This is a genomic window from Chelativorans xinjiangensis (genome assembly GCF_009812055.1).
Lineage (GTDB): Bacteria > Pseudomonadota > Alphaproteobacteria > Rhizobiales > Rhizobiaceae > Chelativorans > Chelativorans xinjiangense.
This window is the reverse complement of record NZ_WQNH01000047.1, coordinates 1-82,413: the sequence shown is the minus strand read 5'-3', so window position 1 is coordinate 82,413 and position 82,413 is coordinate 1. Positions and strand designations below refer to the sequence as shown.

At 63.0% G+C, this 82,413-nt stretch carries 84 protein-coding genes and 1 pseudogene; 58 read left to right on the top strand and 27 right to left on the bottom strand.

What is annotated here, in order from left to right:
- Window positions 1–306 (bottom strand): DUF2239 family protein (locus GM910_RS22385; protein ID WP_159591688.1); only part of this gene is annotated, 306 nt, incomplete at its 3' end.
- 390 nt (window positions 307–696) lie between these two features.
- On the opposite strand from GM910_RS22385, the gene GM910_RS22380 reads away from it, so the two are divergent.
- Complete coding sequence (locus tag GM910_RS22380) at window positions 697–1,218, top strand: SixA phosphatase family protein (protein ID WP_159591685.1); 522 nt, start codon at window positions 697–699, stop codon at window positions 1,216–1,218.
- Window positions 1,219–1,308: 90 nt separating this feature from the next.
- Entirely contained in the window at window positions 1,309–4,341 is a 3,033-nt protein-coding gene (gene uvrB / locus GM910_RS22375; RefSeq protein ID WP_159591682.1) for an excinuclease ABC subunit UvrB, read from the top strand.
- A 10-nt stretch (window positions 4,342–4,351) separates the two neighbouring features.
- Here the strand turns inward: uvrB and GM910_RS22370 are convergent, their stop codons facing one another.
- Window positions 4,352–4,642, bottom strand: a complete 291-nt coding sequence (locus GM910_RS22370; RefSeq protein WP_159591679.1) for a hypothetical protein — start codon at window positions 4,640–4,642, stop codon at window positions 4,352–4,354.
- Window positions 4,643–4,708: 66 nt separating this feature from the next.
- Complete coding sequence (locus GM910_RS22365; RefSeq protein ID WP_159591676.1) at window positions 4,709–7,831, bottom strand: type ISP restriction/modification enzyme; 3,123 nt, start codon at window positions 7,829–7,831, stop codon at window positions 4,709–4,711.
- Between the two features lie 654 nt (window positions 7,832–8,485).
- Between GM910_RS22365 and GM910_RS22360 the strand changes: the two genes are divergently transcribed.
- The 4 genes from GM910_RS22360 to GM910_RS22345 all read left to right on the top strand — a co-directional run bounded on the left by GM910_RS22360 (window position 8,486) and on the right by GM910_RS22345 (window position 10,744).
- On the top strand, window positions 8,486–8,974 hold the full coding sequence (locus GM910_RS22360; RefSeq protein ID WP_159591673.1) for a hypothetical protein: 489 nt from the start codon (window positions 8,486–8,488) through the stop codon (window positions 8,972–8,974).
- Window positions 8,975–9,213: 239 nt separating this feature from the next.
- Window positions 9,214–9,648: a curlin gene (locus tag GM910_RS22355; protein ID WP_159591670.1), complete on the top strand. Its 435-nt coding sequence runs from the start codon at window positions 9,214–9,216 to the stop codon at window positions 9,646–9,648.
- Between the two features lie 90 nt (window positions 9,649–9,738).
- Window positions 9,739–10,143, top strand: a complete 405-nt coding sequence (csgH, locus tag GM910_RS22350) for a curli-like amyloid fiber formation chaperone CsgH (RefSeq protein WP_159591667.1) — start codon at window positions 9,739–9,741, stop codon at window positions 10,141–10,143.
- A 199-nt stretch (window positions 10,144–10,342) separates the two neighbouring features.
- Window positions 10,343–10,744: a curlin gene (locus tag GM910_RS22345; protein ID WP_159591664.1), complete on the top strand. Its 402-nt coding sequence runs from the start codon at window positions 10,343–10,345 to the stop codon at window positions 10,742–10,744.
- A 45-nt stretch (window positions 10,745–10,789) separates the two neighbouring features.
- Here the strand turns inward: GM910_RS22345 and clpS are convergent, their stop codons facing one another.
- Window positions 10,790–11,095 (bottom strand): ATP-dependent Clp protease adapter ClpS, encoded by a 306-nt coding sequence (gene clpS, locus GM910_RS22340; RefSeq protein WP_159591661.1) that lies wholly within the window; start codon window positions 11,093–11,095, stop codon window positions 10,790–10,792.
- Window positions 11,096–11,191: 96 nt separating this feature from the next.
- Entirely contained in the window at window positions 11,192–11,407 is a 216-nt protein-coding gene (locus GM910_RS22335; protein WP_159591658.1) for a hypothetical protein, read from the bottom strand.
- Between the two features lie 222 nt (window positions 11,408–11,629).
- On the opposite strand from GM910_RS22335, the gene GM910_RS22330 reads away from it, so the two are divergent.
- The 4 genes from GM910_RS22330 to GM910_RS22315 all read left to right on the top strand — a co-directional run bounded on the left by GM910_RS22330 (window position 11,630) and on the right by GM910_RS22315 (window position 15,121).
- Window positions 11,630–12,850: an NAD-dependent epimerase/dehydratase family protein gene (locus GM910_RS22330; RefSeq protein WP_159591655.1), complete on the top strand. Its 1,221-nt coding sequence runs from the start codon at window positions 11,630–11,632 to the stop codon at window positions 12,848–12,850.
- A 4-nt stretch (window positions 12,851–12,854) separates the two neighbouring features.
- Window positions 12,855–13,667 carry a glycosyltransferase gene (locus GM910_RS22325; protein WP_281354920.1) on the top strand — a complete coding sequence of 271 codons (813 nt, stop codon included), beginning with the start codon at window positions 12,855–12,857 and terminating at the stop codon, window positions 13,665–13,667.
- Window positions 13,664–14,560 (top strand): NAD-dependent epimerase/dehydratase family protein, encoded by an 897-nt coding sequence (locus GM910_RS22320; protein ID WP_159591652.1) that lies wholly within the window; start codon window positions 13,664–13,666, stop codon window positions 14,558–14,560. Before GM910_RS22325 ends, GM910_RS22320 begins: the two co-directional genes overlap by 4 nt.
- 168 nt (window positions 14,561–14,728) lie before the next feature.
- Window positions 14,729–15,121, top strand: coding sequence for an acyl-CoA thioesterase (locus GM910_RS22315; protein WP_159591649.1), 393 nt, complete (start codon window positions 14,729–14,731; stop codon window positions 15,119–15,121).
- 128 nt (window positions 15,122–15,249) lie between these two features.
- Here the strand turns inward: GM910_RS22315 and GM910_RS22310 are convergent, their stop codons facing one another.
- From GM910_RS22310 to GM910_RS22285, 6 genes are all read right to left on the bottom strand, one after another.
- Window positions 15,250–16,545 carry a hemolysin family protein gene (locus tag GM910_RS22310; RefSeq protein ID WP_159591646.1) on the bottom strand — a complete coding sequence of 432 codons (1,296 nt, stop codon included), beginning with the start codon at window positions 16,543–16,545 and terminating at the stop codon, window positions 15,250–15,252.
- A gap of 81 nt (window positions 16,546–16,626) precedes the next feature.
- A complete protein-coding gene (locus GM910_RS22305; RefSeq protein WP_425482715.1) occupies window positions 16,627–17,418 on the bottom strand; it encodes an extensin-like domain-containing protein in 792 nt (263 codons plus the stop codon).
- Between the two features lie 135 nt (window positions 17,419–17,553).
- Complete coding sequence (locus GM910_RS22300; RefSeq protein WP_159591643.1) at window positions 17,554–18,264, bottom strand: extensin-like domain-containing protein; 711 nt, start codon at window positions 18,262–18,264, stop codon at window positions 17,554–17,556.
- 59 nt (window positions 18,265–18,323) lie between these two features.
- A complete protein-coding gene (locus tag GM910_RS22295; RefSeq protein WP_159591640.1) occupies window positions 18,324–18,749 on the bottom strand; it encodes a DUF3775 domain-containing protein in 426 nt (141 codons plus the stop codon).
- A gap of 76 nt (window positions 18,750–18,825) precedes the next feature.
- The gene (locus GM910_RS22290; protein ID WP_159591637.1) at window positions 18,826–19,713 is read right to left on the bottom strand and encodes a DMT family transporter; all 888 of its coding nucleotides are present in this window, start codon (window positions 19,711–19,713) and stop codon (window positions 18,826–18,828) included.
- A 120-nt stretch (window positions 19,714–19,833) separates the two neighbouring features.
- Window positions 19,834–20,958 (bottom strand): PQQ-dependent sugar dehydrogenase, encoded by a 1,125-nt coding sequence (locus tag GM910_RS22285; protein ID WP_159591634.1) that lies wholly within the window; start codon window positions 20,956–20,958, stop codon window positions 19,834–19,836.
- Window positions 20,959–21,271: 313 nt separating this feature from the next.
- Here GM910_RS22285 and greA point away from each other — a divergent pair, with 313 nt between their 5' ends.
- The 7 genes from greA (at window position 21,272) to GM910_RS22250 (ending at window position 26,939) form a co-directional block, all read left to right on the top strand.
- A complete protein-coding gene (gene greA, locus GM910_RS22280) occupies window positions 21,272–21,745 on the top strand; it encodes a transcription elongation factor GreA (protein WP_159591631.1) in 474 nt (157 codons plus the stop codon).
- A 62-nt stretch (window positions 21,746–21,807) separates the two neighbouring features.
- Entirely contained in the window at window positions 21,808–22,851 is a 1,044-nt protein-coding gene (locus GM910_RS22275) for a glycosyltransferase family 4 protein (protein WP_159591703.1), read from the top strand.
- Complete coding sequence (locus tag GM910_RS22270) at window positions 22,848–23,594, top strand: glycosyltransferase family 25 protein (RefSeq protein WP_159591628.1); 747 nt, start codon at window positions 22,848–22,850, stop codon at window positions 23,592–23,594. The genes GM910_RS22275 and GM910_RS22270 overlap by 4 nt, the downstream gene beginning before the upstream one ends.
- A gap of 22 nt (window positions 23,595–23,616) precedes the next feature.
- The gene (locus tag GM910_RS22265) at window positions 23,617–24,291 is read left to right on the top strand and encodes a hypothetical protein (protein ID WP_343033003.1); all 675 of its coding nucleotides are present in this window, start codon (window positions 23,617–23,619) and stop codon (window positions 24,289–24,291) included.
- Window positions 24,284–24,985 (top strand): glycosyltransferase, encoded by a 702-nt coding sequence (locus GM910_RS22260; protein WP_159591625.1) that lies wholly within the window; start codon window positions 24,284–24,286, stop codon window positions 24,983–24,985. The genes GM910_RS22265 and GM910_RS22260 overlap by 8 nt, the downstream gene beginning before the upstream one ends.
- Window positions 24,986–25,188: 203 nt before the next feature.
- Complete coding sequence (locus GM910_RS22255) at window positions 25,189–26,031, top strand: hypothetical protein (RefSeq protein ID WP_159591622.1); 843 nt, start codon at window positions 25,189–25,191, stop codon at window positions 26,029–26,031.
- A 5-nt stretch (window positions 26,032–26,036) separates the two neighbouring features.
- Window positions 26,037–26,939, top strand: a complete 903-nt coding sequence (locus tag GM910_RS22250; protein ID WP_159591619.1) for a hypothetical protein — start codon at window positions 26,037–26,039, stop codon at window positions 26,937–26,939.
- Window positions 26,940–26,996: 57 nt separating this feature from the next.
- On the opposite strand, the gene GM910_RS22245 is transcribed toward GM910_RS22250, so the two are convergent.
- Window positions 26,997–27,470 (bottom strand): Lrp/AsnC family transcriptional regulator, encoded by a 474-nt coding sequence (locus GM910_RS22245; RefSeq protein WP_159591616.1) that lies wholly within the window; start codon window positions 27,468–27,470, stop codon window positions 26,997–26,999.
- A gap of 389 nt (window positions 27,471–27,859) precedes the next feature.
- On the opposite strand from GM910_RS22245, the gene trxB reads away from it, so the two are divergent.
- Together trxB and GM910_RS22235 are read left to right on the top strand one after the other, a co-directional pair.
- On the top strand, window positions 27,860–28,849 hold the full coding sequence (gene trxB, locus GM910_RS22240) for a thioredoxin-disulfide reductase (RefSeq protein WP_159591613.1): 990 nt from the start codon (window positions 27,860–27,862) through the stop codon (window positions 28,847–28,849).
- 90 nt (window positions 28,850–28,939) lie between these two features.
- Entirely contained in the window at window positions 28,940–29,830 is an 891-nt protein-coding gene (locus GM910_RS22235; protein ID WP_159591611.1) for a LysR family transcriptional regulator, read from the top strand.
- A 241-nt stretch (window positions 29,831–30,071) separates the two neighbouring features.
- On the opposite strand, the gene GM910_RS22230 is transcribed toward GM910_RS22235, so the two are convergent.
- The 3 genes from GM910_RS22230 to GM910_RS22220 all read right to left on the bottom strand — a co-directional run bounded on the left by GM910_RS22230 (window position 30,072) and on the right by GM910_RS22220 (window position 34,718).
- Window positions 30,072–32,108: an elongation factor G gene (locus GM910_RS22230; protein WP_159591608.1), complete on the bottom strand. Its 2,037-nt coding sequence runs from the start codon at window positions 32,106–32,108 to the stop codon at window positions 30,072–30,074.
- A gap of 162 nt (window positions 32,109–32,270) precedes the next feature.
- Window positions 32,271–33,206: a bifunctional helix-turn-helix transcriptional regulator/GNAT family N-acetyltransferase gene (locus GM910_RS22225; RefSeq protein WP_159591605.1), complete on the bottom strand. Its 936-nt coding sequence runs from the start codon at window positions 33,204–33,206 to the stop codon at window positions 32,271–32,273.
- Between the two features lie 309 nt (window positions 33,207–33,515).
- Complete coding sequence (locus GM910_RS22220; RefSeq protein WP_159591602.1) at window positions 33,516–34,718, bottom strand: pyridoxal phosphate-dependent aminotransferase; 1,203 nt, start codon at window positions 34,716–34,718, stop codon at window positions 33,516–33,518.
- A gap of 299 nt (window positions 34,719–35,017) precedes the next feature.
- Here GM910_RS22220 and GM910_RS22215 point away from each other — a divergent pair, with 299 nt between their 5' ends.
- The 6 genes from GM910_RS22215 to GM910_RS22190 all read left to right on the top strand — a co-directional run bounded on the left by GM910_RS22215 (window position 35,018) and on the right by GM910_RS22190 (window position 41,008).
- Window positions 35,018–35,890, top strand: coding sequence for an EAL domain-containing protein (locus tag GM910_RS22215; RefSeq protein WP_159591599.1), 873 nt, complete (start codon window positions 35,018–35,020; stop codon window positions 35,888–35,890).
- A gap of 97 nt (window positions 35,891–35,987) precedes the next feature.
- A complete protein-coding gene (locus tag GM910_RS22210) occupies window positions 35,988–36,596 on the top strand; it encodes a glutathione S-transferase family protein (RefSeq protein WP_159591596.1) in 609 nt (202 codons plus the stop codon).
- 129 nt (window positions 36,597–36,725) lie between these two features.
- Window positions 36,726–38,045, top strand: coding sequence for a sn-glycerol-3-phosphate ABC transporter substrate-binding protein UgpB (ugpB, locus tag GM910_RS22205; protein WP_159591593.1), 1,320 nt, complete (start codon window positions 36,726–36,728; stop codon window positions 38,043–38,045).
- Between the two features lie 70 nt (window positions 38,046–38,115).
- Entirely contained in the window at window positions 38,116–39,000 is an 885-nt protein-coding gene (ugpA, locus tag GM910_RS22200) for a sn-glycerol-3-phosphate ABC transporter permease UgpA (RefSeq protein ID WP_159591590.1), read from the top strand.
- A 10-nt stretch (window positions 39,001–39,010) separates the two neighbouring features.
- Entirely contained in the window at window positions 39,011–39,859 is an 849-nt protein-coding gene (gene ugpE, locus GM910_RS22195; protein ID WP_159591587.1) for a sn-glycerol-3-phosphate ABC transporter permease UgpE, read from the top strand.
- A 3-nt stretch (window positions 39,860–39,862) separates the two neighbouring features.
- Window positions 39,863–41,008, top strand: coding sequence for a sn-glycerol-3-phosphate import ATP-binding protein UgpC (locus tag GM910_RS22190; protein WP_159591584.1), 1,146 nt, complete (start codon window positions 39,863–39,865; stop codon window positions 41,006–41,008).
- A gap of 6 nt (window positions 41,009–41,014) precedes the next feature.
- On the opposite strand, the gene GM910_RS22185 is transcribed toward GM910_RS22190, so the two are convergent.
- Together GM910_RS22185 and GM910_RS22180 are read right to left on the bottom strand one after the other, a co-directional pair.
- Window positions 41,015–41,236: a hypothetical protein gene (locus GM910_RS22185; RefSeq protein WP_159591581.1), complete on the bottom strand. Its 222-nt coding sequence runs from the start codon at window positions 41,234–41,236 to the stop codon at window positions 41,015–41,017.
- Window positions 41,237–41,399: 163 nt separating this feature from the next.
- Window positions 41,400–41,948 carry a methylated-DNA--[protein]-cysteine S-methyltransferase gene (locus tag GM910_RS22180; RefSeq protein WP_159591578.1) on the bottom strand — a complete coding sequence of 183 codons (549 nt, stop codon included), beginning with the start codon at window positions 41,946–41,948 and terminating at the stop codon, window positions 41,400–41,402.
- 426 nt (window positions 41,949–42,374) lie between these two features.
- Here GM910_RS22180 and GM910_RS27970 point away from each other — a divergent pair.
- The 5 genes and pseudogenes from GM910_RS27970 to GM910_RS22155 form a co-directional block, all read left to right on the top strand.
- A pseudogene (locus GM910_RS27970) lies at window positions 42,375–42,719 on the top strand (transglycosylase SLT domain-containing protein); the annotation flags it as partial.
- A 172-nt stretch (window positions 42,720–42,891) separates the two neighbouring features.
- Complete coding sequence (locus GM910_RS22170) at window positions 42,892–43,902, top strand: ATP-binding cassette domain-containing protein (RefSeq protein ID WP_159591575.1); 1,011 nt, start codon at window positions 42,892–42,894, stop codon at window positions 43,900–43,902.
- Entirely contained in the window at window positions 43,899–44,702 is an 804-nt protein-coding gene (locus tag GM910_RS22165; RefSeq protein ID WP_159591572.1) for an ABC transporter permease, read from the top strand. Before GM910_RS22170 ends, GM910_RS22165 begins: the two co-directional genes overlap by 4 nt.
- Before the next feature lie 596 nt (window positions 44,703–45,298).
- A complete protein-coding gene (locus tag GM910_RS22160) occupies window positions 45,299–45,580 on the top strand; it encodes a type II toxin-antitoxin system ParD family antitoxin (RefSeq protein WP_159591569.1) in 282 nt (93 codons plus the stop codon).
- Window positions 45,577–45,879 (top strand): type II toxin-antitoxin system RelE/ParE family toxin, encoded by a 303-nt coding sequence (locus GM910_RS22155; protein WP_159591566.1) that lies wholly within the window; start codon window positions 45,577–45,579, stop codon window positions 45,877–45,879. The genes GM910_RS22160 and GM910_RS22155 overlap by 4 nt, the downstream gene beginning before the upstream one ends.
- Before the next feature lie 69 nt (window positions 45,880–45,948).
- On the opposite strand, the gene GM910_RS22150 is transcribed toward GM910_RS22155, so the two are convergent.
- Complete coding sequence (locus GM910_RS22150; protein ID WP_159591563.1) at window positions 45,949–46,227, bottom strand: type II toxin-antitoxin system HicB family antitoxin; 279 nt, start codon at window positions 46,225–46,227, stop codon at window positions 45,949–45,951.
- A gap of 232 nt (window positions 46,228–46,459) precedes the next feature.
- Between GM910_RS22150 and GM910_RS22145 the strand changes: the two genes are divergently transcribed.
- Window positions 46,460–47,482 (top strand): ATP-dependent nuclease, encoded by a 1,023-nt coding sequence (locus GM910_RS22145; protein ID WP_159591560.1) that lies wholly within the window; start codon window positions 46,460–46,462, stop codon window positions 47,480–47,482.
- A gap of 711 nt (window positions 47,483–48,193) precedes the next feature.
- Here GM910_RS22145 and carB read toward each other — a convergent pair.
- The gene (gene carB / locus GM910_RS22140; RefSeq protein ID WP_159591557.1) at window positions 48,194–51,688 is read right to left on the bottom strand and encodes a carbamoyl-phosphate synthase large subunit; all 3,495 of its coding nucleotides are present in this window, start codon (window positions 51,686–51,688) and stop codon (window positions 48,194–48,196) included.
- 263 nt (window positions 51,689–51,951) lie between these two features.
- Between carB and GM910_RS22135 the strand changes: the two genes are divergently transcribed.
- The 5 genes from GM910_RS22135 (at window position 51,952) to GM910_RS22115 (ending at window position 57,794) form a co-directional block, all read left to right on the top strand.
- Window positions 51,952–52,704 (top strand): DUF4336 domain-containing protein, encoded by a 753-nt coding sequence (locus tag GM910_RS22135; RefSeq protein WP_246226264.1) that lies wholly within the window; start codon window positions 51,952–51,954, stop codon window positions 52,702–52,704.
- Window positions 52,705–53,204: 500 nt separating this feature from the next.
- Window positions 53,205–54,104 (top strand): LysR family transcriptional regulator, encoded by a 900-nt coding sequence (locus GM910_RS22130; RefSeq protein WP_159591554.1) that lies wholly within the window; start codon window positions 53,205–53,207, stop codon window positions 54,102–54,104.
- Between the two features lie 145 nt (window positions 54,105–54,249).
- Window positions 54,250–54,573, top strand: a complete 324-nt coding sequence (locus tag GM910_RS22125; protein WP_159591551.1) for an antibiotic biosynthesis monooxygenase family protein — start codon at window positions 54,250–54,252, stop codon at window positions 54,571–54,573.
- A complete protein-coding gene (locus GM910_RS22120) occupies window positions 54,570–55,220 on the top strand; it encodes a VOC family protein (protein WP_159591548.1) in 651 nt (216 codons plus the stop codon). Before GM910_RS22125 ends, GM910_RS22120 begins: the two co-directional genes overlap by 4 nt.
- A 357-nt stretch (window positions 55,221–55,577) precedes the next feature.
- Window positions 55,578–57,794 (top strand): putative bifunctional diguanylate cyclase/phosphodiesterase, encoded by a 2,217-nt coding sequence (locus GM910_RS22115; RefSeq protein WP_159591545.1) that lies wholly within the window; start codon window positions 55,578–55,580, stop codon window positions 57,792–57,794.
- Between the two features lie 22 nt (window positions 57,795–57,816).
- Here the strand turns inward: GM910_RS22115 and GM910_RS22110 are convergent, their stop codons facing one another.
- Entirely contained in the window at window positions 57,817–58,101 is a 285-nt protein-coding gene (locus GM910_RS22110) for a type II toxin-antitoxin system RelE/ParE family toxin (protein ID WP_159591542.1), read from the bottom strand.
- Window positions 58,098–58,328 carry a hypothetical protein gene (locus GM910_RS22105; protein ID WP_159591539.1) on the bottom strand — a complete coding sequence of 77 codons (231 nt, stop codon included), beginning with the start codon at window positions 58,326–58,328 and terminating at the stop codon, window positions 58,098–58,100. The genes GM910_RS22110 and GM910_RS22105 overlap by 4 nt, the downstream gene beginning before the upstream one ends.
- A 231-nt stretch (window positions 58,329–58,559) precedes the next feature.
- Between GM910_RS22105 and dnaG the strand changes: the two genes are divergently transcribed.
- The 3 genes from dnaG (at window position 58,560) to GM910_RS22090 (ending at window position 63,941) form a co-directional block, all read left to right on the top strand.
- Complete coding sequence (gene dnaG / locus GM910_RS22100) at window positions 58,560–60,476, top strand: DNA primase (RefSeq protein ID WP_159591536.1); 1,917 nt, start codon at window positions 58,560–58,562, stop codon at window positions 60,474–60,476.
- Window positions 60,477–60,757: 281 nt separating this feature from the next.
- Window positions 60,758–62,761: an RNA polymerase sigma factor RpoD gene (rpoD, locus tag GM910_RS22095; protein ID WP_159591533.1), complete on the top strand. Its 2,004-nt coding sequence runs from the start codon at window positions 60,758–60,760 to the stop codon at window positions 62,759–62,761.
- A 427-nt stretch (window positions 62,762–63,188) separates the two neighbouring features.
- The gene (locus tag GM910_RS22090; protein ID WP_159591530.1) at window positions 63,189–63,941 is read left to right on the top strand and encodes a carbonic anhydrase; all 753 of its coding nucleotides are present in this window, start codon (window positions 63,189–63,191) and stop codon (window positions 63,939–63,941) included.
- Window positions 63,942–63,992: 51 nt separating this feature from the next.
- Here the strand turns inward: GM910_RS22090 and GM910_RS22085 are convergent, their stop codons facing one another.
- From GM910_RS22085 to GM910_RS22070, 4 genes are all read right to left on the bottom strand, one after another.
- Complete coding sequence (locus GM910_RS22085; protein ID WP_159591527.1) at window positions 63,993–64,391, bottom strand: type II toxin-antitoxin system VapC family toxin; 399 nt, start codon at window positions 64,389–64,391, stop codon at window positions 63,993–63,995.
- A complete protein-coding gene (locus GM910_RS22080; protein WP_159591524.1) occupies window positions 64,388–64,651 on the bottom strand; it encodes a type II toxin-antitoxin system VapB family antitoxin in 264 nt (87 codons plus the stop codon). The genes GM910_RS22085 and GM910_RS22080 overlap by 4 nt, the downstream gene beginning before the upstream one ends.
- A gap of 432 nt (window positions 64,652–65,083) precedes the next feature.
- The gene (locus tag GM910_RS22075; RefSeq protein WP_159591521.1) at window positions 65,084–65,590 is read right to left on the bottom strand and encodes a hypothetical protein; all 507 of its coding nucleotides are present in this window, start codon (window positions 65,588–65,590) and stop codon (window positions 65,084–65,086) included.
- 47 nt (window positions 65,591–65,637) lie between these two features.
- Window positions 65,638–66,105: a hypothetical protein gene (locus GM910_RS22070; protein WP_201285578.1), complete on the bottom strand. Its 468-nt coding sequence runs from the start codon at window positions 66,103–66,105 to the stop codon at window positions 65,638–65,640.
- Window positions 66,106–66,249: 144 nt separating this feature from the next.
- Between GM910_RS22070 and GM910_RS22065 the strand changes: the two genes are divergently transcribed.
- From GM910_RS22065 to GM910_RS22040, 6 genes are all read left to right on the top strand, one after another.
- Window positions 66,250–67,560 carry a tyrosine-type recombinase/integrase gene (locus tag GM910_RS22065; RefSeq protein WP_159591518.1) on the top strand — a complete coding sequence of 437 codons (1,311 nt, stop codon included), beginning with the start codon at window positions 66,250–66,252 and terminating at the stop codon, window positions 67,558–67,560.
- Window positions 67,561–67,919: 359 nt separating this feature from the next.
- Window positions 67,920–68,204 carry a helix-turn-helix transcriptional regulator gene (locus GM910_RS22060; RefSeq protein WP_159591515.1) on the top strand — a complete coding sequence of 95 codons (285 nt, stop codon included), beginning with the start codon at window positions 67,920–67,922 and terminating at the stop codon, window positions 68,202–68,204.
- Window positions 68,191–68,394: a hypothetical protein gene (locus GM910_RS22055; RefSeq protein ID WP_159591512.1), complete on the top strand. Its 204-nt coding sequence runs from the start codon at window positions 68,191–68,193 to the stop codon at window positions 68,392–68,394. Before GM910_RS22060 ends, GM910_RS22055 begins: the two co-directional genes overlap by 14 nt.
- 89 nt (window positions 68,395–68,483) lie before the next feature.
- Window positions 68,484–69,704, top strand: coding sequence for an ArsR family transcriptional regulator (locus GM910_RS22050; protein WP_159591509.1), 1,221 nt, complete (start codon window positions 68,484–68,486; stop codon window positions 69,702–69,704).
- Window positions 69,701–70,042: a hypothetical protein gene (locus GM910_RS22045; protein ID WP_159591506.1), complete on the top strand. Its 342-nt coding sequence runs from the start codon at window positions 69,701–69,703 to the stop codon at window positions 70,040–70,042. Before GM910_RS22050 ends, GM910_RS22045 begins: the two co-directional genes overlap by 4 nt.
- A 496-nt stretch (window positions 70,043–70,538) precedes the next feature.
- Window positions 70,539–70,784 carry a hypothetical protein gene (locus GM910_RS22040; RefSeq protein WP_159591503.1) on the top strand — a complete coding sequence of 82 codons (246 nt, stop codon included), beginning with the start codon at window positions 70,539–70,541 and terminating at the stop codon, window positions 70,782–70,784.
- A 699-nt stretch (window positions 70,785–71,483) separates the two neighbouring features.
- Here GM910_RS22040 and GM910_RS22035 read toward each other — a convergent pair.
- Window positions 71,484–71,822, bottom strand: a complete 339-nt coding sequence (locus GM910_RS22035) for a hypothetical protein (RefSeq protein WP_159591500.1) — start codon at window positions 71,820–71,822, stop codon at window positions 71,484–71,486.
- A gap of 138 nt (window positions 71,823–71,960) precedes the next feature.
- Between GM910_RS22035 and GM910_RS22030 the strand changes: the two genes are divergently transcribed.
- The 11 genes from GM910_RS22030 (at window position 71,961) to GM910_RS21980 (ending at window position 80,307) form a co-directional block, all read left to right on the top strand.
- Entirely contained in the window at window positions 71,961–72,446 is a 486-nt protein-coding gene (locus GM910_RS22030) for a hypothetical protein (protein ID WP_159591497.1), read from the top strand.
- A gap of 172 nt (window positions 72,447–72,618) precedes the next feature.
- Window positions 72,619–72,804, top strand: a complete 186-nt coding sequence (locus tag GM910_RS22025) for a hypothetical protein (protein ID WP_159591494.1) — start codon at window positions 72,619–72,621, stop codon at window positions 72,802–72,804.
- The gene (locus GM910_RS22020; RefSeq protein WP_159591491.1) at window positions 72,801–73,007 is read left to right on the top strand and encodes a hypothetical protein; all 207 of its coding nucleotides are present in this window, start codon (window positions 72,801–72,803) and stop codon (window positions 73,005–73,007) included. Before GM910_RS22025 ends, GM910_RS22020 begins: the two co-directional genes overlap by 4 nt.
- Window positions 73,008–73,452: 445 nt before the next feature.
- Complete coding sequence (locus GM910_RS22015) at window positions 73,453–73,830, top strand: hypothetical protein (RefSeq protein WP_159591488.1); 378 nt, start codon at window positions 73,453–73,455, stop codon at window positions 73,828–73,830.
- Window positions 73,827–74,009 (top strand): hypothetical protein, encoded by a 183-nt coding sequence (locus GM910_RS22010; RefSeq protein WP_159591485.1) that lies wholly within the window; start codon window positions 73,827–73,829, stop codon window positions 74,007–74,009. Before GM910_RS22015 ends, GM910_RS22010 begins: the two co-directional genes overlap by 4 nt.
- Window positions 74,006–74,230 (top strand): hypothetical protein, encoded by a 225-nt coding sequence (locus GM910_RS22005; protein WP_159591482.1) that lies wholly within the window; start codon window positions 74,006–74,008, stop codon window positions 74,228–74,230. The genes GM910_RS22010 and GM910_RS22005 overlap by 4 nt, the downstream gene beginning before the upstream one ends.
- 237 nt (window positions 74,231–74,467) lie before the next feature.
- On the top strand, window positions 74,468–75,916 hold the full coding sequence (locus GM910_RS22000) for a hypothetical protein (protein WP_159591479.1): 1,449 nt from the start codon (window positions 74,468–74,470) through the stop codon (window positions 75,914–75,916).
- Window positions 75,916–77,424 (top strand): hypothetical protein, encoded by a 1,509-nt coding sequence (locus GM910_RS21995; protein WP_159591476.1) that lies wholly within the window; start codon window positions 75,916–75,918, stop codon window positions 77,422–77,424. Before GM910_RS22000 ends, GM910_RS21995 begins: the two co-directional genes overlap by 1 nt.
- Window positions 77,425–77,633: 209 nt before the next feature.
- A complete protein-coding gene (locus tag GM910_RS21990; protein ID WP_281354919.1) occupies window positions 77,634–78,677 on the top strand; it encodes a phage tail tip lysozyme in 1,044 nt (347 codons plus the stop codon).
- Between the two features lie 872 nt (window positions 78,678–79,549).
- Complete coding sequence (locus tag GM910_RS21985; RefSeq protein ID WP_159591470.1) at window positions 79,550–79,843, top strand: GYD domain-containing protein; 294 nt, start codon at window positions 79,550–79,552, stop codon at window positions 79,841–79,843.
- Between the two features lie 44 nt (window positions 79,844–79,887).
- Entirely contained in the window at window positions 79,888–80,307 is a 420-nt protein-coding gene (locus GM910_RS21980) for a secondary thiamine-phosphate synthase enzyme YjbQ (RefSeq protein WP_159591691.1), read from the top strand.
- Between the two features lie 130 nt (window positions 80,308–80,437).
- Here GM910_RS21980 and GM910_RS21975 read toward each other — a convergent pair whose 3' ends face one another.
- Window positions 80,438–80,776 (bottom strand): hypothetical protein, encoded by a 339-nt coding sequence (locus tag GM910_RS21975; RefSeq protein WP_159591467.1) that lies wholly within the window; start codon window positions 80,774–80,776, stop codon window positions 80,438–80,440.
- Between the two features lie 203 nt (window positions 80,777–80,979).
- On the opposite strand from GM910_RS21975, the gene GM910_RS21970 reads away from it, so the two are divergent.
- Entirely contained in the window at window positions 80,980–81,873 is an 894-nt protein-coding gene (locus GM910_RS21970) for a LysR family transcriptional regulator (protein WP_159591464.1), read from the top strand.
- Window positions 81,874–81,950: 77 nt separating this feature from the next.
- Complete coding sequence (locus GM910_RS21965; RefSeq protein ID WP_159591461.1) at window positions 81,951–82,238, top strand: HlyU family transcriptional regulator; 288 nt, start codon at window positions 81,951–81,953, stop codon at window positions 82,236–82,238.
- Window positions 82,239–82,413: the final 175 nt, after the last annotated feature.

Genomic DNA, 82,413 nt, shown 5'->3' with positions numbered 1-82,413 from the left:
CTGCTCGCCGAGCCAGGCCCAGTGGCGCGGCAGGAGGGTGACCTCGCGCGCCACCACGCCGAGCTTCGGCCGGCCCGGCGCGCGCGGCGCCTCCGGTGCGGCCTGCCCGGCGCCAAGGCGTGCGGCCACCGCCTCCAGGCTGCCCGACAGGTCGAAATCCACCTGCCGGCCCGTCTCGTCGTCGAAGATCAGGACGTTCTCGGCGCGCCCGTCGCGCTTCAGCGCCAGCGCCACCTCCAGCCGCGTCCCCGCGGCCACCCGCCGCGTGCCGTCGAAAGCCGTATACATGCCGTTGTCCTTTTCCATGGTGGGTCCCTTGGGAGTTCAGTGTCGGCGGGTCAATTACATCCGGGTAAAAGCTATGTCAATATCACCCGGATAAAACCAAGGCAATCGCTTGATAGATTTTCGCCCCTTCGCGCCCCCCTCTGTCCTGCCGGACATCTCCCCCGCAAGGGGGGAGATTGGCCGTCATGGCGGTTTTCGCCAATCATCAAACGTTGCAGGAATGGCGCCGAAGCAAGCGGCCAGCGCAATCTCCCCCCTCGTGGGGGAGATGTCCGGCAGGACAGAGGGGGGCGCCGTAGGGCTCGGCTTATCAAGCGATTGCCTTCGATAAAAACCGCCCGCTGGCGGCCACCGCCGTTTCGTGCTAGCGCGGCTTGCGGGCGGCGGAGGGCGAAGCGAGAGGTCCGGATGCGCGAACTCCTTCTTCTGCGCCACGCCAAGTCGAGCTGGGACGAGCTGACGCGCGACGATTTCGACCGTCCGCTTTCGGCGCGCGGCAAGGCGGCGGCGGCGCTGATGGGCCGCGAAGTGGCGGCGCGCGGCTGGGTGCCGGACGAAGCGCTCGTCTCGGCGGCGCTGCGCACGCGCCAGACCTGGCGGCTGGCGGTGGCCGAGATGGGCGAGGGGGCCCCGCGCGCCACCCGCGACAAGGCGCTCTACATGGCCTCGGCCGACCGGCTCCTGGCCTTGATCCGCAAGGCGCCGGCGGGGAGCTGCCGGCTTCTCCTCCTCGGCCACAATCCGGGCATGGAGGACCTTGCGGCGGGCCTTGCCGGGCCGGGCTCGGATGCGGCGGCCCTTGCCCGCCTGCGCGCCAAGTTCCCCACCGCCGCCCTTGCGCGCTTCACCGTAAAGGGGCCGTGGGCGGGGCTCGGCTTCGCCGGCGCGCGGCTCACGCATTTCCTGCGCCCGAAGGATCTTTCCTCCTGACGGCCTTCCGTCAGCAGCCCCGCGCCCGGCCGCCTGCCGCCGCCCGCCACCCCCTTTCCATTTGCGCCGCGAGCCCTCATATTCGGCGCCATGGCCAATTCCTCGAACAACAACCGTGGCGGCTTCGCCGAAAAGCCGCAGCCGCCGCTTTCCGGCGCGCCGCTCAGCGGCTCCGTCGCCGACTGGGCGAAGGAGATCGCGCGTGAAGCCGACAAGCCGTCGAAGCACCCGCGCGAAGCGCGGCAAGGGCGACCGCCCGTCGCGCCTGATGGCGCGCTTCCCCGCGACGCCGAAGGCGCGCAAGAAAAAGAGGGGCGGAGCGAGCCGCGAAGCGGCGACAGCGTGAGCAAAAAAATGAAAAAGATCCCCGAGCGCTCCGCCGCTCCCGGCAAGACGGCGCGCGGCACCTCCATGGGCGGCGCTGCCTCCGCCAAGGAGCGCGCCGCCGCCGGCATGATGCCGGTCGCCGGCCTCGACGTTTCGCTGGAGGAGGCGGAGGGCCTCTCCTCGTCCGGCGTCACCGCCACCGTCGCCGCCCTCTCGCGCCTCATCGAAGGCGGCGATCCGAACCTTGCGAGCGCCTGGACCCCGCACCGCCCGCCGCGCCCGGAGAAGACCGAGGGCGGCATCGCGCTGAAGATGACGACGGAGTTCTCCCCCTCCGGCGACCAGCCGACCGCTATTCGTGACCTCGTCGAAGGCGCCAACCAGAACGAGCGCACCCAGGTCCTCCTCGGCGTCACCGGCAGCGGAAAAACCTTCACCATGGCCAAGGTGATCGAGGAGACCCAGCGCCCGGCCCTCGTCCTTGCCCCCAACAAGACGCTGGCCGCCCAGCTCTACGGCGAGTTCAAGTCCTTCTTCCCGGACAACGCGGTCGAATATTTCGTCTCCTACTACGACTACTACCAGCCGGAGGCCTACGTCCCGCGCTCCGACACCTACATCGAGAAGGAATCCTCCATCAACGAGCAGATCGACCGCATGCGCCACTCGGCCACGCGCTCGCTGCTCGAGCGCGACGACGTCATCATCGTCGCCTCCGTCTCCTGCATCTACGGCATCGGCTCGGTCGAGACCTACACGGCGATGACCTTCCAGATGCAGATCGGCGACCGCCTCGACCAGCGCCAGCTCCTCGCCGACCTCGTCGCCCAGCAGTACAAGCGCCAGGACGTCAACTTCGTGCGCGGCTCCTTCCGCGTGCGCGGCGACACGATCGAGATCTTTCCCGCCCACCTTGAGGACCGTGCCTGGCGCATCTCCCTCTTCGGCGACGAGATCGAGACCATCACCGAGTTCGACCCGCTCACCGGCAAGAAGACCGACGACCTGAAATCGGTCAAGATCTACGCCAACTCGCACTACGTCACCCCGCGCCCCACCCTCAACCAGGCCAGCAGGCAGATCAAGGAGGAGCTCAAGCAGCGCCTCGCCGAGCTGGAGGCGGCCGGCCGCCTCCTCGAAGCCCAGCGCCTCGAACAGCGCACCCGCTTCGACCTGGAGATGCTGGAGGCCACCGGCTCCTGCGCCGGCATCGAGAACTATTCGCGGTACCTCACCGGCCGCGCCCCCGGCGAGCCGCCGCCCACCCTCTTCGAATACGTCCCCGACAACGCCCTCGTCTTCGTCGATGAATCCCACGTCACCATCCCGCAGATCGGCGCCATGTACCGGGGCGACTTCCGCCGCAAGGCCACCCTCGCCGAATACGGCTTCCGCCTTCCCTCCTGCATGGACAACCGCCCCCTCCGCTTCGAGGAGTGGGACGCCATGCGCCCGCCCACCGTCTGCGTCTCGGCCACCCCCGGCAACTGGGAGATGGGGCAGTCCGGCGGCGTCTTCGCCGAGCAGGTCATCCGCCCCACCGGCCTCATCGACCCCCCGGTCGAGATCCGCCCGGCCAAATCCCAGGTCGACGACGTCGTCGGCGAGATCCGCGCCACCACCGCCGCCGGCTACCGCACCCTCGTCACCGTCCTCACCAAGCGCATGGCCGAGGACCTGACGGAATACCTCCACGAGCAGGGCATCCGCGTGCGCTACATGCACTCCGACATCGACACACTGGAGCGCATCGAGATCATCCGCGACCTGCGCCTCGGCGCCTTCGACGTGCTGGTCGGCATCAACCTCCTGCGCGAGGGCCTCGACATCCCCGAATGCGGCCTCGTCGCCATCCTCGACGCCGACAAGGAAGGTTTCCTGCGTTCTGAGACCTCCCTCGTCCAGACCATCGGCCGCGCCGCCCGCAATATCGACGGCCGCGTCATCCTTTACGCCGACACCGTCACCGGCTCCATGGACCGCGCCATGGCCGAAACCGGCCGCCGCCGCGAAAAGCAGATCGAATACAACACCGCCCACAACATCACGCCGGAATCGATCAAGAAGAACATCGGCGACATCCTCGGCTCCGTCTACGAGCGCGACCACGTGCGCGCCGACATTACCGGCGCCAAGGGCGAGGACCTGAACAACCTCGTCGGCAACAACCTCGCCGCCCACCTCGAACACCTCGAAAAAGCCATGCGGGACGCCGCCGCCGACCTCGACTTCGAGGAAGCCGCGCGCCTGCGCGACGAGATCAAGCGCCTGCGCGAAACCGAACTCGCCGTCATGGACGACCCGCTCGCCCGCGACATCGGCGTCGAGAACACGCAAAAGAGCCGCCGCGAAGCCGCGCGCAAGGGAAGGCCCCTTCGACAGGCTCAGGGTGAGGGGCGCAGTGGCCGCGGCCAGCCTATCTCCCCCCTTGAGGGGGAGATGCCCGGCAGGGCAGAGGGGGGTCGTCGCGACACGCGCGACACCTCCGGCAACCCCCTCTTCCACAAACCCGGCCTGGACGAAATGGGCACCGCCGGCGCCCACGCCGTCCCCTCCGGCAAACCCCTCTTCCGCAAGAACACCCTCGACGAAATGACCGTCGGCCGCACGGAAAAGCCCGTCGGCAAGACGCCACCCCCGAAACCCGGCACCAGCGCCCCTCATGGTGAGCCTCCTGAGCATTTGTCGAAGGGCGAACCAAAACGCCACAAGCCCGGCGCCGGCTCCTACGAGGACCCGGCCGACGAGCGCCAGAGCAAGCGCCGGTCGAAGAAGACGGGGCGGCCGGGGCGGTGAGGCGCGGCGCTCATGCCGCCTTTAGCCGCTCCCATTCCTGCTCGAACTGGAAGCAATATTGCGCCGCCTCTTCTTCTGGCAGCAAGCCTGCCATCTGCGGGAAGATTGTCTTGTAGAGGCTCTGCTGCGACCAGTCCCACGGCATCGTCTCAGCCGCCCGCGCCTCGGCCAAGATGCGCTCCAGTCTGTGCCGCACCTTATCAGGATTGGGCTTCCAGGCCGGCTCTTGAGGCTCGTTTCCGAACAGGTCGCCCTGCGGGTCAATGTTGCCGAAAAGGTCTGGTCCAGCTTGCTTCGTCATTTATCGATCCCCGAATCAGGAGGATCATGGCAAAGCATTATGGCGCGCGCGAGCGGTCTTGCCGGCTTATCCCCTGTCGGGAAAAGCCTGTGCATAAGCAGTGTCGATTCGCTCCATCTGGTCGACGGTGAAGGCCAACGCATCGGCGATGCGGGCTACCTGGTTGATCTCGTCGAGCGAAAGCGTTCGCCCCTTGCGCGACTTCAGATATTTGTCGATCACTTGATAGCCGCCGATACGGAAATTCCACACCGCCTCCGGCACCGGGGCATAGCTCTGTGTCTTGTTGATGGAGATGCGCTCGTCCTCGGCTGACCACCGCACGTGCTCAACTGTGTGATCGCCGTTGCCGTGATAGTCGGCCAATCCCCAGCGCGGCAGATCGCGCATCAGATGTGCTTGCACCAGCGCCCAGCCGAGCGCCGACAGTGCTTCGAAATCTTTGGAGTCGTCGGGGAACGGGATACGAGGAAAGTCGATGCGCAGGAATTCGGTGTAGCGCCTGCGGTAGGTTGGTGCATGGAGAACAGCGTAGATGTAGCCGAGGATTTCCTCGGGCGAGTAGTGATGGTCGTAGCGGGCGTCGAGGAAAGCGCGGAAGTCGGGAGTGATGTTTTCTAAACGTTCTATGTGGTTGCTTTTTTCTTTTGCACTTTGAAAGGTGTATAATGGGAATATATAGGTTGGATCATATCTGCTGGCAGACTTGTGGCCTGCGGGCGTCGATGAAACAAAAGCTGTCGGCTCATCGCGTGTAATTTTGTCGGTTAATAGTGCTATGTTTTCCTGTAGCATCGGTCGTGTTACGGCATATCTTGGGCGAAAGACGAGTTTCTCATCTAGATAAAGGTTTTTTATATCGAATGGCCCAAAGCATATCGAGGTAACCCTGTTTCTGTCGACTTGTTCTCCCTCTAGGCCTTTCCGGGTTTTTCTGATGCTCCAGTTTTCATTATCATTTATTGAAAATCTTCTTCTTATGTAGTCATCGCTATTATTTACATTATAGAATTCCTCAATTTTTGATAATAGTTTTTCTAAGCTATTATCTATAACTAAGTGATCTCGAGATGTTGTGATTCCAACACTTCCGTTAATGAAAATCTGATCTACGCTTGCAAATTCTCCGTATTCCTTATGCCTCACGCCCGAGAATGGTTTGAAGAAATAGTGCGGGCTCATTGGCTCGATCACCGAGAATGCAGTAGACGCGAGCGAGTTGTGTGTGGTCCAAGTATATTTTTCTAGGCGCGACCCCCACAGGTCGAAATGCCTTATGTGCTTTGGAATGCCTGGTTTCTTTATAAATATAGAAATTGATACACCTTGCTTAATATCAAAGACATTCTCATTTCGCAGCCCGTCTGGTGTGACCTCTCGTTTCTCTAAGTTTCCATGAAGATCAATTATGTCTATCTGATCAAATGATTTGAGAAGGCTCTGCCTCATTCCGCGAAAAGTCGGATTGTCTAAATAGGAATTATCGGTAATTACTCCAACTATCCCTTCATCAACATGATCCATCTTATCCTGCGCGAATGCAAGGAACTTGACATAATCATTGTGCAGCCAGTGCTTTTTTTCTCCAAAATGTACGCTATCTACATATTTATAGCGCTCAATAGACGCAGTTGCATGTGGTCCCCGATTTCTGGAAAGGCCAGAATAAGGCGGATTTCCTAATATCACGAGTATTGGTTGTTCTTTAACTGTCTGGGCAGCTTCAACTTCTGCGCTGACTGCGGGCAATAGTAGGTTTCGCTGCGGTTCCACCGGCTCCAGTGTGTTGGTTAGAAACACCTGCAGCCGCTCCTCGTCATGCAGTGGGTGGCCTTTGTCCTTCAGATACTGCGATAGCTTGAGATGCGCGATGGTGTAGGGCGCGATCAGATATTCGAACCCATAGAGGTTCTTCAGCATGTGTTCGCGTACAACCGCATCGGCCTTGCCCGCTTCCGACCCGCCGATATTGCCGAAGATGCGCTGCATGACTTCGAGCAGAAACGTTCCTGTGCCGGCAGCGAAATCGAGGACCGTCACCCGGCTATCGTCGGCCAGTCCATCGCCAATCTTGAAGGTCTCCTTTAGAACGTCGTCGACAGCGCGCACGATAAAGTTCACCACCGGTGGTGGCGTATAGTAGACGCCGCGGCTCTTGCGCGTCTCCTTGTCGTAGGCCTTGAGAAAGTCCTCGTAGAAGTAGATGAAGGGATCGCGCTCGAACAGCCGGTGCTCTTCCTCATCGCCGGCCCGCACCTTGCGGCTGATCGCCTTGCGCTGGCGGAACGACAGGTCGTCGCGGATGTTGTCTATGGCAAGCCCGTTGACGATCGACAGGATTTCGTCGACCACCCATTTTGCCTCGTCATATTCGGCTTCCTGCATCTCCTCCAGGAAGCTCACCAACTCCCGGATCAGGCGGAACGAGCCGGGAATGAAGCGGCGCACATTGTCGAGCCGGATGACATCCTCGTCGCCGGCGTTCAGCTTTGCCAAAAACAGACCGTAAGCCAGCATCTGGGCGAAGGCATCTGCGAACTCCTTGACCGCGAGCTCATGAAACACCTGTTCGCGGAACACGTCGTAGAGCGCGTGCAACCGCCCCTCTCTATCCGTCTTCTCCTGGCGGATCAGTTCTTCGGCAAGATAGTCGCGCAGCAGCTTCGACCTTGTGGCCAGAGCCACCGCCAATTGCGGCGCCCTCGATAATCCCTGCGGCGGCGACGAGAAGAAGGCGCCTAGCACTCGCGCGACGGTTTCGGCCCTGTCCGGATCGACACGGATCGTCCGCCCTTCCAGATCGCTCGGGAAGGCGAGGGACTTCCTGTCGAGCACCTTGCCTTTGCCGTCGATGCGGATGAACTGCAGGTAATCCGTCAGAACGATATTGTCCGACAGCTTGCGGTACTTCGCGATCTGATCAGATTTCAGCACCTTGTCGAGATTGGCGCCAATCTCCTTCACCTCGACATAGCCGAGGATCATGCCTTGCCGCTCGACTTTGAAATCCGGCGCCCCCTTGTCAGCCACCCGTTTCGGCTCGTGCTGCACGGTGATGCCTTGCGCCATCGCCCGCTCAGCGAAATGGCCGAGCAAGGTTTCCAGCGCTGCGCGGCCGGTATGCTCGGTGTGTTCCTCGATTGGTGTTTCGCGGAGCTTACGCAGATACGCGTCAAATGGTTGCGTCATGTCTAACTTTACCCTTCCCCCAAGCGGCGGGCGCATTAGACCGTATCGGCCGAGCATATGAAAGGGGCCTCTTGCACATTCGCAGACGCCTGTGCAGGCGGGGATAAAATCCAGCCCCCCAAACCCCTCCATCCCACCAACCCATTGTTTTCATTATACCTAAATAATTTCTTTCCAATTTTCCTAGGAATTTCATCCCCGCTCCCTCCGACCGCCCCCATAATGCCCCCATCGCCCTCACGGGAACCTTGGTCCGGACCGGGGACACGGGGAGGGCGGCGGCAGCCTCCCCCTCCAGGAACGGTACCTGGAGGCATGTGAGGGCCCGCGAACAGGCCGGAGTCCGGCGCCACAGGCGCAGGGCGCGGAAAAGCCGCGGGGTTCGGGCAAAGGCGCTTCACCACGTGTGTCCGTCCTGAGCCAAATACGAACCCTTAGACCGGTCGAATGTCGGGACAGCGGCCGGCGGGGCGCGTTTTTCGCGCCTTAAAAATAAATAGAGTGGCACGGACAACGCGCCCCGCTTCCCACCCTGAGCTGTGAGCTTGTCGAACAGTCGAAGGGTCAACGGCCAGACGGTGAAAACCGGGCGTGGCGAGGATGGCGCGCGCCCCTTGGCAGGCGCCCCGGATCGAAAAACCCAAGGAGAGAACGATGGACGAGAACGACCTGCTTCTGAGCGAGACCGTGCAGCAGCTCGACGAGGTGTCAAAGATGATGCCGGAGCTCCTGCGCCAGATGGCCGGGCTGTTCGAGCCGCCGCCATGGCCGCGCGAAGAGATGAACACCATGTACCGCCTGCTCGCCCGCGAGGCGGACCTGCCGAAGCGCTGCCGCGACCCGCGCTGCCGGCGTATCGGGCGGTGCCAGGGCGGGCTCGCGGCGGAGGGCGGCGACGCCTGCGCCGCGTTGTGGAAAGAGGCCGACCTCCAAAAGCTCGAGGCCGCCTGCAACGCCCTCATCGTGGGCTGGACATACGAGACGCGGCGCCTGGGCGAGATGGCAAACATGATCCTGGCGAGCAAGCTCGTCGTGGACGACGAAGAGCCGAAAGGAACGAAGGTGCAGCGAGCGGGGAGGGGAGGCACGCGCGGGAACAACCCTGCGTGCCTTCACCCTCGTGGTTCGACAGGTTCACCATGAGGGTGAAGGCAGGGCGAGGCCAGTGCAAGCTCCAACGACGGAGGAGGAGCACAAACAGGAGCCCTCATCCTGAGCTTGTCGAAGGGCGAGGGCGGGATGCCGGCCTCCCCTGCGCCGCTCCCCCGCCAGTGAACCCCACCTGAACGCGCGGTTCAGCGAGCGTTCCGCAAGCCTCCCGTAAAACTGCAACCGTTCACAACTCGCGGGGGACACCCGCACCCAACAGGAGGAGTACCGAAATGACCCGCAAGTTCATCATCGCCACCGCCGCCGCCGCCCTCGTCGGTTTCGCCGCCCTGCCGGCGTCCGCCAACAGCGTCTCCATCGAGCAGTACGGCTGGGGCAACGCCGCCGGCGGCGCCCAGACCGGCTTCGACAATCAGATCGGCGTCTACCAGGACGGCGTCTGGAACTCGGCCATCAGCCAGCAGCACGGCTCCAACAACGTCTCGGCCACCGGCCAGCACGGCGTCAACAATTCCGCCGATACGTGGCAGAATGGCCATGGCAACGCCGCCGGCGTCGGCCAGTTCGGCGCAAACCACAACGCCATCATGACCCAGGACGGCAACGGCAACGTGGCGGCCGGCGTGCAGGTCGGAAACGGCTGCGACGCCGAGGTCAGCCAGTCCGGCGGCGGCAACGTCGCGGCCTTCGTGCAGACCTGCCCGTAAGGCAAAAGCCGTTGCACGGGCGAACGGCCGAGGGGGACGATGTCGCCCTCGGCCTGCCGCCGCACCGGCAACCTGAAAAAGGAGGTTCCCATGTTGCGCAACCGCACGCATATCGCCACCGCCGCAGCTTTGGCGCTGGCGCTCTCCGGCACGGCCCTGATGGCCGGCGCCGGCAAGGCCGGCTTCGAGACGGCCAGTTCCGAGGACACGCGCTGCGAGATCCTCGCCAGCACGGAGGGCGGCATGATCGCGCTCCAGGGCGTGGTCCATGCCGAGACGGCGATCACGGGCTCCTACACCTTCCGCGTCGAGACCGTCGGCGGATCGGGCAGCTCGAACATCAGGCAGGGCGGCACCTTTTCCGCCGCGCCCGGCAAGCCGGCCGAGCTCGGCCGCGTCATGCTCGGCGGCTCCGGCGCCGTCTACGAGGCAACGCTGGAGGTGGACGCGCCCGAAGGCCGCTTCACCTGTACAGAGCGCGCCGGCCAGCTGTGACCCCGGCCAGCCACCGCCTGCCGCCGAACGGGCTCCGGGAAACCGGGGCCCGTTCTACCGTGCGCGGGGCCCCGTCCTCACGCTTTTCCATGAACCACCGGTTAACACCCCGTTCCACACCCGTTCAAGCCGGCTTTGGCATCCTCCCTCCGTCGCTGGCAATCAAGCCCCGCGCCAACCGAACCAGGAGGAGAATTCCATGACCCGCACCATCCGCACCATTATCGCCGCCGCAACGCTTGCCGCCGGCCTCGGTCTCGCCCCCGCCTTCGCCGGCGGCTCGGTCTCGCTCAGCTACAACCCGAGCGATCCCGACAAAGCCCAGGCGCTGCAGACGGGCCTGCGCATCTACGGCCTCGTCGAAGGCATCAAGAGCGGCTCGATCAAGCAGAACGGTTTCGGCAACATCGCCGGCCTCGCCCAGAACGGCAGCGGCAATCTCGGCATCGTCCACCAGGAAGGCGACGGCCACACCGGCACCGTCCAGCAGAACGGCAACGGCAATGCCTACGGCCTCTTCCAGTTCGGCAAGAACACGGAGGCCCACGCCGTCCAGAACGGCGACAGCCAGGCCGGCGCCACCGTGCAGGTCGGCTGGTAGGGTAGGGAAGCCCACCGCGACGGCGCGGCTCCGGCCGCGCCGCGTTCACTCTTCCGGCTCGGTCGTAAAAAGCAGCGGATACCCCTCTTTGCGCCCGGCGTCGGTCGCCCGCGTCGCCTTGGTCTCCGCCACGTCCTTCGGGAACACCGCCACCACGCACACCCCGCGCCGGTGCGCGGTGATCATCACCCGGTATGCCTGGTCCTGCGACAGCCCGAACTCCGCCTTCAGCACCGTCACGACAAACTCGCGCGGCGTGAAGTCGTCGTTGACGAGGATGACCTTGTGCAGCTTCGGCCGCGCCGTCTTCGGCTTGGTCCTGGTACGGGGCTTGACCGCAATGTCGCTCATCGGAAAGAACCCTCTCCGGAACGGTGCCCTGTCTCCTCCCGTCCTGCGGGCAGCAATCCTGGATTTCCCCACCGCGAAGCGGACGCCTGCCTCTGGTCAGGCGACGTCGTCGAGCCCGGCATTCACCAGCCCGAGCGGCGTGCGGCGGCCGAGCGCCCAGGAGCGCATCATGCGGCTCGCCACCTCTTCGCGCCCCTTCTGGTCGGTACGGTCGATGCCCAGCTCCGCGCACACGGCCTCCACCGCCGTGCGGATCTCCGCCAGCTCCTCGGTATCGAATATACCCGTGACGGCCTCTCCGGACCTGGTCATGTCCGGTCTCCTTCCAAAGCCTTCGCACCCGAATGGAGCGATTATCATTTCATTATGATGCACGATTATGGCCGGCAGATGAAGCGATTTGATTCGTTTTGCCGGTTGTCAAGGTGAAAAACGCGTTTTCCGCCGCTTCCATTTCCGCTCCCGCCCGGCATACAATTGCTGTCACAAATGCCGGGTAAGCATTTCTCGCGGTTCAAAACGAGGGATTCGACAATGAAGATTGCTGTTCTGGGCGGCGACGGTTTCGTCGGTTGGCCGACGTCGCTGCACCTGTCCGCCAGGGACCACGAGGTCCACATCCTCGACAATCTCTCGCGCCGGTGGATCGACACGGAACTCGGCGTCCAGTCGCTCACGCCGATGGACTCCATCCAGGAGCGCACGCGCATCTGGCACCAGGAGACGGGGCGGCGCATCCATTTCCATCTGATCGACCTTGCCCGCGACTACGAGGTGCTGAAGGCCTGGCTGGCAGAGCACCGGCCGGACGCCATCGTCCATTTCGCCGAGCAGCGCGCCGCGCCGTATTCCATGAAGAGCGACCGGCACAAGAACTACACGGTCAACAACAACGTCAACGCCACCCACAACCTCTTGAACGCCATGGTCGAGATCGATCTCGACGCACACCTGGTGCATCTCGGCACCATGGGCGTCTACGGCTATTCCTCGGTCGGCGCGGCGATCCCGGAGGGCTACCTGCCGGTCGGCGTTAAGACGCTCTCTGGCGAGACGGCGCGCCAGGAGATCCTCTACCCGGCCAATCCCGGCTCCATCTACCACATGACCAAGTGCCTCGATCAGCTTCTCTTCCAGTTCTACGCCAAGAACGACGGCCTCAGGATCACCGACCTCCACCAGGGTATCGTCTGGGGCACGCATACGGACGAGACGAAGCTGCATCAGCAGCTCATCAACCGCTTCGACTATGACGGCGACTACGGCACGGTCCTCAACCGCTTCCTCATCCAGGCGGCGATCGGCTATCCGCTCACCGTGCACGGCACGGGCGGCCAGACGCGGGCCTTTATCCATATCCAGGATTCGGTGCGCTGCATCGATCTGGCGCTGGAGAGCCCGCCGGTGCGCGGCGAGCGGGTGAAGATCTTCAACCAGATGACGGAGACGCACCGGGTGCGGGATCTGGCCGAGCTGGTGGCCCGCATGACCGGCGCCAAGGTCGCCTATCTCCCCAACCCGCGCAAGGAGGCGGCGGAGAACGATCTGGTGGTGAAGAACGAGCAGTTCCTGGAACTCGGCCTCGATCCGACGACGCTTGCGGAGGGGCTTCTCGCCGAGGTGGTGGACGTGGCGAAGAAATACGCCTACCGCGTCGACCGCAGCCGCATCCCCTCCATCTCCGCCTGGACCAAGGACATCGCCCCCACCATCGAGCGCGACCCGGAGGGCAAGCGGCTGAAGAGCGTGGGGTGAGACCTTGCGTCATGCCTATGTGACCCTCGTCACCAACGCAGACTACGCCATGGGCGCGGAAGCGCTGGTGCGCTCGCTGAAGCTGAGCGGCACTGGAGCCGATATCGTGGTGCTCCATACGGGCGGGGTGACGGGCGGCGCGCTCCGGCCTCTGACGGCACTCGGCGTCCGGCTCGTGGAAGCAGAACTCCTGCCGACGTCGGCCGCCTTCAACGAACGCCACCAACGGGCGAAGCTGCATGCCGACGCCCCCTTCACCAAGGGCAACAAGCCGTCCTTCCATACGCCGCTCGACAATTTCGCCAAGCTGCGCCTGTGGCAGCTCACCGACTATGAGCGGGTGGTCTTCATCGACGCCGACGCCCTGGTTCTGCGCAATATCGACCGCCTGTTTTCCTATCCGGAGTTCTGCGCCGCCCCCAACGTCTATGAGAGCCTCGCCGATTTTCACCGGCTGAACTCCGGCGTCTTCGTCGCCCGGCCTTGCGGGAAGACGTATAACGACATGCTGGCCATGCTGGACCGGCCCGACGCCTTCTGGCGGCGCACGGACCAGACCTTTCTGCAGGCCTTCTTCCCCGACTGGCACGGCCTGCCGGTCTTCTTCAACATGCTGCAATACGTCTGGTTCAACATGCCCGAGCTGTGGGACTGGAAGTCGGTGTCCGTGGTCCATTACCAGTATGAAAAGCCCTGGGAGAAGGATCATCCGAAGGCGGAGAAGCTGCGACCGCTGATCGACCTCTGGCACGCCTACTATGCGGGCGAGGGCATCCCCGATATCGACCGGCTGGAAAACCCGACTGGGGCGACATGAGTGCGCCGCACAGCGTGGTTTCAGGCGGCGCGGGCTATGTCGGCCGCTTCATCGTCGAGGCGCTTCTTGCGGCCGGCCATGCGGTCACGGTCTTGGGGCGGTCGGCGCCGGCGGGCGGCTTCTTTTCAGCGCCGGTGGGGTTCCTGCCTCTTTCGCTGGAGCCGGAGGCCGCTTCACCCGCACCCTTCAAGGACGCGGATTTCTTTGTGCACGCGGCCTTCGACCATGTGCCGGGAAGATACCGCGGCGGGGAAGGGGGCGACCCAGAGGCTTTCCGCCGCCGCAATCTTCAAGGGACTGCAGCGCTTTTCGCGGCGGCAAGGGATGCGGGCGTGCGGCGTGCGGTGTTCCTGTCGAGCCGCGCCGTCTACGGTCCGCGCCCGCCGGGAACGTGGCTGGAAGAGGCAGATGAAGCGCGGCCCGACACGCTCTACGGCGAGGTGAAACTTGCTGCGGAACGGACGCTGGAAGGGCTGTCAGATGCCCGCTTTTGCGGCGTCAGCCTGCGCGTCACCGGTGTCTACGGCCCGGCGGGGCCGGGGCAAGCGCATAAGTGGGCTGGCCTTTTTGCCGACTACCTGGCCGGCAGAGCGATCGATCCACGCGCTGGAACGGAGGTGCACGGGCGCGACGTGGCGGCGGCGGTGCGGCTGGTTCTGGAAAAGGACGCGCTTGCAGAACCGGTCCTTAACGTCTCGGACGTTTTGGTGGATCGGCGCGACATTCTGGCGATCGTGAAGCTGGAAACGGGTGCGCCGCACCCGCTGCCGGGAGCGGCCGACAAGGAAGCCGTCAACGCCATGCGCTGCGAGAGGCTTTCCGCCCTCGGCTGGCGGCCGGGCGGCATGGCATTGTTGGAGGAAACGGTCGCGCGGCTGGCTGTGGGTGGGTGAGAAGTGGCGTGTCGGGCATGGGATTGTCGTCGAGAGCCCGCTTTGCCGGCTTCACAAAATGATTCAAGTCGTTGAGAGTTTGCCCGAGTTTGCTTGCAGTCCGATTCCGCTTGCGCCTGCAACATCCTGAAAATGAATCCGAAAATGTGATCATCGGAGATAACGGCGATGTCAGAAAACCATACGGAGCCTCAGGGCGATCTCACCCTGCGCACCCAGGCGATGCCGGGCGACGCCAATGCCGCGGGCGACATCTTCGGCGGCTGGGTGATGGCGCAGATGGACCTGGCAAGCGGCATCCGCGCGGCGGAGCGGGCGCGCGGGCGCGTGGTGACGGCAGCGGTCAAGGAGATGGCTTTCGCCAAGCCGGTGCAGATCGGCGACACATTGTGCGTCTACACACGCGTTGTCAGCGTCGGGCGCACGTCCATGGTGTTGAAGGTGGAGGCGTGGTCGCAGCGCTACCTGTCGGATGTCATGGAAATGGTCACGAGTGCCGATTTCGTGATGGTGGCGCTCGATGCGACCGGCCGGCCAACGCCGGTGCCGCCGGAGCTTTGAAACCCATGATCGATCTCTTTGTTTGAGCATGATCTTTTCCGAAAACCGCTTTTCGGAATCATGTTCCAGGTCCGCTGCTCGTCCAGCTAAGCGTGTCCGCGCTGTTGACGTACGGCGGTCCCGTCCGTTCAGCCATCCTTCGCCGGCGCATTCTGCTTCGTGGCAAGCACACGGTCGATGCGCCGGCCGTCGAGGTCGACGATCTCGAAGCGCCAGCCCATCGCATCGACCCTTGCTCCGGTCCTCGGCAGTTCCTGGGTGTAGGAGAGGAGGAAGCCGGCAAGCGTCGTGTAACTGCGGTCTGCCGGCAGGAGAAAGCCCAGATGGTCGGCCATCTCGTCGGCCGGCATCAGGCCGGGTAAAAGCCACGAGCCGTCCTCGCGCTGGACGATGTCGAGTTCGCCTTCCTCCGCATCGGCGCGGAACACACCGGCAATCGCCTCCAATACGTCGGCGGGCGTGACGATGCCCTCGAAGCTTCCGTATTCGTCATGCACCAGCGCCATCGGCACCTCCGCCTGGCGCAGCGCGGCGAGCACGTCGAGGGCGTCGGCGAAATCGTGCACGACGGGCACGGGGTGGACATGCGCCCGCATGTCCAGCGGCTCTTCGGACAGCCTTGCGGCCAGAAGCTCGCGGACCTTGAGGACACCCACAAGCTGGTCGGCGGAGCCCTCGCCGGCGGGCAGCAGCGAATGATCCGTCTCGCGCAGCGCTTTCGCCAGGGCGTCGCGGCCTTGCGACAGGTCCACCCAGTCCACTTCGCCGCGCGGCGTCATGATGGCCCGGGCCTTGCGGTCGGCGAGCCGCATGACGCCGGAAATCATGCGCCGCTCGTCGGATTCGATGGTGCCGGTGTGCTCGGCCTCGGCGATGAGGGTGCGGATTTCCTCGTCGGTGACACGGCCGGAGGGTTCCGCGCTCTGGCCGAGGAGGGCGAGCACGGCGCGGCCGGAGATATCGAGCAGCCAGACGAGCGGCAAGGCGACGCGGGACATGGCCATCAAGAAGGGGGCTACGCGGATGGCGATGCTCTCGGCGTGCTTCAGCGCCAACTGCTTCGGCACAAGCTCACCGATGATCAGCGAGACATAGGTGATGAGCGCCACGACGACGCCGACGCCAGCCGAACTGGCGATGGCCGGCGACACGCCGAGCGTTTCCAGCCAGCCGGCAAGGCGCACGCCGATGGTGGCGCCGGAGAAGGCGCCGGAGAGCACGCCCACCAGCGTGATGCCGATCTGTACGGTGGAGAGGAAGCGGCCGGGGTCGGCCGAAAGCTTGAGCGCGCGGCCGGCACCCCGTTCGTTCTGGCGGGCTCTCAGCCGGGCAGGGCGGGCGGAAACGACCGCCAGCTCCGACATGGCCATGAAGCCATTGAAGAGGATGAGCACCAAGAGGATCGTGATTTCGACGGCGAGCATGGATGCTCTCTAACACCGATGGCAGGCAATAAGCGAGCCGGCGCCGCACCCCTTGCACATAGATCGGGGAGGGTCGGGGCGCTACCGGCAGGCGCGGTAGCCGTTGTTCCTGTCCTTTATGTCGAAGTGGAAATGGTCCTTGTGATCGGCGTCGTAGCCCGGCCCGAGCACCGTGGTGAAATAGCCGCAACCCTCTGCCCGCACCTTGTTGAGCAGGCTCTTTTGGCGGAAAGCGAAGAATCCGGGACGGCGCACGTCGATGTCCCTGCCGTTCTTGAGCGCGATGCTCATGATGTCGAGGGCGTTGCCCTTGGAGTGTTCCGAGGCGACGGCGGTGCCGCGGATGCGCCGGCAGGAGTAGCTGGAGCCCTGGCGGATGGTGCCGATGCCGGAAAGGTAGCGCGTGCGCGCGGCGGGGGCGAGCTCGTTCTTGGTCCAACGGGCGACGGTGGCTGCCATCTGGCAGTTGAGCGTGGCGGCGGGCTTTATCTCGATACCGCCGGAAAGCCCGCTCACCTCCACGGGATGGTCGATGCGGCAGGCGCCGCCGTCGTCGATGGGCTCGAGGTCGCGATAGGTGACGCCCAGGCGCTTCAACTCGCGGCGGCAGGCCACCTCTTCGGCGGGCATGAGGGAAGAAGGCGCGCGCGGCAGGGTGAAGCGCGGGTAGTTCGTCATCATCGGGTTGGACGGCACGAGGTTCTGCAGACCGCTGCCGGAAACGGCAGCCGTCGTCGTGCCGACATCCACGTCCGGGCGCAGCACCGTGTCCACGGTGCAGGCGGAGATCGCCGTCAGTGCGAGGAGCGCCAGGCCCGTCCACGCCGCGCGGGGCCGTCGCCGCGGCCACTCGAATAGGCTTTCCCTGTCCACTATCGGCCCACCACCGGCCTGCGGCCGGCTCCCTGTCACGGAGGGCGAGCCTACCGCCGAAGAGTAAAGGAAAGCTCAGTGCGCGGATTCAGGCCTGTGGCCAAAATGCGGCGGCGGCAGCATTTTTCAGGCGCTCTACCGACAGTAAGGCTTGCGGCGCTTCTTCATGTCGAAGTGGAAGTGATCGGCATGGTCGGCATTCGTGCCGGGGCCAAGCACGGTGGCGAAGGGGCCGCAGGCAGCGGTGCGGATGTCGGCGAGGAATTTCGCGTCCGCACCTTTGGCGTTCCCACCTACTTCCACCCGCCGCCCGTCGGACAGTTCGATGGCGGAAATGTCCAGCGCATTGCCGTAGGCGTGCTCGGAGAGCTTTGCCATGCCGTTGATCGGGCGGCAGACATAGGCGGAGCCGTGGACGACCGTCGCTATACGGGCATCGAAATATTTCTTCGCCGCCGCCGCGCCCTTCTCCTGGAACAGGGCGGCGGCGGCGCGGGCGGTGCGGCAGTTGAGAACGGCCGCCGGCTGCAAGCGCATTTTCGGGGAAAGCGCGGTCACCTCCAGGGGATGGGGCAGGGCGCAGCCGCCTTTCGCCTCCACGGCTGGCGCAGCGGTGAAGGCGACACCGAGGGCGCGGAGCTCCTCCCGGCAGGCGGTCTCAGCGGCCGGCATGGCGCGCGAAGCCGGCTTTTCCACCGCGGGTGCTTCTTGCCGCAGAGCCTCGGCGCGCCGTTGCGGGATCGGGGCACGGTCGGGAAGCTCGATGGCGCCGGCAAGGGAGCCTCCCGCGGCGAGGCAGAGGATGGCTATCGGTGCAAGGCGGGAGCGTGAATGTCGGGCGGTCATTGATCTGCAATATCTATTCAAAATAGCATGTACAATAATATCTGCAACTTAAGATAGCATTAAGCGCCGATGGTTTCCAGCCCATCTTCCAGCCAATCGCCCAGCATGGGCATGCTGAGGAGATAGCCGGCCAGGCGGCTGTTCACCCGCTGCCGCGCGTCGGCCACAGCGTCTGGCCATTCCTCCGCATCGTAGTCGCCGCGTCCGATCCAGGCGATCGCCAGAAGCTCGGACGCCTCGTCGACGTTCAGGTCGGCGATCAGCTCGCGGAATTCCTCTTCCGTGAGGTTTTCCTCTTTTTCCTCGGCGAGCCCATCATGATTGTGGCGGTCGGAGGCATCGCCGCCGAACTCGACCTCGTGCTCCTTGCCGTCGTCGTAGTCGTCGTTGACGGCAGCCGAAATGGCGCGCGCCTTCTCGGCCAACAGGCGCACCGTGTCCGGCCCCAGCGACAGCTCCCATTCCTTTTCGACCGCTCTCTTCACGCACCGCTCCATCGACACATGAGCCCCGCCGATGACCATAGCGCATCTTGGAACGGATTTATGCAGGATGGTGGCGTCAGGACGTCGCGCGGCGGGCGCGCAGCGCCGGCACGACCTCGACGAGGAGGATGGCCGAGAAGATCAGGCCGCAGCCGGCGAGGCCAGACGCGGGCAGCCGCTCGCCCAGGAAGAGGGCGCCGAAAAGGGCGGCGAAGACGGCCTCGGTGGACAGAAAAATGGCCGCCTGCGGCGCTGTCGTGTAGCGCTGGCCGACGACCTGGAGCGTGAAGGCGATGCCGCCGGAGAAGATGCCGGCATAGAGGATCTCGGGGAGTGCTGCGCGGATGGCGGCGAACTCGACCGGCTCGACCACGAGCGCTATGGCCAGCGCCACGACGGCAGTGACAGTGAACTGGGTGACGGCGAGCGTGACCGGCCGCCCGGTACGACTGGCGCTGCGGGCGATATAGATGACCTGGAGCGCCCAGAAGGCGGCGCACAGGATCGTCAGCCAGTCGCCCATCACGAGCGCCACCGCGCCGCCGCCCGAAAGCAGCCAGATGCCGGTGAGGGCGAGAAGGGCCGCCGGCCACACCGCGCGGTGCGGCCATTGCCGGAACAACAATACGCCGAAGAAGGGCACCATCACGACGTAAAGGCCGGTGAGGAAGCCGGAATTGGTGACCGTGGTTGTCATCAGCCCCACCTGCTGCGCGGCCATGCCGCCGAAAAGCAAAAGGCCGATCAGCGTGAAGGCGCGCCAATGCTCGGGCGCGAGCGGCGTTTGCGCCTGTCTGCCTTCGCGCAGCGCGAATGGCAGCATGGAAAGGCAGGCGATGGCAAAACGCAGGCCGATGAAGAGGAACGGTCCCACCGCCTCCATCGCCGTCGACTGGGCGACGAAGCCCATGCCCCACATGGCACCGGCGGTGAGCAGAAGCGTGTTGGCCTGGATACGGGTCATCGGCGGGACGTGGGGAGGTTTTTCGGACCGGGCGGTCTTAGCAGCGGCATTGCAGGGTGCAAAGCCTTTTGCGTTCCCCCGGATCCGATGAGTGCTCTCGAAAAAGGGGAGATCCGCTCCTCATTCGGCCCGCAAGATGCGGATGATCTTTCCGTTGGAATCGTCCGTCAACAGCCAGATGGAGCCATCCGGCGCCACCTCCACGTCGCGCAGGCGGCCGAAGGTGCCTTCGAACATGCGCTCCTCGCCGGTGATTTCACCGCTGCCGTTGCGCTCGAGCCGTGTCAGGAGCTGGAAGCTGAGGGCCGCGACAAGGAAATCGCCTTGCCACTCGGGGAACATCCGGCCGTCATAGACCGCCATGCCCGAGGGCGCGATGGAGGGGTCCCAGTAATATTTCGGCTGCTCGTAGCCGGGCGCATCGGCGCCGCGCTCGATCCGTTGGCCGGAATAGTGGCGGCCGTAGGAGATGACGGGCCAGCCGTAGTTCCTGCCGGCTTGCGGGCGGTTGACCTCGTCGCCGCCGCGCGGGCCGTGCTCGACCGTCCACAGCGCACCCGTCACGGGATCGAGCACCGCCCCTTGCGGGTTGCGGTGGCCGATGGACCAGATCTCGGGTGCGGCTTCTCCGCCATCTACGAAGGGATTGTCCTCCGGGGCGCTGCCGTCGGGATTGATGCGCATCACGGAGCCGGCGTGGTCGAAAGGGTCCTGGGCGCGGTTCATCTCGCCGCGGTCGCCGATGGTGAAGAAGAGGGTGCCGTCCGGGGCGGGCACGATGCGCGAGCCGAAATGCCGGCTTTCACCGGTCCTGCGGTCGAGGGAGAAGATGACCTCGACATCCTCCAGCCGCGCCGACCCACCCTCCTGTACCAGGCGGGCACGGGCGATCGCCGTGCCCGCGCCGCCCGGGCCGGGCTCGGAATAGGAGAGGAAGAGCGTGCGCGATTGCTCGAAATCGGCGGCGAGCGCGACGTCCAGAAGCCCTCCCTGGCCGAACACAGCGACTTCAGGAACGCCGGAGAGGGGCTCGGAGAGCCTGCCGTCGGCAAAAATGCGTACTGTGCCGGTGCGCTCCGTGATAATGGCGCTGCCGTCGGGGAGAAAATCGATGCCCCAGGGATGCTCCAGCCCCTCGGCCAGAGTTTCGGTGCGTAACGCGACGTCACCCGCCTCGGAGACCTGTGCACAGGCGGTGGCGGGAAGAACCACCGCAAGAAGCGCGGCGAGAAAGATATTCGGCATTTGCTTCGACCCCTTGCTCAACCCGCGATCCGGTTGAAATAGGGTAGGGCACGCGGCGGGCCAAGGCCGGTCCTGCGTATCGTTGGCGTTACTCCTCCCTCGGGGCGGCCATATCCGTTTGCCGGCAACCATCGGATTTCCGGCGCCGGGGCGAAGATTCCGCGTGAAAAAGCCACAAAGATTGCTATATTTCGCGTGAGTTGAACGAAGCGGTTCCGTTGGCCAAGGCTGCCGGACCGTTTTCTTTTTGTGTCCGCAGGCGCCGGGCAAGTGCCCGGAAGGCGGCGCGGATGACGTCAGGAAGGTGGTACAGATGAACAAGGTCCCGATGACCCTGGCCGGATATGATTCGCTGAAGGAAGAGCTGCGCTGGCGCCAGCAGGAAGAGCGGCCGCGCATCATCGAGGCGATCGCCGAGGCTCGCGCCCATGGAGACCTTTCCGAGAACGCCGAATATCACGCCGCCAAAGAGGCGCAGAGCATGAACGAGGGCCGCATCGGCGAGCTCGAGGATTTCATCGCCCGCGCCGAGGTCATCGATGTCAAGAAGCTTTCCGGCGATACGGTCAAGTTCGGGGCCACCGTGGTGCTCGTGGACGAGGATACGGACGAGGAGAAGACCTACCAGATCGTCGGCGACCAGGAGGCAGACGTGAAGTCCGGCCGCATCTCCATCTCCTCGCCGATCGCGCGGGCGCTGATCGGCAAGGGCGCGGGCGATTCCATCGAGGTCAACGCGCCGGGCGGCGCGCGCGGCTACGAAGTCCTCCGGGTGCAATACGGCTGAATATGGGGGCCGGGGCCGTGACGGCGGACGCCGGGGCGAGTGCTGCCGCCGCCCCGCCCGACATGCGCCGCGTGGAGGTGGTCGCGCCCAACTTCAAGCGCCGTCTCTCCGGCGTCACCAGCACGATCGTGCAGCTGGTTCCGCTGCAGGCGCGGGCGATGGGGGTTGCCACGCTGGGGCCGGGCCTACCCGCGGACCTGCCGAAGATGCGCTGGTGGCAGGTGCCCGCGCTTTTGACCAAGCCGGCGGAAAGGCCGTTCCGCATCTGGCATGCGCGGCGCAATACCGAGATGCTGGCGGGGATCCTTGCGAAGCACGTCTTCCGCGCGCCGCTCAAGCTGGTCTTCACCTCTGCCGCCCAGCGCGATCACCGTGCATACACCAAATGGCTCGTCCGCCGTATGGATGCGGTGGTGGCCACCAGCGCGCGCTCCGGCTCCTTCCTCAAGGTGCCGCATCGGGTGGTCATGCACGGCATCGACATCGAGCGCTTCCGCCCGCCGCGCGGGGCCGGGGACGAGTGGGTGGCCAGCGGCATGCCGGGGCGCTACGGTATCGGCTGTTTCGGGCGCATCCGCCACCAGAAGGGGACGGACCTTTTCGTTGCCGCGATGATCGAATTGCTGCCGCGCTATCCGGACTGGACGGCGCTGGTGTTCGGCCGGGCGACTGCGGAGAACAGCGCTTTCGCGGACGAGCTTCGGGGCCGCGTGCGGGATGCGGGGCTGGGCGATCGGGTCCGTTTCATGGGCGAGGTGCCGGATGTCGTGCCGTGGTACCGCCGCATCGCGCTGTGCGTGGCGCCCTCGCGCAACGAGGGTTTCGGTCTGACACCGCTCGAGGCCATGGCGTCGGGCACACCGACGGTGGCGAGCGATGCCGGCGCCTATGCGGAGATGATCGCGCCGGGAAAAACCGGCGTCGTTGTGCCGGCCGGCGATGGCACGGCACTCACCCGCGCCATCGAGGCCTATATGGCCGATCCGGCGACGGCGAAGCGGCAGGGCGGGGCCGCGCGCGCCCATGTGACCGCGCGGTTCGCCCTGGCGCGCGAGGCGGACGCGCTGGCGGAGGTTTATGAAGGGCTCTGGAAGGGGGAGGCATGAAGGCCGAGGCCTTCATCGTCCACCTTGCCCGCGCGCATGGCCGGGCGCGCCAGGTGGAGCGCCTGCGGCAAAGCCTGCCGCTGCCCGTCACGGTCATCGAGGCCGTGGACGGGCAGACGCTGCCCGAGGAAAAGGTCGCCGAGGTCTATAAGCCGCGGCTCCACAGGCCGTACTACCCCTTTCCGCTGCGGATTTCGGAAGTCGCCTGCTTCCTGTCGCACCGCGAGGCCTGGCAGGCGATCGTCGACCGCAAGCTCGACGCCGGGCTGGTGGTCGAGGACGACGTGGAGATCGATCCGTCGCGCTTCGCCGACGTGCTCGACCTGGCGCTCGCCCACGCGGGGCGGGGCGATCTCGTGCGCTTTCCGAAGAAGGCGCGGGGCGAAAAAGGCCGCGTGGCGGCACATTCCGGTTCGGCGCGCCTCATCGCTCCGCGCCACCCGCGCCTCGGCATGCAGGCGCAGATCGTCGGCCGCGATGCGGCCAAAGTGCTGCTCGCCTTCACGCACGTGTTCGACAGGCCTGTCGATACGACGGTGCAGATGCAGTGGCTGCACGGCGTGCGCGTGCTGAGCGCCATGCCGGTCGCCATCCGCGAAGTTGCTGAGGAGTTGGGCGGGACGACGGTGCAGGGGAAGGGAAAGCCGTTTGCTGAGGTTCTGGCGCGGGAGGTCCGCCGGGCGATCTATCGGGCGGCGGTAAGGGCCCGCAACGTTCTGGACCTGCGAATGCCGGCACGGTAGGCGTGGCGGACGAATGAGAGGCATGGTCGATATGGTCAGAAAGAGAGCATTCATCGTCGGCAACGGCTCTTTGCCTTTCGACATGTCAGAGCGTGTCGACGCCAGCGATCATGTCGTTCGCTTCAACGAGCCGAAGATGTCCATCGGCATGAGCGGCACAAAGACCAACTGGCTGTTCGTCGCCAATTCGGGAAAGCCGATGCAGCGGCGGCTGAACGACCCAAACTATCCCACTTCGCCGATCGTGCAGGCCGCAGACATGGTCTTCTTTCTCTATCACCCGAGAATTATACGCGACTACTTCATCCAGCCCAATTTCCTGTCGCGTCTCAAAGGGCGACGCGGAGACTGGACCCACGAGGCGCTCGCAATGTTCGGCGAGGCGGGCAAGACGGTGGCGATCCTGCCCCCGACCTACTACGAAGAGGGGTGCGCGGAGTTGGGCCTGACATCTGCGATGCTGACCAGCATGTTCCCAAGCTCCGGATACTTTGGTATCCGGTACGCGCTTGAGCGCCTTCCTGCTGAGGAATGGGATGTGGAGATTGCCGGTTTCAGTTGGCAAGGCTGGAAACGCCACGCCTGGGGTGATGAGCAGGCCTGGGTGAAGCAGAAGGCGGGGGAGCGCAATATCCGCATATGGTCGGTCGAAGAAGACCGGGCGGACTTGAACGAGAAGGACAAGGAAATTGGATAGAAAGCTCGATATTTATATCGGTTGGGATTCCCGTGAGCCAATCGCCTATGACGTTGCGAAAAAGACATTGATTGAGCGGGCTAGCATTCCCGCCGAAGTGCATCCGATAAAGCTGGCCGAGCTGGTGGAGAATGGCGACTATACGCGGGATGTCGACCCGCTTGCCTCTACCGAGTTTACCTATTCTCGCTTCTTTACGCCTTGGCTTGCCGGCTATCAGGGCTGGGCACTTTTCTGCGATTGCGACTTCCTCTTCCTGGACGATGTGGAGAAGCTCCTCGAATATCGCGATCCGTCGAAGGCGGTGTTGTGCGTCAAGCACGACTACACGCCGAAGGCGACGGTGAAGATGGACGGCAAGGTACAGACCAACTATCCGCGCAAGAACTGGTCTTCCTTCATGCTGTTCAACTGCGAGCATCCTTCCACCAGGAAGCTGACGCCGGAACTGATCAACCGCGAGTCCGGAGCCTATCTGCACCGCATGCAATGGGCCGCCGACGAGGAGATCGGTGGACTGCCCGAGGCCTGGAACTGGCTGGAAGGCTGGAGCGAGAAGCCGGCTTCTGGCACGCCGAGCGCCGTGCACTTTACCAATGGCGGCCCCTGGTTCAAGGATTGGCAGGACGTCGACTACGGCGACCTTTGGCGGGCCGAGGCCTCGAAGGTCGATCCCGACTGGAAGCCGATCTGAGGCTGCCCGTCCGGCACCGGACTAGGCGCGCTCTGCCGGCCGGCGGAGGGCGACCACAGCTTTCAGCCCCGTGCTGTTGGCCAGGTCGGCCTCCGTCGTGAAGACGGAAGATATCCCTTCATTCGCAAGAAGCTTTCGTCTATCAGGTTCTGCCAATGGCCGGACCTAGGCTGCTTTATTTCCGTCAAGGGACAAAATTGCACATGACAGACACGCACGTTGTCAACGTCGTCACGACCATGCACCGCGGCGGCTATGAGCAATATGGTCAGATCATGGTACGGACTTTCCTCGAACATTGGCCGGAAAATGTACGGCTCACCGTCTATGCCGAAGATTTCGAGTTGCAGGAACACTCCGAGCGCCTTGAGGTCGTCGACCTGCATCAAGCATGCCCAGCCCTTGTTGCCTTCAAGGAAGCCAACAAAGCCCCCTGGCAGAACGGGGTGACGGGATCGAGCGCGGCAAAAGAAGCACGCGTGAAGCTGACGGATAAGTACCATTTCAAGTACGATGCGGTGAAGTTTTCCAACAAGGTCTTTGCGTATTGCGCTCAGGCATCGCGCACAAATTCCCGCTATCTCGTGTGGCTCGATGCCGACACGGTGACGACAAAGCCTGTTCCGGAAGACTTTATCACCTCGCTTGGCGATGCCTTTCTAATCTATCTCGGCCGCCGCTACACCCACAGCGAGTGCGGGTTCCTGCGCTTCGACATGAGCCATTCCAACGCGCTGGAGTTCTTCAGGGTTATGCAGGCAATGTATGAGTCGGGGGAGATTTACACACTCAATGAGTGGCATGACTCCTTCGTCTTCGACGTGGTTCGCAGCGTCCTGTGCGCAGCGGGCACAATTGATGCCGAGACAATTGCCCGTTACGACGTTGCACGTCATCCGTTTGTGCACTCGGTTCTCGGAGCCTACATGGACCACTTGAAAGGTGGTCACGCCAAAAAGCTTGGCAAGTCGAGCTTGCGCTCCCGGGGGATGGAACCGCTGCCGCGCAAAATTCTCCGCAAACTTGGACTTGTGGAGGACGTCTAGCAATCGTGACCCTCTACGGCTTCCACACCGGAGTTGGGCTGAGCCCCACCGTAACGGGGGCTTTCTGCCGCGGTGCGAAGGCTCCCCTGCGACACGTATCGACTTTCCTCGAGGGTGGGCTTCCCGCCGACGCAGCGGCGGTGGCGATGTACGGCATACTCCGTGGTACGGGCCTGCTCTACAGGTATTCTCAAGAACGGAAGATCGACTTCTACTACATCGATCACGGCTATTTCACTCGAAGCACGCATTGGCTCGAGCGGCTCGGTCGCTCACACCGATGGTTCCGTGTGACCATGAATGGCCACGCCACAAATCGGATGACGGACGGGGACAATGATCGGTTCCGGCGCTATTTCGCCAATCACTACCCTCTCTTGCCTTGGCGCGGAGGAAAAGGCGATGCCATCCTTATCCTGCCGCCCACACCGGCTATCCGCTGGTTCTTCGGCTGTAGCAATTGGCGCGAGGAGACCGTCCGTCGTATCCGGTGCTTCTCCGAGATGCCGATCATCTGGCGTGAAAAACCCGGCGCAAAAAACGTTGATGAATGGGGGAATCCGGACGGGACGTTTTCAGAACCCGCCCCTCCGGCCGATCCAAATCTAACGGTGAGCAGCGGCAGCCTGCAAGACGACCTTGATCGTGCAGCGGTCGTCGTTTGCTTCAACAGCAACGTGGCGGTTGAGGCCATTCGACAGGGTATTCCGGTGCTTTGCGAAGAACACTGCGCGGCCCATCCCATCCGCTTTCCCTGGGAGGCGCTTGCCAGTCCGCGGATGCTGCGCATCGAGCCCGACCGGCAGACCTGGTTTGCACATCTAGCCAACCACCAGTTTTCGCTATCCGAACTTAAAAGTGGCTATGCGTGGGAGCATCTTAGAAGCCGTTCACAAACCTATAATTGAATGCGATGAACGCGATATTGTCGCTGATGACGGCGGCCACCTGGCGCAGCCCGGCACTCACTCAATCGCCACCAGCCCCTCGTCCTTCACCTGCCGGATCGTCAGCGCCGTCCTTACCGTGTCGACGTTCGGCGCCGAGGTCAGTTCCTCGATGACGAAGGTCTGGAAGGTGCCGAGGTCGGTGGCCACGCAGTGCAGGAGAAAGTCCGAATCGCCCGAGACCATCCAGGCGCGGCGGACGATGGGCCACTTGCGGGTGCGCTCGGCGAAGGTTTTCAGCTCCACCTCCGACTGGTGGTGCAGGCCGATGAGGCAGAAGGCGACGACGTCGTAGCCGAGCGCCGGGCTGTTCAAGAGGCCGCGGTAGCCCTTGATGATGCCGCTCTCCTCCAGCCGCTTCACCCTGCGCAGGCAGGGCGGGGCGGAAATGCCGACGCGCCGCGACAGTTCGACGTTGGTGATGCGCCCGTCGTCCTGCAGCTCGCGGAGAATCTTCCAGTCGATGGCGTCGAGGTCAGCCTTCAACGGCATGCAGCTCCCCTGTCCTGCGGCGATGCGCACGAATCTGTCGTATTTGCGAAATAAAACTTATGGCATACGCTCGCCTGAGCCAAGTAAGTTGCCTAGTGGTGCGATCCTGACAGATGGTACCCATCTGTCAGGACAAATCGCCCCACCAGATTAATAGCTTGTGGGCCGGCTTTTCCAAACGGATGGGTACCCATCTGTTTGGGTCAGGCCACTTGCACGATCCGCATTTTATAGCCGGCGCCTTCGGCAGAACAGGCGCTGCGCGACAACCGGTAGCTGTTGGAAAACCGTTCTTCGCCTTGCGCGAAGGGGTATGGAATAATTAGATCGATTGCGGCTCGCGGCGCCTGCCGCGCGGCCCGTTGGGATATTGAAAAGGACTTGGAGCCATGACCAGCCGCCACGCGCCCGTTCTCATCGTCGGATCGGGACCGGCAGGATACACCGCGGCGATCTATGCCGCGCGCGCCATGCTGAAGCCGATGCTCGTCGCCGGGCTGGAGCAGGGCGGCCAGCTCATGATCACCACGGACGTGGAGAACTATCCTGGCTTTGCCGAGCCGATCCAGGGGCCGTGGCTGATGGAGCAGATGCGCGCGCAGGCGGAAAATGTCGGCACGGACATCGTCAACGATCTCATCGTCTCGGCAGACCTCAAGCAGCGGCCCTTCCGGCTCGTCGGCGATTCGGGCACGGTCTATACCTGCGATGCGCTGATCATCGCCACCGGCGCCAAGGCCAAGTGGCTGGGCCTTCCTTCGGAAGAGACCTTCATGGGCTTCGGCGTGTCCGCCTGCGCCACTTGCGACGGTTTCTTCTACCGCGGCAAGGACGTGGTGGTGATCGGCGGCGGCAACACGGCCGTCGAGGAGGCGCTGTATCTCGCCAACCTCGCCAGGAAGGTGACCGTCATCCACCGGCGCGACGAGTTTCGCGCCGAGCGCATCCTGCAGGAGCGGCTCTTCCAGAAGGGCAATGTCGAGGTGATGTGGGATACGGTGATCGAGGAGATCACCGGCGAGACGCCCAAGCCGCCGCTGCCGCCGTCCGCCACCGGCATCCGCGTGCGGAACGTGAAGACGGGCGAGGCGAAGGAGCTGCCCATCGACGGTGTGTTCGTGGCGATCGGCCACGCGCCGGCTGTGGAGCTTTTCGAGGGTCAGTTGAAGCAGAAGCCGAACGGCTATCTATGGACCGAGCCGAATTCCACGCGCACCGACATGCCCGGCGTCTTCGCCGCCGGCGACGTGACCGACGACATCTACCGCCAGGCGGTGACGGCGGCGGGGCTCGGCTGCATGGCGGCGCTGGAAGCGGAAAAGTATCTGGCGGAGATGGAGACGCACCTGCCTGCGCCGGCCGTAGCGGTGGCGGAGTGAAGGCGCTTCTGAGGGCTTCGGCAGGCGAAGGCCGGGAGGCGGCTGAGTAGAAAGACGGCAAACGCCTAAAAATAAAAGGGGAACTCGGCGTTGGATTGGGACAAGCTAAGGGTATTCCACGCTGCTGCTGCTGCGGGATCCTTCACTCATGCGGCGGAGACGCTGCATCTTTCGCAATCGGCGATCTCGCGCCAGGTGAGCGCGCTCGAGCAGGAGGTCGGCGTGCCGCTTTTCCACCGGCACGCACGCGGCCTCGTGCTGACGGAGCAGGGCGACATGCTCTATCGCACCGCCCACGAGGTGCTGATGAAGCTCGAAAGCGCGAAGGTGCGCCTTTCGGAGACGAAAGACCGGCCTTCGGGCCTTCTCAAGGTGTCGACCACCGTCGGGCTCGGCACCGGCTGGCTGACGGAGCGGCTGCCGGAGTTCGGCGAGCTTTATCCCGACATCCAGCTCCAGCTCATCCTCGACAACGAGGAGCTGGATCTCACCATGCGCCAGGCCGACTGCGCCATCCGCATGCGCCAGCCGCAGCAGCCGGACCTCATCCAGCGCAAGCTGTTCACCGTGCATTTCCACCTCTATGCCGCGCCGGCCTACGTCAACCGGCACGGCAAGCCGGCTTCGATCGACGATCTCGACCGGCACCGCATCGTCACCTTCGGAGAAGCGGTGCCGGCGCATCTGAGCGACATGAACTGGCTGGAGACGGCGGGGCGGCCGGAGGGCACGAAACGCAGCGTCGGCCTGCAGATCAACAACATCCTGTCGATCAAGGTCGCCGTGCAGCGCGGCGCCGGCATCGCCATGCTGCCCGATTATGTTGTGGGTAACGAGAGCGGGCTGGTGCAGCTTTTGCCGGAGACGGCGGTGCCTTCCTTCGACACCTATTTCTGCTATCCCGACACCATGAAAAACCAGGCAAAGCTGCAGGTCTTCAGGGATTTTCTCATCTCGAAATCGCGCACCTGGTCCTTCTGATGCAAGATCTGCCAATTGTTCCATGCAAAAATGCATGGCTGAAATGCAAAAACCCGTGGTTGTTATTTGAGCAACGAATGCTCATATCTTGATCACTCCCGGGGGTGTTCTCCTCCCATTTGCCCCCGCGAGTGTTCCCCTCTGGAGGTTTCGCCTTAAATGGCACTTCCAACGACTGGGCCGGATCTTCGTGATCCGGCTCTTTTTTTTGCGCAGGTTCTACTCCCAGGAGGAGGGCGGTTCAGGCCGCCTTGCCTCTCCCGTTCAGCACCTCGTCGGCCAGCCGGCCCGTAAGCTCGGCCATGTGGTCGAAGCTGGCGCGGTAGGTGGCGGCGCCCGCCGTCGCCGAGCGCAGCTCGATGATCAGGTTGCCGATCTCCGCCTCGGGGATCATGGCCTCCACCACGTCCCAGCCCGGCCAGTCGGTTCGCGTGTCGAAGCCGAGGATCTGCCCGCGCCTTTGCGACAGGATCGCCGTTACCCGGGCCGTCGCCTCCGACGGCGTGTCGACCTCCACCTTCAGCACCGGTTCCAGCAGCACGGGGCTTGCCGCCGCCAGGGCCTCGCGCATGGCCAGACGAGCGGCAAGCTGGAAGGCCATGTCGGAAGAATCGACCGAGTGGTAGGAGCCTTCGGAGAGGTTCACCGCGAGGTCGACCACGGGGAAGCCGAGCGGCCCGCCCTTCAGCGCTTCGCGCACCCCGGTTTCCACCGAAGGGATGTACTGCTTGGGCACCACGCCGCCGGTGATGGTCTCGGTGAACTCGAAGCCGCTGCCGCGCGGCAGCGGGCGGATTTCCAGCACCACGTCGCCGAACTGCCCATGGCCGCCCGACTGCTTCTTGTGGCGGCCGCGCTGGGTGACTGCCTTGCGGATGGTCTCGCGGTAGGGGATCAACGGCGGGCGGGTCTCGACGGCGATCTGGAACTTATCCTCCAGCCGCTCCCTTGCCACCCGCAGATGCATCTCTCCCTGACCGCCGAGCACGGTCTCGCCCGTGTCCTGGTTCTGCTCCAGGACGAGCGAGGGGTCTTCCTGCAGGAGCTTCTGCAGGGCGGTCGAAAGCTTGACCTCGTCCTTGCGGTCGCGCGGGTTGAGTGCCATGGCGAAGACCGGCCGGGGAGCCTCCAGCCGGGCGAGCTGCGCCGCAGCGGCCTTGCCCGCCGACAGCGTATCGCCGGTGTTGGCGCCGTCCAGCTTGCCGAGGGCGACCGTCTCGCCTTCGCCGGAGGACGAAAGCTTGACCTGCTCGCGGCCCGTCAGCCGGTAGAGGCCGGAGACACGGCCGGCGCCGGCAAGCTCCATCCCGTCGGTGGCGCTGCCGCAAAGCACCCGGGCGACCGAGATCTTGCCGCCATGGCCGGTATGGATGGTCTTCATCACCTGAAGCACGGTCTCGCCGCCGTCGACGCCCAGCCTTCGGCGCGTGGCGGTGACGTCGGGAGCGTCGTGCCGGACGGCCTTCAGGAGCCTCAGAACGCCATTGCCCTTTTCCGCCGAGCCGATCAGGACCGGGGTCACCGCTCCCTCGCGCAGATCGGCCGCAAGGTCGTCGAAAACCGCGTCGCGCGGCGGCTCGATCTCCTCCAGAAGCTGCTCCATCAGCATGTCGTCGTGGTCGGCCAGCGTCTCCAGCATGGAGAAGCGGGCCTCGATCTCGCGCGCCTTCTCGTCGTCGGGGATAGCGGCGATCTCGCTCTCCGCATGCTCGCGGTAGATGTAGGCGCGCTCCAGCGCCAGGTCGATGGAGCCGACGACGATGCCGTCCTTGCGCAGCGGGATCTGGCGCAGGAGCAGCGGATTGCCGCTCGCCGGCTGCAACAGCTTCAGCGTGTCGCGCACGCCGGCCGCACTCTTGTCGATCTTGTTGAGGAAGAGCATGCGCGGCATGCCCAGTTCGTCGAGCCGCCGCAGGATGAGTTGGAGGGCCGGCAGCTTCTTGTCGTCGGCCTCGGTCACCACCACGGCCACGTCGGCGGCGGCCAGCACCGGCTCGGCTTCCTGCGCAAACTCCACGGAGCCCGGGCAGTCGACGAAGGTCATGCTCTCACCCATGAAGCTCGTGGTGGCGAAGGTGGCCTCCACGCTCATGGCGTGCTCGCGCGTTTCCCCGTGACTGCCGGCCCCGTGGCTGCCGGCCCCATGACTGCCAGCTTGGGCGCCGGCGCCGGTGCGCGCAAGTATGGCTTCGAAAAGTGTGGTCTTGCCGCTTTCAAGGGGGCCAAGAATGGCGATGCATTTTGGCCCCGTGTGTCTTTCTCCCGCGCGGTTTCCCATGATTGCCGACCTCCTCTCACGCGTTCTCTCATGAGCGGCGGCCGGCCTCGCTCGGCCGTCGCGCGGGCGGATACCGTTGGCCGGTATTCCGCCGTCAAGGCATCGTCACACGAGAGGGGAGAGAGAGCAAGTGGAAGAAGGGCCGAGGCAGCGAGGTGCCGATCACAAATCGAGGACCCAGGTCTGGCCGACAAGGTCCTTGCCGAAGGAATGGTGAGGCTCCTCCTTCTCCAGCCGGAAGCCGGCCGCCTGGTAGATGCGGCGCGCGGAGACCAGGATGTCGTTGGTCCACAGCGTCAGGCGCTTGTAGCCCCTGGCGCGGGCGAAGGCGATGCACTCGTCCACCAGTCTGCGGCCGAGGCCAAGGCCGCGCGCGGCGGGCTCGACGTAGAGCAGCCTGAGCTTGGCCGTCTCCTCGGACGCCCTGACGAGGAAGACCGAGCCGACGATCCCGCCGTCGCGCTCGGCGATCCAGGAGGCTTCGAAGCGTGGATCGAAATTGGTCACGAAGGCGCTCAGGATTTCCGCGACGAGCGCCTCGTAGCTTTCGTCCCAGCCGTATTCCTGATGATAAAGCAGCCCCTGGCGGTGGATGATCCAGCCGATATCGCCGACCCGCAGCGGGCGGAGGGCGTAGGGGACCTGGCGCTCCGCCGCCGCGCCCAGAAGACGCTCCACCGTCCTCATCGCTGCCGTCAGGGTCTCCCGGTCAGCTGCGGAAAGCGGGGCGAGCAGCGCCTCCACCAGGTCGCGGGCGGCGCGGTCGAGCGGCTCGAAGGCCCGGCGACCCTCCTCCGTGAGCTCCAGATGGGACTGCCGGGCGTCTTCGGCGGAAGGCTGCCGTTTCAGGAGACCGCGCCGCTCGAACTTCTTCAGCATGCGGCTCAGATAGCCCGCGTCGAGACCGAGATCGTTGCCGAGGACACTGGCGGTCAGACGGTCCCTGTGCGCCAGCTCGAAGAGAACGCGGGCCTCCGTCAGCGAGAACTCGCTTTTGTACATGCCCTCTTCGAGCACGCCGATCTGGCGCGTGTAGAAGCGGTTGAAGCGTCTCATGGCGGCGATCTGACTTTCCGAGGGCGCTTGGACAGGCTGCATGGCACGACCTCCTTGCGGCCAGTGTGGGGTAATTAGTTGACTGAGTCAAGTAATTGTGTGTCGTGAGGAGGTTCCGATTTGCGGGTGTTCTCAAGGAAATGTCGGCGCCCCTTCGCGCCCCCCTCTGTCCTGCCGGACATCTCCCCCGCGAGGGGGGAGATCGGCCGTCGCGACGACTTTCGCTAACCGCCAATGTTGCAGGAAGGGTGCCGGAGCAAACAGCCGGCGCAATCTCCCCCCGTGTGGGGGAGATTGCGCCGGCTGGACAGAGGGGGGCGCGAAGGGGCGCGGGCTTGTCGGAGCGACCGCCTACCGCAGTTCCGCCGTAAAGCGCTGGATGCGGCTGCAGGCTTCCTCCAGCAGCGCCTCCGAGGTGGCGTAGGAGATGCGGAAGTTGGGGCCGAGGCCGAAGGCCGAGCCGTGCACAACCGCCACGCCCTCGGCCTCCAGAAGCTCGGAGACGAAGTCGGCGTCGTTCTCGATCACCTTGCCGGAGGGCGCCTTCCGGCCGATGGTGCCGGCGCAGGAAGGATAGACGTAGAAGGCGCCCTCGGGCACCGGGCAGTCGATGCCGCGCGCCTGGTTGAGCATGGAAACCACGAGATCGCGGCGGCCCTGGAATATCACCTTGTTGCGCGGGATGAAGTCCTGCGGGCCGGTGAGCGCTTCAAGCGCCGCCCACTGGCACATGGTGGCCGCGCCCGATGTCTGCTGGCCCTGGATCATGTCCATGGCTTTGACAAGCTCGATAGGGCCTGCCGCATAGCCGATGCGCCAGCCGGTCATGGCGTAGGCCTTGGAGACGCCGTTCATGGTCAGCGTGCGCTCGTAGAGCCGCGGTTCCACCTCGGCGATGGTGCGGAAGGCGAAGTCGCCGTAGGTCAGGTGCTCGTACATGTCGTCCGTCAGCACCCAGACATGCGGGTGCTTCAGGAGCACGTCGGCGAGCGTCTTCAGCTCTTCGCCGGTGTAGGCCGCGCCAGACGGGTTCGACGGCGAGTTCATGATGAGCCACTTGGTCTTCGGCGTGATGGCCTTTTCCAGCGCCTCCGGCTTAAGCTTGAAGCCGTCCGCGAGCTTGGTCTCGGCGAACGTGGCCGTGCCGCCGCAGATCGCCACCATCTCGGGATAGCTCACCCAGTAGGGCGCCGGGATCACCACTTCGTCGCCGGGGTTCAGCGTCGCCATCATGGCGTTGAACAGGATCTGCTTGCCGCCGGTGCCGACGATGGTCTGCTTCCAGTCGTAGTCGAGGTTGTTCTCGCGCTTGAATTTGCCCGCAATCGCCTCGCGCAGCGGCTGGATGCCGGAGACCGGCGCATACTTCGTCTCGCCGCGCTTGATGGCGTCGATGGCTGCCTGCTTGATGTTGTCCGGCGTGTCGAAATCAGGCTCGCCCGCGCCCAGTCCGATGACGTCGCGGCCCTGGGCCTTCAGCTCGCGCGCTTTCTGGGTCACCGCGATGGTGGCGGAGGGTTTTACGCGTGAAAGGGCATCGGCAAGGAAAGCCATCGGTCAATTTCTCCAGCGGGATTTCGCGTCTCGATCCGGCCTGGCCAAGACATGCCTTAATGTCCGATCGCGCGGCAATTCGCAAGGGTGCGGGCGGGTTCGGCGTGCATTGCGACAAGCCTGAAAAATGCGCTTTATTTTTTTAACGAGGGTTCAATCGTTCGATGCAAGGTTCGCCGCCACAGGGATACTGGGGGCAGGCGGTGACGCACGGGACAAGTTCAACACAGACCATCCGGTGGGGCGCCGGTGCATGCAAGACCGCACTGCGCGCTCGTTGCCGGGCGGGGAGCTGAGACGTGGCCGACGCAGACAGCCTTGCCAGACGCATCGACCAGGCGATTCTTGTCGATGAGGTCGGCATCGAGACCGGCCGCTACGGGCCTTATTTCGTGAAGACCATGTACCAGCCGGTCTTCCGCAACACGGCGGGAGAGTTGGTGCCCTGCGGGGTGGAGGGGCTGGCGGGACCGCACAAGGACGGCCGCCCCGTCAGCACGCGGGCGTTCTTCGCCGACGTGACTGCCGCGGACGATACGCTTTTCGTCGAAAATCTCTGTCACACGCTGCACTTGCGCAATTATCCCAATATCGGCGCCGACGGGCTGATGGTCTTCATCAAGCACTATGCCAGTGCCGATTTCGGGTTGCAGACGGCTCTCGATCAGGTCGACGGGATGATGCGGTTCCTGGACGAGATCGCGGTCGATCCGGCGCTTGTCGTCTGCGAGATCGCCGAGACTGCGGACGAGGGCCTGATGATGGACCTCGCCGCCGAATTGCGGCGCAACCGCATCCGCCTCGCCGTCGACGATTTCGGCGTCGGGCGCTCCACGTTCACCCGCGTGAGGCTGCTCGACCCGGAGGTCGTGAAGATCGATGGCGGGTGGTTCCGCCGCATCGCCAGGGTGGCCGTCGCCACCAGGCTTCTGACGTCGCTTGTCGATGCATTGCGGCGCGAGGGCCGGCTGGTTCTGATCCAGGGCATCGAAACGCCGGCGCAGTTGCGGGTGGCGATCGAGACAGGTGCCGACCTCATGCAGGGGTATCTGCTTGGCCAGCCGAAACTTGCCGGTTCGCTCTTCAAAGCGGAGCGGATGGACGTCAGACACCTGCTCGCTCCGGAAGACCGCGTGGTGCCGCTTTTCGCCAACCGCGACCACTCCGCCTGACCGCTTGCCTCAACTGCGCTGATGGATTCCTGCAGGATTATTCATTCGTCGCGGGAAGCGCGGCTCTGCTATCGAATGCGGGCAAGAGGAGCGCGCGATGAAACTCTATGGAATGACCGACAGCGGCAACTGCTACAAGCCGAGACTGCTTCTGGCGAAGCTTGACGTCCCTTACGTCCATGTCGAGACCAGTTCGCGCGACGGCACGACCCGCAAGCCCGACTATCTGGCCAGGAATCCCAACGGCAAGGTGCCGCTTCTGGAGCTCGACGACGGGCGGTATCTGTCCGAATCGAACGCCATCCTGCTCTACCTCGCGGAAGGTACGCGCTTCCTGCCGGCCGATGCCTATGAGCGCGCGCTGGTCCATCAATGGCTGTTCTTCGAGCAATACAGCCACGAGCCGAACATCGCCGTCCGCCGGTCGCTCATCCGATATCCCGAAAGGGCGGCGATGGCGACACCGGAGAGAATGTCGGCGACGCTCAAAGGCGGCAACCAGGCACTCGGCGTCATGGAGCGGCAATTGTCGCAGACGCCGTTCTTCGTCGGCGAACCTCTGACGGTGGCCGACATCGCGCTCTATGCCTATACGCACGATGCCGGGGTGGGCGGCTACGACCTTGGTGCCTTTCCGGCGGTTTCGGCCTGGCTGAAGAGGGTGGAGGCCGATCCGGGCCATGTGCCGATGGAGCATACGCCATAGGCGGGGAGAGGCACCCGATACGCTCCCTCCCAACCTTCACAGCTTTACCCAGGGCTGTCATGCAAGCGTTATAGAACGTCGTCAAAAGGGTCCCCATCCAGTCAACGGATAACAATGAGGGAGACCCCAATGACTCGCACGTTTCTTCTGGCGACGACCGCCATGATCGCCTTGCCCTTGAGCGCACAGGCGCAAACCAAGGTCGAATGGTGGCATGCAATGGGCGGCGAGCTCGGCGCGAAGCTCGAGGAGATCGTCGCCGGCTACAACCAGTCGCAGGACCAGTACGAAGTGGTGCCGGTCTACAAGGGCACCTATCCGGAGACGATGACGGGGGCGATCGCCGCTTTTCGCGCCGGCCAGCAGCCGCATATCGTCCAGGTGTACGAGGTGGGCACCGGCACGATGATGGCCGCCGAGGGCGCCGTCTATCCCGTCTACAAGCTCATGCAGGATGCTGGCGCCGAGTTCGATCCGGCAGCATATCTGCCGGCGGTCGTCGGCTACTACGCCGATACCGACGGCAACATGCTGTCGATGCCGTTCAATTCCTCGACACCGATCCTCTACTACAACAAGGACGTGTTCGAGAAGGCCGGCCTCGATCCTGAAAAGGCGCCTGAGACTTGGGCGGAAGTCGAGGAAATCTCCAAGAAGATCATGGAATCCGGCGCGGCCCCCTGCGGCTTCACGAGCGGCTGGATCTCCTGGGTACAGCTGGAAAACCTTTCGGCCTGGCACAACCAGCCGATCGGCACTCTGGAAAACGGCTTCGCCGGCCTCGATACGGAGCTGACCTTCAACGGCCCGGTGCAGGTCAAGCATTGGGAGAACATGAAGCGGTGGCAGGACGAGGGCGTCTTCCAGTATGGCGGCCCTGTCGGAGGCAACGACGCACCGCCGAAGTTCTATGCCCAGGAGTGCGCGATGTACATGAACTCCTCGGCCTCGCGCGCCGGCGTTGTGGAGAACGCCAAGGACTTCGAAGTGGGCTACGGCATGCTGCCCTACTATGATGACGTGGAGGGCGCGCCGCAGAACTCCATCATCGGTGGTGCCACCCTGTGGGTCCTCGCCGGTCACGAGGACGAGGAGTACAAGGGCGTCGCGGACTTCTTCAACTATCTTTCCTCGGCTGAGGTGCAGGCCGACTGGCACCAGTTCAGCGGCTACCTGCCGATCACGACGGCCGCCTACGAACTCGGCAAGAGCCAGGGCTATTACGCGGAGAACCCCGGCACCGACGTCGCCATCAGGCAGATCACGCTGAACGCGCCCACGCCGAACTCCAAGGGTCTGCGGTTCGGCAACTATGTCCAGGTCCGCGACGTCATCGACGAGGAGTTCGAGCACCTTCTTTCGGGCGGCAAGTCCGCGCAGGAAGCGCTCGACGCGGTGGTGGAGCGCGGTAACGCGCTGATCCGCGACTTCCAAGCCTCCAACAGCTAGGCGGTCGATCCTCACCCTTCGTGAAGCCCGCGCCACGGCGCGGGCTTCCACCTCATTTCGAAGTCTTCATATGCAGACCAAGCGCACAATCTTCGGCAACCGCGTACTGCCTTATGCGCTGCTTTTGCCGCAGCTCGCCATCACTTGCGTTTTCTTCCTGTGGCCGGCCGGACAGGCGTTTCGCCAGTCCTTCCTGCGTGAGGATGCCTTCGGGTTCAAGACCCGGTTCGTCTGGTTCGAAAATTACGAGAAGCTGTTCGCCGACCCGCTGTATCACAACTCGCTTTGGGTGACGGTCGTCTTTTCGCTTGGCGTCGCCTTTCTGTCACTCGTCGCGGCCCTCATCCTGGCTCTGGCGGTGGATCGCACGCTGCGCGCAGCGCGCACCTACACCACGCTTCTGGTTTGGCCCTACGCCGTCGCGCCGGCGGTCGCCGGCATCATGTGGTGGTTCCTGTTCAACCCGACGATCGGCATCCTACCCTACATGCTGGAGATGCTCGGGTATAACTGGAATCACCGCAACTCGTCGGTCGACGCGATGATCCTCGTCATCATCGCCGCGAGCTGGAAGCAGATCTCCTATAATTTTCTTTTCTTCGTTGCGGGACTGGCGGCCATCCCCCATTCGTTGGTGGAGGCGGCGGCGATCGATGGAGCCGGGCCCTTGAAGCGCTTCTTCACGATCATCTTCCCGCTCCTTTCGCCGACCACTTTCTTCCTGCTCGTCGTCAACGTCGTCTACGCCATGTTCGACACCTTTGCCGTGATCCACGCCACCACCGAAGGCGGGCCGGCGCAGTCGACCAACATCTTGGTCTACAAGGTGTTCGAGGATGGTTTCATCGGCCTCAACCTCGGTTCCTCCGCCGCGCAATCGGTGGTGCTCATGGCCATCGTCATCGTCCTGACGGTCATCCAGTTCCGCTGGATCGAGCGGCGGGTCCAATACTGAGAGCCGAAAAATGGTCGAGAACAGGCCTCTCCTGAATCTGCTTTCGCATCTGGTGCTGATCGCCGGCGTGATCGTCGTCGCCTTCCCGGTCTATGTTGCGATCATCGCCTCCACGCGCGGTCCGACCGACTTCCTGTCGGGACTCGTTCCGCTGCTCCCCGGCCCGCACACGCTGGAAAACTATCACCGGATCCTGTTCTCCGGCGTGTCGACCTCCGGCGCGCCGCCGATCGCGCTGATGATGACGAACAGCCTCGTGATGGCGCTCGCCATCGCCATCGGCAAGATCGCCATCTCCCTCATTTCGGCCTTCGCCATCGTCTATTTCCGCTTCCCCTTCCGGCAGCTCGCCTTCTGGACGATCTTCATCACGCTGATGCTGCCGGTCGAGGTGCGTATCGTGCCGACCTTCAAGGTGGTGGCGGATCTCGGCCTGCTCAACTCTTATGCCGGGCTGTCGATCCCACTGATCGCCTCGGCGACGGCGACCTTCCTCTTCCGGCAGTTTTTCCTGACGGTTCCCGACGAGTTGACGGAGGCGGCGCGGGTGGACGGTGCCGGACCGCTGAAGTTCTTCCGCGACATCCTGCTACCGCTGTCGCGGACCAACATCGCCGCGCTCTTCGTCATCCTCTTCATCTACGGGTGGAACCAGTATCTGTGGCCGCTGCTGGTGACCACCGATCCTGGCTATTACACCGTCGTGATGGGCATCAAACGTATGGCGGAGGTGGCCGACGCGGTCCCGCAATGGAACATGGTCATGGCGACGGTGGTGCTGGCCATGCTGCCGCCGGTGGTCGTGGTGGTGGTGATGCAGCGGTTCTTCGTCAAGGGCCTGGTTGAAAGCGAGAAATAGATCATGAGTGCAATAGCCATCCGCGGCGTCAGGAAGAGCTACGGCAAGACCGAGGTGATCCACGGGGTGGACATCGACATCGCCGATGGCGAGTTCATCGTCATTGTCGGCCCGTCGGGCTGCGGCAAGTCGACGCTGCTTCGCATGGTAGCGGGGCTGGAGACGATCACCGAGGGCACCATCGAAATCGGCGGCCGAGTGGTCAACCGGCTGGAGCCGGGCGAGCGCGACATCGCCATGGTGTTCCAGAACTATGCGCTCTATCCGCATATGAGCGTTTACGACAACATGGCCTACGGGCTGAAGATCGCCGGCCTTTCCAAGGCCGATATCCGCGCCCGCGTCGACAAGGCGGCGACCATGCTGCAGCTTCAACCCTTCCTCGAGCGCAAGCCGCGCCAGCTTTCGGGCGGGCAGCGCCAGCGGGTGGCCATGGGCCGGGCGCTGGTGCGCGATCCGGCTGCTTTCCTTCTCGATGAGCCGCTATCCAATCTCGACGCCAAGCTGCGCGTGCAGATGCGGCTCGAGATCAAGCAGTTGCAGCAGTCTGTCGGCACCACGGCGCTTTACGTGACCCACGACCAGGTCGAGGCGATGACGCTGGCCGACCGGCTGGTGGTCATGCACGACGGGGTGGCCGAGCAGATCGATACCCCCATGGCCGTCTATGCCCGGCCGGCCACCACCTTCGTCGCCGGCTTCATCGGCTCGCCGGCCATGAACATGCTGTCGGTGGAAGCGGCGGGCAGCCGCGGCCTCACGCTCGCCAACGGCCGGACGGTGAAGCCGCGCGACATCCGCCTGCCGGAAAAGGGGCGGAAGGCGATCCTCGGTGTCAGGCCGGAACACCTGACGCCGGTCTCCGGCGCCAATGCCGATCTGGAACTCGACGTGGCGGCGGTGGAGACGCTGGGTGCGGACACGCTGGCGCATGGACGGCTTGCGGGTGCTGCGAACGGCAGCGGTGAGTTGGTGGCGCGCTTGCCGGGAAGTACGCAGGTGCAGCCGGGCGACCGGCTGCCGCTTGCCATCGAGCCGGGGATGGTGCATCTGTTCGATGCGGAAACCGGCGCTAGGCTGGAGGAGCTCGACCTGCCGGCCAGGCCGGCGCGGACGGCCAAGCCGCTTGCCGAGGCGCTGAACGCTTGAGGCGCGTCAGGCGACGGCGCGCAGCCGTTGCGCCCTTCTTTCAGGCACCGCGCGCATCGTGTCGAGGACGGCGTTGAGTTCGTCCATATCGACGTAGAAGGCGCGGGCGAGATGGACCGGGATCAGCTCTTCCGGTATGCCCCGCTCCATCATCTTGGCGACCGCCAGCATGAGCTGCGCGCGCTCCGTCAAGCGGGATTTGATGCTGTCTTCCCTTAGGTGGCGCATGGTTCTTCCCCCTGGCTGAGTGGCACGGACCAAGGCGTGCCGTCATGCCGAATACGCGGCTGCACGAAACGGAAGTACACGGCCGCCGAAGCGCGGCGGGGAGGGCGAATCAGCCCAAAGCCATTATGCCCGGTGCGAATCGGGGCGCAAGGCTCGCCACGCCTTAGAAAGTGAAGGAGGCCTGCGCAGGCTCCGCGTCGGGCGGGACGGCGCGTTCGAGCGCCAGCATCTTGCGCTTGGTGGTCGTGCCGCCGGGGGCGGAGAAGCCGCCGAGCTTGCCGCCCGCCGCCAGAATGCGGTGGCAGGGCACGATGAGGGGGATGGGGTTGCGGCCGAGCGCGGTGCCGGTCTCGCGCGCGGCCTCGGGAAAGCCGGCCTCCCCGGCCAGCGCGCCATAGGTGGTGGTCTTACCGTAGCCGAGCCTGCGCGCCGCCCCGTAGATGGCGCGGCGGAAGGGATCGACGCCTTCGAGATCGACGACGACGGCGGAGAAATCCTCGCGCTCGCCGGCGAAATAGCGCGTGGCGGCGGCGACGACCTCTGCCGTTGCGCCGGACGGCGCGGCTTGCCTGGAGCCGGGCAGGCGTTTCCTCAGCGCCTCGGCCGCCTGGGCGGGGGCCGCCATGGGAAGCGTGAAACGGGCGATGCCGCGCGCGGTCCACCCGATGCCGCAAAAGCCGAAGGCGGTCTCGAAGACGTGATGAGAGATCATGGGGTGCTCCACGGCGATTCCGCACGGCGGGCATGATAGCGGCGGCAAGGTACAAATCAAGAACGAATGTGGCCGCACCCATTGAAGATTGAACGGCTGGCACCGGTGTTGTATGGACGGCAGGTGGGGGCGATGATCGATATGGAAAGCGACGGGTCCTTGCCTCCATTCTCCCGGCCTCCATTCTCCCGAATATTGAGCCTCGGCACGCTTCTTGCGGTACCGCTTCTCGTCGGCTGCAGCACGGCGGGCGGCGGAGCGGACGAGAAGGTGGTCGCCAGCAGCCTGGCGGCGGAGCAGGACGCCGATCTTGCGGGTGTCGGGGAGATCGAGCCGAATGCCTATGCCGGGGGCGCGGCGTCGCTGGCGGCGACGGCCTTCGAGGAGAGCGGGGCGGTGCGCCCGGTGGCCGCGCAGAGCGCCGAGCTCGACGGGCTGATCGCCAAATACGCCGCGCTCTACGGTGTGCCGGTGGGGCTGGTGCGGCGCGTGGTGGAGCGGGAGAGCAATTTCAACCCGGCCGCCCGCAACCGCATCTATTGGGGCCTGATGCAGATCCGCCACGATACCGCGCGGACCATGGGCTACCGCGGGCCGGCGAGCGGGCTGCTCGACGCGGAGACCAACCTCAAATACGCCGTCAAATACCTGCGCGGGGCCTATATCACCGCCGGCGGCAACGAGGACCGGGCCGTGGGCTTTTACGCCAGCGGCTATTATTACGACGCCAAGCGCAAGGGCCTGCTCAGGGAAACCGGCCTGCGCAGCTGAAGCGACGCCCGCCGGCGGGCCGCGTCTTGCGGGCGGGGGCGACGGCAAGAAGTGTCCGCTGCCTCTTCGGGGCGTCTTCAAAAGCATGGCCAAACGGGTATATGTCTCCGCGCTGTCGGTTTGGGTGGGGCTGTTTCGTCTTCGACAGGGGATTTGTCGAGAGAGGGTTATAATGAACGATACAGTGCTGACGAACCGTCCGGTGACGGCGCAGAAGGCTGCGCCGCCAGCCATTTCCGTGCGCGGGCTGGTCAAGCATTTCGGCGACGTGAAGGCACTCGACGGCATCGACCTTAACGTGCCGCGCGGCATGATCTTCGCCATCCTGGGGCCCAACGGGGCCGGCAAGACGACGCTGATCCGCGTGCTTGCGACGCTCCTTTCGCCCGATGCGGGCTCAGCCGACGTGATGGGGCACGACCTCGTTTCCCACCCGCAGGCCGTGCGCGGGGCGATCGCCATGACGGGGCAGTTCGCCTCGCTCGACGAGGACCTGACGGGGCGCGAGAACCTTTTGATGCTGGCGCGCCTGTGGGGCTTTGCCGGGCGGGCGGCGAAGCAGCGGGCGGACGAGCTTTTGGCCGCCTTCGACCTTTCGGACGCGGCAAAGAAGCAGGTGAAGTCGTATTCCGGCGGCATGCGCCGCAGGCTCGACATCGCCGCTTCGCTCATCGTCACGCCGGGCATCCTGTTCCTCGACGAGCCGACGACGGGCCTCGACCCGAAGGCCCGCCAGGGCGTGTGGCGGATGATCCGCCAGCTGGCGCAGTCGGGCGTGACCGTGCTTTTGACCACGCAGTACCTGGAGGAGGCCGACCAGCTGGCCGCGCGCATCGCCGTCATCGACCACGGGAAGAAGATCGCCGAGGGGACGAGCCGCGAACTGAAGGCGGAGATCGGCTCCGGCTTCCTGCATGTGGCGCTGGCCGACCAGGCGCGGCTCGACGAGGCGGAGGCCATTCTCGAAGCCCGGCTCGGCAACACCGTGCAGCGCAGCGCGGAAGGCGCGCAGCTCTCCGTCGTCGCCGAGACGCCGCGGGCGGCCAACGAGGCGCTTGCCGCGCTGATCGCCGCCGGCATCGAGCTTGCCGATTTCTCCATGGGTTCGCCAAGCCTCGACGAGGTGTTCTTCGCGCTCACGGGGCAGGGGCTGGAAGACGAGAATGAGGGAGAAGACGAATGAGCGAGATCAGCCCAGCCATGCTGCAGAACGTGCCGCGGCCGGCCGCGCCGTCGGCCTTTTCCAATGCGCTCGTCTTCGGATGGCGGGCGATCCTGAAGTTCAAGCACGTGCCGGAGCAGCTCTTCGACCTCGTCATGACGCCGCTCATGTTCACGCTCTTGTTCACCTTCGTGTTCGGCGGCGCGCTCGCCGGCTCGCCGGGCGAGTATCTGCAGTTCTTCCTGCCGGGCATCCTGGTGCAGACGGTGGTGTTCAACTCGGTCTATTCCGGCATGGGGCTTTCGACCGACCTTTCCAAGGGGCTGTTCGAGCGTTTCCGGTCGCTGCCCATCTGGTCGCTTTCCCCGTTCGCCGGGCTGATGGTGGGCGACGTCCTGCGCCACGTGATCGCCGGCGGCATCATCCTCGGCATTGGGCTTGCCCTCGGCTACCGGCCGGAGGCGGGGATTTCCGGCGTGTTCTTCTCCTTCCTGCTCCTGATCGCCATCGGCTTCGGCACGGGGTGGATCTTCCTCGTGTTGGGATTGCTCATCCGCACGCCCATGACGGTGATGACAATTGGATTTACGTTCATCTTCCCGCTGGTCTTCGCCTCCAACATCATGGTGCGGCCTGAGACCATGCCGGGCTGGCTGCGCGTGTTCGTGGAGAACAACCCGGTCTCGCACATGACGACGGCGCTGCGCGGGCTGATGGCCGGCAGCGCGACGGCGGGGGAGGTGCTGCTGGCGCTGGCGGCGCCGGTGGCGCTGACCATCGTGCTGTCGCCGGTGGTGCTTTGGCTTTATCGGCGGGATTGAAGGGCGCGGCGCCCGCGATTCCCCTCCCCCTTGTGGGGAGGGGTGAGGGGTGGGGGTCGTGGCGACATGTGCCGGCGCATCCCTAGTGCCGGGACAAGACAATCACCTCCGACGGCACACGGGCGCGTCCACCCCCACCCCTTACCCCTCCCCACAAGGGGGAGGGGAGGCGTGAGCGCCCCGCCTTTCCTGGCAAGGGACGTCCTTATCCGTTGCCGCGCTTCATGCGAAGCCGGGCTATGTCAAAGAACCGGGAAGACGGGCGGCCTTCGTGTCGCTCGTCATATTTTTTTCGCGACCCTCGGGCCGCCCGTCCGGCGTTTTTAAGTCTGCCCGCCGGAGGCGCCGGCCCCTCCCCGCGAGACCGCCGTCGCGATCCACGTTCCCGCGGGAGGGACGGGGAGCATGATAGGGGCGGCTCGGGCAGGGGGGATAAAATGCGCGGTTGGGCGGGGCGAAAAAATTATAAGCGATTGTTTTGGAACGAATGTTTTTTTGAGGGGGCGGGAATTTATCCCCGCACGAAAGCCGCAGGGCGACAGGAAAGTATGAAAATTTCACACTTCATGCTAAACTGAGGCCGAAGGAGCGATTTCATGGCCAATCCAGAGAAGCGGACCATCAGCCTGCCGGCCGAGCACGCGGCCTTCATCGACGCCAAGGTGGCCTCGGGCGACTATGCCTCGGCCAGCGAGGTCGTGCGCGCCGGGCTGCGCGCGCTCAAGGAGCGCGACGCGGCGGTGGAGCGCTGGCTGCGCGAGGAAGTCACTCATGCCTATGACGCGATGGAGGCGGAGCCGGAACGCGGGCTGGCGGCGGAAGAGGTGTTCGCGGAGGTGCGCAAGCGCCATGCCGAGCGCATGAAGGCGAAGGCTTGAAGCGGCGGCAGGTCGTCTTCGCGCCGGAGGCGCGGGACGACCTTCTGAGCATTTACGACTGGATCGCGGATGCCGTCAGCCCTGCGACGGCGCTTGCCTATGTGGAGCGGGTAGAAGCCTGGTGCCGCGGGTTCGATCTTGCAGCCGAGCGAGGGCGGTTGCGGGAAGAAGTGAGGCTGGGGTTGCGCGTTGTCGGTTTCGAGCGGCGCCTGACCGTCGCTTTCACCGTTTCAGAGGATCGGGTGACGATCCTTCGGTTGTTTTATGGTGGGCGGGATTGGGAAGGAGAAGATTTTTAGCTCGCCGTCGCCTTGCTCGGCGGAAGCGCAACTATTGCATTTGAGGTAGCGGGAAGCCCTCTACTACGGCTAAGCCGCGTCGGCCATGTTCGGGGCGGGGGCTATTGCCGCGACGACGGCGTCGGTGGATTCGCGCAGGAAATCGGGATCGCGGCGCAGGTCGTCGAGGGAACGGGGCTCGGGGCGCTCGCCCGGCCAGTCCTCGAAGGCGAAGCCGAGGGCGGCGGAGGCCTCCCGCAAGGCCTCGTCCAGCGTACCGGCGACAGCGATCACACCCGGCACGTCGGGGAAGGACACACCGTAGCCGCTGTCCGGCTCCTTGTGGATGAGCGCGACGTAGTGGGTCATGCCTGTCAGTCCTTTGGCCAGCGCGCCTGGGCGTAGATGGAACGGACGGTGCCGGCGGGCGGGGATATCCTTGCGCGGATGCGGCACGATGACAATCTGGCCGTCCGATTTGTGGCGGAACTTGTGGTACGAAACCGCCTCGCCACCTCATCTGGTTAGCAATGTTAGTTGCAGGTCGTCTTCGCCGCCTAGATATGCTATGAAGTCACCCGAGTGGGGGAGGGGTGAGATAATGAAAATACAGAATTTTAGAATACGCAGATTCAAATGTATAGAAGATGCCAGCATTGACCTTAGAAATATAAATATTATTGTTGGATCGAATAACTCTGGAAAGAGTAGTATTATACAGGCACTTCATTTTGGTATATCTATACTTCAATCAATAAAGCTTGCGGAGAAATGGACTCGTAAAGAGCCGCTGATAGCAACGCTTGGGCCGGATGAGATAATTTATTCGCCGGCATTGGATCCTTATACCCTTGGGCAAGGAGGGAAGCTTGTCGAAGGTATAAATCGCTCAATATTGTTTGATTTCACTCTGGAGGATGGTCGCGCCTTCTCATTGGAAGTGGCTAAAGGTAAGAACAACAACGTTCAAGCACGCCTCGTAAATCCCGCAGTGGCTGAAGCTCTAGCCAGTTTGGACAATCCATTCAGCATTTTTTCTCCTGGATTGGCGGGAGTCGCAAAAAGTGAGGTGTTTGTATCTGATGGCGTGCTGTTACGCGCGCTTGCTCGCGGAGATGCGAATGTAATTTTGCGCAATATGTTGCTTCGACTTTGGCCAATGGATGATAATAGAAGGAGGTTTAGTGTTGATCTTTCTGAGTTATTTCCGTCTATCGAAATTGAAGTTATATTTAAAGACGATATAGACGAATATATATTTGTATATGTTACAAGCGATGGAGGTAGAATACCTATAGAGCTTTGCGGAACAGGATTTCTGCAGGCTGTCCAAATACTGTGTTACCTTCATAGATTTAGGCCAAGCCTTATTGTTCTTGATGAACCTGACTCGCATCTTCATCCAAACAATCAAAGAATCATTTCAAATTTGCTGTCTAAAATTTCTGATGAACTGGAAACTCAAGTTGTAATTACTACGCATTCACGGCACATTGTCGATGCCCTCTCAGGGGTGGCACACTATATATGGGTTCAGTCTGGCGCTGCTTCGCCAGCTTCGGCTGCGGATCAAATAGAAATTCTAATGGATCTTGGGGCATTAGACCTGCGTGAAAGGGTTTGAGCGCAGGATTATGCTGCAATTGTCTTGACGGAGGATGAGATCACGAAGAATCTGGCAACTTTGTTGCTTTCCAGCGGCTTCGTCATGGAAAGAACGCTTATCTTGCCATACCGGGGTGTAGTAGATCTGCATAATCTTAGAACGATAATAGATCACACGCGTAGGATATCCGGAGCAAGGTTAATAATACACCGTGATCGTGATTTTCTCGATGAGACGGATGTTGAAGAGTGGAAGACCTCGGTTCGAGAAATGCAGTGTGACCCCTTTGTGACTATGGGTGTGGACATAGAGTCTCACCTAATTTCCGTAGATTATCTATCTATGTGTAATCCACACCAAATCCGAGATATGTTTTCAGAATTACTTAGAGAAGTCATTGAAGAAATCAAGGAGGAGGGGTACGAGCATGCGGTCAATTCAAGACTAGATTGGGAGAGAAAGAGGGGGAATACGAGGGTCAATGTGGGGGCGTTAGCGCGCACGATGCGAGGGAGAGTGGATGGGGATCCAATAAAAAACATTGCAGGAAAGAGAATCCTAAAAAGACTTAGGAACCACTATCGTCAGCGTACCGGTTCCAACCTATCCGTAGGCTTGGAGTCGGAGCTGATAGCAGACGATAGTTTGCGCGCGATAGCCAACCGAGTCTTCCCCCGCCGACAAGTTGCCTGAGTGCTGCCGCCAACTCTTGCTACTGCTCGTGACTCGTTAGAAGTACCCCTGCAGCGGCCGAACCTCCAGGCTCCCCGCCTTCAACGCCGCAATCGCCTCCACCACGGCCTGCGCCCCCGACATCGTCGTATAATACGGCACCTTCTGCATCAGCGTCGCGCGTCTCAGCGATTTCGAATCCGACACCGCCTTCTGCCCGTCCGTCGTATTGAAGACGAGGTGCACCTGGCGGTTGCGGATGGCGTCTTCGATGTGGGGGCGGCCTTCGAGGACCTTGTTGATCTTTTCGGCGGGGACGTCGTTTTCGCGTAAATAACGGGCGGTGCCGCCGGTGGCGAGGATCTTGAAGCCGAGGTCGGAGAGGCGTTTTACGGCGGGAAGGACGCGGGGCTTGTCGGCGTCGCGGACGGACACGAACAGGGTGCCGGAGCGGGGGAGGTCCACGCCGGCGCCGAGCTGGGCCTTGGCGAAGGCGAGGGCGTAGTCGTGGTCGAGGCCCATGACCTCGCCGGTGGATTTCATCTCGGGGCCGAGGAGGGTGTCGACGCCGGGGAAGCGGGCGAAGGGGAAGACGGCTTCCTTGACGGCGATGTGGCCGGGATTGCGCACGTCGGGCATGGCGCCGTAGTGGGCGAAGGCGTCTTCGAGGGCCTCGCCGGCCATGATGCGGGCGGCGATCTTGGCGATGGGCTTGCCGATGGTCTTGGCGACGAACGGCACCGTGCGGGAGGCGCGGGGGTTGACCTCGAGCACGTAGACCTCGCCGTCCTTGACCGCGTACTGGACGTTCATGAGGCCGCCGACCTGAAGGGCGCGGGCGAGGGCGGCGGTCTGGCGTTCGAGCTCGTCGACGAGGTCGGGGGAGAGGGAGTGGACGGGCAGCGAGCAGGCACTGTCGCCGGAGTGGATGCCGGCCTCCTCGATGTGCTCCATGATGCCGGAGACGAAGACTTGTCTGCCGTCGGAGAGGCAGTCGACGTCGATCTCGATCGCCTCCGTCAGGTAGGTGTCGAAGAGGAGGGGGTTTTTCGACAGGAGCGTGTTGATCTGGCCGGTCTTGTCGGCGGGGTACTTTTGGCGGATCTCCTCCGGGACGAGGCCGGGGACCGTGTCGAGGAGGTAGGACTGCAGGCGGCTCTCGTCGTGGATGATCTGCATGGCGCGGCCGCCGAGCACGTAGGAGGGGCGGACGACGAGGGGGAAGCCGAGTTCGGAAGCGACGACGCGGGCCTGCTCGACGGAGAAGGCGATGCCGTTCCTGGGCTGTTTCAGGCCGAGCTTGACGAGGAGCTTCTGGAAGCGGTCGCGGTCTTCGGCAAGGTCGATCATGTCGGGGGCAGTGCCGAGGATGGGGATGCCGGCCTTTTCCAGCGCGTCGGCGAGCTTCAAGGGGGTCTGGCCGCCGAACTGGACGATGACGCCGACGAGCTCTCCGGCGGCCTGCTCGGCGCGCAGGATTTCGAGGACGTCTTCGGGCGTCAAGGGCTCGAAATAGAGGCGGTCGGAGGTGTCGTAGTCGGTGGAGACGGTCTCCGGGTTGCAGTTGACCATGATGGATTCGAAGCCGGCCTCGTGGAGCGCGAAGGCGGCGTGGCAGCAGCAATAGTCGAACTCGATGCCCTGGCCGATGCGGTTGGGCCCGCCGCCGAGGATGACGACCTTCTTGCGATCCGAGACGCGGGCTTCGTCGGCGGGGTGGCCTGCGAACGGGGTCTCGTAGGTGGAGTACATGTAGGCGGTGGGGGCGGCGAACTCGGCGGCGCAGGTGTCGATGCGCTTGAAGACCGGGTGGACGCCGAGGGATTTGCGAATCTTCAGAATCTCTTCCGTCTCTTTCCTCACCAATGAGGCGAGGCGGGAATCGGAGAAGCCCATCGACTTGAGCATGCGGAAATTGGCGGCGTCCTCAGGCAGGCCGTGCTCGCGGATGCGCTCTTCCATGGCGACGATGGCGGCGATCTGCTCCAGGAACCAGGGGTCGATCTGGCACATGGCGTGGACCTCGGGAACCGAGGTGCCCATGCGGATCGCCTGCGCCACCATGCGCAGGCGGTCGGGCGTGGGGGTGCCGAGGGCGGCGCGGATGGCGTTCTTGTCGTCGGGGTCGTCGCCGTTTTCGCCGAGGCCCGGGATCTCGATCTCGTCGAGGCCGGTGAGGCCGGTCTCAAGGCCGCGCAGCGCCTTCTGCAGCGATTCGGCGAAGGTGCGGCCGATGGCCATGACCTCGCCGACGGACTTCATGGCGGTGGTGAGCACCGCGCTGGAGCCGGGGAACTTTTCGAAGGCGAAGCGGGGGATTTTTGTCACCACGTAGTCGATGGAGGGCTCGAAGGAGGCGGGGGTGGCGCCGCCGGTGATGTCGTTCTCCAATTCGTCGAGCGTGTAGCCGACGGCGAGTTTCGCCGCGATCTTGGCGATGGGGAAGCCGGTGGCCTTGGAGGCGAGCGCGGAGGAGCGGGAGACGCGCGGGTTCATCTCGATGACGACGAGGCGGCCGGTCGCCGGGTCTACGGCGAACTGGACGTTGGAGCCGCCGGTCTCGACCCCGATCTCGCGCAGGACGCGAATAGAGGCGTTGCGCATGATCTGGTATTCTTTGTCGGTGAGCGTGAGGGCGGGGGCGACGGTGATGGAATCGCCGGTGTGGACGCCCATCGGATCGACATTCTCGATGGAGCAGATGATGATGCAGTTGTCCGCCTTGTCGCGGACGACCTCCATCTCGTACTCCTTCCAGCCCAGCACCGATTCCTCGATGAGGACTTCGGTCGTGGGCGAGGCGTCGAGGCCGCGCTCGACGATCTCAAAGAACTCCGAGCGGTTGTAGGCGATGCCGCCGCCCGTGCCGCCGAGCGTGAAGGAGGGGCGGATGATGGCGGGCAGGCCCACATGGTCGAGCGCGGTGGCGGCGACGGCCATGGCGTGGGACATGTAGCGCTGCTTGCGGTCGCCCTCGCCGAGCTGCCATTCGGTCTCCAGCGCGTCGAGGGCGGCGTCGAGCTCGGCGCCGGAATATTGGGCGCGCAGTTCGGTGCGCTGGGCCTCGTGGGTCTTGCGGTCCTCCTCCTTCACGTCCGTTGCGTTGGCAAGCTTGGATTTGGGGGTTTCGAGGCCGATGCGGCTCATCGCTTCGCGGAAGAGCTTGCGGTCCTCGGCCATGTCGATGGCCTCGGCGTTGGCGCCGATCATCTCGACATTGTAGCGGTCGAGCACGCCCATGCGGCGGAGCGACAGGGCGGTGTTGAGCGCGGTCTGGCCGCCCATGGTGGGCAGCAGGGCATCGGGCCGCTCGCGGGCGATGATCTTGGCGACGACTTCTGGGGTGATGGGCTCGATATAGGTGGCGTCGGCCAGCTCCGGGTCGGTCATGATGGTGGCCGGGTTGGAGTTGACCAGGATGACGCGGTAGCCTTCCTCCTTCAGCGCCTTGACGGCCTGGGTGCCTGAATAGTCGAACTCGCAGGCCTGGCCGATGACGATGGGGCCGGCCCCGATGATCAGGATCGACTTGATGTCGGTGCGCTTGGGCATGGAGGGTCCGTCCGTGGCTCGGGCGTGGGCGGGCACGCCGCCCCCGTCGCAGGGAAGTCAAAACTGTCAGGCTAGGCGGGCCTTATAGGCAATGGCGGGCAGCTACGGAACCCCGAAAATGCGCCTAGACCAGTTCATCGTTTCACGGAATCGATGAACTGGTCCAGCTCTTTGCTTTGTCGCAATTGCGGACGGAAAACCGGTTTCCACTTTTCCTGGAATTGCTCTGAGGCACGTTGTTGCCCGGCGGGGGGCGGCGGTGCATGCTTGCTGCCATGGCAGAGCATGAAACCACCTATCCGCCGCTCAATACGCTGAAGCCCGTGTGCGAGGATGTGTGGATCGTCGACGGTCCGACAATCCGCTTCGGCATGCCGTGGCCGAAAATGCCGTTTCCCACACGCATGACGGTGATCCGGCTTAAGGACGGCGGCCTCTTCATTCATTCGCCGACGCCGCTTACCGAGGGGCTGCGGCGGGAGATCGCGGCGATGGGAGAGGTGCGTTTCATCATCGGGCCGAACCGCATCCACTACTGGTGGATACCGGACTGGCGCGCAGTTTATGGCCAGGCGCAGGTCTGGCTCGCCCCGCGCATCCGCGAGCAGGCGGGCGCGCGCATCGACTTTACGGCGCGGGAGCTTGCCGGCGAGAGCGGCTATCCGTGGGACGGGGAGATCGACACGCTGCCCGTCGCCGGCAGCTTCATGACGGAGGTCGCGTTCTTCCACCGTGCCAGCCGGACGCTGGTGCTGACGGATCTCATCGAGAATTTCGAGGCGGACAAGCTCGGCCGGCCGATGCGCTGGCTCGCCTATCTGGGCGGCGTCCTGGACCCGGACGGCCAGATGCCGCGCGACATGCGGCTGACCTATGCAAAGGAAAAGCCGGCGCTCAAGGCGGCGGTCGAAAGAATGATCGCCTGGGACCCGGAACGCATCATCATCGCCCATGGCCGCTGGTATGAGAAGGACGGGGCGGCGGAATTGAAGCGCGCGTTTGACTGGGTTCTGTAGGGAGCGGCAGGCGGGGAATGCCGCGGCCGGGCATTAAAGTTGCATGAAATGTCCGCGCCCCTTCGCGCCCCCCTCTGTCCTGCCGGACATCTCCCCCGCAAGGGGGGAGATTGCGCTGGCCGCTGGCTCCGGCACCTATCCTGCTATTGACGATTGGCGAAATCGCTCGTGACCGCCAATCTCCCCCCTTGTGGGGGAGATGTCCGGCAGGACAGAGGGGGGCGCGAAGGGGCGCGGCGTGAAGCGCAACTGTAGAGCTAGGCAGGCTGCGCGGTCGGGGTGTGCCTGCTCGTGGTTGCCATGGGCGCCCGAGCGCCTCTGCCGGCTGGGGTGCGGGATGGGGACTTTCCAGAGATCTGAATTCCGGCCTCCAAAGCCGGTGTAGGTAGAGAACCTACCGACCGATACAAGGTTCTCGCTAACCTCGAATTTCGAACCATTCACGCTTCTGGAGGATATGCGCTACCTGAATATACATTTTTACATTATGCTTTCGGCTTATGAACCTACAGGACATCGAAGCTTTCGTGGCAGTCGCCGAGAGCGGCTCCGTGAACCGCGCCGCCGTTCGGCTTAATCTCACACAGCCAGCAACAACCCGGCGTATCCAGAATTTCGAGGCCGCTACCGGGGGCACGCCTCTATTCAATCGAGCGGTGAAACCGGCCGTCCTTACCTCTCACGGGGGCCATGTACTCGAATATTGCAGACGAGTTCTGACCGCTGTGGCTGAACTGGAGGCTTGCACGACGAATGCCGCCGATCCTGCCGGCAACCTGAAAGCAGGCATTGCTCACGGCCTCGGCGAGATGGTATTGACGTCGCCGCTCGATGCCCTGCGGCAGTCGTTCCCACGGATCAGATTGCAAGTCAGTTCGAACTGGACCACGAACCTTATCGAGGATGTGCGTAGCGGTGCGCTAGATTGCTCAGTCGGCCTGCTGACGGATGCGCATATGGTCCCGACAGGGTTGTCTCGAATACCCCTCGGATCAGAGCAGGTTGTGGTCGTTGCCGCTTCCTGGGGACAGAGAAAGCGGGACGGCAATCCATGGCGGCTCCGCGACCTTGCAGGAGAAGGCTGGTTCCTGAACCCACCTGGATGCGGCTGCCGGGCTGCTCTCGTGAAATCGTTCGATCGGCTGCAACTGCCTATCCACATTGCGGCCGAGGTCTTCGGCGAAGACCTTCAACTTTCGCTGCTTGCCCATAGTGGAGGGTTGGGGCTTGTTCCTCGTCGTCAGTTCGAGCACAGCCCGCATCGTCATAAGCTTCAAATCCTAGACATGCTGGATTTTACTTTACCAGTGACCGTGGCCCTAATCCGAAATGCCGCGTCTGGGCGGTTCGATCCCGCTATTGAGTTGTTGGTGAGCGAGCTGAAGGCCAAATTAGCATAATGCGCTTTTAGCATAATAATTATATAAAATATGCATTTGATTTATATAAAGAGGGAGCGCATCTTCCCGCGGTATTCTGAAAGTTTGTGGCAGTCAGCACCTGAAAGCCGCAAATTCAATCCAATCTTACGCACGGATGCCCCCGATGATCGTCACAGTATTTCGCAGCCGACTCAATCCCGGTGTGGAGGAGGAATACGATCCAATGGCAAGGCGCATGAGCGAGCTGGCGCGGACCATCCCCGGCTACATCTCCCACAAAGGTTTCATCGCAGAAGATGGGGAGCGGGTGACGATCGTCGAGTTCGAATCCGAGGAAGCCCTACGCGAATGGCGCATTCACCCCGAGCATGCCAAGGCGAAAAGGCGCGGGGTCGAGAGCTTTTTCAGCGACTATAGATTCCAGATATGCAGTGTCGTTCGGGATCGTGCATGGGCCACCAAAGCCAAGCCCGGAGCGTCGGAATGACAGCGCCGTGCGTTTCATTAGAGTTAGATCATCTCACGGTTGCGGCGCTGACGCTCGAAGAGGGTGTTGCCTATATCCAGAGCACACTAGGTGTTGAGGTGCCGCCCGGTGGCGCCCATCCGTTGATGGGCACGCACAACCATCTGATGCGACTTGGCGACAAAGAGTTCCTTGAGGTCATTGCGCCCGACCCCAAGGCCGTGCCGCGACGGGCGCGTTGGTTTGCGCTTGACGATTTGAGAATGCGTACGCGTCTCAGGAGTTCCCCACAGCTTATCAGTTGGGTGGCTCGTGTTCCCGATCTTGCCCGGGCGCTCCGCCAGGTTGAGGGAGTGGCCGGCGAAGCCGTGGGTGTCACGCGTGGGGCTCTCTCCTGGCTAATTTCCGTGCCGGACGACGGATCGATGCCGTTCGGCGGCGCTTTCCCGACCCTCTTAGAATGGCCGAGGGGCCCGCATCCCTCATTGCGTATGGTGGATCGAGGCTGTCGGCTTGAACGACTCGATATCACGCATCCGGAAGGTGTTCGCCTTGCCGAGGTGCTTGCCCCCGTTTTCACCGACGATCGCGTTACCATCTCCACCGGCCCGACGGCTCAAATCCGAGCAACGATCACAACGCCAAGAGGTCAACGCGAACTGGTTTGAGTGACGGCTCTTGATGACGCCTGGAGTCGTCAGTGACATGAGCCGGAAGTCGGGAACCCTTCGAAGGGCGAGAAATGACCTCCGCAATCTCCTCAAACCGAGCCGTTTACAGCATCCCTCGCCAATGCCCGCAGCGGGCCGCGAGCCGAAATTCAAACTGACACCGCCGGTATTTCCGCACCCTCACGCCACCGGCCCAACCTGCCAGTCAAGCGGCGGCTGCGGCGATTTGCGCATCCGTTCCGCCGCCAAAACCGGTGTCGGCGGCTGTGAAAGCTTCAACTTGTCTTAAGCCGTCAATCCAAGCTTAAAGATTTCTGCCGCACGGTGCCGCTCGATTCCCTGGGGGTACGGCTAATGCGGCTTTCCGCGCTCTTTGGTTCCTTCACTACAAAAATCGTCATTCCGGTCTTTGCGATCGCCGCCGCGGTAAGCGTGGCGGTGGCGGGGATTCTCATGTGGTCGAGCGTGGAGGCCGACAATGTCGCGTTGGAGCGGCAGGAGGGGCTGGTGGGGCTGGTGGTGTCGCAGATGCAGGCGACGGTCGCCTACAACCAGGAAAGCGTCACGGTCTGGGACGATGCCCTGAATGCCGTCAGGGACGGCAGCGATCTGGAGTGGATCGACTACAACATGGGAAGCTGGATGCACACCTATTTCGGCCACGACGCAGCCTATATCCTCAATTCGACGGATGGGCTCGTGGCCGCCTTCTCCGTCGACGCGGACACGGGGGAGGGCGGCTTTGCCGCGCTTGCCGGGCCGGCCGCGCCGCTGATCCGGGCGCTTCGTCAAAAGATGCGCACGGGAGATATGGAGGGAGTCGGCGGCCGCTTCCTGAGCCCCGGTGCGACCGACCTGATGGTGGTCGAGGGCCATCCGGCCATTGTCAGCGTCAAGCCGATCATCTCCGATACCGAAGAGATCGAGCAGACGCCGGGGGAGGAGTATCTGCATATCGCCGTCAGATATCTGGACGGCGATTTCGTGGCGGAGCTGGAGGGTGACTATCTCTTCGAGGGAATGCGCTTTGCCTGGGACGAGGACGCGGGGGAGGGCGAGGAGGCGCTGCCTTTGACGGCTGCCTCGGAAGAGGTGATCGGCTACTTCATCTGGCGGCCCTACAGGCCGGGGGCGGCGGTGCTTTCCCGGCTCGCCCCGGTGCTCCTCGGGTTTCTGGTGCTGGTGCTCGTGACCATCGCCACGCTCCTTCTCGTCATCAGCCAGCGGTCGAGGAAGCTGGCCGCGAGCGAGGCCAGGATGACGTTTCTCGCCCTGCACGATCCGCTTACCGGGCTGCCGAACCGGGCCTTGTTCGACCAAAAGCTGGATGCGGCGCTGCGGGGGGTCCGGGACGTGGGCAGGAAAGTGGCGGTGCTCTATCTCGACCTCGACCGGTTCAAGCAGGTCAACGATACGCTGGGCCATCCCGCGGGCGACATGGTGATCAAGGAGTTCGGCGAGAGGTTGAAGGCGCTGACGGGCGAGGGCGACACGGTGGCGCGCATCGGCGGCGACGAGTTCATCGTGATCAAGCCGAGGCTGCGGCAGGCGAAGGAGGTGGAGACCCTGTGCGAACGGATCGTCGCGACATCGGAGCGGCCGTTCGAGATCGAGGGCCATCAGGTCTTTTCAGGCGTGAGCATCGGCGTGGCGTTCGCCCCGGCGCATGGCGCGGAGCGGACGGAGCTCACCCGGAAGGCGGACATCGCCCTTTACCATGCCAAGAGCGCCGGGCGCGGCCGCTATGCCATCTTTGGCAACGCCATGGATGCCATGCTGCAGACGCGCCGCGACATCGAGCGCGACTTGCGGCTGGCGATGGGCCGGGGAGACGAGATCAGCATCCACTACCAGCCCCGCTACGCCGCCACGGATATGCGGATCACGTGTGTGGAGGCGCTGTTGCGCTGGAACCATCCGTCCAAGGGGTGGATCTCGCCCACGGTCTTCGTGCCGGTGGCCGAGGAGACGGGGCTTATCGAGGCGCTCGACGAATTGGTGCTGCGGGAGGCCTGCAAGGCGGCCGTTCTGTGGCCGGACGTCACGATCTCGGTCAACACCTCGGTGATCGAACTGCGCAATCCCGGCTTCGCGGCCAGGGTGGCCGATACGCTGAGCGACTGCGGGCTCCGTCCCGAACGGCTGGAGATCGAGGTGACGGAAGGCGCCGTATCGGACAATATCGGTCATTGCGAGCAGAACATCAGGGCTTTGCGGGAGATGGGCGTGCAGATCGCGCTCGACGATTTCGGAACCGGCTTCTCCTCGCTCGGCCGGCTGAAGCAGCTTCAGGTCGACCGGATCAAGATCGACCGCAGCTTCGTCCAGGGGTTCGGGCGGCTGAGCGGCGACGAGGCGATCGTGCAGGCGATGATCCATCTTGCCCGCGCCCGCGGGCTTCGCACCACGGCCGAAGGCGTCGAGACGCGGGAGCAGAGCGACTACCTCAAGCAGGTCGGCTGCGACGAGCTGCAGGGTTTCCTTTTCTCGTCTCCGGTCACGCTCAACCAGATCGACGCCCTTCTCGGGGTCAAAAGACGGACGCTTACGGTGGTGGCGAGCGTCGCGTGAGGCGGAGGGCTGTGGAAAATCGTCAAATGTACTCGCTCGGGCGTCTGGAGGTATGCCGAATGTGCAGGATCTCGATGGTACCCGTCTTGACGGGGTAAAATATCTTATAGGGATAGTGGCCGACGAACAGAACGCGGACATTCAGCACGTCGGTAACGGTGCCGGCAGTCGGCTGCTCCGACAGCAAGACCACCGCAGAATCCAGCCGCGTCTTCACGTTGCGGGCGCCGCTGCGTGACCGTGTTTCCAGATAATCGAGAATACGTTCGCGGTCGCGAAACGCTTGCCGCGTGTAGCGAACCTTCATCTATCGAAGCGTTTGGCGGCGGCTGAAATCATGGCGTCGGTGGCGAATTCGCCCCGATCGGCTTCTTTCAGTGACTTGGTCAACGCTTCGCGTTCAGTTTCGCTCACGCGGTATGTGCCGGTTCGACGTGCCTCGATCACACGAGCGTAGTCGGCCAGGTCTTGCCGGTCCTCCTCCGCCCAATGCTCGGCTTGCTCGAGGACTGCTTTTAGTGTTGTCTGGTTCATGGTTGCACCATATCACGCGTCTGAAATGTGAACCAACACCTACAGCATCGGCCCGAAAACCGGAATCGGTTTCGGAAGCACGATTGCGCAGGTTCAATAGTTTACAGCGTCCTTTGTGCGTCCAAAAGGACGCACGGCGCTGTAATGTGAAAAGCGGGCACAGGCTTCTTTTGTCGTCGTGGCGGTCGATCTTCTCATGTATAGACGATAGACAAACCCTAACGGTCGACCATGCGCTTTCCCACCAGCTTCCTGGACGAGATCCGTGACCGCGTGCCCATTTCGCAGGTGGTGGGGCAGCGCGTCACCTTCGACAAGCGCAAGACCAACGCGGCGCGCGGCGACTATTGGGCGTGCTGCCCGTTTCACGGGGAGAAGACGCCGAGCTTTCATTGCGAGGACCGGAAGGGGCGGTACCACTGCTTCGGCTGCGGGGTTTCGGGGGACCATTTCCGCTTTCTGACGGAGCTCGACGGGATGAGCTTTCCGGAAGCCGTGGAGCGGGTGGCGGAGATGGCGGGCGTGCCGATGCCGGCGCGCGACCCCGAAGCCGAGCGTAAGGAGAAGGAGCGGGCGAGCCTCACGGACGTGATGGAGATGGCGACCGGCTTCTTCCAGGACAGCATGCAGGGGCCCGGCGGGGCGGAGGCGCGGGCTTATTTGCGCGGGCGGGGGATCTCGTCGGCGACGCAGCAGGCTTTCCGGCTCGGCTTTGCGCCGGATAGCCGCAATGCGCTCAAGGAGTTCCTGGCCGGCAAGGGGGTGGGGAAGAACGAGATCGAGGTGTGCGGGCTGGTGCGGCACGGACCGGATATCGCCGTTTCCTACGACTGGTTCCGCGGGCGCATCATGTTTCCCATCGAGGATGTGCGCGGGCATGTGATCGCCTTCGGCGGGCGGGCGCTCTCCTCCGACGTGCCGGCCAAATACATGAACTCGCCGGACACGGAGCTCTTCCACAAGGGCCGTGTGCTCTACAATCTCGCGCGGGCGCGCAAGGCGGCGCGCGGCGGGCCGGTGGTGGCGGTGGAAGGCTATATGGACGTCATCGCGCTCGCCCAGGTGGGGGTGGAGAACGCGGTGGCGCCGCTCGGCACGGCGCTGACGGAATATCAGTTGGAACTCCTGTGGCGCATGACGGGGGAACCGGTCCTGTGCTTCGACGGCGACGAGGCGGGCCTGCGCGCGGCGTGGCGGGCCGCCGATATGGCGCTGCCCATGGTGCAGGCGGGGCGCACGCTGCGCTTCGCGCTTTTGCCGCAGGGCAAGGACCCGGACGACCTGGTGCGCGAGGCGGGCCGCGAGGCGTTTGACGCGCTGGTGGCCGAGGCGCGGCCTTTGGCGGACATCCTGTGGATGCGCGAGACATCGGGGCGGGTGTTCGACACGCCGGAGCGGCGGGCCGAGCTGGAGCAGAACTTAAGGGCGCTGTCCGGCCGTATCCGCGACGAGAGCGTGCGGCGCCACTACGCGCAGGAATTGCGCGAGCGGGTGCAGACCTTTTTCGGAGCGGCGCGGCAGGGAAGGCGCGGCGACCAACGCGGCTTCGGCGGCAGGCAGCAGCAGGGCAGGCCGGGGGCGGCGGCGGGCAGGCTCGCGGTCTCGGAAAGCCTGGCGCGGTCGGGCCTGGTGCGCTCGGCGGGCGGGCACATGCCGCTGCGCGAGGCGGCCATCATGGTGGCGCTCATCAACCATCCCGCACTCATCGACGAGCATTTCGACGCGGTGGAGATAATGGCGCTGGCGAGCGCCGAACTCGTCCGCCTGCGCTCGGCTCTGCTCGACGCGCTCGCCCACGGGGTGGCGCACGAGCGGGAGGCGCTGAGGGAGGCGCTAACGGCCGCTGGCGCCGGCGGGGCGCTGGAACAGGCGGAGATGCTGGTGCGGCGGGCCAACCAGTGGCCGGCACTGCCGGAAGCGGCGCTGGAGGACGCGCGCGAGGCGTTTCTTCAAGCGTTGCACTTGCACCGCAGCGCCGGCTTTCTACATAAGGAGCTCAAAGCGGCCGAGCTGGCGCTCGCCAACGAACCGACTGAAGAGAACTATCGGCATCTGGTGGAGATTCAGGCCGAGTTGCGCAATGTGCAAGCGACGGAAGCGCTGATCGAGGGGTTCGGACTCCTCTCCGGGCGCGCCGGGCGGTCGTGATGTCGCCCCCAAAGCGGATCGCCGGCAAAGGGCGGGTGATTCGCTTTTTTCATGCGAATCATGGCACAGCGGCTTGACCTCGGCGCCGATTGAAGGAATCAGGATCGATTCGGCTGGGCGGAAAACGAACGAGAACGGCGCACGGCATGGACGGCCGCAAGGCCCGCTATAGATGTTAAGGTTAGCCGGGCGTTAACGCTGCAGCGGCTAGAGCCTGGTGAATGCGCGAATCATGCGGCGTGGTGACGCATGAGGCGCGAGCCGGTTGGAGAAAGCAAGGCATGGCGACAACCAAGGAAAAAGAAGAAGTCGAAACGGAACGCGAGAGCGCCGACGGCCCTCTGCTCGACCTTTCGGACGACGCTGTCAAGAAGATGATCAAGGCCGCCAAGAAGCGCGGCTATGTGACCATGGACGAGCTGAACGCCGTTCTCCCCTCGGGCGAGGTTTCGTCCGAGCAGATCGAGGACACGATGGCGATGCTCTCCGACATGGGCATCAACGTCGTCGAGGACGACGAGGCGGGCGAGGACAACGACTCCTCCGAAGGCGAGGAGGAAAGCACCGAGCTGACGGCACAGACCGGCACCGCCATTGCCACCACGGCCACCAAGAAAGAGCCGACGGACCGCACCGACGACCCCGTGCGCATGTACCTGCGCGAGATGGGCTCGGTGGAGCTTCTGTCGCGCGAGGGCGAGATCGCCATCGCCAAGCGCATCGAGGCCGGCCGCGAGACCATGATCGCCGGGCTGTGCGAGAGCCCGCTGACCTTCCAAGCGCTCATCATCTGGCGCGACGAGCTCAACGACGGCAAGATCCTGCTGCGCGAGATCATCGACCTGGAAGCCACCTATGCCGGCCCTGAGGCCAAGCAGGCGCCGGTGGTGACGCGGCCGGACGAGGACGCCAAGCCGGCGGAAGAGAAGCCGAAGCGGGCGCGCGACGACGACATCACCGATGTCGGCGGTGAAAGCAGCGCCGAGGAAGAGGACGACGAGGAAGACGAGGCCAACCTGTCGCTGGCCGCCATGGAAGCGGAGCTGAAGCCCGCCGTCATGGAGACGCTCGACTTCATCGCCGACACCTACGCCAAGCTGCGCAAGCTGCAGGACCAGCAGGTGGAAAGCCGGCTCTCCGACGGCGACAACCTTTCGGCCGGCCAGGAGCGCCGCTACAAGCAGCTCAAGGGCGAACTGATCACGTCCGTGAAGTCGCTGTCGCTCAACAACCAGCGCATCGAGACGCTGGTCGAGCAGCTCTACGACATCAACAAGCGCCTGGTGCAGAACGAGGGGCGGCTTCTCCGCCTCGCCGAAAGCTACGGCGTGCGGCGCGAGGATTTTCTCAAGGCCTATCAGGGATCGGAGCTGGACCCGAACTGGACCGGCGCGGTGGCCAAGCTGACCAGCCGCGGCTGGAAGGAGTTCACCAAGAACGAGGCCGACACGATCGAGGCGCTGCGCACGGAGATCCAGAACCTCGCCCAGGAGACGGCGATCTCCATCGGCGAGTTCCGCCGCATCGTCAACCAGGTGCAGAAGGGCGAGCGCGAGGCGGCGATCGCCAAGAAGGAGATGGTGGAGGCGAACCTGCGCCTCGTCATCTCCATCGCCAAGAAGTACACGAACCGCGGCCTGCAGTTCCTGGACCTCATCCAGGAAGGCAATATCGGCCTGATGAAGGCGGTGGACAAGTTCGAGTACCGGCGCGGCTACAAGTTCTCGACCTATGCGACGTGGTGGATCCGGCAGGCGATCACGCGGTCGATCGCCGACCAGGCGCGCACCATCCGCATTCCCGTGCACATGATCGAGACGATCAACAAGATCGTGCGCACGAGCCGGCAGATGCTGCACGAGATCGGCCGCGAGCCGACGCCGGAGGAGCTGGCGGAAAAGCTCGCCATGCCGCTCGAAAAAGTGCGCAAGGTGCTGAAGATCGCCAAGGAGCCGATCAGCCTCGAGACGCCGGTGGGCGACGAGGAGGATTCGCATCTCGGCGACTTCATCGAGGACAAGATGGCGGTGCTGCCGATCGATGCGGCGATCCAGGCGAACCTGCGCGAGACGACGACGCGGGTGCTCGCCTCGCTGACGCCGCGCGAGGAGCGCGTCTTGAGGATGCGCTTCGGCATCGGCATGAACACCGACCACACGCTCGAAGAGGTGGGCCAGCAGTTCTCGGTTACCCGCGAGCGCATCCGCCAGATCGAGGCAAAGGCGCTCAGGAAGCTCAAGCATCCGAGCCGCTCGCGGAAGCTCAGGAGCTTCCTCGACAGCTAAAACGAGATGAATTCAGGTGTAGTCGGGTGCGTGCCTTCACCCTCGTGGTTCGACAAGCTCACCATGAGGGTGAAGGCAGACCGACGCTGTACAAGCTTCGATGTCGAAGGACGAGCGTAAATGCCAGCCCTCATGGTGAGCTTGTCGAACCACGAGGGCGGATTGCCATCCACACGACCCGGCTTCAATTCATTACCGTGCTCTAGGTAACTAGAAGGCCGCGTCTCAATCCAAACATTCCCAAAGCCGGGCCTCGTGCCCGGCTTTTTCTTTTCGCGGGTGCGAATTTTCGCCGCACTGCAGCATGGCCGCAGCCGTTCGCCGCGATTTCGTCACCATCTGGGAGGATTACCGGTGCGCATTGCGCTCCGCTCTGGTTTGGCGGTGCATAGTTCATTGATTCCGTTCGTGAAAAGGAGAAAGTCCTATGGAACGGCGTAATTTCATCAAGGGGTTCATTGCGTTGGGCGCCTGCCCGGTCTGCGTCAAAGCGGCCAGCGCGGCGGGTGTTCACTGGAGCTATTCCGGCGGGGAAGGGCCGCGGCATTGGGCCGAGCTGGACAGGAAGAATTTCGTCTGCTCGGGCGGCTCGCAGCAGTCGCCGGTGGACGTTTCCGGTACCATCGAGGCGGACCTGCCGCCCATCTCCATCGGCTGGCACAAGGGCGGCGGCGTGATGGTCAACAACGGTCACACCATCCAGGTCGACATGCCCGCCGGCAGCACGCTCGCGCGCGGCGGCAGGAAATACGACCTGCTGCAGTTCCATTTCCACGCGCCCAGCGAACATCATGTGGAAGGCAGGACCTTTCCCATGGAGGCGCATTTCGTGCACAAGGACCGCGACACCGGGGCCCTCGGCGTGCTTGCCGTGTTCCTGACGCCGGGCGCAGCCAACACGACCTTCGCGGGGCTTGCCGCGGTTTTCCCGGCGCGGGAAGGCGCGCAGGTGTCCGTCGATAAGGTCGATCCCAACGGCCTTCTGCCGACTTCCCTGCGCTACTGGACCTATGAAGGCTCGCTGACGACGCCGCCATGCAGCGAGAACGTCGACTGGATGGTGGCCAGGGAGCCGGTTGAGGTGACCGCCGCCGACATCGAGCGGTTCACGGCGCTCTATCCGGCCAACGCCCGGCCGATCGTTTCCCAGAACCGCCGTTTTATCCTGAGCTCGCACTGACGCGGCGTCTTGGCGAACCTGGCCCGGCGGGTTGCGCCGGGCCTTTTCCTCTCAGGGGCGGGGGAGGGCCGGCTCGATGTCGGTGAAATGGAAATCGTCGCCCTTGAAGAGGAGCGGCATGCCTTCGAGCCTGGCAACGGCATAGCACATGCAATCGCCATAGTTCAGGCCGGCGCGATGCCGGCCCTTGCCGTAGCGCAGGAAGGCTTCGCGGGCGGCTATGGCGTGTGTTTCGGTAAATGGGAGGATGGCGATCTGCGCCTCGCGGCGGAACTCGTCCAAGAGGTCGAGTATCGCCGGGCCCCGGCGCGTAGCAAGCACCATCGACGTCTCGATCAGGCCCGGTGCGGCCATGCCTACAGAGGCGGTCGTCTCGATCAGTGCCTGGAATGCCGCCCGCTCAGGCTCGTCGAGGATAACCGCAACGACGGCGGAGGAATCGACGATCATCGCGTCGGTATGCCGTGCTCGTCGTAGCCGAGAATCTCGTCTTCGCTCAGGTCGCTGAGGACTGGCAGACGCGATGCCTGCCGGATGATGCGGTTCAGCCGCTCGTGCCGTTCGGGATCGGGCGGTTTCGCAACCAGCCGCTCGCGCTCGACCTCGTGCGCCAGCGCCTGGCGGATCGCTTCGGTCTTGGAGATGCCGCGGCGGGCGGCGAGTTCGCGGGCGAGGCGTTCCACTTCCGGATTTCTGATGGACATGCCCATGGCGGCGGTTCCGTATATACAGCTTTCCTTTTTATATACGGTGAAGGGCGGCGGACCGCAAATACGGGCGCGCCGCAGACCTTGCGGCCTGGGCGCGGCGAGCGCATAGTCGGCGGTGGCGATGGGGCAAAAAAAGGTCCGGCGCCGGCGGGCTTTTCCCGAGCGTGGCACGGCGCCGAGGGAGGTGTGACGTGACCAGCTTCCGGGCGTTCCGCCCGTGTTCGTCACGCTCCGCAAACCGTTGCAGCGCAAGGCGTTGAGGCTCCGCTAGCATCCGCCGCAGACCGCCGAGAGCCGCCCGAAATGTTGCCATAGCGTTGCTACAGCCGCACCCTGCGGAGGGGGTGGGTTGGCCCCTTGGCACCCTGCTCTAGGGCATAGGCGCACTGGCAAATCTGAGAAAATTTTGGGTCAGCAGGGGACGGAGTGCGGCTAGGGGGAGCCTAAGTCGAACCGTTCTTGCAAAGGCTGATAGAAGAGTATGTGCAGAAGGGAGCCGATTATAGCACCAACATCGTTAGGCGTTCCCTGCGCTGCCGCCATCTCCTCAGCTTGCTCGTAGTAGGGCTGGCCTTCCTCAGTTATCTTTCCGATAGAAGCGAGGGCGCAAATTGATGCGTGATGGGCGCCTTTCTCAAAATCCGGGCTTTTGGGAGATTGCGTAGCAAGGCGGGTGTAGTCCCTGCCGATAGCTTGCCCGTTCATGTTTGAAAGGGCGGTGAAGACGTCATAGAGAAGATAACCCTTGTCAGCTTGGGACAATGATCGACCCGAGGTGACACTGCCGTGAAAGCCGATCATGACCCCGATGAAGCCGAGAACGAATTCATCTCGCCAAAAATGCGGCGGAAGGCCGCTAAAGTTTTGGTAGGTGGCAATCAACGGCTGAATGGCTTGGATGGTATGCTCAGTGGCCTTGCGTCGATTTCGGCCAAACATGATCCCCCCTCCCGCATATTACAGAGTTGCAAACAGTCGGCCTTGACCTAGAGGCACGTCGCCAGCGATCCCGATTCCACCGCCTTCTCCCACTCCGGCCCGAGCGCATTGCGTGCAGAGATGGCCTGTGCCGCCCCCGGCTCGCCTTCACGAAACATCCTTACCGCGAATGCCTGGTCGTGGCTGCCCGAATGGATGACGGGGCCGGGCTGATACACGGTCGTGGCGTTCATCATGCCGCCGCCATAGATGCCGGTCGTTTGATAGGTGCCGGGACCCTGGGAAACGCGAGTGTTGTTGGCAGCACTTGATCCCATAATCACATAGCGATCAAAGCCCGCTTGGAGCGTTGCGATAGCAGCCTGCTTTTGCGCTACCCGTGCCGCGCCGATGCCGCCGCAAATGGGGGCGGCGCTCGCTTGCACAATAGCGGTGTTTTCGGATGTCTGAATAACGTTTGTACCTGCGCAACTGCCCGCGATCATGCAGCCCAGCAGTAGCGATAGCCTAATCATGACTAGCCCTCCCAAGTGCAAAGAGTACCTCTTGAGGCGCGGGACGACAAGCAAGCGCCGAGAGGGCGGCTTTTTCCCCAGTAGGCAGCGACTCTCCCAGGTCCTATATTGTTGCTACACAACACTTGGACGGGAGCAGGGATAATGAAGAAGAAGCTCACAGACACATTCATCAATGCACAGAAGCCCTCGGCAAAGGCTTATCGCGTCGGAGACGAGCAGCAGCCGGGATTGATGCTCCGCGTCACTCCAGCCGGAAGTAAGACATTCGTCATGTCGTATCGCATTCGCGGTGCGGCCGGAACAAAGAGCCTCTCCCTCGGAGCCTACGGCGTTTGGACGCTTGCAGATGCGCGCAAGCGCGCTGCCGACATCATGAATGCTGCCAGCAAAGGCCGGGATTTGATCGCAGAAGAGGACGAAGCACGGCGTGCCAAACAGACGGAAAAAACCGTCTCGTTCCTGCTAGACGAATATGAGAAGTCAATCACCCATCCGAAGCGCAACGGTGGCCCACTGCGCACAGCGGATGACATTATGAAGCGTCTGCGCAGGGTGCTGAAACCGCACCTCGACAGGAAGGCCGACAGCCTCACGCGCAGCGATATGAGTGCGTTGCTCGATGCTATCTATAACAAGGGCCATGCGCGGGCAGCCGAGATTAGCCGCCAGCAGATCAGCACGATGTACCGTTGGGGCCTCTCGAAAGGCTATGTGACGCACAATCCGGTTGACGGCACGGAGACCTACGGCCGGGGCGAGCCACGTGAGCGGGTGCTCACAGGCGGTGAGCGTGACGCGAAGGAGCAGCCCACACCCAACGAGATTAAGGCGCTGTGGGAATGGTTCGATGCCGGAGCGGCAGCGATGCCGCCAGACTGTATTGCAGCCCTTCGCTTGCAGCTATGCACCGGGGCGCGGATTGGTGAGATCGGCGGAATGACGGCGGCGGAACTTCACGAAACCGAGCCAGACGCGGACGGCGAAACAAAGCTCCTTTGGACACTTCCCGCCGCCCGGTCGAAGAACAAACGTGAGCGCGTGACGCCGTTGGTCGGCCTCGCCCGCGAGATCGTGGAAAGGCAGCTTGATATATGGGTCAAAGGTCCGCTGTTCCGAGCTGCTATGTCGGATCGCCCACTTTTAGCAACCGACCTGGGCAAAGCCCTCGATAAGCGCAAGCTGCCCTGCGCCCATTTCACATCGCACGATCTGCGCCGCACGGTCGCCACGCAGATGGATGAGCAGTTGGAAATCCCGCTGGACACGATTGCATCGGTTCTCGGGCATCAACGCGGGACAGCAGCAACCATCACGCTCGTACGCCGTTATGTGAGGCCGAAGCTTGACCCTCGCGTTGAGCAGGCGCTAGCCGCATGGGACAACCGGTTGCGCGTGCTGGTTGGGCTTGTCGAGGCTGACAACGTGCGGCAACTTCGTCCCGTGCATGCTTAAAATCGTGCTTCGTCCAGGAGCGTGTACGATTGGCCCCGAACAGGGGCCTTCTTTTTGCGCGCTTCCTGCAATTAGCGCACAAACAGGGAGTTTTCACTGTGTGGCGTGCATAGATCATGCATGGATTGCGTGAAAGGCACGGTTTTCTTGCATCAAAACAATGAAATTTTGCAAAGACATCGCGCGGTGCACCGTGCTAGAACGGTCTTCGGCGGAAACGGATATTCCGCACAATAGCCATGACGGGGCGGCCTCATACGCAGGCTGAAAATAACCCCAACAAACAAGCGAAACGGTCCCCTCAGGGGGCCACCCGATCCACAACGGCGCACTCAGTGTGCCTATCGGAGGCTTGTTTGATGGCAACCCCCACACACGACACGATAGATAGCGCCCTCAAAGGGCTAGCCGACCTTCAAGCGGAAATCACGATGGGCGACCCCGCGCGGCAATTGCTGCGGCTCAAGGAAGTGATCCGCATGGCACCCTTCCAGAAGACGAAAGTGTACGAGGAAATCCAAAAAGGCCGTCTGCGCACCTTCAAGCATGGCCGCAGCACCCTTGTCCGACTCCGCGATTATCACGCGTGGCTGGACCTTATCGAGAGTGGAGACAACAGGAGTGAGAACGATGAACTTGCATAGCCAAGCCCAGCCCCAACCGGAGCAGGAGCCGAACCCGTGGACCGCCGACACACAGCGCAAGTTCGTGGCTGGCGTCCTGCACGTGTTGTCCAATCTGCACCAGCGAGTTGGCGCGCTCGAAGCGTCCGAAAATTCGGAGCTTGTGACGCTGGCGGAGCGTGTTGAGGCGCTAGAGGAGAAGGCGGAATAGCCCAAGAAAAAGGGCCCTAGCAGCAACTCTAGGGCCCCTTTACTGGAGAAATAGAAACCGCAACCTGTAGCAGCCAGTCGGATTTCCATATGCAACGCGAGAGTACACCGACAGATTCCGGAAGTCAAGCGGGGATTTCTCCTCCCGCTGAGCTTAACCATGACACAAATCCGCAAGCGGAAAGACTTCGAGCGGTCCAAAAAACCTTTCGTCGGTGGCTCAGTGATGCCTATGATCTAGAATTCCTCGACATCGTTCTAGCAACCGCCGCTGTTCAACAATTGGATGGTGAGGCCGTCTGGCTGATGATTATAGGCGGCTCCGGCGACGGAAAAACCGAAACTGTAACGTCGCTCAGGGAAGGGGCTTTCTTCGAAAGCCATTTGACGAATGCATCCTCCCTCATGAGCCACACGCCCAAGAAAGAGGCGGAAGGCGGTACGGGCGGCATACTCAGAAAGATGGGTAATCGGGGAATACTGATACTGAAAGATTTCACCAGCGTCTTAAGCCGTCCCTACGAAGCCCGCCAGGAGATACTAGCCGCACTGCGGGAAATCTACGACGGGTATTGGATCAGAAGCTCCGGCGCTGATGGCGGCAGAACTACAGAATGGGAAGGCCGCATCACAATCATAGGAGCCTCCACCTCAGAGTATGACCGCCATTATGGGGTAATAAGCCAGATGGGCGAACGCTTCATGCTTGTACGGCTGGATGGCCGGCGAAATCGGCGTGAGAAGGGTCGCCAAGCGAGGGACAATAGCGAACATGAAGTCCAAATGCGGGCCGAGCTTTCGGAGTGCGTGACCGGGCTGCTAGAGGCCGTCGAGCCGGAAAGCCTGCCCGCCCTTACCGTTGAGGACGAGGACCGCTTGCTAGACGTGGCTGACATCGCCACCCTGATGAGAACGCCCGCTAGGCGGGAGGATGGCGTCTTCCTTGGCATGTACGAACCGGAGCAGCCAACCCGCTTCCTGAAGCAGTTGAAGCAGCTTGTGCGGGGCGGGATGGCAATCGGCCTAAGCCGTGAGGCGGCTATGCGGGCGGCTATGCGCTGCGCCCGCGACAGCATCGAGCAACGCCGCCTCGCCATCATGCTGGCCCTGCTCGAAGAAAAGGCGATGCAGCGTGAGGATATTGTGAAGGCCGCCCATATCCCACGAAGCACAGTTGCGCGCGCTCTGGAGGAGCTTGAAGATTTGGAGCTTACACAACGCGGAAGGATAAACGACAAGCTTTGGAAGCTCTCAGACGAGGTTGACATCCCATCTCTGGAACTACTCAAGAAAGGAGGCTTGGGGCAATGACCACCAAGCTCGATCAACTCCACGCCATGCTCGACAGCATGGACGAATACGAACGCTACCGCCTGCTATGCATGGCCGAGATCGAGGAAAGCCGCCGTGAAAATGGCGGTGTTCCCATCATAGAATGCGAGCGAACAGAGAGCGGCTTGGCCTTTGACTGCCCCTACTGCGAGGTCCGCCACGTCCACAGCTTACCGGACGATGCAGGAGGCCACCGCTTAGCGCATTGTAAGCCGGGCAGCCCCCTGCATGATGGCGGTTACGTGCTAGTCCCTATCGAAGGGACTTTGCCGCGTGGGCCGCAGAAGCCGAGGCGGCGGGGACGTAAAGCCCAGTGATGGTTTTGCCAGATTTCAGGGTGATCTTTTGTAGACCGTTTGTCAGGGTGGCAACCGAAAGGATCGGGGAGTTTGCAGGGATGTTCATTTGGGATTTCCTGTTGCCTTGCGCACTTTTTGCGCATCGTCAGAGCGGCACGGAGAAGCGCCGTCAGCGAGCGATTCTGTCAGACCGTCTCCGGTGCAGCAACGGCTCCGCAGAGCGACCACGGCGGCGGGCGGACGGCAAAGCGTGTCGGTTTCGGCGCATCAATCAGCACACCGCGCGTGAGAACGCAGCGCTTACGAAGGGAGCTACGAGGTTGAGCCACAAGCTCTACGCCAGCCTGATATGCGACATTTGCAACGCAGCCTTGATATGTTCGCACTTGCGAAATACATAGAGAGCGTGCTGCAATGCGCTTGACACGTTGCCATTGTGGAGCATCTCCTATGTACGCGTGCGTTAACTGGCCGGTAATGCGGGGGCGAGATCGTGCGCGGGAGGACTGACAAAATGAAGGCGAAGATTATCAATGTCTCGCTAACCAAGGCGAATAGCCTTGTGTACGCGACCAGTAACGATTTGCCGGGCCTCTACGTGAGCGGGCGTGACGAGGCTTCGGTTATGGCGAACATCCCCGAAGCCATCCGGGTAATGTACCTAGCGGATGGCATAGAGGTGCTCGTTTCGGAAACGGAGGCCGCCGATACCCATGTGCCGGCGCCTTGGGTCGCTGTGCCGGTAACACGTGCCGCCTAGCAGAGTGTAGTAGGTGGCTCCACATCCATAACGGCGGCCAGGTTCCTTAACTCGTTGATTCGTTCGTCGGGCGTCATTCCGGCAGGATCACGAACGTACTGCTGCTGGTTCTCTCTGTTACGACACACAACCATATCACCAGCACGAAACCTGCTAGGTATCAGCCCGAAATGGTTCCTAATGGCCGACCAATACTGATCTTCGGTCATACTCTTCTCACCAATACACAACGACGAATCGTGAGCTGACGTGAATCCAGTTTGTAGGAGGGGCAAACTGTGGAGGATACGAATCAACTACCACGCCGTCGACATTTGTCTTTGAGGCCGAACCCACCAGTCTGGGGGGCCTCGCTACTTGCACGCGACTCAACAACCAATAGTGAAGCGTACCGCAGACCGTTTTATGGCGATAGGTGAAGCGCCGTTATAATGACGTGATTCTCTGTTCCCTGCCCGTTCTCATGCCTGCAAATACGCGAAACTGGATGCTGGGCGCCGCCGCGAGCGTGCGGGCAACTGGGGCGGGCTTCGGCCCGCTCCCTTTCTCACTCCGCCGGCGTACCGAAGGGAACAATCCGAATGAGTACCCAAAAACGCATTACGGTCTCTGTTTCGGGATAGCAGGCTGTGGGGGATTTGGGGGGCTGACTGGCCGGGGTAGAGGCTGCTTCGTGATGCGAAGCGGGGCCAATAAATCCTATGCGCTGCCAACCGCATTCCTGCCCTTGTGGAGTTCTGCGCTCAACGCCCCCAGCGCGATCAAGGCTTGTTCGTCCTGCCAATGGGCGAAGTGCAATTCCCGCTTAGGGCCGATGTAAAAGGGCATGTAGCCCATGTACGGTCCCATCTTCAAAGCAGCCCTCGTGACCTTCTGCATGTCGCTTGCGGTGGGCGGCTGTTCGTCGTCGTAGTCTTGATATTCCCAACAGTAAAATTCCGCTAGCTGCCTCACGTCCAAGACCCTTTGAAGGGGTTTTTCGAGTGAGAATGCTTTTGCGAAGTATTCAAGCATCGCATTCTGGATTTTTCCGGCCATCATCCTGCACCTTTGCATCATATTTGTATAGTATAATACAAATCTCACTTGCAAAATACCGGTCGATCAGCCGAAAATCATCCCGATAGCGCGGCGGAACCCGCCCGCTCACCCGGTTTCTTCGAAAGGACTTATGAAATGCCTGAAGGTAGCTATTCTGACGACCTCTATAGAGATGCAGACGGCACGCTCAAGCGCGTTAAGCAGGAAGCCGTGCAAGAGGCCGTCCAACAGGTGACGCAAGCTTACACTCAACATCAGGGTCAGCAGCAATTCTGGAACGGCTTCTATGGCCAGCATAAGGATATCAATCCCCAAGACCATGACGTGGTGCAGGCCGTGCTGAACGCCAACATGAAAGACTTGGCCGATATCCCGGTTGCTGAAGCCAGTGAGAAGCTAGCTGGGCTTGTCCGGGATCGTATCGAGCGGCTTGGCAATGGGCCGGAGCCGTCAGGCCAGTTCCCGCAGGATGGTGAACCCTTCGGCCAGCCAAACCGCCGACCCCGGATCAACCAGGAGACGGGATTTCCTGAGGGGAGTATGGGCGACGTCCTAAAGCAGCGTAAGCAGGCTCGCCGGGAAGCGGGTTTGCAGTTTCGGCGCCGGCCCCAGGCGGAGTAAACGCGAGATGGAGCGGCCAGCCGCCTTGTGTGGGGATTTGCGATGTGGGCCCCCGCGCTTGGTCTGCGTGCAATTGGTCGCCCCATACCGGGAGTTTGAGCCGCCTGCTTCTTGCCTTGCCGCGTGTGGCGCTCCTCCCGGCTTCCCTCTTAACAACACGGAGATTGAACCAATGCCTACCGACTTCCCATCGATGAAAGCGCGTGCCGCGGCAAACCGTAAGGTGATTACGGACGCCCAAGGTCCGATCATGTCGGGCAATTTGATGTTCGGCAAAAAGGCCGATCCGTTTCCGAAGGGCATCGTCAAGCCTTCTACCTACAACAACCGGCCCAGCAAGGGATTGCAGACGAAATGACCAGCATCAACCGAAGCCGGAAGGCTGGCCCGAAGGGTTGGGACAAGAAACCGCTCCAGCGTCTCATGGACGGCGAGGAGGCGAAGACGGGCTTTAAGAAGCTCGATATGCCTCCTCCAGAGTTCACGCGCAGGCATGAACGGATCATGCAGGAGAACAAGCGCAACCCCGGTCGCTATGTGCCCGATGGGGTGCGGAAATGAGGGGACGTTGGACCTACGGACACTACGGCCAGAATAGCGCCGTGCAGATCGACCGAGACGGCCAGCCCATCGCAGGCACGACGCGCTTTTTCAGCAATGCCGAAGAGGCCGCCGCGTTCGCGGGAGCCGATGGGGAAGTGCCATCCGGGCATACCTCGCTTGGCTCACTAGTCCGTGCTCGCAAGCAACAGCGCCTTTCCGCAAATGACAAGGCTCAACAGAAGCTCTTTCCGACCCAGCCGCACCGAGGAAGATAGCAGATGACACGCCGCAGACGTGCAATCTTTGCGTAACCGGCAGCTTAGAGAGATGAAGACCGATGCCCCTTTATCCCGATAGGAAAGTCCATCACACGAAACTTCCCAAGGTGCTTGGTGCGGACCCTCGCTCGAAAGAGAACAAGAAGGCTATCTCTCTGCTCACGGCCCTCGATGAATTGGCCCGGTTGCACTTCGGTGCTGGCGTGCAGGAGCTTGAGGCGCTGATAGAGGCAAGCCGGGCTAAGGCTTTCGTGTCCACGAAAGTGAAAGAAGCTGCGGAGCCCTTCAGCAATTTCGCCATCCCGGAGAAGGAACTTAAGCGCAGGCGGGAAGAGGCCGAGCGGGAAGCTGCCGAGAGGGCCGAGCGAAAGAAGCAAGAAGCCAAGTGGTGTGCCGAAGAAGAGGCCGAGCGCAGGGCCCTTGAGGCCGAGCAGAAGGCCAAAGCTGAAGCCGCAGAGAAGGAGGCACAGGAACGTGCGAAGAAGGCGAAGGCGGCATTCACGCCGCAGCAGATCGAAGCCTTGAGGGCGATGGTCGGCAATGCCGGGGAGCTTCCGCTATGAGCGCGAACCGCATGCCCTTGCATGTCATTCGGGCCTCGCAGGCCGCGTTGATTATGCGTCTCCTCCGCCAGCATGACAGGCGCAAGGACGCCTTCAAGACCTTCGAAGAGGAATGGAACCGGCTGGCCGAGGCCGAGCAAGCCCAGCTTGAGCGCGTGCTAGAGGAGGGCAATCCATGAGCATGATGCCCTACCAGCACATTCGCGTGTACGGCCACGATGGTCGGCGCATTGGGGATGAATATCTGTCCCTCGACGCGGCGATAGACGCCCATCGGAGGACTGTCGCTCTTGGCCGGGCTGCTATCAGCAAGGTGATCGAACGTACGCCCAGAGAAGACGGCCCAGACAAGATTACCGTGCTTGCGAATTGGGTAAATAGGGCCAAGGCCGATGCCTGAGATTGAAGCCACGTACTGCGAGACATGGCCGGGCGGATACCAAATATCCGGGGCTGGTGGCGCGATGCTGGTCCCTTCGCTTGCAGCCGCCGCAGCCTTCATAGGCGAAGACATGTTCACCGTGGTTACGTCAATGGACACCTTCGGCTTCTGTATAGGGAAGCGGGATGACGTGATGCTGTGCGTAACGCCAGCTTGCGGCGCGTTGGCCGAGGCGACGACAGGGAGGGTGCACTGATGGGCAACGGGTTTACCAGCTTCGCGGTCGGTTTTGGGAAGGGCTTCCAGCAAGCTCGCGAGGCGCGGGCAGAGCGTGAGCGGGATGCCTTGAGCTTGCAGCTCCAGCGCGAACAGCAGCAGTTTGAAAATCAGATTGCAGAGAGGGCGCAATCGCTGGCCGAGCAGAAGGCCGAATTTGAGAACCGGGCGAAGGATGCGCAGGCGCTCGACTTTTGGTCGAAATCCCTCGATCCGAAGAACGATCCTGCAATGCGGCGCTTCATGCTTCGCGAGGGCGCTAGGCGGCTTGGCGCGGATACCAGCACGCCCTTCTTCAAAGACTTTGACAAGATGCTCGCTGGGCTGAAGGATGAAACCCTACAGTCCACGCGGGAGCTTCTCTTCGCCGCACATAAGGGTGCGCCTCCGGGGTGGCTGACCCAGATGAGCGCGGCTGTGGCGAACGGGCAATTGACCCTAGATCAGGCGCTTGACCAAGCCCGGCAATTCTCGCAGCAGAGCCAGCGCAGTCAGATACTAGGCGGCGGTGGGCAACCCGCTGGTCAGCCGCCCCAACCCCAAGGCGGCACACTTGGCCAGATGTTCCAACCCGAAAGCTTGGTGACTGCCGCACCTGATATCGGTGCCCAACAACCTATAGGGCAGCCCGGCCAGCAGCCTCCCGAAACGATGCGCCCGGAAGAGCTTCGCCAGGAAGCGTTGGGCCTGACAAACCAAATCCGTGAAGCTGTCCGGGTTGGCGATAACGAGCTAGCGGTACGTCTTGAGCAGGAACGGGATTTTCGGCTCCAGCTTGCCGACGAGATACAGACGGGCGCGCGGGAGCAGGAGCGCCTGGAGTTTGAGCGCGGACAAGACCCCGCCGAAACGAAGCTGCGAGAGGAGCTTGGAAAAAAGACCGGTGAAATCTGGGCTGCGCATGTCGAGGCGGCCAATCAGGCAGCAGGCCAACGGCAAGATTTTGAATTGCTGGATGAGCTTATAGAGATTGCCCCGCAGGGCGGCTTGACCGGTCGGCTAGCGGAGGCGTTCCCGCAGTTCGACAATGCGGCTGCGGCCTTCACGGCCATCGTGAACCGTCTCACGCCGACGCTTCGTGTTGAGGGCAGCGGTTCCACGTCCGATGTAGAGTTCGATGCGATGCGAAGTGGCCTTCCCCGGTTGCGAAACAACCCTGAGGCTAACAGGCTAATCGCCGGGGCCTTCAAAGCGAAGGCGGATATCAACAGCGCACGCGGCGACGTGGTGATCGCATTCCAGAATGATGAGATATCGGCAGCCGAGGCACGCAGGCAGATTGCTGCACTTGATCGGCAGTCCATTTTGAGCCCGGAACTGCGGGCGCTTCTGGGCCAAGGGGGCGACGGAGGCGAAGCGGGCGGCAGTGCCCCAAGTGAGCGTTTCCGCTTCAATCCTGACACCGGCGAACTTGAAGAGGTGCGGTGATGCCCATCGAAGTTGAGTTGCCGGATGGACGGATAGCCGAGTTTCCAGACGGCACGTCTCGCGCTGTCATCAAGCGTGCGTTGCAAAGGCAGTTCGGCAGGCAGCCTCGCCGGATTGAAGGGACTGAGGCGCAACAGCGCCGGGCGGCTTTCGGTCGGCAGCGTGGTACGCGCACGGCTCCGCCTTCGGCACTTGAGACTGTGCAGACGATTGGACGCGGCGCGGACGATCTTGTGCGGCTTGCGGCGCGTGGTGCGACGTTTGGCGCGGCGGATCGCATTGCTGGTGCGTTGCCGGGCGGTGGCGGTGACTTTCAGCAGCAACGGGTTCGCACAGAGCAAGCGCAACAGCGCACTGGAGCGGCGGGCACGGCGGCAGAGATCGCCGGAAGCACGGCCACACTCGGCGGTATCTTCGGCGTAGCATCAAGGGCCGTGCCCGCCGTCACAAGTCGCTTCCTTCCGGCCACGGCGACAGGTGCCGGGATTGGCGCAGCCGAGACGGAAATCAGAACACGGGCTGATGAGGGGCGAGCGCCCACAACGGGCGAGCGTCTGACAGGTGCGGCATTCGGCGGTGCTGGCGGTGGCGTTGCAAATGTTGTCGGAAGGCTTGCCAGTGCTGGAATGCAAAAACTTCTCGGTAGTGGTCCGCAGACTCCAGCCGCATCGCAGCTACGAGAACAAGCGAACCTTCTCTACAGCCAGATGCGCGAGGCCGGTGTACGCATCCAGCCCCGTCAGTTTGAAAACGCCGTTGAGAAAGTTGAGAGTGCGGTAAAAGAGGCGGGCTTCCGAGAGCGCACGCACCCCGGCATTGCAAACATGCTGCGGGATTTGAAAGCCGATGCCACGCGCTACCGGAAGGCCGGTGGCGTCGATCTTGAGGAAGTCGAGGGCATCCGCCGCGTTATTCGTGATCTTGGTGCAAGCCCGACAGAGCAGCGCCTTGCTGGTGTTGCGAACAGGGAATTGAAAAGCTGGCTCGACCATCTGCCGGATGAGGGTGCCGGAACGCTGAAACAGGCCCGCGCCCTGCAACATCGCGTCTTCAAGGTCGAAACCATCGAACGGGCCTTGCAGGACGCCGACCTCGCGGCGGCGAGAAGCTTGCCAGCATTGAAAGGCGCATTTCGGCGGATCGCCAAGAGGCCGGACTTTGAGCACACATTCAATGCAGCGGAGCGCAGGGCGATTGAGAAGGTTGTGAAGGCAGACGCGTTTGATGAGGCTTTGCGCGATACGCGGTCACTCATGGGTCTTCTGGGTGTGGGCAGTCTGACTTTTGCGTTCGGTGGGCCTACCCTTGCCGGGGCTCTGGCTCTCGGAGGGCTGGCAGGAGAAAAAGCTGTAGCGGGTACGGCCAGTCGGAGAGCGCTGGAAGCTAGGCATTTGATCGCGACGGGTGGGCAGCTACCGGGGCCAGCAGCGAGACCAGGGGCGGCTACATTCGGCCAAGTGATGGGGCTTGAGGCGCAAGGCCGGTTTAACCGGGAGGGTAGGCGATGACGCTGCCACTAATCAAGGGGCCGGTAGTCTGTCCACCAGATGGACAAGACGTACAGCACCCACAAAAGGAAAAACCCGATTGTCAGAAGGATTTCAAACATGACGATTTGTTCCCTTATTTCAGTGACTTGAGGGGCAAGTATAGCACACTTCGACAGAGGAACATATTCCTTTTTCCGCCTTCGCGGCGAGCATAGGAGGCATGACAAATGGTAGGTGAGAGCCCGTTTGGCCGAATCTTTACGCCCCCGAAGCGGGAGCTAGCGCGGCCCACGGTCGTCAATGCGGGCGGGCCAGCGAGCCAGCCGAGAGGCGGGCTGCAAGCTGCGAATGCGCAGCAGCCAGATGATGAGGTGCTACGGCGTGCCGCCTCCGCCCCGCCTCCACGTAATCCCGCAGCCAGACAATCGTATGCCCAAGCCTTCTTTATGGGCATGGGCTGGAGTCCGGTGCAGGCGAGTGCGATTGTCGGGGCGGGGATGCAGGAGTCTGGCAGCGGGCTTAATCCCAATGCCGTGGGCGACAACGGCACGGCGCACGGCATTTTCCAATGGCGCGGTGATCGGCTGGACAATCTGAAAGCCTTTGCGAAGCGGAACAACGCCGATTGGAGGGACTTCGACACGCAGCTTCGGTTCGCTGATTTCGAGCTTCGGAACAATGAGGTTGAAGCCGGACGGCGGTTGAAGGGTGCGCAGAATGTCGAGCAGGCCGCATTCGCCATGGCCGGGTTCGAACGCCCACGCGGTTGGCAAGGCTGGGAGAACACCGATCCGGCGCAGATACATGGATGGAGCAATCGGCTCGCGTTTGCGCAGCGGCAGCTTGGCGTTGCCACGAGCTTCGCAAGGGGCAATGAAGCCGATGTTGATGTGACGGACCAAGCGGCCTATCGCAGATGGCTCGACGGACTTGAGGCGGGCCAGCGGGGCGCTGTTGAGGGCGCGTTGGGCGGGGCGGGCCAGCCGATGCGCGGGCCGGGGAGCGGGGATGAGTTGCTTGGCCGGGCAGCAAGCCGTGATCCGGTGCGTACTGGAGACCTGCGAACGCGGAAAGAGCGGTTGGGCGATATATTGGGCGGCGCGCTCTCCGGCTTGGGAGCGGGAAGCGAGCAAGAGCGGTTCGTGCCGGAATTGCCCAACTTCGCAGCCGCACAACAGATGTTCGAACAACAGGCGCAAAGCGGGCCATTGCAGCCACTAGGCAGCGGGCAAACGCCGCAGCTTCCTCGCTTGGGCAATCTGTTCGGATGACAGCCCGCCAATTCGCCAAATTCCAAGGCTCCGCTGACATGCTTGTGGGCCTCCGCAGCATCGGCGCATATTGCGGCCGCACTCCTAGGACGATCCAGCGATGGCTTAAGCAGCGAGGCTTTCCGGCAGGTACGATGCCAGATGGTCAGATCGTCACGACGACGCGGCTTATTGACCAATGGATACTATCGCAGCGTAAGGCGACGTGGGGCGAACCTTCCTTGAAAGGGCGGGCGTTTGATCCGGCTGAGATCGTCATCACAGAGAGATAGAGCGGTGCGAGCCGCAGTGCGCGTGTCGTGATCGGTGTCGCGTTGCTGACGGCTTTGCGCGGCTGAGTGACGGCGCGGTGAGCGTATCTCGACGGCGCAGCCGCATGCGCAGCATGCATAGGACGGCGGGAACTTCATGCACTTGAGATGTTTCAGCTGGCGAGGACCGTGCGATACGGCGCTTCCTTCGCGCGGAGCACGCCCTTTCCAAAGGCTCTGTTAAGAAAGATCAATGAAATCAATGTGTTAGAAAATTATACCGTGTAAGCCGCTGAAATCATTAGACTTCTGAGTTCTCTGGGCAAAAGTGGCCAAAGACCGCAGCATCTCCTGGGCCCTTATTGAGAGAGAGAGAGGATTTCTCTGGACACTTGCGGAGAATGTCCGCACATCTGTGCATCTCCGCAGCCTGCCCGACCTCGCATCCGCAGTTGAAACTCCTCCCATCGGCTTTATCTTCTGGCGATAGCAGCCCGGCGTTTTGGGTGAGCAGCACGCAGATTTGTTGCTGTTCAGTTGCCATAGACGGGATAGCCAAGCGAAAAAATCGCTAGAAGTGCTTACATAACAATATCTTAGCGTATCAAAGGGAGGTGTGACGTGACCACTTACATCATGCTTGTGAACTGGACAGAGCAGGGCGTGAAGAACGTGCGCGAGTCGCCCAGCCGGCTCGACGCCGCCAAGAAGGCGCTCTCGGAGATGGGCGGCGCTTTCAAGGCGTTCTATCTCACCATGGGCGAGTGCGACATGGTGGCGATCGCCGAGGCGCCGGACGACGCGGTGGCGGCGCGCTTCGCGCTGGAACTCGGCATGGCGGGCAATGTGCGCACCCGCACGCTGAAGGCCTTCCCGGAGGAGGCCTATCGGGAGATCATCAAGTCGCTCGGCTGAGCGGCGTTCTTGACAGGCAGAGCGTGCGGATGCACCACCGGGACATGCGGCAGACGATCCTCACGGTTCCCACGTCCGGTCCCGGACTTTACGAGTTCACCGGGGAGGCGGCCCGGTTCGTCCGGGAGGCGGGCGTGAAGGCCGGCCTGCTGACGCTTTTCGTGCGCCATACGTCCTGCTCGCTGCTCATCCAGGAGAACGCCGATCCGGATGTCAGGCGCGACCTCGACACCTTCTTTAGCCGGCTGGTGCCGCCGTCGGACGACAAGTCGATGGGCTGGATCACGCATCGGCTCGAAGGGCCGGACGACATGCCGGCGCATATCAAGGCGGCGCTGACGCAGACCTCGATCGGCATTCCGGTGATGGAGGGCAGGATGGTGCTCGGCACATGGCAGGGGCTGTACCTTTTCGAGCACCGCACGCGCCCGCACCGGCGCGAGGTGGCGCTGCATCTGGGGTAGCATTACAGTTGTAAATTGAAATTCGAGATGGCGCGGCGGTGAATCGTAACTGTAAAACTAGGTATGCCGCAGGCAGCCTTCCGGGGAAGGCTGCCTGTCGGTGGGGTCGGGACGGACGTTCGGCGGGACATCAATTGTCGAGGCTGGCGCCGAAGTCGTCGGAGGCGTTGTAGCCGGTGTACACCTTCTGCGTGCCGGTGCTGGAGGTGACGATCTCCCGATCCACGACCTTTTCCTGGTGCGCCGTCCGGTTTTTCGGAGTGGCGTTGGACCGGCTCGGGCCGAAGTCATCGGCCGCGTTGTAGCCGATCTGGACCGGGGATGCGCCGGCGGGTTCCCCGGTGTGGATCGCCACGGGGCCGAGGTCGCCCGGAGCGGCGTTGGGGTTGCTGACCTTGAAGCCCTCAGCGGAAGCGCTGCCAGCAGCAAGGACCGAGACGGCGGAAGCGAGGATGAGGAATTTACGCATGGTATTTCTCCTTTAGGTTCGGGTTGAGAGGGCGTCCTGGGCTCGGGTTCGTTCCCACGGGCTCTCTATGACCGCTAATATGATCCGTGGAGGGGAATGCGATAATTCCGAATTATCCGAATAGACTATATTGTTTTTCCGAATAATTGAGTAGAATGATCGAGTCGGGCCGGGCTGGAATTTGCGGAGGATAGGGGCGCGCCGTGCATGCACCAGGCCTTTCGGAAACGAGCGCCTTCGTCGCGGTGCTCGAGCAGAAGAGCTTCACCAAGGCGGCGAAGCAACTCGGCCTCTCGCTGCCGCGCGTCAGCGAATTGGTGCGCAATCTCGAGGAGCGCCTGGGCGTACGCCTTGTCGAGCGCACGACGCGCTCGGTCAGCCCGACGGCGGCCGGGGAGCGGCTTCTGGAGCGGCTCAGGCCCGTGCTCGACGATTATCAGGCGGCGCTCGAATCCACCAACGAGTTCCGCGACAAGCCCGCGGGCTTGCTGCGCCTGACGGTGGCGCCGCCGGCGGCGGATTCCATCCTGGAACCGGCGATCCCGTCCTTCCTCGCGCTCTATCCCGAGATCAGTCTCGATATCTCAGTCGATGGCGGGTTTGTCGACATCGTCGCCGGCCGTTTCGATGCAGGCATCCGGGCGGGGCAGCAACTCGAGCGCGACATGATCGCGGTGCGCGTCAGCGATAAGATCCCGGTCGTGGTCGTGGCGTCACCGCGCTATCTTGCCGAGCACGGGGAGCCGCGGACGCCGCAAGAGCTTTCAAGGCACAATTGCCTCGGCCTTCGCCTGCCGAGCGGGGCCACGATGCCCTGGCGCTTCAGCATGAAGGGCCGCATGGTCGAAGCTCATTTGGACGGGCGCCTTAGCGCCAACGCGACGATGCTGGTCAGGGCCGCAGTGGAGGGTACGGGCCTTATCCAGGCGTTGCACGATATGGTGGCGCCCGACCTTGCCGCGGGGCGGCTTGTTACGGTCCTCGACGACTGGGCGCCGCCCCCGGTCGACGGGTGGTTTCTCTACTATCCGAGCCGCCGCCAGATGCGGCCTGCTCTGAAGGCGCTCGTCGATTTTCTTCGCGAGCGGCGGCCGTAGGCGGCAAGCCGATGTGCCGGACTGGCAGGCCGCGTGCAACCGCGCTAGAAAAGGTGTCAGGTCAAGGGAGTATTCCGATGTCATTTCTGAAACGGCTTTTCGGCGGTGCCGGGCAGGAGGGCGGCGCGGCGGAGACCGTCGGCACGCCGGCCGAGCACAAGGGCTTCACCATTCGGGCCACGCCCTTCCCGCAGGACGGGCAGTACCAGACCTGCGGCATCATCTCCAAGGAGATCGACGGGGCGGTGAAGGAACACAAGTTCATCCGCGCCGACCGCTTCCCGAGCGCGGACCTCGCCGCCGACCAGGCCCTGCGCAAGGGCAAGCAGATCATCGACGAGCAGGGCGAGACGATCTTCAACTGAGATCGCCGTTCGCTGGACCAGTTCATCGATTCATGCGAATCGATGAATTGGTCCAGCTCGTTGTTTTTGTCGCAATTCCGGACGGAAAACCGGTTTCCACTTTTCCTGGAATTGCTTGTCTTATGACTTTTTCCGCCGAACGGGCGAATAAGGGACCGCTGGGAGAGGGTAGCCG

Bases quoted from the DNA above. Each gene is read 5' to 3' on its own strand.
- GM910_RS22380 (WP_159591685.1), top strand. From the start codon at position 697: ATGCGCGAACTCCTTCTTCTGCGCCACGCCAAGTCGAGCTGGGACGAG.
- uvrB (WP_159591682.1), top strand. From the start codon at position 1,309: ATGGCCAATTCCTCGAACAACAACCGTGGCGGCTTCGCCGAAAAGCCG.
- GM910_RS22370 (WP_159591679.1), bottom strand. From the start codon at position 4,642: ATGACGAAGCAAGCTGGACCAGACCTTTTCGGCAACATTGACCCGCAG.
- GM910_RS22365 (WP_159591676.1), bottom strand. From the start codon at position 7,831: ATGACGCAACCATTTGACGCGTATCTGCGTAAGCTCCGCGAAACACCA.
- GM910_RS22360 (WP_159591673.1), top strand. From the start codon at position 8,486: ATGGACGAGAACGACCTGCTTCTGAGCGAGACCGTGCAGCAGCTCGAC.
- GM910_RS22355 (WP_159591670.1), top strand. From the start codon at position 9,214: ATGACCCGCAAGTTCATCATCGCCACCGCCGCCGCCGCCCTCGTCGGT.
- csgH (WP_159591667.1), top strand. From the start codon at position 9,739: ATGTTGCGCAACCGCACGCATATCGCCACCGCCGCAGCTTTGGCGCTG.
- GM910_RS22345 (WP_159591664.1), top strand. From the start codon at position 10,343: ATGACCCGCACCATCCGCACCATTATCGCCGCCGCAACGCTTGCCGCC.
- clpS (WP_159591661.1), bottom strand. From the start codon at position 11,095: ATGAGCGACATTGCGGTCAAGCCCCGTACCAGGACCAAGCCGAAGACG.
- GM910_RS22335 (WP_159591658.1), bottom strand. From the start codon at position 11,407: ATGACCAGGTCCGGAGAGGCCGTCACGGGTATATTCGATACCGAGGAG.
- GM910_RS22330 (WP_159591655.1), top strand. From the start codon at position 11,630: ATGAAGATTGCTGTTCTGGGCGGCGACGGTTTCGTCGGTTGGCCGACG.
- GM910_RS22320 (WP_159591652.1), top strand. From the start codon at position 13,664: ATGAGTGCGCCGCACAGCGTGGTTTCAGGCGGCGCGGGCTATGTCGGC.
- GM910_RS22315 (WP_159591649.1), top strand. From the start codon at position 14,729: ATGTCAGAAAACCATACGGAGCCTCAGGGCGATCTCACCCTGCGCACC.
- GM910_RS22310 (WP_159591646.1), bottom strand. From the start codon at position 16,545: ATGCTCGCCGTCGAAATCACGATCCTCTTGGTGCTCATCCTCTTCAAT.
- GM910_RS22300 (WP_159591643.1), bottom strand. From the start codon at position 18,264: ATGACCGCCCGACATTCACGCTCCCGCCTTGCACCGATAGCCATCCTC.
- GM910_RS22290 (WP_159591637.1), bottom strand. From the start codon at position 19,713: ATGACCCGTATCCAGGCCAACACGCTTCTGCTCACCGCCGGTGCCATG.
- GM910_RS22285 (WP_159591634.1), bottom strand. From the start codon at position 20,958: ATGCCGAATATCTTTCTCGCCGCGCTTCTTGCGGTGGTTCTTCCCGCC.
- greA (WP_159591631.1), top strand. From the start codon at position 21,272: ATGAACAAGGTCCCGATGACCCTGGCCGGATATGATTCGCTGAAGGAA.
- GM910_RS22275 (WP_159591703.1), top strand. From the start codon at position 21,808: ATGCGCCGCGTGGAGGTGGTCGCGCCCAACTTCAAGCGCCGTCTCTCC.
- GM910_RS22270 (WP_159591628.1), top strand. From the start codon at position 22,848: ATGAAGGCCGAGGCCTTCATCGTCCACCTTGCCCGCGCGCATGGCCGG.
- GM910_RS22265 (WP_343033003.1), top strand. From the start codon at position 23,617: ATGGTCGATATGGTCAGAAAGAGAGCATTCATCGTCGGCAACGGCTCT.
- GM910_RS22255 (WP_159591622.1), top strand. From the start codon at position 25,189: ATGACAGACACGCACGTTGTCAACGTCGTCACGACCATGCACCGCGGC.
- GM910_RS22245 (WP_159591616.1), bottom strand. From the start codon at position 27,470: ATGCCGTTGAAGGCTGACCTCGACGCCATCGACTGGAAGATTCTCCGC.
- trxB (WP_159591613.1), top strand. From the start codon at position 27,860: ATGACCAGCCGCCACGCGCCCGTTCTCATCGTCGGATCGGGACCGGCA.
- GM910_RS22230 (WP_159591608.1), bottom strand. From the start codon at position 32,108: ATGGGAAACCGCGCGGGAGAAAGACACACGGGGCCAAAATGCATCGCC.
- GM910_RS22225 (WP_159591605.1), bottom strand. From the start codon at position 33,206: ATGCAGCCTGTCCAAGCGCCCTCGGAAAGTCAGATCGCCGCCATGAGA.
- GM910_RS22220 (WP_159591602.1), bottom strand. From the start codon at position 34,718: ATGGCTTTCCTTGCCGATGCCCTTTCACGCGTAAAACCCTCCGCCACC.
- GM910_RS22210 (WP_159591596.1), top strand. From the start codon at position 35,988: ATGAAACTCTATGGAATGACCGACAGCGGCAACTGCTACAAGCCGAGA.
- ugpB (WP_159591593.1), top strand. From the start codon at position 36,726: ATGACTCGCACGTTTCTTCTGGCGACGACCGCCATGATCGCCTTGCCC.
- ugpA (WP_159591590.1), top strand. From the start codon at position 38,116: ATGCAGACCAAGCGCACAATCTTCGGCAACCGCGTACTGCCTTATGCG.
- ugpE (WP_159591587.1), top strand. From the start codon at position 39,011: ATGGTCGAGAACAGGCCTCTCCTGAATCTGCTTTCGCATCTGGTGCTG.
- GM910_RS22190 (WP_159591584.1), top strand. From the start codon at position 39,863: ATGAGTGCAATAGCCATCCGCGGCGTCAGGAAGAGCTACGGCAAGACC.
- GM910_RS22185 (WP_159591581.1), bottom strand. From the start codon at position 41,236: ATGCGCCACCTAAGGGAAGACAGCATCAAATCCCGCTTGACGGAGCGC.
- GM910_RS22180 (WP_159591578.1), bottom strand. From the start codon at position 41,948: ATGATCTCTCATCACGTCTTCGAGACCGCCTTCGGCTTTTGCGGCATC.
- GM910_RS22170 (WP_159591575.1), top strand. From the start codon at position 42,892: ATGAACGATACAGTGCTGACGAACCGTCCGGTGACGGCGCAGAAGGCT.
- GM910_RS22165 (WP_159591572.1), top strand. From the start codon at position 43,899: ATGAGCGAGATCAGCCCAGCCATGCTGCAGAACGTGCCGCGGCCGGCC.
- GM910_RS22160 (WP_159591569.1), top strand. From the start codon at position 45,299: ATGGCCAATCCAGAGAAGCGGACCATCAGCCTGCCGGCCGAGCACGCG.
- GM910_RS22150 (WP_159591563.1), bottom strand. From the start codon at position 46,227: ATGACCCACTACGTCGCGCTCATCCACAAGGAGCCGGACAGCGGCTAC.
- GM910_RS22145 (WP_159591560.1), top strand. From the start codon at position 46,460: ATGAAAATACAGAATTTTAGAATACGCAGATTCAAATGTATAGAAGAT.
- carB (WP_159591557.1), bottom strand. From the start codon at position 51,688: ATGCCCAAGCGCACCGACATCAAGTCGATCCTGATCATCGGGGCCGGC.
- GM910_RS22135 (WP_246226264.1), top strand. From the start codon at position 51,952: ATGCTTGCTGCCATGGCAGAGCATGAAACCACCTATCCGCCGCTCAAT.
- GM910_RS22130 (WP_159591554.1), top strand. From the start codon at position 53,205: ATGAACCTACAGGACATCGAAGCTTTCGTGGCAGTCGCCGAGAGCGGC.
- GM910_RS22125 (WP_159591551.1), top strand. From the start codon at position 54,250: ATGATCGTCACAGTATTTCGCAGCCGACTCAATCCCGGTGTGGAGGAG.
- GM910_RS22120 (WP_159591548.1), top strand. From the start codon at position 54,570: ATGACAGCGCCGTGCGTTTCATTAGAGTTAGATCATCTCACGGTTGCG.
- GM910_RS22115 (WP_159591545.1), top strand. From the start codon at position 55,578: ATGCGGCTTTCCGCGCTCTTTGGTTCCTTCACTACAAAAATCGTCATT.
- GM910_RS22110 (WP_159591542.1), bottom strand. From the start codon at position 58,101: ATGAAGGTTCGCTACACGCGGCAAGCGTTTCGCGACCGCGAACGTATT.
- GM910_RS22105 (WP_159591539.1), bottom strand. From the start codon at position 58,328: ATGAACCAGACAACACTAAAAGCAGTCCTCGAGCAAGCCGAGCATTGG.
- dnaG (WP_159591536.1), top strand. From the start codon at position 58,560: ATGCGCTTTCCCACCAGCTTCCTGGACGAGATCCGTGACCGCGTGCCC.
- rpoD (WP_159591533.1), top strand. From the start codon at position 60,758: ATGGCGACAACCAAGGAAAAAGAAGAAGTCGAAACGGAACGCGAGAGC.
- GM910_RS22090 (WP_159591530.1), top strand. From the start codon at position 63,189: ATGGAACGGCGTAATTTCATCAAGGGGTTCATTGCGTTGGGCGCCTGC.
- GM910_RS22085 (WP_159591527.1), bottom strand. From the start codon at position 64,391: ATGATCGTCGATTCCTCCGCCGTCGTTGCGGTTATCCTCGACGAGCCT.
- GM910_RS22080 (WP_159591524.1), bottom strand. From the start codon at position 64,651: ATGGGCATGTCCATCAGAAATCCGGAAGTGGAACGCCTCGCCCGCGAA.
- GM910_RS22075 (WP_159591521.1), bottom strand. From the start codon at position 65,590: ATGTTTGGCCGAAATCGACGCAAGGCCACTGAGCATACCATCCAAGCC.
- GM910_RS22070 (WP_201285578.1), bottom strand. From the start codon at position 66,105: ATGATTAGGCTATCGCTACTGCTGGGCTGCATGATCGCGGGCAGTTGC.
- GM910_RS22065 (WP_159591518.1), top strand. From the start codon at position 66,250: ATGAAGAAGAAGCTCACAGACACATTCATCAATGCACAGAAGCCCTCG.
- GM910_RS22060 (WP_159591515.1), top strand. From the start codon at position 67,920: ATGGCAACCCCCACACACGACACGATAGATAGCGCCCTCAAAGGGCTA.
- GM910_RS22055 (WP_159591512.1), top strand. From the start codon at position 68,191: ATGAACTTGCATAGCCAAGCCCAGCCCCAACCGGAGCAGGAGCCGAAC.
- GM910_RS22050 (WP_159591509.1), top strand. From the start codon at position 68,484: ATGCAACGCGAGAGTACACCGACAGATTCCGGAAGTCAAGCGGGGATT.
- GM910_RS22045 (WP_159591506.1), top strand. From the start codon at position 69,701: ATGACCACCAAGCTCGATCAACTCCACGCCATGCTCGACAGCATGGAC.
- GM910_RS22040 (WP_159591503.1), top strand. From the start codon at position 70,539: ATGAAGGCGAAGATTATCAATGTCTCGCTAACCAAGGCGAATAGCCTT.
- GM910_RS22035 (WP_159591500.1), bottom strand. From the start codon at position 71,822: ATGGCCGGAAAAATCCAGAATGCGATGCTTGAATACTTCGCAAAAGCA.
- GM910_RS22030 (WP_159591497.1), top strand. From the start codon at position 71,961: ATGCCTGAAGGTAGCTATTCTGACGACCTCTATAGAGATGCAGACGGC.
- GM910_RS22025 (WP_159591494.1), top strand. From the start codon at position 72,619: ATGCCTACCGACTTCCCATCGATGAAAGCGCGTGCCGCGGCAAACCGT.
- GM910_RS22020 (WP_159591491.1), top strand. From the start codon at position 72,801: ATGACCAGCATCAACCGAAGCCGGAAGGCTGGCCCGAAGGGTTGGGAC.
- GM910_RS22010 (WP_159591485.1), top strand. From the start codon at position 73,827: ATGAGCGCGAACCGCATGCCCTTGCATGTCATTCGGGCCTCGCAGGCC.
- GM910_RS22005 (WP_159591482.1), top strand. From the start codon at position 74,006: ATGAGCATGATGCCCTACCAGCACATTCGCGTGTACGGCCACGATGGT.
- GM910_RS22000 (WP_159591479.1), top strand. From the start codon at position 74,468: ATGGGCAACGGGTTTACCAGCTTCGCGGTCGGTTTTGGGAAGGGCTTC.
- GM910_RS21995 (WP_159591476.1), top strand. From the start codon at position 75,916: ATGCCCATCGAAGTTGAGTTGCCGGATGGACGGATAGCCGAGTTTCCA.
- GM910_RS21990 (WP_281354919.1), top strand. From the start codon at position 77,634: ATGGTAGGTGAGAGCCCGTTTGGCCGAATCTTTACGCCCCCGAAGCGG.
- GM910_RS21980 (WP_159591691.1), top strand. From the start codon at position 79,888: ATGCGGCAGACGATCCTCACGGTTCCCACGTCCGGTCCCGGACTTTAC.
- GM910_RS21975 (WP_159591467.1), bottom strand. From the start codon at position 80,776: ATGCGTAAATTCCTCATCCTCGCTTCCGCCGTCTCGGTCCTTGCTGCT.
- GM910_RS21965 (WP_159591461.1), top strand. From the start codon at position 81,951: ATGTCATTTCTGAAACGGCTTTTCGGCGGTGCCGGGCAGGAGGGCGGC.